Below are 88,541 nucleotides of genomic sequence, written 5' to 3'. Positions count from 1 at the left end.
ACGATTAATGAGAGCTCTGTTATATGCGGGCCAATTGGTTGTGCGGTAGATTTTGTGTGTAGGCTTCTTCATTTGAAAATTATATTGCTGAAGAAGCCGTCTATGCTAGGTTTGTGCAACAAAGTCATCTTAAATTGATAACTGTATTCAAGGATAAACTGATACTTTACTCAGGCAGGCTTGCGAAGTATCTTGCGACTTTTTTTAAGATATCTCGCTTCTCTTCAGTCTGTTTAAACTAACTTTTAAAGCGTAGGATTTCTTTTCTTGCTTCAAGCAGTTCATGTTCATCAAGGTTGTTGTGTAATGGGTGTACAGCTTTAAGCCATTTATAAATACTGTGTTGTGATACACCTAACTGTTCTGCCACATCACTGACAGAATATCCTGGTTCAGTAATCGATTTTACAGCTTCATCTTTAAACTCTTGGGTATAACGTTGCCCACTCCATTACTTAGCAGAGCCAATTCCTTCTTGAAGATTAACACAATCACGTAAAATTAAATACGCTAGGAAAGGGACATAAAATTCCGTGATGTTTTGATTTTAACAATCGTTAGACATAATTTTAATTGTGGTCATATTTGCAACTCTAGTGATCCAAATTGTCATTGCCTTTATTTAATTACTTTAATAATTTTGGAAAATATTTTTTAGTAGTGCGCATCTTGTTGAATTAATTCAAAATCGGCATTCCTATATGTTACATGTCCAAATCATTTTTTGCTTGTGTAACTAAACACAGGAGAATGAATGAATTAATCTAGCCAAACAAAACTTGGGAAAACAAAACCATGAGTAAAAATGAATTAAAACCTATTTTGAATCAGCTCACTATAAATGCTGAAGAATTATATCAACAATGGGGAGTGTCAACTCCTTGGCGTTCAACAGGTAGATTAGAACCTTTACAGATATTTACTGGTAAGTTTTTGTATCGCCAAACCTTATACAATGAAAGTAAGCTTTATGGATTTAAACTTCACTATCATCAAATTGATGGCTTCCAAATACATTGGTTAAGTAATAAAAAAAATAAGAAATCAAAGGGATCAATATTGTTAATTCATGGATTAAGTGCGGATAAATCACATTGGGTGCGATTCGCGCGTTATCTTGCTAAGGACTATCATGTCATCATTCCTGATTTACCTGCACATGGTCAGACTGGCTATTTATCAAATGCTGATTACAGTGTGGAGAGACAAGCTCGACGAATGATCGAGTTATTGGATCATTTAGGTATAAATCAAGTTCACGTACTTGGAAATTCAATGGGAGGCTTTATAAGCATTTTCATGGCTCACAATTGGTCTCATCGAATAGCTAGCTTAGGACTTTTAAATTCTGCGGGTTTAAAATCAAGAACTCATAGTGTATTAGAAGCGGCATTTCATGGAGCTAAAAATCCATTTATTGTAAATTCAGTTTCAGAATTTAATGGCTTATTATCATTAGCCGCGTCAAAGCAGCAATGGATGCCCTATTCTGTAAGATTAATGCTTGCTAAGCAGTTAGCTGATCGACGAGAACGCTTGTTTAAATTATCTCTACAAGTAATGCAGGAAATAAACGAGTTTAACTATATTGAAAAAAGTAAAGATGCATTTAAGATGTCAACAATTGTAATTTGGGGTGAAGAAGATAAATTACTTGATGTAGATATGTTAGAACATTTTGTTGAGCTTATTCCACATGCTCATTCAGTTAAATTACCTAATATTGGACATATGCCAATGCTTGAATGTCCTAAGATTGCAGCTCAACATTATAAAAGATTTATAGATGCTTTAGATGACGCATAAGTATAAATTTCTTTATGGAATCCATTATCATAATCTCAAATTATCGACCCTAACAAATATTTAACGCAGAATTAAGCCTCATAAAATGAACCAAAAGACAGCAATTAATAATTAGGGTCTGTTGACATTTCACAAAGGCAACCAAATGTATATACAAGCAAAAGCTACGGCATTTTTCAAAGTTACACTTTAGCTTGTCATATTGGACTCTGCAAACATTTATTTGGTGCTTTTGATGAAGTACAAGATTATGCAAAAAATCGCTGAAGCTTTACAATCATGAAAGACCACATCAAGCGAACAAAGGGTATTAACCTCTAATGGCTGCTTAACCTCTACTTTTAACTTCGGTTATTTATGGGAGGATTACCTATAAAGCTAATTAAAAGTGATTGTAATTTAACCAAAATAATAGAAAATAATAAATTATTTAGCAAATTCTAAAAGATTTTTTTAAATAAAATATAAGTTCCCTAATCTACCAATGATTCTTCCAACTGGAAATAGTTCATCAAGAAGACTTTCTTCCACGGAAATCAAGTATACTGACTCATGATAAGAGTCAAGCCATTATTAACTTAAAAGACTTAAAAATGGATAGATTGAAACAACCTGTCATAAGAAAGATTGTTTCAATTTATTTGTATTCATATATATTTAAAATCTTTTTCAATCATATCAACGACATTATTTACAACCGAAACCAGTTTATCTAGATCAATTTTAGTTGATAAATGATGTGATCGGCGACTTATACTTTTTAATGTAAAATATTCATTTGCCGATTGCCAATATTCACTGTGCACCATCTCTTCAGGCACTGTTTCAATAGCATAAGGTTGTAATACACCATCAATACTTAACTGATGAAAAAGTTCACAAAAAGCAGCTAATTTTTTATCTGTTGTTACAACCCAACAATCTTGCTTTTTTTCATCCAAATACTTTCCATCCATCGCATTTGCTACTTGTAGTAAATGTATATCACTAGCTGCATTAAAAGATATTTTATTGATTTCAATTGGTTGCTTTGCACGCTTGCCTTTAATTTGAACCGAGTTTTCTCTTATTTTTTGACAGAATTTTTTGGTCTTACCTTTTTGTAGATTAGTGGTATTAAAAAAGCAATATTTGGCTATCTCAATTTCTGTGGCACTCAATAAATCAATTTTCCCTTCCAAAAGGTCAATATAAGCTTTAAATTTTTCAATTGGTGAACCTTGATAACAATATTCAATATAGTTCAAATATAGAAAATTCAGATATGGGACTACAAAGGCTAATTTTGCCTCATGTGTTAAATCATTGAAGCCATAGTCATTGTTAATACCAGTATGAACTTTTCTTGTACTGTTCGGTGTATCAATAAAGTTTGGTAGATGTACGGAACAAAAATCTTCGTATAATTCCATAGCGATCTTAGCATTCTGCGGTGGCATTTCTTTTAATGCAAAACCAGGAGATAAGCAAACACTATATGGTCTACACTTTTGGAGTAATCCAACTAAGTTATCTAATCCTTTTTCTCTCACAGATCGCCACTTGTTGCCCGACTTAACCACCCTCTCCATCCTAATTAAAATATTACTATCCAAAACTAATGTTGTCTCTTTTCCTTCAGACTGATTCCTATTAACCAAAACAGGATCTAATTTTGGTCTATCGATACCAGAATGATTTGGTTTTATGTATATTGCTCTATCTTCATTCATTTTGTATTTTCACTCAGTTAAGTTAAAAATCTAAGATAAAAGAAATTTCGAAAAAAAGAGCATTGATAAATCATATTGCGACAAACCACGTCGCATCATTTTAAAGTAAGATCGCTGTCATTATCCAAGTAAAGATTCTAAATAATCCGCCCACTCCTGCATCATCTCTCGACGATTGTTTAGAAACTTGGTTCGGTTATAAGCTGTACCATTATTATCTTTGACCTTATGCGCCAACTGATGCTCAATAAAGTCCATACGCTGCTCCAGAATCTCATCCAGCATGGTACGAGCAGTTGCCCTAAAGCCATGTGCCGTCTGTTCACCACCATAACCCAAGCGTTTTAAAGCGGAGTTAATGGTATTGTCAGAAATAATAGTTTTACCATCACGCCCCACAAAGATGTATTCGCTGTATGGATGCAGATCAATGATTGACACAATCAAGTCAAAGGCCTGATCTGACAATGGCACAATATGAAGTTGTTTGGTTTTACTGGCAGTAAATTTAAAGCAACGCTCTTCACGATAGAAATAGTCTTTCTTCAGCTTGCGTATCTCTCCTGGGCGTTGAAAAGTCAGTACAGAGATTTTCAGTGCTACCTGCGTGGTCAATAAACAACGTGTATAAAGCGTAGAATAGTTCCAAATTTTATTCAGCATTGGAGCTAGGTCTTGCTCTTCTGTCACGGCTGCAAAGTTTCCACCCTGTGGTTTTGGTAATTCAATATCTTCAATCGGATTATATTGAATCAGCTTTTTCTTACGCGCTGATTTAAAGATTTGGTTGAGGTCCGACTTAAGGCGTTTGGCAACAGACAATGCACCACGCTCGATAATGCGCTTAAATACCTTAATCTCAAGAATTTCTAAGGTAAGCTGTGGAAAGGTTAAATCACCAATATAAGGATAAGCATCATGCTTTAAGCGACGAACAGTTTCTTCATCCTGCTTTTGTTCCAACTCCCGTTTGTATAACCATGCTTCAGCGACGATACGAAAGGTATTTTCTGCTTCTTTCTGTTTCTGAGACTTGGTTTCAATCCGCTCCATTGCTGGATCAATACCCTGCTTGATGAGTTTCTTATATTCATCACGAATAGTACGAGCATCATCTAACGAAACTTCAGGGTAAGTACTTAAAGATAAATCGTTACGCTTACCTAAGAATGGACGTGTGTAATTGAAGATCCAGTACTTGCTACCACCCTGATCAATGCGCAGATAAAGATTTCCACCATCTGACAGTTTATAAATCTTGTCAGGATCAGGTTTAGCTTTTTTAACTTGTAAAGCACTAAGCTTGTTGATTCCACGAGTAGCCATAGTTCAGACATAAAAAAATGCAGTAAGAAATAATCTTACTGCATTTTTTACTACTTTATAACACCCGATTGGCGTAGTGCGTCACGGCTTGTTATATTTAAAACTTCCAACTTTAACTTTATAAATCAAAATCTTATATAGTGTTAAACAGTGTCAGAAACTTGAATTTGGCGGAAGCGGTGAGATTCGAACTCACGGAGGACTCACACCCTCGTCGGTTTTCAAGACCGGTGCATTAAACCGCTCTGCCACGCTTCCAATGGCGGCTATCATATAAATATTTTTTAAAATTGGCAAACACTTTTCTAAGAAATTTTGCTCGCCTGCCTATTTTTAAATCAGAAATTACTATTTTGATGAATTTTCGAGCTTTTCATAGCGAATTGAATTAATAAACCATGTTTTTTTTCCCAAGGGTGTATGTACCTCAAATTCATCATCTACTTGCTTACCTAACATTGCACGTGCCATAGGTGAATCTATTGAAATATGTTGAGGATGATGATCATAAATTTCATCTACACCGACAATCCGAATCGTCTTTAATTGTCCTTCCTCGTTCTCGATGTCTACCCAAGCTCCAAAATATACTTTGCCCTCTTGTTCAGGAGAAAAATCGATAATTCGCAACTCTTCAAGTCGTTTACCGAGGTAACGAACACGACGGTCTATTTTTCGTAAAATTTGTTTATTGTATTGATAATCTGCGTTTTCAGAACGATCACCTAAACTGGCAGCCCAATTCACTTTTTTGGTGATTTCAGGTCGTTCCTCATGCCATAAGTATTGTAGTTCTGCGACCAATTTGTCATGCCCACTTCGGGTAATTAAATTCGATTTCATAGGCGATAAAATGAGTATTTTGCTTATGTTATAGCGACACATTGCAACATTTTATACCGCATTTCTACATGGAAAAATTTTATAAAGTTTTTTCTTTTTATTTATCAATATCTTAAAACCATGTTTTTTATTTTTTTTTGTACAAAATTTGACATGAGTAAAATTGACCATTAATATGCGCCCATGTTTTATCTTGATTACTTTTTGTACGAAGATCTTTTCTTCAATATTTTATCCACCCACACATGTCATTTTGAATGACGTTCATGACGCCCACCCTAATTGAATTTATCAACTTTAAATAAAAGTTTAAGGCGGTACTGCTTTTGCTTTTTTTGGGCATAAATTACTTGTAGCGGAGACAACATGCGCAGTAGTTCAAACACTGGATCGAGGCTTTGCCTTAATTCACTAACTTCTTCTCTCTCGTTTAAAGCGATGGTCCTCGCTACAGCATTTATCCCATTTCATGCATTAAATGCAACAAAGACCGACAACCAATACAACTCCATTGTAAATTCGAACAAGCTTACAGTGGTGGCCGTGTCAAATCCCACCGTGGTTTTTAAAGACGGTAACTTCAAACATGGCTTTGGCTATGACTTGGTAAGCAGTTACGCTCAAAACTTAAATGTAAAACTCGATTTTAAAACGGTTCAAAGTAATGAAGCCGCTTTGAAAATGGTGCAGCAAGGTAAAGCTCATTTCGCGGTGACCACAGCATCGATCATGACCATTGAGCAAAAGAATCTTTCAGGTTTTTCCGCATCATGTGGTGACCTTGAAAGCTTACGCAAAAATGGGCTTAATCCAGAAATCAATTGGGTTTTTAAAAATGCTGCTGATCCTTTAACAGATACTGCCAGCGGTTTTGTTTGTCAAAGCAAGCAAAATGGTGCTATCCGTCAAATGGCATCTTTCTACAACCGCAACGTGGTTAAACAAGATGATTGGGATACTATTCAGCGCAATCTGAAAACACGTATGCCAATTTATAAAGCTAGCTTTAAAAAGTCAGCCCAAACATACGACTTAGATTGGCACTTCCTCGCTGCGATAGGCTATCAAGAGTCTTTCTTGAAACCGAATTCTGTGTCTCCTACAGGTGTGCGTGGCATCATGATGCTCACCAACAACACAGCAAAAGCAATGGGTGTGTCGAATCGTGTTGATCCTGCTCAAAGTATTGCAGGTGGTGCGAAGTATTTTGATCTGATGATGTCGAAATATGATTACATTCCTAAACATGATCGTTATTGGTATGCCCTCGTGGCTTACAATATGGGGCCAGGCGCCACAGATGCGATTATGAAGCGCCTAAAAGCCCAAGGAAAAAATCCGAATGATTGGATACAGGTATATGATTTTCTATACCGTAATCAATCGCACAATACGCGTTATAAGCAAGCGATCCAATACGTCACCCGTATTCGTGCTTATTTAGAACATATTAAAATGACACCAAGTTTGGTGAGTATTTAATAAAAAAAAGCTTACCTAAAGGTAAGCTTTTTTTGTTTAAAAAGTCTTAAGTCGTTTGCTCTAAAACTTTTTTGAACAAATCTTTTTGTTCTTGGCTTGGCTTCGCTGTTTGTAAAGCCATCAATTGAGACATATCGCCTTGAACTTTGATTTTACCAGTCATAAATGCTTGCATAGCAGCAGCCATGTCAAACTCTAAGAATACTTTGCGTAAAGTATCTGCATCTAAGTTTAAAGTTGTTTTAGCATTCGCAGAAGCGCCTTTTTGGATCTTACCGCTATCAAGCGCTAATTCAGTCGTTCCTTCGCTACCTGTTACTACAAGATTCAATGCTAGATTTGCTAATGATGGTGGTAAGTTCAAATCACCAGCTTCAGCTGTAAGTTTCTCAACGTTTGCAAACCAATCATCAGTTAAAAATGCAGGCATGTTCTTTCCTCGATGTATTTATTCAATTTATTGCGTTACCTATCCAAGATAACAACATGTAGAAGCTTTACGCTTGAGAGAGTTATAGCATGATATTTTCCAAATGCGATACGTTTTTTTGTACTCTGCGTTCGATTTTTTTTGTAAATAAAACTAATCGCCTAAATATCATCAAATCTTTATTTTTTCACAAGTTTGTCAATGATTTTTTGTATCGGTACTACGACCTAAAGTGACAAAAAACATCATTTTGTAAATCGACTCAACACCTTCATTAAAATGTAAAAATCTAAGAAATAAAAAAAAGCACTTCGAAAAGTGCTTTTTTTTATTAAGACGAATTACTCAGCAGCAAAACCGAGATTGACCATGCTAATACGCTTATTTGGTGTGTCCCCTTCGGCTGTTGAACAAGTTACATCAAAATCAACTTCACGTTGTCCATCTAAGGCTTCAAAATCGAAAAGATCTCGGTCGGCCAATTGCGATGGCGAGACATTCTGTAACGCGCCAAAAATGCTGTGTAAACGTTTTGGATGAGCTTTATCCCATTCACGCAACATATCATTGATGATTGCGCGCTGTAAGTTTTCCTGCGAACCACACAAGTTACATGGAATAATTGGGAATTTGCGCATTTCAGCATATTTGATGATGTCTTTCTCTTCAACATACGCCAAAGGACGAATCAAAATATTCTTTTTATCCGATGAAAGTAGTTTTGGTGGCATCGCCTTTAAACTACCGCCATGGAATAGGTTCAAGAAGAACGTTGCCATAATATCATCACGATGATGACCTAAAGCAACTTTGGTCGCGCCAATTTCTTGAGCAAAACCATATAAAGAACCACGGCGCAAACGTGAGCACACTGCACAATAGGTTTTACCTTCAGGTGTAAGCTTTTTGGTAATGCTATATGTATCTTTTTCTAAGATGTAGTACGGAATGTTATTTTCTTCTAAATAACGGGGTAATACATCCTCAGGGAACCCTGGTTGTTTCTGATCAAGATTCACAGCCACAACATCAAAATTGATTGGTGCTATGCGTTTAAACTGCAGGAGAATGTCCAGCATGGTATAGCTATCTTTACCACCTGAAATACATACCATGACCTTATCGCCATCCTCAATCATTTTGTAGTCACGGATTGCATGACCTACTTGACGACGAAGTTTTTTCAATAAACGATAATATGCAGAACTCGTAGGTGGCTCTGGCTTAAAATTAAATCCTTGGTTGGATTCAACTGGCGAGTACATAGACGACATTAACCATAAAAAAAATACTGCGCAATTTTAGCCGATTCAGTGCTTAATCGCATCTAAAGAATCTGTTTTTTACATCTAATTTTTATTTTTTCATAACACTGTCTTATTCACACATCTAAAATGGACGCTTGGGTTCATTTTTTAGTCGAATTGCTTATCTTTTGGACTTTTCCACAGTTTTCCACAAAACCTGTGGATAAAATTGTGGACTTTTTAGGGGTTGACAAAGTTTTGGCAAGATAAGATGGTGCTTTCCCTTAGATTGATCATTTTTTAACCACTATTCTATATCCTTAAAATTCAATAGTTTATATGTGTCAAGCAGTTGTTTATAAATAAAAATAAATAATTTTTTTGGATATTAAGCCAACAATTAAGACTTGATTTTTTCACAACGAATTGTTAAAAAACATTACATAGTTGAAAGACATCTCCATTGCAAAAAATCACCCACATATCATTTAGGGACAAAAATAGTGTTCGAATGATGAAAACTACAAATAAAATAAAAGTCATAGCGTTATTTGGGTGTGTGAATTTTCTAATATTCTCGCCGCAGGCTTCTGCAGGTCAAACAATCTATCAGCTGAAAGATTCAAACGGCACTACCGTACTGACCAACCGCAAAAACAAATACAACCATCTTAAAGTTGAAAAGAAAACCTACTATCCAGATAGCAATATTCATAGTTACAGCAATTGGGGAAGCAACGAAGCATCTGTTCTCCCAAGCCATAGTAAAAATCGAAATGCCTTTGATGGCTATATTCGCCAAGCAGCTCAACGACACGGCATTTCTGAAGGACTCATTAAAGCGGTGATGCACACAGAGTCTGGTTTTAATATACATGCACGCTCCCCTGTTGGTGCTCAGGGTCTTATGCAATTGATGCCTGCGACTGCACAACGATTTAATGTCAATAATGCATATGATCCTGAACAAAATATTTTCGCTGGTGCAAAATATTTGGCTTGGCTATTGAAACGCTTTAATGGCAATACGCAATTGGCATTAGCGGGTTATAATGCTGGCGAAGGAAATGTTGCTAAATATGGTGGAATTCCACCCTTTCGTGAAACTCAAGATTATGTCAGACGTGTACTCAGTCGTTACAATAATTTATACGCCAATGGTGTAGGCTCAAATCCGACCAATAGTTATTCAGCTTCAGCATCCTCTAAGTCAAGTACACCGAGCTATAACAATCAGAATTTATCAGCTCAAGTGACTGCACCAACTAAACCAAAGTCACCTCCTCGCCAAATTATTGTGGCCGCTGATGGCAGTTTTACTGACGCGCCAGCTGGTTCATATTCTACAAATAATGCCACAGCATCAGCGAAGATCTATATTTCGAATTAATCTCAATTTTTTTCGTTATATTTTTTATTTTTTTCTTGAAATTTTCCCTATTCGAAAGCATATTTGACGTAGGTTTTTTAATTCAAAAAGCTTATTAAATTTTATTTATAAGAGGATTTTCTCGATGATGCGGATTGGTTTGTTTTTGCTGACCAACCTCGCGGTACTGGTGGTAGCTGGCATAATCTTGTCACTCTTCGGTGTCGGTAGTTACCATGGCTCGGGTGGCTTGAATCTTGGCAATTTACTTGTGATCTGTTTTGTCTTTGGTATGGTGGGTTCTTTAATCTCCCTATTCATGTCAAAGTGGATTGCAAAGAAAACCACAGGTACAGAGTTAATTGATCCCAATGCTCCACGCAACCAAGCGGAAGCATGGTTACTCAATGAAGTGGCACAACTTTCTCAACGTGCTGGTATTAAAATGCCAGAAGTTGGTATTTTCCCATCTTATCAATCAAATGCTTTCGCAACTGGTTGGAACAAAAACGATGCTTTAGTCGCTGTTTCAACAGGCTTATTGGAACGCATGAATAAAGATGAATTACGTGCAGTGTTGGCGCATGAAATTGGTCACGTTGCAAATGGTGACATGGTCACCCTTGCTTTAGTGCAAGGTGTAGTCAACGCGTTTGTGATGTTCTTCGCGCGTATCGTCGGCGACTTTGTAGATCGCAACGTATTTGGTCGTGAAGAAGGTGAAGCACCGGGCTGGAGCTATTTCCTCATTACAATCGTGTTAGATATCGTATTCGGTATTCTTGCTTCGGCAATTGTGATGTGGTTCTCTCGCTATCGTGAATATCGTGCTGATGAGGCTGGCGCGCGTTTAGCAGGTAAACAAGCCATGATCAGTGCATTACTTCGCTTGCAAGCAGAAACTGAAATGCCAGATCAAATGCCTAAAGAAATGAAAGCTTTCTCAATTTCATCAGGTCGTGAAGAAGGATTCAGCCTTGCTGCACTCTTCCAAACACACCCAACAATTGAGCAACGTGTAGCGGCATTACAACAACTTGATTGTCCTTAATCTGCATCTAAAAAAAGCCTCCATAGGGAGGCTTTTTTATTGTACTAAATCTATAACACTTTAAATAGATTGAAACCATTGCCATAAGAACGTGACACCAAACCATAAGGCAACAGCAAAAATACTTAAAAACAGAAGACCCAGTAAATCAGGAATATGAATCCAAATCCATGCCACGACAGGATTTCGCCAGAAGGCAGAGTCCTGCTGTTTACGCTCTAAGTTTTCATGTAAAAATGGGTGTACCACATGATGGTCAGAATGAATCTGATATTCTTCACGGATATGATCATGAACCACATCTAAAGCCTTGCGACTCGGTCGAATAAACACATCAAAGAGTGTACCTGCAACAGGGATTAAACCTACTACACCATCCATCACAGCAAGTTTAAGCACGCCATTCAATTTAGATTGGGGCACACCGATTTTTCGAGCTTGTAATACTGCATAACACGTAAGTACAAATCCAGCTACGTCACCCGCCACAGGAATCGTACTCAATGCTGCATCAGCCCCTACCCCTTGTTTAGTGAATGGAATTCTTACGACGGAATCCATCATGTTTGCGAACTTGGCAAGATCGCGTTCCATTTTGATGACTTCAGCTTGGGTTAATTTATTTTTATTTGTCATTTAAGCAACATCCTGCAAAGATACTCCATCAGTCATAGCCTTAGAATAAGAGTTGTGAAGCAATAAATAAATAGACCAATACACCAGTTGCATCACATATTGAAGTGACCAAGGGTGCAGATGCGCTTGCGGGATCGAGTCCTAGTTTATTGAGTACAAATGGTAAACTCATCCCGATCAGACAGCCCATCATGACAATACCCATCATACTGATCGCAAGCACTAAAGCGACCATCATATCTCCACGGATATAGCCAAGAATTGAAACAGCTGCAGCCATCGTTGTACCCAAACATAGAGCAACCATCGCTTCACGGCCAAGCAACACAAACCAATCCTTAGCTTTCACATCTCCAGTTGCGATTGCTCGAACCATTAAAGTTGCAGATTGGGAGCCTGCGTTACCTCCACTCCCAACCAATAAAGGTAAAAAGAAAACCAAAACAATATGAGCAGCAATGATGTCTTCATAATGGGCGATCCCAACACTCGAAAGTAGGCTGCCAAAGACCAGAAACACTAGCCAAAAAACACGTTGTCTAAATAACAATAATATTGGTGCTGAACGAATACTGATATTTTCTTTAAGCTCTACCGCCCCACTTTTCAAAAAGTCTTCGGTAAATTCTTCTTGGAATACATCCATAGCGTCATCATAAGTGACGATACCGAGTAGATGATCATCATGATCTAAAATGGGTAAGGCGATAAAATCATAGTGGCTTAATTTTTTTGCCACTGATTCCTGATCTTCATCCACCCGTCCGTAAATGACCTCAGTGGTCATGACTTCTTGTACCGTTTTATCCAAAGGAGCTTGCACAATTTCTCGAAGAGAAATTACACCCTCAAGTCTCTGAAACTGATTGGTAATATAGATCAGATATAAGGTTTCAGTATCTTTGGCGGAGTGGCGCAAAATATCTAAAGCTTGTTGCATTGAGATGTCTGATGGCAAAGTGACATAATCAGATGTCATGATCGCACCAGCTGTTTCCTCAGCATACAGTGCCAAAGCTTGAACTTGCTGTTTTGTTTCTCGATCTAAATTCGCAAAAATAAATGTTTTTATTTGATCCGGTAAAGCTTTGTACAAATCAGTTCGAGCGTCTGAATGCATTGAACCAATTAACTGGACTGTACTTTTGCCGTCCATTTTTTTAACCAACTGTACTTGATGATTGAGTGGCAAAAACTCAAATACATATGCTGCATTTTCTAAATGGTGGATAAGTTGTATTTGTTGATCAATTTCTAATTGCTGTAAAAACAAAGCCAAATCTGCAGGATTAATCGTATCCGCAATATGATCAATCTGAGCGACATCAGAATTGATCAATGCTTGTTGTAATGCTTCAATTTTATGATCTTGTTTAATTTGATCCATAATCGCTTCATTTATTATCGTTTAGAATTACGCAAGGCATGCTAACACTAATTGAAAATGTTAGTGCGTATTGATCTTGTCAAAAACTGATATTTAAAAATGGATTAAATCAACCGCAGTACCATACTCTTTATACTGCGGATACCACATTAAGTTTCAGATGCTGATTTTGATTTATATTTGAAAATATTCCGAACGATAACAAACATAAAGGGAATAAAGGCTAGAACTAAAATTGTGCCGAAAATTACCCCACCAAGGACACTGACACCAATTTCTTGACGACTGGCAGCACCCGCACCTGAAGCAAATACCAAAGGTATAACCCCTGCACCAAAAGCAAGCGAGGTCATTAAAATTGGACGTAAGCGCAAACTTGCACCTTGTAAAGCAGCAGCAATCGCGTTAGCTCCACGCTCCTGAGCCATTGCCGCAAATTCAACAATTAAGATGGCATTTTTACATGACAACCCAATCGTCGTAAGTAACGCAATTTGGAAGTAAATATCGTTTGGAAATCCGACCAACCAACTAAAAATAATATTACCGCCAATACCCAATGGAATAGCAGCAATCACAACAGAAGGTATCGACCAACTTTCATATAAGGCAGCTAAACATAGAAAGATAAAGCCAACAGAGATGAGATAAAGCCAAATGGCTTGTGTACTCGATTGTTGCTCTTGAAACGATAATCCACTCCACGCTAGCCCAACCCCGTCCAATTGATCAACCATAGACTTGATATCACGCATTGCAGCACCACTGCTCACATTTTTTGCAGTGTCTGCTTCCATTTGTAGCGCGGAATAACCTTGGAAACGAGTCACCACATCAGGGCCTCCATCCCAATCCACAGTGGCAAAATTACCAAATGAAATCATTTGATTTTGATTATTTCGTACAGACCATAAATTGAGATCTTCAGGCTTTGAACGATACTCGGCATCCCCCTGCATCATGACGCGTTTAATACGTCCGCGATCAATAAAGTCGTTCACATAAGAACCACCCCAAGCTGCAGCCAAAGTGCTATTAATCGCAGATTGTGAAAGACCATTCGCCATCACTAATTTTTGATTGATATTCACTTTCAATTTGGCTTTATCTGGATTAGAGCGTTTGCCCAAATTTTCAAAAGTCGTGAAGTTGATTGCCTGTCGTTCTAGCGCTTGAAATTGATCTTCTAAATACTGTCGTCCTTGTCCATTTAAATCTTGCAGCCAAAACTCGATGCCGTTTGTATCGCCAAGACCACTTACAGAACCTGGCAAACTCACCATAATCCGAGCGCGACTGTCTTTTCTAAAGAACTCCATCGCTCGTTCACGAATGGATTGTGCAGAGTTTGCCTCACCTGGACGATCATCCCAATGATGTAATGCTACAAATCCTGTCCCTAAATTTTGACCCGTTCCTGAAAAATTTCGTCCATAACGAATTTGAACCAACCTAACATTCTGTTTTTCTTGTTCAAGAAAATACTCTCGAATACTTTCACCAACAAGCTGACTTTCTGTCATAGGTGCGCCTTCAGGTAAACTGAATTGGACACTGATAAAACCTTGATCTTCACTTGGAATAAAGCTGGTTGGAAGCGACTTATAAAACAAAGCAAAAATCACAATTAACCCAGCAAAACTGGTTAAAACGATCCATTTTAGTGACAGGCTTTTTTCAACCCACTTTAGATAATGCAATCGTAATGATTCCATTTTTGTATTAAACCATGTCGCCCATTTTGCTTCTTGTTGTTTAGGTTTAAGAATAATCGCACACAATGCTGGTGTGAGAATTAACGCGACCAACAATGACAGTGACATGGCTGCAATCAAGGTAATTGAAAACTGACGGTATATAACTCCTGTCGATCCTGTAAAAAAAGCCATCGGAATAAATACTGCAGTTAGCACCACTGTAATTCCAATTAAAGCCCCCGTCATCTCTTGCATAGATAAGATAGACGCTTGCTTTGCAGATAGCCCCTTTTCATGCATCAAACGTTCGACATTTTCGACCACCACAATTGCATCATCTACAAGTAATCCAATCGCAAGAACTAATGCAAAAAGTGTCAATGTATTGATGGTCATTCCGAGCGCAAATAAGACGGCGAAAGTGCCCAAAATAACAATTGGAACCGTGACCGTTGGAATAAGTGTTGCGCGCCAGCTTTGTAAAAAGATAAACATGACCAACACGACCAAGATAATGGCTTCAACTAAGGTCTTTACAACTTCTTTAATGGACTCTTGAACAAACGGCGTGTTATCTCGTGGGTAGACAATTTGATAGCCTTCAGGAAGTTTTTTCTTAATGTCCTCAAGTACTTCTTTAATTTTAGCTGAGGTTGCAAGAGCATTTGCACCAGATGACATTGAAACAGCCAAGCCTGCTGAAGGTGATCCATTAATGGTATTAAAAGCTTGATAATTTTCAGCACCTAACTCAATGCGTGCTACATCTTTTAAATAAATAAAACTTCCATCAGGGGTCGCTTTGACAATGATATTTTTAAATTCATCGACTGTTCTTAGTCGTGATCCAGCGGTAACTTTTGCATTAAGATACTGGTCTGCTACTGTCGGTAAATCTCCGATTCCACCTGCAGCAACTTGTGTATTTTGTGCTTCAATTGCGGCACGAATATCACTAGGCATCAACTGATATTGTTTCAATAAGTTCGGATCTAGCCAAATACGCATGGCATATTGAGAACCAAAGACATCAACCTCACCAACACCTTCTACACGCGCAATTTCTGGTTCAATGTGATCAGCCAAATAATCTGACAACGCAATATTATTACTTTGGTTCGTAGTGTCATATAACCCCACCACCATAAAGGTGTCACCTAAGGATTTATAGACATTGACCCCTTGACGCTTCACGTCTTCAGGCAAACGATTGATCACCCCATTAATGCTATTTTGAACTTGGACTTGTGCTGTGTCTGGATCAGTTCCGTTTTCAAAACTTAAACTAATTCGACTATTCCCAGATGCATTACTGGTAGAGCTAAAATAAAGTAAGTTATCAATTCCTTTAATTTGTTGTTCTATGACCTGTGTGACACTTTCCTCAACTGTTTCGGCATCAGCTCCTGTGTAAGTTGCTGATACAGTAATTCTTGGCGGAGCAATATCAGGATAGCGTTCTACCGGTAAGCTCATCACCGCAAATATACCAATTGCCATGACAATAATCGCAAGTACGCCAGCAAAAATAGGTCGTTCAATAAAGAACTTAGATAACATAGTCGTTAAGCCGTCAAAAGAATTCTAGAAAGTGTTTTCATTAAAATATATAAAAATTTAATTGATATTCAGTGACTATGAATAAAAAAACAAGAACTAATAACAGAAACGATCAACATTGATTGAATTAAGAAGAAAATATAAAGATCAATTCTCTGGAAATATCTGCAATAAATTACTTTAAATAGCTGATCCTAGCCAAAATAATGGACAGCACTTCCCTCTAAAGATAACGTAACGTTAACTTTGGAGATACAAGAATAGACGATATTTGTCTAGGAGAGTGGTGGCAGTTCAATATCTAACTAAAAGATGTCTACAAAAATGGTGACTCTTCACCTCATGTTTGAATTCGCCGACTAGCCGACTAAATATAAGTTAATTATATAACTTTTAAAGTATTTTTATATCCCCATTTGAGGATAGTCACTAGTCCGCAGGGGGGTCTATAATGCTTCTACATTTATGTTTTATTTTTTAGGGAAGAAATATATGAAAAAAGCATTATTAAGCCTTATGTTGAGTACACTGTTAGTAGCCTGTGGAGGCAGTTCTAATGACAATGGATCATCAACCGATACAACTTCTAAAATCGGAGTACTCACAGATGGTCCAGTTGCTGGAGCAAGCTATATCATTAATGGTGTAACCAAAAAAACCAATGCTGCAGGTGAGTTTGAATACCAAGAAGGCGATCAAGTCGAATTTTTGATTGGTAATATCAGTTTAGGTACAGTTCTTGCTGGAGAACGAGTTACTCCTGTTGAGCTTTCTAAGGATAAAGACGAGAGCTATTTAGTTAATCTTCTTGTTTTTTTACAATCATTGGATAACAATGAAAACCATGAAGATGGTATCCAAATTCCTGACAATATTAGTTTTATAGGCTCAAACAATAACATTAATTTTAATCAATCAACTGAGCAATTCGTTACTAGCTTTCAGCCTATTCTGAACAGTTTGCCTGATTTCGAAAATAAAGAAGTCGTCAGTCCAGACCTCGCAAAAGAAAACTTTAGCAAAGCTTTACTGAAAGATATTGTGGGCATTTGGTTTGCAAAAAATGATGAGTCCGAAGTTGTCTTACAAATTAATTCAGATGGTAGCTATATGATTGGTGAGCCTATTCTAATTGAACCAACTAGTAGTTCAAATGGAATGGAATATGGTTTTCTTGAAATTGATGCAACTACAGGAACATTCAATGCCTATACAGAAATCGATACCAATGAAGATTGGGGCTTGAATGATAATGGTGAAACCCGTGATATGACAATTTCATTCGATGGAACAACGCTAAAAATCGCTGAAAAAGACAACCCAAATGAAAGTGCGACATTCACTAAAATAGTGCGTAACAATAGTGATATTGTTGGTGCTTGGAGACTAAGTAGAGGCTTGCAACTCTTTGTATTCAACAGTAATGGGACTTATATTATGGTAGACCCGATTGGTGATGATCAAGTTGAGGAAGGCGATGAACCTTGTGGCGGTCCAGGAATTGAATATGGTAAATATAGAGTTTCCAATAACAAACTTTTTATTGATGAAACATCTATCGATACTAACGGTTGTGCTGGTTTAAATGACTCAGACTCTAGTGGAATAGACATCAACATAACTCCAACTACACTTACACTAACCATTGTAGATGAAGGCTCATATGCCTTTACACGCTTAAATTAATATACAACTGTTGACTCAATCTTACTGTAAGATTGAGTCAACTAATTTATATGTTCGAAATTAACCGCATACTTCATTAAGTTTCTATACAGTTCAACTTGACTCTTACACTCCAATTTTGAATAAATTGTTTTCATATAAGTTCTTAAGGAACTGACCGTAATATTACACACCTCAGCAATAGCATTAAAATTCATTCCATTCGAAAAGTGTTCACATATTTCTATTTCTCTAGGCGAAAGTTTAAACTCTTTTCTTAGTGCATGTTTAGATAAATTGATTGTGCAGTTATTTTGAGTGATAAAAACAGCAACACTTGCTCCAATATTTCTAAAACTAGTCTCTTTAAGTAAATCTAAAGGTGTGACCGTTATCTTGATTTGGTTATTTCCCTCACCCATACACATTACACCGCCTATATCTGTATATTGGGAATTAAAATGATCCAAAAAATTTGGTTTAAGCACGCTATTTATAATACTTCGAAATTCATTTTGATAGTCTTTGCTCAAAATTAAATGTTGGTTATGATCAATAGTAATCAATTTATTGTTTTCGAGAATAATTTTTTGTGCTTTTTGATTTGAAAATTTCAGTTTTGATTCTTTATCTAAAATAATAACACCAACTGCTAATTTCTCGATCACATGCATAACTGAATTATATTCACTTTTTAAATCAAAAAATTGGCGATATATTTGCAATGACCGTCTTAAATGTTTGCCTAACCGCTCTAAAATCATCGTATCTTCATGATTATATTCCGCCATTCCATCTGAACGATGCATTGCAAGAACTGCCCATTTATATGTTCCGTATTCCAAAAGCACGGCGTTGATGTATCTAATTTTGTGAGGTTTTAAGCAAAGTTTATAAAACTTTTCTTCATCTGGATGATTTGTTACTGCATAAGATTGGCTATCGAATTTATAACCACAACCAACTCCAGCCAAAATCATCTTTGCACCATGTAACTTCATATCAATGACATCTAAATTTTCTCGTTGATAATTCTCTAAACTTTCAGTTGGAATTTGATGTGAAACCACAAAATTATGTGTCGGGTTGAGTTGATCTAAATGAGTATAAATTGCCGTTGTACTATTAGTAAATTGAGCTACCTTCTGAAGGACTTGATTCCATAATTTTGGTTGTAAAGCTGCTTCGTATATTAATTCAATAATGCTATTTTCTTGTTCAGTTAACATCTGCCCCCCAAAAAAATGATGATGTTAATTTCTAGATAGCTTATCTTCAAAACTTTAAACAATCCATATTCATGTTAATTTTTAAGCAGTTATCCGATGAATAAAAAAATCCCCGCTTAATGCGGGGATTTTTTAGGCTGTGGGATGAATTACATCATACCGCCCATACCACCCATACCGCCCATGTCAGGCATAGCTGGTTTATCTTCTGGGATCTCTGTAATCATGCACTCAGTTGTTAACATTAAGCCCGCAACAGACGCAGCATGCTCAAGTGCAGAACGAGTAACTTTCGCTGGATCAAGGATACCCATCTCTAGCATATCGCCGTATTCACCAGTCGCAGCGTTATAACCGAAGTTGCCTTCGCCATTTTTAACTGCATTAATCACTACAGATGGTTCGTCACCTGCGTTAGATACGATTTGACGAAGTGGCGCTTCAATCGCACGACGAAGGATGTTGATACCTACGTTTTGATCATCGTTAATACCCGTTACACCGTCAAGTGCTTTAGCTGCACGTACTAATGCAACACCACCACCCGCAACAACACCTTCTTCAACAGCAGCACGAGTTGCATGAAGAGCATCGTCTACACGATCTTTCTTCTCTTTCATTTCAACTTCAGTTGCAGCACCGATTTTAATCACTGCTACACCGCCTGCTAATTTAGCAACACGCTCTTGAAGTTTTTCTTTGTCGTATTCTGAAGTTGATTCTTCGATTTGCGCACGAATTTGTTGAACACGCTCAGCAATTTGATTCGCATCGCCTGCACCATCAACAATCACTGTGTTTTCTTTAGATACAGTTACTTTGTGTGCAGTACCTAAATGTTCAAGTGTTGTTTGATCTAACTGCATACCGATTTCTTCAGAAATCACAGTACCACCAGTTAAGATCGCGATATCTTGAAGCATTGCTTTACGACGATCACCGAAGCCTGGTGCTTTAACAGCACATACTTTGATGATGCCACGCATGTTGTTTACAACAAGCGTTGCAAGTGCTTCACCTTCAACATCTTCAGCGATGATAAGAAGTGGTTTACCTGTTTTCGCAACTGCCTCAAGAACAGTAATCAACTCACGGATATTGCTTACTTTCTTATCAACAAGAAGGATAAATGGGTTTTCCAATTCAGCAGTTAATGTATCTTGTTTGTTTGCGAAGTATGGAGAAATATAACCACGGTCAAACTGCATACCCTCTACAACATCTAGAGAATCTTCAAAGCCTGAACCTTCTTCAACAGTGATTACACCTTCTTTACCCACTTTTTCCATCGCTTGAGCGATCAGTGAACCAACAGTCGTATCAGAGTTCGCAGAAATCGAACCAACTTGTTCAATCGCTTTAGAATCAGATGCTGGTTTAGCTGTTGCTTTAATATCTGCAACAACAGCTTTAACTGCAATATCAATACCGCGTTTCAAGTCCATTGGGTTCATACCCGCAGTTACTGACTTGATCCCTTCGTTCAAAATTGCTTGAGCTAAAACGGTTGCCGTTGTAGTACCGTCACCTGCGATGTCATTTGTTTTAGAAGAAACTTCACGAACAAGTTGAGCACCCATGTTTTCAAACTTGTCTTTTAATGTGATTTCTTTCGCTACAGAAACACCATCTTTAGTGATGTGTGGCGCACCGAATGAACGATCGATAACTACGTTACGGCCTTTAGGACCAAGTGTAACTTTAACTGCATCTGCAAGGATATTCACACCTGCGATCATTTTTGTGCGAGCTGAATCACCAAACTTAACGTCTTTAGCTGACATATTTGACTCCGAATATTATTAAAATTACTAAATCTGATTGATTAAATGAGTAGTATTAAAAAGAATCAATTAGCCTTCTAAAACAGCTAAAATATCTGACTCTTTCATGATTAATAGTTCTTCGCCATCTACTTTCACAGTTGTTCCTGCATAAGTACCAAACAATACCTTGTCACCTACTTTTACATCTAAAGCGCGAACGCCATTGTCAGTGATCTGACCATTACCAACTGCAATAATTTCACCTTGAGCAGGCTTTTCTGCAGCAGAACCTGGCAATAAAATGCCGCCAGCTGTTTTTGTTTCTTCTTCAACACGACGAATTACTACACGGTCATGTAATGGACGAATGTTGCTCATAAAAATACTCCATCAGACTAAGTCTTTTGATTAATAGTCGTGATCTTAATTTCCTTAGATCACCACCAAAATTATTTGATGTCACTTTTGTGGGGATGGAAAAAATTGCTTCAAGGGGAAAATGAAAAAAAATTTAATTTTTTGTATTTTTTTTAGGCATTTCGATAATTTAGCCTTCATTCCGATTTGCAACTAAATAAAATTTCTTGAATCTCGAATCAAAGCGATATTCACGCACCTTCAGTTTTTCATCAATTAGATTAAAACTATTAGAAAAGTCATGATGTAAACGATGTGACGTAGCGGTACCTGCATGAATATCCAATATTGGATGCTGAGCATTAAGTTGGAAAATCTTATTCAGATCATAAACAGCAGATACATGTAAATGACCATGTAGAATTGCATTCAACCCTGAGCTTGCCCATGTCTTTAGGGCTTTTTCAGTATTTTTAGGACGATCTTTAGACATATTTATACCGTGATCACCACTATAGAAAGGTTGATGCGTAAGCAGAATTTTTAATTTATCTTGAGGAGCCAATTTCATTTTTTGATCAATTTCCTGAATTTGAAACTCAGTAATACGACCTTTCGTATGGTACTTAGGATGAATTGTATTGATTCCTATAATATAAAAATGCTCAGTTTCTAAGGTCTGTTCCATTTCACCAAAAAACAACTTATACCGATGAAACGGACTTAAAAATCTGCGCCATAAATGAAACAAAGGAATATCGTGATTACCCGGAATCACAATATAAGGAACATTAAGTTCTTCTAGAAATTTTTTGCAGTGATAAAACTGTGAAAATCTTGCCCTTTGAGTGAGATCACCACTGACCACAACAGCTTCGATCAAATGTTCTGCAACAAAGTGAGCAATTGCATCTAAACAGTCTTGTTGCTCAGTTCCAAAATGCAAATCAGACAAATGTAAAATCATTGTGGCACCATTAAGGTCAGTGCATTTCTTTCAACATGAATATCTAATGGTGAATCCAGTTGAATAATTTCTCCATCGATTGCTACTGTCATTTTTTTTTGATGAGAACGTATTCGCACATGATCCGCACTAAAACTATATACGTCTGCTGCCTGATCTAATTTTCCACGAATGAGTTGGATGAGTGTTTTAAAAATACTCAGCTTATCCGTGCGAGCAAGTACAACTCCCGCAACCCGACCCTCTTCTGCCGTTTTAGCGATATTGAGGTTCATTTCTTTTAATTGAAGTTGGTTATTGCCTAAAAATAATAAAGGAGTTTTAACTGCATAATTCACACCATCCACCTCAATTTCTAACTTTAATTCTTTACGATCACGAATCAACACATCTAAGCCAGAAGTATAGGCATGTAATGGTAGACGCCCTAGTTTTTGGTTATATAACTCTCTTTTTTTAATAAACAATGGATAAAGACCCAAACTCGCATTATTTAGATAAATGGCATCATTAATTTTTGCCACATGTACCGCTTTAGGCTTACCTTCAACCACCAGTTTTGCAGCTTCGAGAATATCTAAAGGAATATTCAAAACCCGTGCAACATAATTGAATGTCCCTAAAGGTAAAATTACCAAAGGGATGGTTTGATGTAATAAATAATTAGCCACAGAATTTAACGTTCCATCCCCGCCAGCAACCACAATCACCCCCTGATTATCATGATTTAAATGTCGAAGATGAACTTTTTCGATGAGTGCTTGAACACTCATTTCTGAAGCAATATCAAAAACTTGTATTTCAAAACCTAGATCTGTCCAGTAATGCATAAGTTGTTCATAAATTTGATCATTATTGGTGGCATGAAATCCAGATTTTTCATTAAAAATCATAGACAAAGGCTTTAGCATTGAATTCATTTTATGAGTTTAAAAATTGAATTACTTTAAAATTTCGTCTATTTACTACTCAATTAAAAGCCAATTTATGTAATTTTTAAATGATGTTCATTTGATTTTTCGATGATGAGAATTGATCTCATATTTTAATTAAGTTTTTATTTTAAATGAATATTTAAACTATAAATACCAAACATAAAAATTAAAAATAAAAAATAAATCACTCATTTTTTAAAAAAATATCAAATAATTACATAAACTTAACACCAATCAAGTCTTAAGCACTATTTAAGCCTTTGGTCTTATTTTTTTTAAGAAAATATGCTTTAATACAGCCACTTTTTTTTCATACTGAATCTAGAGTCTGCAAACCAGCATCTAGATATTATTTGTACACCACATTGTACACTTTTGATATAGGCCTCACCATGACCCAAGTGAACGCACCAGAATTCGTTCGTCACCCTAAGCTTATTGCTTGGGTGGAAGAGATTGCTAAACTAACAAAACCAGCAAAAATTGAATGGTGTGACGGTAGCGCAGAAGAATATCAACGTTATATCGACTTGATGATCGCTAACGGCACAATGCAAGCGCTTAACCAAGAAAAGCACCCTGGTTCATATCTTGCAAACTCTGATCCTTCTGACGTTGCTCGTGTTGAAGACCGTACTTTTATCTGCTCTGAAAACAAAGAAGATGCTGGCGCAACTAACAACTGGGAAGCTCCAGCGGTTATGCGTGAAAAATTAAACGGTTTATTTGACGGTTCTATGAAAGGTCGTACTTTGTACGTTGTACCTTTCTCTATGGGACCTTTAGGTTCTCATATTGCTCACATTGGTATCGAACTTACTGACTCTCCTTATGTTGCAGTCAGCATGTCTAAAATGGCTCGCATGGGTAAAGCTGTTTATGACGTTCTAGGCACTGATGGCGAATTTGTTCCATGTGTACACACTGTAGGTGCACCATTGGAAGAAGGTCAAAAAGACGTTGCTTGGCCTTGCAACAAAGAAAAATATATCGTTCATTATCCAGAAACTCGTGAAATTTGGTCATTTGGTTCTGGTTATGGTGGTAACGCATTGCTTGGTAAAAAATGCTTAGCATTACGTATCGCATCATTCATGGGTCGTCAGCAAGGCTGGTTAGCTGAACACATGCTCATCCTTGGTGTGACAAATCCACAAGGTGAAAAACACTACATCGCAGCTGCATTCCCATCTGCTTGTGGTAAAACAAACTTTGCAATGTTAATTCCACCAGCAGGTTATGAAGGCTGGAAGATTGAAACTGTAGGTGACGATATTGCTTGGATCAAACCAGGTGAAGATGGTCGCTTATATGCAATCAATCCTGAAGCAGGTTTCTTCGGTGTAGCTCCTGGCACAAATACAAAGACGAACCCGAACTGTATGGCTACGCTTCATAAAGACGTGATCTATACAAACGTTGCCGTGACTGACAACGGTGAAGTATGGTGGGAAGGTCTTTCTAAAGAAGCACCTGCCAACCTAACTAACTGGAAAGGTCAACCACATACTGGTGAAGAAAAAGCAGCTCATCCAAATGCGCGTTTCACAGTTTCAGCTGGTCAATGCCCTTCTATTGATGCTGACTGGGAAAATCCAGCAGGTGTTCCAATCTCTGCGTTCATCTTTGGTGGTCGCCGTGCGGACACAGTGCCTCTAATTTCAGAAGCATTTGACTGGGTTGACGGTGTTTATAAAGCTGCAACGATGGGTTCTGAAACAACTGCTGCTGCTGTTGGTCAACAAGGTATTGTTCGTCGCGATCCATTTGCGATGCTTCCATTTGCTGGCTACAACATGGCTGACTACTTCACACATTGGTTAGAAATGGGTGAGAAAGTTGGTGAGAAAGCTGCAGCTGCTGGTAACAAGCTTCCTGGTATTTACAACGTGAACTGGTTCCGTCGTGATGCTGAAGGCAACTTTGTATGGCCTGGTTTCGGTCAAAACATGCGTGTTCTTGAGTGGATTATCGATCGCTGTGAAGGTCGTGCTGACGCTGTTGAAACTCCAATTGGTCGTGTTCCAACTTACGAAAAGTTGAACTGGACTGGTTCAGACTTTACGAAAGAGCAATTTGACCTTGTGACTTCTCAAGACAAAGAGCAATGGATCAAAGAACTTGAAAGCCATACTGAATTATTTAACAAACTTGGTGATCGTTTACCAGAAGCGTTGAAAAAACGTCAAGCTGAGCTTTTAGAAGCGGTTAAATCTGCTTAAGCATAATGAGAAAAAAGGTCACTTCGGTGACCTTTTTTTTACTTCAAACAAACTGAATAAAGTGTATTTAGTAACGTTTATTAGTACCAATAAGTTGTCACACTTATGGCATACTGATTTAAACAGCTTATTAGGATCAAATAATGAAAAAAATAGAAATGATTGGCTCTTGTTTAATCGCCCTTATGCTTACAGCCTGTCAATCTGTTCCGCGACAGCACAATGGAGCTACAGGATATCAAATTGAAAATAAATCAGAGAATTCTGCCAATATTTCGTATACCCTCTCTGCACGCGCCAACCAAAATATTGATGAACACAAATTACAACGTACTTGCCAACAAGTTCTAGGGCACACTCAACGATATAAAACCACCATTTTGAGTGTAAATGAAATTGCTAATCCCAATTATAAAACTCAAGAAACTCAACAAGTGCAAATTGGTCAATCACGAACATCATTCGGACTCTCAAACACTCAAAGCCTATACAGCAATGAAGACTACAATACACGTCTTTCTTTAGAAACTAAGCCTAGCCTCTTACAAGTCGTTCGCTTTAACTGCACACTCTAAACTTAGGACACTCAATGTACTTCATTGAGTGTCTTATAAAAACTGACATTTCTAAATTCAGGTGATTCATCCAAGTCTGGCCATGTCGTTGCACTGCGTTCATCAAGCTTTTCATACTTCGGATGACTAAAGTTTTTTACACGACTATCCGCCACCCACACCTCAGGTGCAAATTTTAAAAACTCATCTAAGAAGAAACGATTGCACTGGTCATACAACACATCAGCCGCCAACAAGATATCAACCTGCTCAGCTTTATATAAGTCATCCAAATATTCAAGCTCAACATCATTCAATTCAGCATTGGCACGACACGCATCCAAACCAACTTGGTCGATATCACAGCAAATGACACGCTTTGCCCCTGCCATTTTCGCTGCAATCGCGACTACGCCTGAACCTGCGCCAAAGTCTAAAACCACTTTGTCTTTCACATGATGCGGTTCAGCCAATAACCATTGTGCCATTGCTAAACCTGATGCCCAACAGAAAATCCAATATGGCGTATCATTCCAAATACGACGAATAACTTCATCATCTAGCTTATCGGTTGGAAAAACGGGTGGAATGAGCCAAAGTGAAATTGGTGTATCAGGCAGTTGCTGTGCATGAAGTTCACAATGTGGAATCACATCATGTAAGGCTTTTAGTAAATGTTCAGGCGCTTTAGGAAATTGGAAAGTACAGCTCATTGGATTTTATTTTTAAATATGCAAAATTTGAGTTTCAAATACGAAACCTAAATTAATAAAGAGAGTTCCCTCTCCTTTTTTAAAGGAGAGGGTTAGGGAGAGGATTTATCTAACTCAATACCCTCACCCCGACCCTTTCCCTGAGCCGTATACGGCGCAAGAGAGGGAGATAATATTAACCTAAAGCTTTTTCAGCTGCTTCAACTGTTTGACGAATCAACGTTGTGATTGTCATTGGTCCTACACCACCCGGTACTGGTGTGTAAGCTGAAGCAATATCTTCAATACCAACAAGTTGAATATCGCCCACACCACCGCCATCACGTGGATGGAAACCAGCATCAACAACTACTGCACCAGGTTTAATCCAATCTTTTTGAATCAATTCAGCTTTACCCACTGCACCCACAATGATATCCGCTTGCTTCACAAAGCTAGCAAGGTCTTGTGTACGAGAGTGACAAATCGTTACAGTAGCATTCGCCTCGAGAAGCATAGCTGCCATTGGTTTACCCAAAATTGCAGAACGACCTACAACAACCGCATGCTTACCTGCGATTTCAATGTTGTTTTCTTTCAGAATCGTCATAATACCAGCAGGTGTCGCAGAACCGTAAGCCGCTTCACCCATTGCCATACGACCATAACCAAGGCAAGTAACACCATCCACATCTTTTTCAAGTGAGATCGCATCAAAACACGCTCGCTCATCAATTTGCGCAGGTACTGGATGTTGTAAAAGAATACCGTGAACATCAGGATTTGCATTGAGTTTTTCAATTTCAGCAAGCAATTGTTCTGTCGTCGTTTCTTTTGGTAGTTCAACTTTAAGTGAATCCATACCAACACGGCGGCATGCATTACCCTTCATACGCACATAAGTTGCAGATGCACCATCGTCACCTACTAAAATCGTCGCAAGAATTGGAGTACGTCCTGATTTTGCTTTTAACGCTTCTACGCGAGTTAACAAATCAGCCTCAATTTGTTTTGCCAATGCACGACCATCTAAAACTAATGCCACGGCACATCTCCCAAGTGTTGATATGAATCAATTTCGCACATTCTACATGAATATTTTAAATAATTTCCGTTATATGCTGTTTTTCTGCACATACGAATAAAAGCACTATTGTTTTTTTTTCAGAGCTTGTTAATATACGCATCAACAAGACATGGCGGGGTGGCAGAGTGGTCATGCAGCGGACTGCAACTCCGTGTACGCCGGTTCGATTCCGACCTCCGCCTCCATCTTGTTAAGCCCGAGTGGTGAAATCGGTAGACACAGGGGATTTAAAATCCCCCGCCCACAAAGCGTGCCAGTTCGAGTCTGGCCTCGGGCACCATTCTTCTAATAGAGAATAATGGTGTAAATAAAGAACCCAGCGTAAGCTGGTTTTTTTATGTCTGCATTTTCTTTAAACTCATCTGCTATAATCACTCATCTTCAGAATTTCATATTCAAATGAATCAAAATCAGCAAGTTGCTCAATATCTTCAAGAACTAAAACAACAATATCCTCAAGCGTTTAAAAAAAACTTCTTGCTCTATAGTCAGTTAAAGACCAAAGGGATTCTAGATGAGCGTAAAGAACTGATCCCGCTTGCACTTGCATTAATGATTTTCCTCCCTTGCTCATATTTGTTAACCCTTTTGCTTAAACAACACATTGTTTTTTTAGAAGGCTTTCAATCTGGCGGGAGTGCTGTGTTGTGTATCATGTTATTTTTTATGCTGATTACGCCAATCATCCTCAAACAGATCAAGCATAGTAGCATCTCAACTTACCAGCAACTTAAAAATACCCCATTCAAACTGACCATCCTCATTCTTTTACAAAGTTTAAATATCGCTTTTATGGAAAGTTGGTTCTTACAGGGAATTTTGTTTTATTTCGCTATGAATTTTGGTTTCGTTAAATTTTATAAAGAGAATTTATTCCGAGAAAATACTTCTAAAGAAAACTATTACTACATTCAAGAAATTCGTAGAGTGGCTTTCTGGAGTTATAAACAAAATTTTAAGCTTTACTTAAAACTAATCTTTTCATCCAAAAACTCAAAGCAGCATCAATTATTGATTGAACAAAAACAAAAAAATGCGCAACTTTATGTTCATTTGATGAACTATGAAAACAAATTGTGTATGCGCTACAAGCATACCGATATAGAAAAATATATCGATAGCATCATGTAGCGCTACGATCAACTTGCTTGCTGCATTACTTTAATTATATTCAAATTGGTATCATACGTTGTTGAGTGCAATCTGAGTTGATCAACTTGATACTTCTGTGAATGAATATCTGTTAAAAACAACCAATCTGCACTCAATTGCGTAGAATCAAAGCTCAATTTTAAATAGCCTCGTTGATTCAAATTACAAAATCTTAATTCATCAATCAATTGGATAAACACTTGTTCAAATTGTTGCATTAAGTTCTCAGGTAAATTGAGATATTTCTCCATACCTGGTGAAGAAACTGAACTTGTTGCTAATTCAATCCCCACCTTCTCACCATTTTGTTGATGTAATGCAGACTCCCACGCATTATGGGTATCTCCAGCCAACACAACAACTTTCTTCTGATACTGCTCATACAAAGCATAAACACGCTCACGCTCAGCATAATAACCATCCCAAGCGTCTAAATTATAAGGAATCACGGTTAGGATTCTTGATAATTCAGCGTCAGTTAAGCTCGGGTCACTATTTTTATAACGCAATTTAATCGCGACCAACTCCATCAGACGTTTTTGAGCTTCTATTAAAAAGTTGTCATCTACCATTCCACTTTTGGCAACATTTAATATTTGCAATACTTCAGCAGGTACCAACATTTTCGCCATCAATACTTGCTGACCCAATACATTCCATATTGCACGAGAACTCTGAAGACTATTCGCCAACCAATTTAACTGATCTATCCCTATTAGCTGTCGCTGCTCATTCATTAATGCCGCTCTAAATTGCTCAACATTTAGATTTTCACCATCCATAAATGAAGCAAAAGCCAGTTGCTCATCTCGTGCCAACATACGTGTATCTAGCATATTAAGTTGAACTAAATCACCAAAATTAAACTGACGATAAATATGAAGAATATCGTTATTGCTTTTTTCGCGGATTGGCATCCACTCAAAATAAGCGGTTAGGGCTGCTGTTCTTCGTGCTACGAAATCTCCCTCTAAATCAGGTTGATGATTCTGCGCACCAGCTCTCCATGCATCATTTGTCAGCTCATGATCATCCCAAATCAGAATAAATGGATGACGTTGATGAACCGCTTGTAAATCAGGATCTGTTCGATATTTTGCATAACGTTTTCGATAATCTTCTAGACGGTAAATCTCGTTTTGATTATCCACATCGAGTGTTCTACCAAGCTTTTCGGCTTGTTCAGCTGCATACCCATCTTTGCCATATTCGTAAATATAGTCACCCAGATGCAGCACAGCATCCACGTCCTGCTTCGCAATTTCACGGTACACATAAAAATAACCAGCAGGATAATTTGAGCATGAGCATACCGCAAAGTTAACCGCATTGGACTTGGTTGCTAAGGTCTTCGTACGACCAATTGGAGAATGTATCTGCCCATATTTAAATCGGTAATAATAACGAGTATCAGCACTCAAATTAAGTACATCGACTTTCAAGCAAAAGTCTTTAGCAGCAGAAGTCTTGATTTTTCCCATCTGAACAATATTTGAAAAATTCTCATCAAGTGCAATTTCCCAATCTAATTCATATATTGCCGCCACATCTGTAGGTGTTATTCGCGACCAAAGAATTATTCGATCCTGTAATGGATCTCCACTCGCCACTCCATGCAAAAATTCAACTTTATGCTCATTGCTGGTTTGACCATCGCCATTACATGCTGTAATCAGAACAGGCAGTGAAATCGCACCTAATCCAGCCAATGAATTTTTAATTAATGCGCGTCTTGAGATTTTATTTTTCATTTTATTTACGAATTGGCGAGTTATTTTAACTTCGAACTTAAACCGTATTTATGAAGCTAAAATTGCAATCAGATGACAATTTAATGTCCAAATATCATAAACCATCGCCCCAAAATTTATATTTTTTAATCTAATAAATGCAAGTTGATTGAAAAGAAAGCAAATAATACGATTTTCTCTTGCCAAGCTTAAAAGTGTCCTCTATTATTGCGCACATGCCCGAGTGGTGAAATCGGTAGACACAGGGGATTTAAAATCCCCCGCCCTCAAAGCGTGCCAGTTCGAGTCTGGCCTCGGGCACCATTCTTCTGATAGAGAATAATGGTGTAAATAAAGAACCCAGCGTAAGCTGGTTTTTTTATGCCTAGCGTTTAGCCACAACAATAACAACACAAAAAAATAGAGAGCGATTTACCACTCTCTATTTGAAACAAGTTCTTCCATTTCGATATCTAAGAATCCCTCTTCCTGAACGACCATCATCATTGCCTCAGCAATATAGTCTGCTGCTGCATCATCAAGAGAAGAATCAAGATCTTCGAACTGAGGTTTCATCTCATTAATTTCCGCCACAATATCATTGGCGATTTGATAAATCTCAGCATCGGAATTCACCTTAGATACCTTCTTTGAGAATTTTTCAATGAGTTGCTGAATTTCAGCCACGAGAATATCAGGATAATATTCATCGTCGAACATCGGGAGAAGTACATCATTCAACATATTAAAGCTCAAGTAATAGCATTAACAAAAACCGAGCTTATATAACACAAGCTAGACATTAAACCAACAATAAAAACGAGGAGTAAATCTCACTTTTAATCAAAGTATAACTAAGCTAATATTTTCATTGATGATTTTAACCGTCTTAAATCTGCCTTTAATTTAACTAACACTATTCATTGCTGCCCAAATTTGAATAGCTTGCACCATTTCTTTTACATCATGTGCTCTGACCATACATGCTCCTTGCTGTACGCTTAACAGATGCCCCGTCACCGAACCCACTGCACGTTCATGGGCAGGTACACCACCTAAAGCTTCACCAATAAATCGCTTACGAGATAATGCAGAAAGCATTGGATAGCCCAACTCATTTAATTTATACAACTCTTTTAATAATTTCAGGTTTTGATGTGCATTTTTTGCAAATCCGAAACCCGGATCAATCATGATATTTTCAGGTTTAATTCCTGCATTTAATGCTGCATCTAATCGAGTTTGCAATTCTGAAATCACATCTAAAGTAATATCATCATATTGATCCAACTGGTTCATTGTGGTTGGCTCACCACGCATATGCATGATAATGACTGGAATATCTAATTCCGCAGCTGTTTCTAAAGCATGTGGCTTTGTTAATGCTCTGACATCATTCCAAATATGCGCTCCAGCTTTAACCGCCTTTTTAATCACTTCTGGTTGAGAAGTGTCGATTGAGATCACTACATTCAATTTTGACAACGCTTCAACGACCGGAACTACACGATCTACTTCATCTTGAACATCAACAGCAGATGCGCCAGGGCGAGTTGACTCACCACCTACATCAATAACACTCGCCCCTTCAGCAATCATTTGCTTTGCTCTCTCTAGTGCCGCCTCTACACTATTGTGTTTACCACCATCACTAAACGAATCTGGCGTTACATTTAACACACCCATTACATGAGGCTTTGACAAATCAAGTTCCAATGCACCACATTTAAGAATCTGATTAGGTAAAGAGATAAGTTGCATATTGATGTTCCTAGAAAATCTATTCACATGATATCAAGTAAAATTTAAACATGAGGGATAATTTCAACACAAAAAAAAGAGCCTCATAAGAGGCTCCTTCATTTTAGCTTGCTGGTAAAGGTGGAGGCGTTGAAGGACCATCTGTAGGGGTTACATCTACAATTGGATTCTCAGCCACATATACCTTAGGTGGTTGAGGTTCACGACCTTCCATAATGTCACGGATTTGATCACGATCAATCGTTTCCCACTCAAGCAAAGCTTTTACCATCGCATGGGCAATATCTTTATTATTTTCTAAGATATCACGTGCAACTTTGTACTGCTCATCTAGGATACGGCGAATTTCACGATCAACTTCAAGTTGAGTCGTTTCAGAAATAGTACGACCACCTAGACTACCCATAAATGACTGTTGAGCATCTTCTTCATAAACCATGACACCCATCTTGTCAGACATACCGTACTTAGTCACCATTGCACGCGCCATTTTTGTTGCACGTTCAAAGTCGTTAGAAGCCCCAGTTGACATCTGATTAATGAAAATTTCTTCTGCAATACGACCACCAAACAGAATAGAAAGCTCATTCAACATTTTGTCTTTGTAATGACTGGTTTGATCAAACTCTGGAAGCTGCCAAGTTACACCTAATGCCCAACCACGTGGCATGATCGTGACTTTATGTACTGGGTCTGTGCCTGGAAGCATTTCAGCTACAATCGCATGACCTGCTTCATGATAAGCCGTTGCGCGACGCTCTTCTTCACGAAGAACCATTGATTTACGCTCTGGCCCCATATAAAGCTTATCTTTTGCATCTTCAAAGTCATGCATATCGACCGTATTTTTATTACGACGTGCAGCAAATAACGCAGCTTCATTGACTAAGTTTGCCAATTGCGCACCAGAGAACCCTGGAGTACCACGTGCCAATACTTTGACATCCACACCAGTCACTGAAGGTAATTTTTTCAAATGCACATTCAGGATTTGCTCACGACCTTTAATATCTGGAAGTCCAACCATCACTTGACGGTCGAAACGTCCCGGACGAAGTAAAGCTTTATCTAGAACGTCAGCACGGTTAGTCGCAGCAATAACGATGATACCTTCATTACCTTCGAAACCATCCATTTCCACCAACATCTGGTTCAAGGTTTGTTCGCGCTCATCGTGACCACCACCAGTACCTGAACCACGATGACGACCCACCGCATCAATCTCATCAATGAAAATGATACACGGCGCATGACGTTTCGCTTGCTCAAACATATCACGTACACGTGATGCACCAACACCAACGAACATTTCAACAAAGTCCGAACCTGAGATACTAAAGAATGGAACCTTAGCCTCTCCAGCAATCGCTTTCGCAAGTAAAGTTTTACCTGTGCCCGGTGGACCTACCATCAGGACACCACGAGGAATGCTCGCACCAAGACGCTTAAACTTTGTTGGATCTTTCAAGAAATCCACAATTTCAACGACTTCTTGTTTCGCTTCGTCACAACCCGCAACATCTGTGAAAGTGACTTTGATTTGGTCTTCTGAAAGCATTTTTGCTTTTGACTTACCAAAACTCATCGGGCCGTTTTTACCACCAGCACCGCCACCCATGTTGCGCATAAAGAACATGAATAACAAAATGATTAAAAGTACTGGAAAGCTTGCGATCAAAAGCTGCATCAATAAACCTTGACGTTGCGGAGCAGTGCCCTCAACAACGACATTATTTTTGATGAGATTCGGCATTAACTCAGGATCTTGAACCGCAGGACGAATACTCTCAAATGGAGAACCATTTACTTTTTCGCCACTAATTCGTTCACCGTCAATGGTAACTTGTTTAATTTGACCAGCATTAACCGCTGCAACAAATTCTGAATAGTTCAATGCAGCAGGCTTATCACGGTCACTAATGTTGCTGAAAATTAATATCAGCACACCAAGTATAACAAGCCATAAAACGGCATTCTTAAAGAGATCGCTCAAAGCTTTATTCCCATATCAATCTAATTTGATCATGCCCAAAATTGGGTGACCTTTAACAAAAAGCGAGTAAATCAATTTCGCAATAAAATATTCAAAAGGTACAAAATGCACATTTTTTAGCGACTTGGCAAGTCACTTTATTGCGAATTCTTTTTACGGCCCTGTCCAATTAAAAAAACTTCCTTCGAACGAGCACGCGAGGCAGCAGGCTTTGCAGTTTTTAATACTTCAAAACTGTCTACAACTTCCTTACGGAATTCGTCAAAACCAGTTCCTTGGAAAACTTTGACAACAAACTGTCCTTTCGGACCTAAAACTTTATTGGCAAAGTCTAATGCAAGTTCACACAAATAAATTTGTCGAGGTTGATCAACGGCCTTATTACCTGATGTATTGGGGGCCATATCTGAAATTACAACGTCTACAGTTCGTCCATTTAAAATATTTAACAATTTTTCGAAAACTTCCTCTTCTCGAAAGTCTCCTTGCAGGAACGTCACATCTGGAAGTGCATCCATTTCCAAAATATCTGATGCAATCACTAAACCTTTATCACCCACTAATTTTCCAGCGATTTGGGACCAACTACCAGGTGCAGCACCAAGGTCTACAACAGTCATACCAGGTTTAATGATTTTGTATTTCTCTTGGATTTCAAGCAATTTATATGCAGCACGCGCACGATAACCTTCCTTTTGTGCTTTTTTCACAAACGGGTCATCTAAATGCTCTCTCATCCACGCACGACTACTTTTGGATAACTTCTGATTGGTAATGCGTGTTGCCATAACTCTTTAAATACACGTAATCTTCTAACTTTTTATTGTACGTGAATTTTATCCCCCTTGCAGTATTCATCTGTATCTAATTCAAGATTATCGTTTATGTTTTTTGATTTAAGTTGATCGATTATTTCTGAGAAACATAAGCGTTTGATCTCTTGATTTGCTATACTAAGTCGTTTTTAAAATTAGGTTATCTTTATGGCGGCTTTATCAATTCAGGAACGCAAACGTTTGCGTCAAATCGGACATGCACTTAACCCAGTGGTAATGTTAGGTGGTCAAGGTTTAACTGAAAATGTCATTGAAGAAACTCAACGTGCTTTAAATGATCATGAGTTAATTAAAGTAAAAATTGGCGGTGAAGATCGTGATGCTCGTGCAGCAGTCATTACTGAAATCGCCGAAGTTACTGGTGCAGAGGTTGTTCAAACCATTGGAAAGATTGCACTTTTATATAAGAAAGCGGCAAAACAAAATCCTAAACTTTCGAATCTTGTTCGCCACGCACATCTTTCTAATTAATTTGAGTTGCATTGAATGGCAAGTTACGAACTAAATTCTTTTGACCGTTACTTTGATATCTCCTTGGTTGGTGCAATTGAACAAGCGAGTCCATACACACTAAATGTGGGCTATTGGTTACGTGACCCAAATCAATACTTAGTTTATCCGGAAATTGTAGCTGGTCATCCACGACGAGATTTTCTTTGGGAAGAAACCTGCTTTGAAATTTTCATTGGGGTGAAAGATCAGGACTTTTATCGTGAAGTCAATCTCTCCCCTTCTCAAGCTTGGCAAGCGTATCAATTTGAAGAGTATCGTTACCCTGAAGATATGCCACCTCAAGCAGCTTATGACATAGAACTGAATTCACTCAAAAAGACGCACTATGGTTTAAATGTGAGCCTTGATCTAACGGAGTTTATGTTAAAACATAAATTGAAATGGCAGGATATTTTTATTGGCTTATCCGCTGTATTAAACACATCGCAAGCTAAACATTATTATGCGATGCAGCATAGTAGTCCTGAGGCTGACTTCCATAACAAGCGCGATTGGTTGCATCAGTTTTAAAAAAAATAGTGAGATTTAATCTCACTATTTTTTTACCCCAATATTTCAGTTCTATAGTTGTAGACTCTTCCCACCTCTTTTAGAGTTAAGTTTTATACAGCTGATCTCAACGTGTTATATCTAGTTATATTTGTAATTCCTGTTATTCATTTCTAATTTCAAAATTGTCCTTAATCACTTGAACAGCCAAATTTGCTCTTAAATATTTCTTCACAAACACCGAAGTAGCGTCAAATCTCTTTAAATTCGATCTCGGTTTAATTTTTAAAACCCAGCATGCTAACTACCAATTTCATCTTTAAATAATTGAACCTACGCTTTTAACAAGCAATTCAATATTTACCTCTATTTTCCATATTTAATCAGTCCTTTCTAAAATACTTGTAAATTGACCTAATTAGTACTTTTTTCGAACTTTTAGGAAGCATTTGGAGCAACTTCAACATTTGTTCTATTTAACAAATCAGCTTTTCAGAAGCTTTGTTATTCTGTTTCAGAAACTTAGCTTATTAATTGTAAGTCTACATAAATTTTGATAAATCGTGATAAAACTTAACTTTTGAATTATTAAACAATTCTTACATTCTTAGACTTTTGTCCAAAGTTTAAAAAGCAGACTTTTAAACAAATTACAAGGTATATATCTGACGAATTCAGGTTTATTTACGTGGACTTTATCAAGGTGTTTGCGTATAATGCCGTGTTAAGTTCAAGCGAGCAGATGTAAGGAGGGTGGGTTTTAAAGTAGCCTTCCTTTTTTTTCGTCTACTCGCTTTTTTACAGCCTAAATTTCAGGAGCTTTGGTTTGAGCACCCCAGCAATTTTAGCCCTTGCCGATGGTACGATCTTTAAAGGAACGTCAATCGGTGCATCGGGTAGTACGACTGGTGAAGTCGTTTTCAACACTGCCATGACTGGCTATCAAGAAATTTTGACTGACCCAAGTTATGCACAACAGCTTGTTACGCTTACCTATCCACACATTGGTAACACAGGTTGTAATGATGAAGACGCTGAGTCAGGTCGAATTCATAAAGTATGGGCAAACGGATTGATCATTCGTGACCTACCTTTATTGCACAGCAACTTCCGATCTACGCAATCTTTAGGCGAATACTTAAAATCTCACAATGTTGTCGCTATCGCTGACATTGATACACGTAAACTGACACGTATTTTACGTGCTAAAGGTGCACAAAACGGTTGTATCTTAGCTGGTGAAAATATTACAGAAGAAGAAGCTTTAGAAAAAGCTCGTGCATTCGGCGGTCTGAATGGTTTAGACCTTGCTAAAGAATGCTGTGATCCAAACGGTTTCGAATGGACTGAAGGTTCTTGGAAATTAGGTCAAGGTTTCTCCCAACCAGAAGCAAAATTTCATGTTGTCGCATATGATTACGGTGTCAAAACCAACATCTTACGTATGCTCGCAGACCGCGGTTGTAAATTAACTGTTGTGCCTGCACAAACTCCTGCTGAAAAAGTTCTTGCTCTAAATCCAGATGGCGTATTCTTATCGAATGGTCCTGGCGATCCTGCAGCATGTGACTATGCAATTGAAGCTGTAAAAACAATTGTTGAAGATGCTCGTAACGTACCTGTATTTGGTATTTGTTTGGGTCACCAAATTCTTGCTCTCGCTTCTGGCGCTAAAACGGTGAAAATGCCTCATGGTCACCATGGTGCTAACCATCCTGTACAAAACATCGAAGATGGTACAGTGATGATTACTTCTCAAAACCATGGCTTCGCAGTGGATGCAGAAACATTACCTGCAAACCTTAAAGCGACGCACAAATCATTGTTCGATCAAACTCTTCAAGGGATTCATCGTACAGATAAGCCTGCGTTTAGTTTCCAAGGTCACCCAGAAGCAAGCCCAGGTCCACATGATTGTGCACCATTGTTCGATCATTTCATCGAACTTATTGAAGCATCTAAGAAGTAATTGAGGAGCAAATAATGCCAAAGCGTACGGATATTAAAAGCATCTTAATTATTGGTGCTGGTCCAATTGTTATCGGTCAAGCGTGTGAGTTTGACTACTCAGGTGCACAAGCATGTAAAGCATTGCGTGAAGAAGGTTACCGTGTAATTTTGGTAAACTCTAACCCTGCAACGATCATGACTGACCCTGCAATGGCAGATGCAACGTATATCGAGCCAATCACTTGGCAAACTGTTGCAGCGATCATTGAGAAAGAACGCCCAGACGCAGTTCTTCCAACAATGGGTGGTCAGACTGCATTGAACTGTGCCCTTGCCCTTGATGAGCATGGCATTTTAGAAAAATTCAATGTTGAATTGATTGGTGCAACGAAAGAAGCGATCGAAAAAGCGGAAGACCGTAAACTTTTCGACCAAGCAATGCGTAAAATTGGTCTTGAATGTCCAAAAGCAGCAATCGCTGAATCGATGGAAGAAGCTCTAGAGATTCAAGCACGTTTCGGCTTCCCTGTGATTATCCGTCCATCATTCACCATGGGTGGTTCAGGCGGTGGTATCGCATACAACAAAGAAGAATTCCTTGAAATCTGTGAACGCGGTTTCGATCTTTCTCCAACCAAACAATTATTGATCGATGAATCTTTGATTGGTTGGAAAGAATATGAGATGGAAGTTGTTCGTGACAAAAACGACAACTGTATCATCGTCTGTTCGATTGAAAACTTTGACCCAATGGGCGTACACACAGGTGACTCAATCACTGTTGCACCTGCACAAACATTAACAGATAAAGAATATCAGTTAATGCGTAATGCATCTTTAGCAGTGTTACGTGAGATTGGTGTAGAAACAGGTGGTTCTAACGTACAGTTTGGTATTTGTCCAAATACTGGCCGTATGGTTGTGATCGAGATGAACCCACGTGTATCTCGTTCTTCTGCATTGGCTTCAAAAGCAACTGGTTTCCCTATTGCGAAAATCGCTGCGAAATTAGCGGTTGGTTATACCCTTGATGAGCTTAAAAACGACATCACTGGCGGTACAACTCCAGCATCTTTCGAACCTGCGATTGACTACGTTGTAACTAAAGTTCCACGTTTCAACTTTGAGAAATTCCCACAAGCTGACGCAACTTTAACCACACAGATGAAATCTGTTGGTGAAGTGATGGCGATTGGTCGTAACTTCCAAGAGTCTATGAACAAAGCACTTCGTGGTCTTGAAGTGGGTGCAACTGGCTTTGATGAAAAAATCGAAGTGGGTGCTGAAGGCGCGCGTGAGAAAATCTTACAAGAACTTCGTGTTCCGGGCCCTGAGCGTATTTGGTATGTTGCTGATGCTTTCCGTCACGGCTTTACATTAGAAGATGTATTCCAAGCGACTAAGATCGACAAATGGTTCTTGATCCAAATCGAAGACATCATCAAAACAGAAAACCAAATCAAAACTTTAGGTTTTGGCGATCTAAATGCGGACAACATCCGTTCATTTAAACGTAAAGGTTTATCTGACCTTCGTATTGCGAACTTGATGGGTATTTCACAAAAACAATTCCGTAAACATCGTTGGAACTTGGGCGTAACCCCAGTTTACAAACGTGTAGATACTTGTGCTGCTGAATTTGAGTCAGACACAGCGTATATGTATTCAACTTACGATGACGAATGTGAATCAAACCCGTCTAGCAAAGACAAGATCATGGTGATCGGTGGTGGTCCTAACCGTATTGGTCAAGGTATCGAATTCGATTACTGCTGTGTACACGCGGCGCTTGCAATGCGTGAAGACGGTTATGAAACAATCATGGTGAACTGTAACCCAGAAACGGTTTCTACTGACTATGACACATCTGATCGCCTGTACTTCGAACCAATTACACTTGAAGATGTGTTAGAAATCGTACGTATTGAGAAGCCAAAAGGCATCATCGTACAGTACGGTGGTCAAACACCACTTAAATTGGCTCGTGCTTTAGAAGAAGCTGGTGCACCAATTATTGGTACATCTCCTGATGCGATTGACCGTGCAGAAGACCGTGAACGTTTCCAACAAATGATTCAACGTCTGCAACTTCGTCAACCAAACAACAGCATTGTAAAATCTGCTGAAGAAGGTATGGCTGAAGCAGCGAAAGTTGGCTATCCACTTGTAGTACGTCCATCATATGTACTTGGTGGTCGCGCGATGGAAATCGTATACAACGATGAAGAGTTACGTCGCTATTTACGTGATGCTGTTCAAGCTTCTAACGATGCCCCTGTTCTTCTTGACCGCTTCCTAGACGACGCGATCGAAGTTGACGTAGACTGCGTATCTGACGGTAAAGATGTGGTGATCGGCGGTATCATGCAGCACATCGAACAAGCAGGTATCCACTCAGGTGACTCTGCATGTTCGATCCCTCCTTACTCTCTTTCTAAAGAGATTCAGGACGAAATGCGCCGTCAAACGATCGCAATGGCGAAAGAGCTTGGTGTTGTTGGTTTAATGAACGTACAGTTTGCTGTTAAAGGCGAAGACGTTTACATCTTAGAAGTGAACCCACGTGCATCACGTACAGTTCCATTTGTATCTAAGTGTATCGGTGAGTCTTTAGCGAAAGTCGCTGCACGTTGCATGGCGGGTCAATCTTTAGAATCTCAAGGATTCACTACAGAGATTATCCCTGAGCACTTCTCTGTTAAAGAAGCAGTGTTCCCATTCAACAAGTTCCCTGGTGTTGATCCAATCCTTGGGCCTGAGATGAAATCTACAGGTGAAGTAATGGGTGTTGGTAAAACATTTGGTGAAGCGTTCTATAAAGCTGTATTAGGTGCAAATGAGCGTTTACCAGGTCTTCCAACGGAAGGTGAAGTTAAACATGCGTTCATCTCTGTACGTGATTCTGATAAACCGCGTGCAGCTGGTATTGCAAAACAACTTGCTGACTTTGGCTTCAAAATACTTGCTACTGGTGGCACTTACGATGTCATCAAAGCGGCTGGTATTGAATGTGAACGTGTAAATAAAGTGACTGAAGGTCGTCCAAATATTGTGGACCGCTTGAAAAATGGCGAAATACACCTCATTATCAATACAACAGAAGGTAAACAAGCTCAGCAGGATTCGTTCTCAATCCGCCGTTCTGCACTTCAAGGTAAGGTCTATCATACGACTACCCTTAATGGTGCAGATGCAGTTTGCCAAGCTTTAGCAATCAAATTGCCAATGGATGTATATCGTTTGCAAGACTTACAAACAGTAGGTTAATACACTACCAAGAAGTCCCGCCACCTCTTGGTGGCGGGCTTTTTTTCATTTATAGACTTAGTATTTTTCATACTTACTTTTTTGAGGGACAACTATGCAACGTTATCCTATGACACCTCAAGGCAAAGAAGCGCTTGAGAAAGAATTACACCAACTTAAAACTGTAGATCGTCCTCGTATTACAGCAGCGATTGCTGAAGCGCGTGAACACGGAGATCTCAAAGAAAACGCGGAATACCACGCTGCACGTGAGCAACAAGGTTTCTGTGAAGGCCGTATCCAAGATATCGAAGGAAAATTGGGTGCTGCACAAGTGATTGACGTTAAAGAACTTGAGCAAAATGGACGCGTTGTTTTTGGCGTGACTGTCACAATTGAAAATTTGGATACTGAAGAACGTAAAACGTATCAAATTGTTGGTGACGACGAAGCAGATTTTAAAATTAACAAAATATCTGTGAATTCTCCTATCGCTCGTGGTCTTTTAGGTAAAAGTGAAGGCGATGAAGTTAAAATTACGACACCTCAAGGTGAAGTTGAATACGAAATTGTGAGCGTAGAATATCTCTAATTCTTGATATTTTAGGCTATAAACCCCTCTGATGAGGGGTTTTTTTATACTCTTTTTAATTGATTCATTGTTTTTGCTAGATGCACTTTTCCAGCTTCATGAATCTTCGTAATAACATTACGAAAATCTTTTTCCTCTCTATTTTGACTTAGTTTTGATTTAGCAATGATTCTTTCAATTTTAATTTCAAATACAACAAAATGGTTGAGCATTTCCATCAAGAAATCTTTTGGTGCATCTGCCATTTTCCAAGCATTTTTACCATTCGTGATACGTTCATGTTGTTGGGTGAGTTGACCTAATACTGCAAGTTTAGTTTTCTGATCATGATAAAACTGAATTTCACCATTAATGTGTACGACTTGATAATTCCAAGTAGGTACTTTTTTGTGATCTTCAAATTTTGAAGGATAATAATTCGGTGAAATATAAGCATTCTCTGCTTTAAAGATGCATAGTATTTGATTATTCAAAATCGAATGATTGAATAGTGTATTCTGCAATGAAACATGTCCTCTCAATGTTTGTTCATCTACTAATATGAGCGGGATATGTTCAGCAATTAACCCTGTTTGGGTCTGTGCGACCAAAGATGCAAGAGGATACTCCTTTATTATTCTATATATTTCTTCAGGTCTATCTTCTCTAAATTCTGTTTCAACAAACATAGCTTTTCCATTCTTCTAATGCTCAATGAATATAAAAGTTTTTATTCAGGATGTAAGTTTTAATTGGTATATAATGCCCTAAAATATTCTCCTTTTATTTCACCATGTCTGAAAAGCTGATCAACTCCCCTGTCAATCACTGGTGCGAATTCGAATTTATCTCTAAAACAGTCAAAAATCCGAATATTCATATTAAAGGCAATTACAGTTATTACTCAGCCTATTGGGATCAAGGTTTTGAGCGTTGTGTAGTGCGTTATCTACATGACAAAGCTTCGACACCAGAAAAACCCATCGATCAGCTTTATATTGGCAATTTTGTCTGTTTTGGCGCTGAGTGTGTCATCATGATGGGTGGAAATCAGTTACACCGTACCGACTGGATTTCAGCATTTCCTTTTGATACGCGTAGTTTTGTGCCTGCTGGCGATACTGTCATTGGTGATGGTTGTTGGATTGGTAGTCGTGCCATGATTATGCAAGGGGTAAAACTTGGTGAAGGTGCAGTCGTTGCTACAGGTGCAGTCGTGACCAAAGATGTACCGCCTTATGCTGTCGTCGGTGGTGTACCTGCTAAAATTATTAAATACCGTTTCCCTGAACAAGATATTAAAAAATTGCTTTCTCTTAAGCTATATGACTTAGATGAAAAGCAGTTTTTAAAAATGCGTGAACAGTTGCAGACCGATGATATTGAAAAATTATCAATATTTTTCAAATAGTCCTGTTTTTATATATTGCATCCAAATCGAATTAAAATCCTTAATATCTTTTAATTTACTAATACAATAAGGGCTCAAGAATCTTTGAAGAGTTTGATTTTTATGATCCTGTTGCCCTACAGTCTTAAATCTTTCTTCTATATCTAAAAGTGTTTCATACAAATTGCAAATAATAATGTCATCGATATTTTTTTCGTTCAATAATTGCTGTCGGATAAAATAAGATTTTGTCGTATATCCATTTTTATCGCCGTTTAAATAGTTGAATAAATAATCAATTATCTTATGCAAATAATTAGCTGAAATATTAAAATTTTCATCAAAGATGAAAGCATTTAAAATTAGATTAAGCTTGAAATCATTTGTTCTCAAGAGTGCATATTGATTAATTTTTTTCACCAACTCTCTAGAATTGTATTCTTTGCTAGATTGCAAACTTAAAATCCAAAAAAACATTTCATTTTTAGTATCTACAGATGTTAATTCACCGATACGATATAACTGCTGTGCTATTACCTCTTCATACAACTGCGTCTTTCCTAAGTTAGGAAATTCAACAGTAAAATCAATAAACTTTGTTAAATATTCTTCACCAAGACTTTCATCATAACCATAGTTATGACAAACCACTTTTGAAAATTGGGTTTTATCCATTACCAAAACAAAAACAATTTTTGGAATGTCAAAAAAATGTTTAATCCTTTCAATTAAACGAATAGCAAAATCAGGTCGGCAACGATCTAGCTCATCAATAATAAATACCAATGGCTTTTCTAATTTTGCAGCAAGTTCAGCGAGCTCTTGCTTAAAATCTTGAATGGTTTGCTTTTCGATATGATGATTTTCAATCTTCTTCTCAATGTGCTCTTTAACTTTATTGGCTATTTCTTCACTTGCTGTGTCATATACATCTTTGCCCTCTTTATAGACCTCTTGTAAAGCTTCACCTGCACCGCCTAGTCTTACCAAATGCAAACCTGCTTTTGCAGCAATTAATGGCATGACAGCCGCCAAAGAAATTAATACCGAAGCAGTCTTAGAGTTAAAATCTTTAATATCAGCATCATCGATCTCATTTGCATCGTTCAAAGCATGGCTAATCTCTGCTGCAATCGTCAAAAATGGATCATCTAAATAATCATTGGCAAAAGCATCTAAATAAACAACTTGGTGACTTTGATCTTCTAAATGCTTTTTCCAATGCCTTACAAACCAGGTCTTACCTTCATCCCAACGAGCATCTAAAGCTAGAACAGCACCACAATTTAAGTGATCTACATAACGTTCTAATTGCTCACCTAGACGACGGCGATCCCATAAATCGCCTTCCCAAGCGATTTCAATATTCTCAAAATCTTCATGAATGATATTTACTGGATAATCTTTCATTGTTCTTAAAATTCAGTTGCTTATTTTCCAAATATCTTATCATTATCACTCTTAAAGACATAAAAAACCCACTCAAACGGAGTGGGTTTTCAAAATATAGTCGCTAAAGTAAGGCTTATACTTTTTAATTCTAATTATAGACTCCATACTTTATAAAGATATCTGACGCATCCTTAATTACATCTCTACCCATCACAATATTTTCAAATTGATCTTTTTATGATTCAGTTAATCAGATTTCATTCTTCATAGTTCGTTACTATCTTATACCTCTAAAATTTTAAGACAATAAATTAAAAACTATAACTTAATATAAAAAACCATAGCTTTACACTTGGTTTTATTTTGAACAATTAAGGTCTATGATGAACTTATACACTTTTAAACAGAACGGTTAAAAAGGAGAACAACATGAGTTATCAAAATATCCTCGTTCCAGTGGATGGTTCTGAAGTAGCACTCAACGTCGTTCAGCATGCTGTTGAATTGGCTAAAGCATTTAATAGCAAAATTACTGTTGTTCAAGTGATGACACTCGATCCCTATATCGCAGCCGAATATCTCTCAGATGGGCAGTCAAATCTTTTAATTGAACGAGCACGAAAATTTATTGAAGACAACCTTGCTCAAGCTAAAACAAAGTTTAATGAATATGGAATAGATGTAGAGACTAAAATACTCGAAGGAGAAAGTATTCACCGCACCATAATGAAAGCGATTGATGAGCTTAATATTGATCTTATTGTTATCAGCTCGCACGGTCGCTCAGGATTCAAGAAATTAATTATGGGCAGTGTCGCACAAAGCCTCATCACTGAAGTCAATGTACCTGTTTTTGTCGTGAAGCAATAATATCTGATAGCTCCGTATACCATCATACGGAGCTACTCGAACCATCCAAAAATCTTGAAATCTATTTTGCCATTGTTAAACACAACTCCCTCTTCAAGCAATCTAGCTTGCTGGCAATTAAAACCTTGATCATCCAAACGCTGATGACTAATTTTACCTTGTGCATTAATGACACGATGCCAAGGCAAATCGCTACTCACATCTAATTGATTCAACACACGACCAACCAAACGTGCATGTTTAGGCAGTCCGGACATCGCAGCAATTTGACCATAACTGGCTACTTTCCCATAAGGAATTTGTGATACTGTGGCTAAGATCATCTGTGCCATTTCCGCTGATGCTGATCGATTCATCAATAATTGACCTATAGTTTATCGGATGATTGATTTGAGCAAATGCATTTCATAACAGACTCACTTAATCTAAATTTGCACAATAACAATACACAGAGAAATACAATGAATAGGATATTTTCACACTTACTTGCTGCTTCAATTGCAGTCGGTACAATCTCAATTACATCGACAACTCAAGCCGCGCCAAGCAGTATAAATATACAAAATATTTTACAACAAGAACGTGCTTGGGCTGGAATGAATACCAAGCGCATTAAAGTCTCCGACATCGATTGGGCTTACAGTGAAGGTGGAACCAAAGGCAAACCAGTACTTATGCTTGTGCATGGTCTTGCAGGCAGTCGGGATAATTGGAACCGAGTCGCTCGCTATCTGACACCACATTATCACGTCATTATCCCTGATTTACCTGGACAAGGTGATAGTAAAGTAGCTGCAGATTTTGATTATTCAATTCCAAATCTAACCGAAAAATTACGTCGCTTTGCGGAAGCCATTCATGTTGATCAAAATCTAAATGTTGCCGGTCACTCCATGGGCGGTGCTGTAGCATTACTTTATGCAGCTCAGTATCCAATCGATACTAAATCATTACTACTCATTAACAGTGCAGGTGTATTTAAATCTGCCAATACGCCTTACTTAAAAGACCCGAACTTACTCAAAAATTTTATCGTTTCTAAACCTGGAGATTTTGATCGGTTATTTAAAATTGCTACGCAGCAACCTCCATTTATACCGAACGAACTGAAAGTCGAACAAGAAAAGCTCATGATATCCAATGTTACAAATAACACGAAACTCGTTGAGCAACTTATTCTCATGTCCAAATCATTTACACCTGAAACATTTGCGCTAGCGGCTCGTTCAATCGATCAACCAACACTCATCATTTGGGGAGATCGTGATCAAATTATTAATGTAGAAGCTGCAGCTGAACTGAAAGGATTACTGAAAAATGCTCAAGAGCCTATTATCTTAAAAGGTGTAGGTCATACACCAATATTGGAACAAGAACAAATCCTCGTTCAACATTATTTAAATTTTCTTAATCTACTCAAATAAGTTATAGACAATGAATGGGATATTTTAAAGTCCCATTTTTTTTATTCTTGAATAAAAAAAGAGGAACCGAAGTTCCTCTTTTTCACATTAGTCTATTAGAACAATAAGTGGTTTTTGTTCAACAAGTCTTGAAGTGAAACATCAGTATTGTTGAAAGTAATTAGGTCAACCTTGTTATAAGTTGTACCTGCGCCGTCACGATCAATACTTAACTTCGTATTGTTTCCGTCTTTCTCGACAAAAATGAATTTATCAATGTTTTGAGCAGTTGCACTATCAGATAACAACTCAGAAACATCAATCTTCACATTGCTGCCTAATTGGAAGTCATTGATTGTGTCAACACCGTTACCGCCGTTATGGCTGTTGTCATTTAACACATTGAAAATCAACTTATCCAGACCTTTAGCAGAAACTGTTTCATTGAGGTAAGTAGAATTAAACTTACCTGCTGTTTCATTCGCCAATGCATCAGCATCATTCGCGTTTGCTTCTGGTGTGAATTTGCTCCAAGCCAATGGTGAACCTGATTTAGAATCAATTTGAAGTACTAATTGAGCTGTATCAGACTTACCAGTTACAGGATCAGTAATCGTGTATTTAAATACATCCGTTTTACCAATCGCGTTAAGGTTTGCATTTGGCTTATAAGCGTATGTACCGTTCGCATCGATAGTTAATGTACCAAACTCGCCTTTAATTGTTGTTGCACCATTAATCGCAACACCATTTACAGCTTTCACAATAGCACCGGCAACTACAAGATCTTTACCATGTACATCATCAAGATCAGTAATCACATTACCTTTTGCTTCAGTGATTGACTTCACAACAGGCGTTGTACTTGTATCAGTTTCTTTAATTACCAAATTAGTCTGTACATAACCTGGTAGAGAAGCAAGGTTACCATTACTCATTTCAATACGATATTTACCTGCAGGTAAATCATCTAAATTGATATGAGCAACCTCTCCAAATAAGCCAATGAAATCAAATAATCCTGCAGATTTATTATTGGCAATTGGTACCCACTTACCAGAACTATTTTGCTGGTAAAGAACAATTGATACTGAGTCTAATAATGTTCCCCATGATGCTGATTTTACTTGAAGCTGCACATCTGCAGTTTTGTTTGCACCAATTGTAAACTCTGTAGCACCACTCGTTTTACCAAGCGTAATTCTGAGGAAGCCAATCAACCAGTTATATGAAATCGCATCTTTAATGAATTTCTCTGTAATAGGATACTCGTACTCGATACCAGCTTTAGCAACATTATCAATGGCATCCAACGGAATGTTTGGTGCCGTCACTTGACGTGGTGCAGATTCACCTGCTACGTCAGAAGCTGTCACAGATACATTTTGTCCATCGTTCAAACTTGGTATCAACTTAATTGAGTAGTTTCCATTGCTATCCGCAGTAGTTGTACCAATCACGTTGTTGTTTGCATCTTTTACTTTAACAGTTGATAAAGCTTGTGCAGTACCTGTTACTAATGAACCATCTGCATTAAATGTTGCCGTTGGCGCATCTGGAGGAGTCACATCCAAATCGAAGCCGATGCTTGATGAAGGACCGACATTTCCAGCTTCATCTATCGCTTTAGCTTCAACGATAATTGTACCTTCTGGTAAATTATTGTTGATTGGATATGTCCAATTACCATTTTGATCAGCAGGAACAAGTGCAGAATCAATAATTCGACCTGTAGAGTCCTTAATCACTAATTCGACAGTAGTATTCGCTTCAGCTTTACCTGTTAATACTGGTTTCAAGTCACTTGGATCTGTAATTGGATTAATAATCACAGCATCAGGAGCTTGAGTATCAACTGTTAATTGCTGAGTTTCAGTTTTTTTGTTCTTAGCTAAATCAGTAGATGTTACTTCAACTGTGTAATTTCCATCCGCTAAATCTCTTGGCGGTGTAAATGTCCAATTGCCTGAGCTATCTACAGAAGCTGGTGCATCTACAACAGTATTTCCATTCTTATCTTTGATCACGACTTGAACTTTAGAATATTGTTCAGTTGAACCAGAAATTTCTGGAGTAGTATCGTTTGTAGGATATAACTCTTCAACTGACAAATCAGGTGAAAGTGTATCTACACCAAATTTTAAAGACACTGTACGGCTAGTATTACCTGCAGCATCACGTGCAGTGGCTACAAGTGTATATATACCATCTGCTAAAGGTTCTGCTGGTTTATAACTCCAACGGCCTGCAGACAACACTGCTAAACCACTAGATACCACAGCACCGTTAGCATCTTTAATCTCTACAGCAACCTCTTTAGGATTATTTACTGTATTACCACTAATCGTACGTTGTGGATCATTAGTATAATTAATACTTGGATCAACCGCCGTTACTTGAGCTGCTGTTACTACTGGTTCAGCTACAAATAATGTGCGTGCAGCGAAAGCAGAGAATGCAGCAATTTGAGGCTCAGCAGCTAATGATACTGCCTGTACAGATGCAGCTTCACTCACATCCCATGCAGCTTCTTCATCATCCCAAGGATCGATATCTAACCAAGGATCATTATCATCTTCCCACGGATCAATATCGATATCTGGTGGTGTCAAGTCGATTACAAAATCTTGTTCAGTTGGATTACCTACGTTACCAGCTTCATCTTTAGGAGTAGCTTCGATTTTGTAGTCACCTTCTTCCAACTCAGCTTCTGGTTTATACGACCATTTACCATCTTCTCCTACTTCAACAGTGGCCTTCTCTTCGAAGCCATCTGGACCGGTGATCACGATATCCACTAGCGAACCTTTCTCACCTGTTCCTGTAATTTCAGGTTGAGGATCATTCGATTCGAAATCATCACCACCAATTGGATCAATAGTAATGTCAGAAGGAGGTGTTGTATCAACTTCTAACTGTTCTTTAGAAGTATCACCTTTGTTACCCGCTTTATCAGTCAGAGTTACTTCTATATCGTAATGACCTTCTGGTAATTCTTCAGTCGGTGTGAACGACCAGTTACCTTCTGGATCTACAGTCGCATCACCTGTTGCTACAGGGTTGCCATCTTTGTCTAAGATTTCAACTTTTACTGTTGCACCTGGCTCAGTCTTACCTGAGATTGTTGGTGTAGTATCGTTTGTTGGCTTAAGCTCATCGATGGTTAATTCAGGTGCTACTGTGTCAACCTCGAAGCTCTCTGGCTGAGATTCACCTGTGTTACCTGCTTTATCTGTCGCTTTTGCAACTACGTCATATTCGCCATCTGCTAATTCAACTAATGGTGTATATGTCCATGTGTCACCTGTAACTGTTGCTGGACCTTCTGCAACAACTTTACCGTCTTTGTCTTTAACAACGACATTTACTGTTGTTCCTGGTTCAGTTGTACCTGTGATTTCTGGCGTTGTATCGTTTGTATCCGCAATTGGATCAATCGTTACATCGGTATCAGATGGTGCAGTTGTATCTACAGTTAATTTGCCATCCGCAGTTTCAGTAGCAGTATTACCCACCGCATCTTTCGCTTCAGCTTTAACTGTATATTCACCTTCTGGTAATTCTTCAGTCGGTGTGAACGACCAGTTACCTTCTGGATCTACAGTCGCATCACCTGTTGCTACAGGGTTGCCATCTTTGTCTAAGATTTCAACTTTTACTGTTGCACCTGGCTCAGTCTTACCTGAGATTGTTGGTGTAGTATCGTTTGTTGGCTTAAGCTCATCGATGGTTAATTCAGGTGCTACTGTGTCAACCTCGAAGCTCTCTGGCTGAGATTCACCTGTGTTACCTGCTTTATCTGTTGCTTTTGCAACTACGTCATATTCGCCATCTGCCAATTCAACTGATGGTGTGTATGTCCATGTGTCACCTGTAACTGTCGCTGGACCTTCTGCAACAACTTTACCGTCTTTGTCTTTAACAACGACATTTACTGTTGTTCCTGGTTCAGTTGTACCTGTGATTTCTGGTGTTGTATCGTTTGTATCCGCAATTGGATCAATCGTTACATCGGTATCAGATGGTGCAGTTGTATCAACTTTAAATGAGCCATTAGATGTCGCTTCACCAACGTTACCAGCTTTATCTTTCGCTTCAGCTTTAACTGTATATTCACCTTCTGGTAGTGCTTCAGTCGGTGTATACGACCAGTTACCTTCTGGATCTACAGTCGCATCACCTGTTGCTACAGGGTTGCCATCTTTGTCTAAGATTTCAACTTTTACTGTTGCGCCTGGTTCAGTCTTACCATTAATTTCAGGAGTTGTATCACTAGTATCATCTATAGGATCGATTGTAATTTCTGGATCGATCGTATCAACTTCAACCGTAGTTTTAGCAGGTTGACTTACATTTCCTACCGCATCACGAGCTGAAGCCTCGACACTATATGTACCATCTGGTAACGCTTTAGATGGCTTATATGTCCAGCTACCATCAGCTGCAACATTCACAACTGCAGATTGAACAACCTTGCCAGCCGCATCCTTGATTTCAACACGTACTTGTGTTGCACCATCTTCAGTTTTACCTTTAAAAGTAGGCGCATCAGTGTTCGTAAGTGGTAACTCTTCAATCGTTACTTTAGGTGGAGTAATATCCACAGTAAAGCTTGTAGTAGCGACTTTACTATTGCCAGCCGCATCATATGCTGTTGCTTCTAGTTTATAGTCACCTTCAGCTAATGTTACAGGTGATTTAAACTGCCATTTACCGTTGGTCACTGTAGCAGGACCTTCTGCGATAATCTTACCTGAACTATCGCGAATCACTACTTTTACGCTCTCACTATCTTTAGTGGTTCCCGTAAATGTAGGCGTTTGATTTTTAGTTGTAGTCACTGGATTATTCTCCGATTCCGAAAGAGTATTTGCGATTGCAGCAATTGCAAAAGTTGATTGATTCGTTGCTGTATCCCAACCCTCAGGTTCAGGATCAGTAGGGATTGGATCGATGTCTATGTCTGGAGGAGTTAAGTCAACATTGAATTCTTGTTTTTCTTCTTCACCTTTATTTCCTGATTTATCAATAGGCGTTACGATAACTTCGTATTTACCTTCATCCAGGTTTTTCTCAGGTGTATATTCCCATTTACCATCTTTATCAACAGGAACAGTATCTTTATCAACCACGTTCCCATCTTTATCTTTAATTTCTATTTCGACATTAGATTCTGGCTCACCTTCACCTGATAATTTAGGTGTTTCTGAGTTTGTTTCACCCTTATTTCCAATTTCATCAATAGTGATGTCTGACGGTGGGACAGTATCAAGCGTGATTGTCTTAATCGGTGATTTATCACTTTCTTGACCACTTACAGTTTGTGTGACAGAAAGCTCATAGATACCATCTTTTAAATCTTGATCAGGTGTAAAACTCCAATCACCATTAGACAATGCAACCGTCTCACCAATTAGTTCATCGCCATTATAGATTTTGATGATTGCACCAGGTTGAGCTCCAGAACCTTTGATTTCTGGGCGAGCATCATTTGTTACACCGCCATCAGCAACTTCACCGATATGCTCTGGCACATCATCAATGACGATTGGTGCATTTAATAATGCATTTGGCTTTGGCTGAGGGTTAGGCGTAGGATTAGAGTCAGAACCATTATCTGCGACTGCTGCAATTGCACCAGCTGCACCAGCACCAATTAACCAAGGGAGAATACCACCGATAAAATCATCGGAATAAAGAAGAGGTTCGATTTCTTCGATTGGGTAATACAGAATTGTTTCTGCAATTGAGCCATCTTCATTGGTAAATTTAACCCAATAAAGTTGACCACTTTCATCTTGGAATACGAGGCTGTTATCAGCAAATGAAGGATTGAAATAGTTTTCAATCACAATCACTTCACCATTACGCAAATTGATTAGAGCATTATTATTATCACGAGTGATTGAAGCTACATCATCTTTAGATACTTGAACGACAACTACAGAGTTTTCGTTAAGCCCCACTTGACTAGAGTTGACATTCTCTAATACCTGATGACTCTCTTTAGATATTACGGAGATATTAGCCATGGTAAATTCTCACTTATAAATTTTATTTTTATCGATCTTTCTACATCTAAGATACAAAAAAGATACACACTATTATCTATAATTGAGATTTATATCACATTTTTAAGATTTAATGCGAATAGATTTTGCGTCTTTTATCAGCTTTTTGTAACCGCTCATCCACATTCAAAATATATCTTTTATTTACAAGAACTTATGACATAAGAATTAATATTTTTACTTACTTTCAGGATATCTCAGGTCACCAAATTTCAAAGGCTTACTTATCATAATTTCTGCTATATTTAGTTTAACTACATACGGTAACTTGTTCACCCAACATTTTAATGTTAGTAAACTAGTATACTTTTCATTTTATATTGAAAATTAATACTTACTTTTTAGTAAGTTAAGAAATAAAATTTGCTTTAAATATGATGTAATTTTCACATTTTAATTTTATATTTCATCAATAAAATTCTGCGTAACTGAATAAAATATTTAAACAATATCACTGTTATCTTCTGCATTGATCATGCTTAATTCATAAAAAAAAAGAGCAAGCACTATCATGCTTGCTTCAATTAAATATAATTTTTTTAGAAATTTTCTGGATTTTCTAACTTCTTTACCTCTTCAGCTTTAGCGGGATGATGGACGATTGCCACACCATCATCAGAAGTCCGATCTAATATCACTTCAGGATTATAAATCGTAATAATCTCATTACCTTTACTATCTTCACCAACAATATATTTAAATCCTTTACGATTAAGCTTATTACATAATCGCTGATATATTCCCTTTAAGCCCTCTTTTTCCTCATTAGGATTGTAATAGAAAGCATTCATGACTGCTGGCAAACCTAAACCACATACTACGCCCGATAATAAAACAACAATAAAAGTATAACCAATCAAGATACTACTGTATTGCCTTAACTCTGGGACATTAGCAACCGCGAGAATTAGAGCCAATGAAATCCCTCCTCTTACTCCTCCCCATGATAAAATTGCTAGGCTACCGTTATAGCTTTTCTTACGAAACGATGGGAAAAATGCAAAAGCCAGATAGTTCGCAGCAAAACGAGAAATATGTAAAATTACAAATGCGATAATACCGCCAAGTATCATGCTGGCATTTAGATCAAGAATAAACAACTCTAAACCAATTAAAGTAAATAAAAATGAATTAATGATGCCTTCGACTGTATGCCAAAAGTGATTTACTTCTTGGATTTCACGATTTTGTAAAATTTCTTTCCATTTATTACCAACAATAAGTCCACCAATCACACATGCGATTGGTGCTGATGCATGAGCAAATAAAGCAACCAAATATGAACCACAAGCCAGTAAAGCTGTCGTTAGGATTAATGATTCCATCTCATGCTTCCCGCGAAGCAATCGTAAAATCCCCCAACCAAATACCAAACCAATAATTACAGCTACCACAATTTCATAAAGGAGTGTTTGTAGTGTCAGTAACAGACTAAAATGCTCGCCTTCAAGCACATTCAACAATGTCATAAATACAGCGATACACATTGCATCATTGAACAGTGATTCACCCTCCAATTTCACCATTAAATGATGTGGTGCACGTACAGAACTGAGCACCCCTTTGATTCCGATTGGATCTGTAGCACCCAAAGCAGAACCAAGTAATAAAAGTACGAGTATTGGTACAGGGTTACCAATCAAATATTGAAATCCAAATAATAATCCACCAAACAATGCTGCACACAAAACCAAAGCAATAGTGGCAAGAATACTAATTGGCTTCCAATATACTTTTAAATCAGACACTTTAAATTTCAATGCCGACGATGTAAGAATGAAGCAAATAACACCATTTACGAGAAAATCATAAAAATCAATATGACGTACTGCTTCTTCAATATTCGCCAAATTAATGGTGATAAAACGATTATCCCCTAATAAATTGGCAGCCCATTGCAGAATAAAGACAAAAATGGCTGAAACAATTGGCACCCCTATCGCTTGGGGAAAACCTAAAATTCGTTTATTGAATATGGTGGTGGCAATTGAGAGGGCAAAAACCACTGTAAATACTTGGAGAAAAAAAAAGTTGCCCATTTTGCACTCTATGATATGTTTTATTTAAATGAGATCATTTAAATTTTAAATGAAAAAACTATAGCCATTTATTTATTTTATATAAAGAATGATTACTCGCAATCCCTTTTTTTTTAAAGATGTGTAGCCTTCCTAATAAATTATTCCATTAGCAGGCTACATGTTTTAACTTTGCAAAAAAATCAATCGATTCTGCTTGGTACATTTAGATTGAGGCATTGAATGTATCACATTGATTCACATCACCTGTTTTCATGCCACGATCGAACCAATACATTCTTTGTTGGCTTGTGCCGTGGGTAAAGCTATCAGGAACCACATGTCCTCTAGCCTTTTTCTGAAGATAATCATCACCAATCTTATGCGCTGCATCCATTGCCTCTTCAACATCACCTTGCTCCAAGAATTGAGTTCGTTGATGTGTATCTTTTGCCCACACACCAGCTAGACAATCAGCTTGCAGTTCCAAACGAACTGATAATTGGTTCCCTTGAGCTTCAGTAGCTCGTTGTCTAGCTTGTTGGACTTGAGTTGAAATACCTAAGAGATTTTGAATATGATGTCCGACTTCATGCGCAATCACATAAGCTTGTGCAAAGTCACCAGCAGCATTTTGTGTAGATAATTCTGATTGATTTCGTTCACCCGATATACCCATTTGCTGACGCATATCTTTAAAAAAATCAGTATCAATATAGATTTTTTGGTCTGCAGGACAATAAAATGGCCCCATCGCTGACTGAGCTGTTCCACAGCCTGAATTGACTACACCACTAAACATCACAAGTTTCGGTGCTTGGTATTGCATTCCCTGTTTTTGAAAAACGGTGGTCCATGTATCTTCAGTATCAGCGAGTACCGTACCAACAAATGCCGATGTTTCTTGTTGCTCGGGTGTTGGGTTTTCAATCCCTATCGCTTGTTGCTGATTATTAGAAGTCACTTGTTTAGTTGCCTGATAGGCTTGTTGTGGATCAACCCCAAAAAATTTCCAAGCAACAAATGCAACAACTAAACCGAGAATACTAATTCCACCAGCTTTAGCCCCACCACCTCCACGGCGATCTTCTAAATTACTACTTACTCTCCGGCCTTTCCAACGCATAATCTCAGCCCTTTTTTAATCATATAACTTCTTATAATACGTTATTTCATCAAACTCTAAACTTTTCTAGCTTTCCATAGTTTTTGTATTCCTGAAACAACGACCATAACAATAAGTCCTGCAATAAAACCTATGACAAAGTTTAAGAGCGTCGGGGTTAAAGCACCGATGATACTGCCTACATTTGGAATATGTTCAATATAATCGACTGAATCTTCAGTAAAGTGATGAAATAATGGGATGGTATGATTAATAATACCACCACCAACCAAGAACATCGCGATTGTTCCGACAATAGTTAGTGTCTTCATAAGTTTAGGTGCAAAAGCAAGTAAGCCCTGACCAATTCTTTGTTTCAATGTAGACGTTTGTTTGACGAGATAAAATCCCAAATCATCAATTTTAACAATCATAGCAACTAAACCATAAACACCAATCGTCATTAAAATTGCGATGACTGACAAGACTGCAACCTTTATTCCAAAAGTAGCTGCTGCAACTGTACCCAATGAAATCACGATAATTTCAGCAGATAAAATAAAGTCTGTTCGTATCGCGCCTTTGATTTTATCTTTCTCAAAAGTTGCTAGATCTACATTTAAGTTTTCGAGTTCTTTTTCGGCCTGTTCAGATGTTTTAGCTTTTTTATGGTGTAATGAGTGAATTACTTTTTCTACACCTTCATAACATAAAAATAATCCACCTAACATCAATAATGGATTTATAAGCCAAGGTGCAATCACACTAATTAATAATGCTAATGGAACCAAAATTAATTTATTAACAAATGAGCCTTTTGCAACAGACCAAACGACAGGCAATTCACGGTCGGCTTTCACACCACTAACTTGTTGAGCATTGAGTGCTAAGTCATCACCCAATACACCGGCCGTTTTTTTTGCAGCCATTTTACTCATCAGCGCAACATCATCAAGAATGGTGGCTATATCATCTAATAGCACCAATAAACTATTTGCCATTATTGTTATCCTTCTTTGTTTTTTGGAATTTTATTCTTCTATTTCAATTTATTCTGTATCAACATTATTAATACTATCTCAAATAAGGCGTTTTTAATTCGATTCTTTCGATGCTTTATGCTGACATAAAAAAAAATAATGCCGTACAATATTGCGAAATTTTAAAAATTCAGCCCTAGTGTTGATGACTTTGGTATAGAAAATGAGTAATCAAGATAATCGCCCTGTTATTTTGACAGGTGACCGTCCAACTGGACAACTTCATTTAGGCCACTTTGTCGGTTCTTTACGTTCACGAGTAGGTTTGCAAGATTCCCATCACCAACATCTATTATTGGCTGATGCACAAGCTTTTACAGACAATGCTGATAACTTCGAAAAAGTTAGACGTAATATTATTGAAGTTGCAACTGACTATCTCGCTGTTGGGATCGACCCGACAAAAACAACAATTTGCGTTCAATCAAGCTTGCCAGCTTTGAATGAGCTGACCATGCTTTATTTAAACTTTGTCACAGTTTCAAGACTAGAACGAAATCCTACGATTAAGTCTGAAATACAAATGCGTGGGTTCGAGCGTGACATCCCAGCTGGATTCTTATGCTATCCAGTTGCTCAAGCAGCTGATATCACTGCTTTTAAAGCATCGATTGTGCCCGTGGGTGAAGACCAAATTCCAATGATTGAACAAACAAATGAAATTGTTCGTCGTTTAAATCGTCAGATTGGTCAAGAGCTTTTGCCTGAATGTAAAGCACTGCTATCGAATGTTGGTCGATTACCAGGATTTGATGGTAAAGCTAAAATGTCTAAATCATTGGGCAATACAATTGTTTTAGATGCTTCTGATAAAGACATTAAAAAAGCTGTAAATGCTATGTATACAGATCCTAATCATCTTCGTATTGAAGATCCAGGTCAGGTGGAAGGTAATGTTGTATTTACTTATTTAGATGCTTTCGATCCAAATCCAGAAGAAGTAGCAGAGCTTAAAGATCACTATCGTCGTGGTGGTTTAGGTGATGGTACAGTCAAAAAACGCCTTGAAGGTGTTCTAAAAGAGTTGATCACGCCTATTCGTGAACGTCGTATGGAGCTTGCTAAGGATCCTGATTATATTATGGATATCTTAAAAACTGGTACTGACAAATGTCGTGATATTACTCAAGCAACATTGGATGAAGTTAAAGCTGGATTAGGTGTTTTTAAATTTTAATCCCTAAAAAATAAGCAAACTTAAAGCCGCATCACATTGCGGCTTTTTTTATGGCTATTTATTAGACTATTTAAAATTAACCTTCAATTAAACTTATTAATGTAATCTTACACGTTTTAACCCGACTACCAATGAGTTGCTAAATGAAATTGAATATCATTTAATTACTGTTATGAATACCCCCAAAATTCATAACATTTCTCCTTAACCGAAACTGTGTAAGCAGATTCGTTGTTCTGCGCAGTGATCACCCCAATCACTGCGTATTTTTTTATGTTGAATCCATTCAAAATGAAATTAATATTATATAATTGATAATTACGTCACTTTATTTTATTATTTTGATTAAAATTTGATAAAAATTCTAATATCTATAAGAGACTACCCATGTGGGACATGTTTATAAATCCGTCGAACCTATTCTTCAGTATTAGTATCTGCTTGATGTTTTTTTATAGGCATTCTTGAAGTCTTTCTATTAATAACAGGTCTCAGTAGTCAAGGATTTTTAGAGCAATTTCTACCTAGTTCATTAGATTCTTCTCCTGAAATGATCGTTGACCATCAATCCAGTATTTGGATTCAATTTTTAGATTGGCTTTATCTTGGACGTATTCCTGTATTAATTTGGCTGATCATCTTTCTCACGACCTTTTCAATTGTTGGCTTCTTAGCTCAATCTATCATCCATCATATATTTGGATCATTTTTAACAATCTGGCTCATTACTCCACTGGTACTTGTGGTCTGTATGCCATTCGTACGGCTATTCTCAAGATGGATGGCAAAGATCATCCCTAAAGATGAAACCACAGCAATTCATAGCGACGATTTAATTGGACTTCGAGCAGAAATTATTTTAGGCACTGCTCGTTTGCACTATCCTGCGCAAGCAAAACTCAAAGATCGCTTTGGTCAAACACATTACATTTTAGTCGAACCTGAAGCTGACGAAATATTCGTACAAGGTCAGCAAGTCATACTTACACAACGTAGTCTCAAAGGCTTTCAAGCCATTTCACAATAAATCAACTTAGAGAAAAAAATGTTTAGTTCAAGTTTTTATCAAATTATTATAATTGCAGGACTTATTCTCATTGCGCTGGTTGTCATCGGAACCATTATTGCAAGACTATATAAACGCTCAAGCAAGGAAGTTTCATTTGTCAGAACTGGTTTTGGTGGGGAAAAAGTTATATTGGGAGGTGGTGCAATTGTACTTCCTGTTTTACATGAAGTCATTCCTGTCAATATGAATACCCTTCGCTTAGAAGTTAAACGTGCAGCTGATCAAGCCTTGATTACGCGTGATCGAATGCGTGTAGATGTGATGGCTAAGTTCTATGTTCGTGTTAAGCCAACAGCTGAATCGATTGCTACCGCGGCACAAACTTTGGGTCAAAAAACCATGTCACCAAATGAATTAAAAGATTTGGTTGAAGGTAAATTTGTAGATTCCCTGCGTGCAGTAGCAGCAGAAATGGCTATGGAAGAGTTACATGAAAAACGTGTAGACTTCGTTCAGAAAGTTCAACAAGTTGTTTCAGAAGATCTGTTCAAAAATGGTTTAGAACTCGAAACTGTATCTTTAACAGGTCTTGATCAGACCAGCTTTAAATTTTTTAATCCACAACAATCTATACAAGTAAAAATGCATTTGATGCAGAAGGTTTAACAAAATTAACAGAAACTATTGAAGATCGTCGAAAAAAACGTAACGATATTGAACAAGATGCTGACTTAGCCATTAAAGCGAAAAATTTAGAAGCTGAACAAGCACGCCTTCAAATCCTGCGTGAAGAAGAAAACGCAAAGATGCAACAAGAGCGTGAAATTTCGATTCGAAAAGCTGAACAACTTGCTGAAATTGCAACACAAGAAGCTGCCAAAAAGCGTGAGGCAGAAGAAGCCCAAATCGCTGCAGAACGTGAAATTGAATTAAAACGTATTTCAGCTGCACGTGATGTCGAAAATCAAAATATTCAAAAAGCTCAAATTATTGAACAAGCGCAAGTAGAACAAAAGAAAACCATTGAACTTGCGGAACAAGATCGCGCAATCGCGATTGCCGAGAAATCTCGTGCTGAATCTGAAGCCAAGGCACTTGCTGACCAAGCTCGTGCGCAAGCAGTTAAAGCAGAAGAAGAAGTTGTGACTGTTCGTGAAACACAGCGAGCTGAGCGTATTAAAGCGGTTGAACTTGTTGCTGCAAAACAGGCTACAGAAACTGATGCTATTTCAATTACTGTGGCTGCCGAGGCATCAAAACAAGCTGCTGTAGATGAGGCTGAAGCTGTTCGTACTGCAGCAGAAGCTGAAAAAGTCCGCTTGAAAGCTAAAGGTGAAGCTGATGCTAAAATTCTTTTGGCTCAAGCTTTAGAAAAACAATACCAAGTCGATGCTGAAGGGACACGCGCAGTCAATGAAGCTAATAATATTTTATCAAGTGAACAAGTTGAAATGCAAATTCGTTTGGCACTTTTGAAGTATTTGCCTGAAATCATCCGTGAAAGTGTTAAACCAATGGAAAATATTGATGATATCAAGATATTACAAGTGAATGGTCTTGGTGGCATTACTGGCGCCACAACTTCAGCTGATCAAGCAGATCAATCACAATCCGTTGCACTTTCAGATCAAGTGGTGAATAGCGCACTTAGATATCGTTCGCAAGCACCTCTCATTGACAGCTTAATGAGTGAACTCGGTATTCAGGGTGGAGACATCAACGGTCTAACACAAAACCTAAAACCTAAAACCAATTAATAATAAAAGCCCTGATTTTCAGGGCTTTTATTCGCTTTACTGCTAGCTATTGCTGTTCTTATTATTTTTAAGATAACAAATATTATTTTAGGATTGATCAGTTTTACTTATCCGACGATCTCATGCATTTTTCTTTTACTCCTGCTTTAGCAATTGATGCAGTCACCTTATGACGTTATGTATCTTTATTCTAGGCGCAATTTTTGCTGGATTTATTCAAGGACTCACAGGTTTTGCCTTCGCTCTTATTGCGATGTCTTTTTGGGTATGGATTCTACCGCCTCAGATCACCGCCCCCTTGGTCGTTTGTGCATCACTATGGTGTCATATCATTTCAATGTATAAAGAACCAAGAACCTTTATAAAGCCTTCTATCGTTTGGGTCTATATTATCGCTGGCTTAATTGGAGTACCTTTGGGTACTTTTTTGCTTCATTATATCAATGCAGACACGTTCAAATTACTACTTGGGATATTTTTATTAATTTGGTGCCCACTCATGTTCTTTAATCCGCAACTACATTGTTTAAAAGATACCAGATTCAGGATGGACGGCTTGATTGGTTTTTTGGGTGGAATTTTAGGTGGGCTCGGTGGATTCTGTGGTGCAATTCCCTCGGCTTGGGTGATGCTTAAACAACTTCCTAAACATGAGCAACGCAACATTCTTCGACATTTTAATTTTGCCATCCAACTGTTTACTTTGATCATCTATTTATTTAACCAGACCATTAACGTGAATCACTTGTCTTATTTGTGGATTTTGATCTTTGCAGTTAGCCTACCTACGATCATTGGTGCAAAAATTTTTTATCAAATATCTGAGCAAAAATTTAAATCGATTGTCTTAACTTTATTGTTTTTTTCAGGCTTTATTTTAACCTTAAACGCAATTTTCTTGTATTAAAAAGGCAGATTGTTCTGCCTTCTCCATATATTAACTGTTGTGTGAATATCGTTGGTCAACACTAAATTTTTCGGGGAATTTAGCTGAAATCTTTGAATAAAATTCCATAATTTCTGCCATATCCACTTCTATATCTCCAGTAGGATAAATAATTTTACCTACACCGCATTTTTTTTGACTGTAATCCATATATGCTAAAGCGATTGGGACATTCGCTGTAATTGCTACATGGTAAAAACCCGTTTTCCATTTTTCTTGTTTTGACCTTGTTCCCTCTGGCGTCACCAACATGACCAATTTTGGATGATCTTTAAAAAGATCTGCCATTAATTGCACCATGCTTGGTCTTTCCTCTCCCTCTTTCTTTGGTCGGCGATTAATTCCGATCCCTCCCATAGCCCGGACAAAAGGACCAAATGGAAACTTCATATAGCTGTCTTTAATTGTAATTCTGACATTTACACCTAAAGCTTTGAGCGCTAATCGCGCGTATAAAGCATCCCAGTTACTGGTGTGTGGTGCAGCAATCATGACACATTGGTCTAAATCTAAGGGCCAATGGTTATCAATTTCCCAACCTAATGCATTTAAACTCTGTTCAGCAAATTTTTCAAACATATAAATATACAAATGTAAATTTTCGGGATTGTAACAGCTTTGGCATTACTTTTATTCAAAATATGTATTCGGTTTTACTATCGCTGTTTTTCTATCTATACATCAATTAAATTGGCTCATGTATTTAGTTAAATCATTGCATTGACAATAAAAAAACCCTGCTTACGCAGGGTTTTTTTGAATCAGTTCAGTGCTTATGCAGAGAATTGGTTCATTGTATTTTTCGCATCGTCACCCGCTTTAAGCGCGTTGTCGCCAGCGAAGATTTCTTTATGGTCATCACCGATGTCTGAACCAGCCATTGCTTGGTGTTTAACACAAGCGATACCGCCACGGATTTCTTTACGTTGTACACCAGCAACATAAGCCAACATACCTTCAGAACCGAAGTAACCTTCTGCAAGCTCATGTGTAGAAAGCGCAGCAGTGTGGTAAGTAGGAAGTGTAATCAAGTGATGGAATACACCTGCTTCACGAGAAGCATCAGCTTGGAACGTACGGATCTTCGCATCAGCATCAGCAGCTAATTCAGTATTGTCATACTCAGCGCTCATTAACTTAGCACGGTCGTAAGCAGATACGTCTTTACCTTCAGCAACCCAACGGTCGTAAGCTTGTTGACGGAAGTTTAACGTCCAGTTGAATGATGGTGAGTTGTTATAAACAAGTTTTGCATTTGGCACAACTTCACGTACACGGTTCACCATGTGAGCGATTTCTTCAACGTTTGGCGTTGCAGTTTCGATCCAAAGAAGGTCAGCACCGTTCTGTAAGCTTGTTACACAGTCAAGTACAACACGGTCAATTTGAGTACCTTCACGGAATTGATATAGACCAGAAGCTAAACGCTTAGGACGGTGTAATTTACCATCACGTTTGATTAGGATTTCGTCTTCTTGCGCTTCTGAAATATCAATTTCAGTGGTGTCTAAGTAGCTGATGTATTGAGATGCGATATCGCCTGGCTCTTTAACCACTGGGATTTTTTGAGTCAAGTCAGCGCCTTCAGAGTCAGTACGTGCAACGATGATACCGTCGTCAAGACCCATTTCTAAGAATGCATAGCGAAGTGCATGGATTTTCGCAATGAAGTCTTCGTGTGGAACAGTTACTTTACCTGCTTGGTGACCACATTGTTTCGCGTCAGAAACTTGGTTTTCGATTTGTAGTGCACATGCACCCGCTTCGATCATTTTCTTAGCCAGTAAGTAAGTTGCTTCCTCGTTACCGAAACCAGCGTCGATGTCGGCAATAATTGGCACAACGTGAGTTTGGAAGTTGTCGATTTGTGAAGTGATTTCAGCAGCTTTAGCAGTGTCACCCGCTTCTTGCGCTTTTTTAAGTGCACGGAATAAGTCGTTTAATTCTTTTGCGTCTGCTTGGCGTAAGAATGTGTAGATTTCTTCGATCAATGCAGGAACTGAAGTTTTTTCGTGCATAGATTGGTCAGGAAGTGGACCAAACTCAGAACGAAGTGCAGCAACCATCCAACCAGAAAGGTAGATGTAACGGCGTTCAGTAGTACCGAAGTATTTTTTGTTCGCAATCATTTTTTGTTGTGCGATGAAACCATGCCAGCAACCCAAAGATTGAGTATATTTGCTAGAATCAGCATCATAAGCAGCCATATCACGACGCATAATCGCAGCTGTGTATTTAGCAATATCTAAACCGGTTTTGAAACGGTTTTGAAGTTGCATACGTGCAGCATCTTCAGGACTGATGTCTGCCCAAGTGTTGCCGAATTTTGCTTTTAATTCGCGGATTGCATCAATCGCTGTTTGGTATGTAGTCATGATATTTTACCCTGTATATAATTTTAGGATTTATCAATCGAAGGACTAAATCTACTCGGTATTAATTGTTCAGATTTAGAGCGCTTCGTTGCTATGGACTTAGCTTAGATTGACTCTAGAAATTAATCCAATATTTTCGTTTAATTCTCAGTATTTATTTAAAAAATATGTAGATTAAAGTCGTAATATAAATGAAATACCATTCTATAAATTATTGATTTTAATAAAATTTATAAAATAAGCATTTGTACACTTTTAACACAATTTGAGTGATTCTTATTCATTAGACTTAAGTATCAAGCTCACAATTACGTTTAATTTTTCTTCAAACATCTTTAGATTTTAACCTTCAATTGACTTTTCTGACAGAGCATCGTTAATAAACTGTTAGTTTTAAATGAATATTTTTTAAACTGTGAACCATATTGATGGAATTACCAATAAAGCATTTAAATTGAGATAAACCTAAAAACAATTTAGAACATAGCATGGTAATTTCAAAAACAACTAAAGCCCTATTTCTTAAATAAATGTATAGGGTCTGTCTTATGACAAAAAAAACGTAAATTTGATGAATATATGTTAAATTCTGCTGAAAAAATCAGCATAAAAACACACAAACCTAAGCGCTTATGGCATAATTCCCCACGATTTCAAAAATTTATTTTCGGTATTTTTTTTATGAATCTTGAGCGGGTTGATCTCAATCTCTTAATTTACTTAGATGTTCTTTTGCGAGAGAAGAATGTTACACGTGCAGCAGAACAATTGGGTGTTACTCAACCTGCAATGAGTAATATTTTACGTCGTCTTCGTAACTTATTTAATGATCCGCTTTTAATTCGCTCTTCTGAAGGAATGACTCCTACAGAAAGGGCTTTAGAACTACAGCCTCGTATTCGTGATGCCCTTTCTGATCTATCTATGATCTTAGAACCACGAACAGAATTTAGACCTTATACGTCAAATCGTGTTTTCCGCATCATGACTTCAGATTATGCTGAAGCTACACTTGTGCCTCGCTTAGTTAAGGCTCTGCGTTCAGAAGCACCAAATGTTGTTTTAGATTTTCTAACACCGAGTGATGTATCCTATCGTGATATGGAACAAGGTAAAGTTGATCTTGCCATCAACCGTTTCAACGAAATACCACAAAGTTTTCATCAGGTTCTGGTGTGGCGTGACAGCTTTTCATGCTTACTGAATAATAAGCATCCTGCCGTAAATAATTTGAATCTAAAAAGTTATCTAGATGCGCAACATATCTGGGTTTCTAAAACTGGGATGGGGGTAGGATTTGGTGTTAACCCAGAAAAACAAGCTGGTTTAGGTTGGATTGATCAAGCTTTAGAACGTATTGGTCAAAAACGCAAAATTTCGGTATTTACACGTCATTATCAAATGCCAGGTTTATTAGCGTCTAATGTCGATCTCATTGCGACATTACCGACGAAAATCGCTCGCCTACAAGCTAAAAGTCAAAACTTGATGCTCAAAGACCCTCCATTTTACATTCCTGAATTTGAACTCAAAATGGCGTGGTGCCCTCTATTACATCATCATCCTGCTCATCGTTGGTTACGTCAGTTGATTTTATATGTTGCTCGTCAAATGACTGAGGAAGAAAATCGTGAATTTCTTTCAAATAACAATACCCACTTCTCACAATTTTGATTGAGTAGAGCTGATTTAAATCAATACTTTAAAAATTTTTATTCAATAACTATGATATTGAGGTAGTGTAAAAATTCACTACCTCTATGTTTTTTGTGATAAAACTTTCCTCATAAATAATTTAAAAACAAAGGTGTTCGTGTGAGCCTCTTTCAGAATTTCGTGATCATTATGATTTTGATTGCTGGAGCTGGATTCTTATCATTAAGTGAAATCGCACTTGCAGGATCACGTAAAGTGAAACTGAAAATTTTGGCTGAGTCTGGTGATGATCGTGCACAAAAAGTGCTTACGCTCCAAGAGAATTCAGCTGATTTCTTTGCTGCCTCGCAAATCGGCTTAAATGCTATTGCAATTTTGGGAGGGATTTTAGGTGAAGCTGCATTTAGACCTTATTTTGTGATTTTGGTCGATCGTTTCTATGATGGTCCTTGGTCACAATCAATTGGTTTTGCATTGTCATTTACTTTAGTGACATCACTGTTTATTTTATTTGCTGATCTTATGCCTAAACGATTGGCAATGATTGCACCTGAAAAAATCGCTGTCTCTTTAATTAATCCTATTCAGGTATTCATTACTGTTTGTCGTCCATTAGCTTGGTTTATCAATGCAATTGCCAACCTCTTATTCCGTTTATTCAAAGTAAATACTACTCGTGATGATAATATTACTTTTGATGATATTTCCGCGGTAATGGATGCAGGGGCACAAGCAGGTGTCTTACAAAAACAAGAACATCACTTTATTGAAAATGTATTTGAACTTGAAGAACGAAATGTTCCTTCGAGCATGACTACACGTGAAAACGTAGTTTTCTTTACCATCAATGAATCAGAAGAAAGTATTCGTCAAAAACTGGCTGAATTTCCCTATTCAAAATATTTAGTCTGCAATGAAAATATTGATCAAGTGATTGGCTATGTTGATGCTAAAGATATCTTGATTCGTATTTTAAATAATCAAAAATTTAATCAGTTGAATGAATCCACTATCCGTAATGTATTAACGATTCCAGATACACTTACACTATCAGAATTACTTGATCGCTTCAGATCTAGTAAAGAAAAGTTTGCCGTAGTCATCAATGAATATGCCTTGGTGGTTGGTGTTATTACCCTATCTGATATTATGATTACCGTGATGGGTGACTGGGTTACGCCAACGGATGAAGATCTTCAAATTATCAAGCGGGATGATCATTCTTGGCTGATTGAAGGCAGTACACCTATTGAAGATGTCAAGCATGCATTAGAAATTGATGAAATGCCTGATGATGAAAACTATGAAACTTTAGCTGGGTTTATGATGTTTAAACTTCGTAAGATTCCACGTCCTGCTGATAGTGTAGTATTTAATGGTTATAAATTCGAGGTGGTCGATGTTGACCATTTTAAAATTGACCAACTACTCGTGACCAGATTACTTGATGAAAAAGCAGAATTAGAATCAACTGTTGAATAAGACACTATCCACCACTCAGGTGGATTTTTTTATTCAGTTTATCTAATTAAACTTGCGATTTTTTTCCTTCAAAATTATTGAAATTAGAATTTATACTCAATTTTTATTACAACAATCACACTTAAAAATCATGTTTAATGTCTCAAATCACAAAATATAAATTTTAAACTTATGAATTTTAACTACTATTTTTTATAAAAATTATGGTTATTTTAATATTTTCTAAACAATATTTAGTTTAATCATAAATTTCTCTAAGATGGTCGGCGTTTTCGAAGATAACAAATACTGTAATAGAAACAATATTGATTAAAACGCTAATCTAAGGATAGATCCATGTTGACCTTGCTTGGTTTGGGCATGATTTTGTGCTTTATGTACCTCATTATGTCTAGACGTATGACTCCCCTCGTCGCACTCACGCTTATTCCCGTTCTTTTTGCGCTAATTGCATATGGATTAGGTTTTTTTGTGGATAGTTTGAACCATATTCAACTTAATGAACTTGGTGAAATGATGTTAGATGGTGTTAAAAAGTTAGCACCTACCGGCGTCATGCTGCTATTTGCTATCTTGTATTTTGCCATCATGATTGATACAGGCTTATTTGATCCATCAGTGAAATTTATTCTCAGATTGGTAAAAGGTGATCCCCTCAAAGTAGTATTAGGTACGATTACCTTAACATTGATCGTGTCTTTAGATGGTGATGGCTCTACCACTTATATGATCTGTGTTGCTGCCATGTTACCGCTTTACAAGCGATTAGGCATGAGCCCTTTAATTATGGCCTGTCTCATGATGTTAGCCAGTGGAATCATGAATTTAACGCCATGGGGTGGACCTACTGCACGTGCGGCAAGTGCACTCCATGTAGATCCTAGCGATGTGTTTGTTCCTATGATTTTACCGATGCTGTTCGCCATTGGTTGGTTGTATTTTTTAGGAACCATGTATGGCCGAATGGAGCGTAAAAGATTAGGCATCATGGAATTGGATATTAGCCATGGCGACAATATTCAAATTTCGTCAAACCCAGAGGCAAATCGAGCGCATTTGAGATGGTTCAATGGATTATTGACTCTTGCACTGATGGTCAGCCTAGTCATGGGTATTTTGCCTATGCCTATTTTATTTATGATTGCATTGTGTATTGCATTAGTCGTGAACTATCGTGATATTGATATGCAAAAAAGCCTAGTCGTTCATCATGCTGGTAGTGCTTTAAATGTCGTTGGTATTATTTTTGCCGCAGGTATTTTTACAGGTTTACTCACTGGTACGGGTATGGTCGATGCCATGTCAAAAGAGTTAGTAGCGATTATTCCAGATAGCATGGGTCCATATTTGGCACCAATCACAGCCGTTTTAAGCATGCCCTTAACGTTCTTTATGTCAAATGATGCTTTTTACTATGGAGTTCTGCCCATCTTATCTGAAGCTGCAGCACATTATGGCATTTCACCTGTGGAAATGGCTCGTGCATCGATTGTTGGCCAACCCGTTCATCTGCTCTCCCCCTTAGTTCCATCAACCTTCTTACTCTGCGGGCTTGCTGGGATTGAGTTTGGTCAACACCAAAAATTTACCATTAAATGGGCGATTATTACGTGCTTAGTGATGCTTGCAAGTGGATTAATATTTGGGATGTTCCCGTTTTATTCTGCCATTTAATCGTAGCTCGAGTTTCGGAGTGATTTATTGATCACTCCACTCTCTTATTTATAAAGACTTATTGAGCTTGAGTCTCATTCCAAATATTCAAATTTCCCATGTTAGATAGAAGTTGATACCTCACCACTAAAAACTCTGTCAACAAGGTGGAATAATTCATTTTTGCTTCACTCAACACATTCTGAGCATTAAGCACTTCGAGTAAATTTCCTACACCCGCTTTATAACGTCCTTGAGCGACTTCATAGGCTTCTGAAGCACTTTGATTCAATATCGTTAGCGCCTTAATATTGTCATGAATTGCATTTAGCTCATTATAGTTTTTCCAGATTTCAGCATTAATTTCAAGCTTCAATCTCTCTTGCTCTAATAGCTTTAATTTTAAGTTTTCTTGAGCAACGACAATTTGATTTTTTCGATTATAACCATCAAACAATGGGAAATTAACTTGCACACCCGCTTGTAGAGATTGGCGATCACTTCCATAGCTGTCACTCGTTTGTTTTTGCTGATCATAAATGCCGTTAAAACTAATAGATGGATATCTAGACCGCTGTATTACCTTAATTTTATTTTCAGCTGCGAGTGAATCATACTGTGCAGCTTTAAACTTTGGATGCATTTTTTCAGCATCCTGAATGAGCATTTCAATCGGTTTAAGATCTAGCTCTTTTGGAATTTTTAACTGATTATTAATTTTGAAATTTTGGTATGTAGGCTCACCCATTAATGATGCTAAAAGTCCTTTTGCTATTTTTAAATCACCTAAAAATTTAGTTTGATCTGACTTTGCTTTCGCCAAATTTGCGGACATTTGTAATGCATCTGATTTGATACCTACACCTGCACGATATCGAGCATTTGCAATTTCATAGTTTTTTTCTGAAAGTACAACCAACTCATTAATATTGTTTAATTTTAACTCAGCCTGAATAATTTGATAATAAGTCGAAATCGTTTTGATGATCATATTTTGCAAAGCAACATCATGCTGTGCCAAAGACATCGCTAATAATTTTTCGGCTTCTTCTGCTTGATAAAATCGACTACCAAAATCATAAAGTAGCCAATTGGCTCTTATTCCAAGTCCGTAACGGCGTAAGTCAGTGTCATAACTCAAAACAGGACGATCTTTTACTTGATTATCATCCCGTGACCAATCGTAATTCAAGGTGCTATTCACTTGAGGATAATAATTTGCTTTAGAGATTTTAAGCTGAGCAGCTTGAATACGCGTTTGTACCCAAGCACTTTTAGTCTCAGGATTACGACAAACTGCACGTTCAATGGCATCAATGAGTTCTATTTGCTGTTCATTCTTGAGATTATTTTGAGATAAACAATGTCGAGGTTGACTTAACTTTTTATGATTTTGAAGATCAAGTGACACACTTTGATTGAGTTGTTGTTCTATTTGCTTACGTTTTGTCTCATTCTCGCGGGCATTACGCTGAGCCGTGAGCTCATCAAACCATAAAGTCTCGCGCTGTTTTTTTAGATTTGGAGTCAGTTTTGACAACCAACTCTCTGCATAAGCCAACGAACTATGTCCGAATAGAGACCCTGCAACAACAATGAAAGCGATGTATGTAATTTTCATTTAGGTTGCAAATCCTTGGTCAACATATCACGGACAATCACGCCATCTTGTAAAGCGATAATCCGCTCAGCGGATGAAATCGTTTCTGGACGATGTGCAATAATCAATTTGGTAATATTCAAATGCTTGAGATTTGCATTGACCTCTTGTTCTTTTAATACGTCTAAACTACTGGTCGCCTCATCCATAAATAAAATCTTTGGTTTTTTATAGATAGCACGAGCCAATAAAATTCGTTGTTTTTGTCCTCCTGACAACATATTACCAATATCCCCCACTAAGGTTTGATATCCCATTGGCATACGGCTAATGTCATCATGAATTGCGGCATAGGCTGCACATTGTTGTACCCATTGCATATCTGGATTTGAATCAAAAAAGCAAATGTTTTCTGCGATTGAACCAGCAAATAGAATGTCATCTTGTAACACTGTCGCGACTTGATCTCGCACAGCGTTTAATCCTAATTGTTCAAAGTCACGCCCCATGATTTTGACTTCACCTTCATTCTGCTTAAATACGCCTAACAGAACATGTAGCAATGTGGTCTTACCGCAACCTGTTTCCCCGACAATGGCGACAGATTGATTTTGGGGAATCTTAAAACTAATCCCCTTGAGTACATAAGGGTCATTTTCTGAATATTTAAAGTGCAGATTTTCGACTTCAATTGCATTATCAACCTGATCTACATTTGTGATTTCAGCATCACCGTATAATTTTTCTTGTTCTGTTAACACAATATCGGATAAACGCTCTACATCAATTTGAAGCATTTTAACTTCGATAAACTTATCGATTAGTCCTGCAACCCGACTATCAAATTGGCCTTTATACGCCATAAATGCCATCAGCACACCAACTGTAAAATTACCCTCCAATACCAATGTGGCACCTAACCAAATAATTAGAATGTTCTGAATCCCAAATAGCACTCCATTTGCCAATGAGAATCCCAACCCCAGCTTTTGGGTCGTTAATCCAGCATTGACTTGATTGACCATAAGATTTAACCAAGTCGAACGGCGAACATCTTGTCGTTGGAACAGTTTTATGGTTTTAGCTCCACGCACAGTTTCCATAAAATGGCTGCTTTGCTTCGCTGCATGAATAATCTGCGCTTCAGTCGCTCGTTTCAAAGGTGCATACCAAATCCATCGGATTAAGGCGTATAAGCCCATAGTAAAAATTGCAATCCAAGCTAACTTCGGACTGTATACAAACATTAAAATCAACGTAAATACAGTCATTAATCCATCAAGAATCGCAGCTAAGAACGTTGTGGTGAGCGTGGTTTGAATGTTTCCAATTGATCCAAATCGTGAAACAATGTCACCGAGTGATCGTCTTTCAAAATAAGAGACAGGAACATTAATCATGTGATTAAAGACGTTGGCTTGCCACTGCACACTTAAATGTGTGCTCATATACATCATGATCCAAGAACGAAGTAGCCCGATAAACTGCTGAAGTAACATTAACATGCCAAAGCCAATAGCCAGTATCGTTAAGAGATCCCGATCTGCAGATACGATCACATGGTCGATCACCCATTGCATAAAGAATGGGCTAATTAATGAAAAAACTTCTAAGGCTAAAGCCAAGATCAAAATTTGCCCGAGAGATTTCCATAAACCACGAACATGACCAATTAGACCTTTAAGCTGAATCTGATTTTTATCTTCTTTTTTTTCAAATTCAGTATCTGGCCAAAGCTCTAATGCAACACCCGTAAAATGTTCAGATACCTCATTGAGTGTCAGTACACGTTTACCAAATGCTGGATCTAAAATCGTGACTTTATTGGCACTGACTTCTTGCAACACCACAAAGTGGTTGAAATCCCAATGTAAAATACATGGGGTTTTAAGCTGATCTAAATCTTCTAAATCCAGCTTTAATGGGCGTGTTACCATTTTCAACTGATTACTAATTTTGATCAGCTGATTGAGATTTGAACCCTTTTGAGAAACTGAAAAACGACGTCTTAACGTTAATAAATCAGACTCATAGCCATAATAATGCGCAATCATCGCAATACAGGCTAATCCACATTCTGTCGCTTCCGTCTGTAAAATGGTTGGAATTTTCCGTCCAAATCCAAGAGAAATTTTGTCTAATATCTGCATGTTATTTCTTCTTATATCTTGCCCGTGATGCTATATAACGGTTCGAGTACCCATTCATATAGTTTTCTTTTTTCTTGCATGATATCTGCATCAAAGGCCATGCCCACTTTAAGAGGCTTACTTTCACCATAGGCTTTTACAAACTGTTGTTCTAATTTGACTTTGACTAAATACACAGGTTCACTTTGGTTAAATGTTACACCCTGACTTAACTCGCCTAAATTGGTCAGTTCTTGTGGGTTCATCGTCGTCGCTGAGATTGAATGAATCACACCTTCACCTTGACCAAATTTTTGGTAAGGATAGGCTTGAAAACGAAGTTTTACGGTTTGACCAGTCCTTATAAATCCAATTGCTGAACTGGGTACAAAAAGATGTGCTTCTAAATAAGAAGGCGTCGGAACAATATTCATAACAGGAATATTAGGAGAAATAAACTGACCAACCTCTGCATTAATCGATGCTATTTTTCCTGTCGCATTGGCTTGTAATAGCAAACTATCCCGCGCTTTATTTTCTAAAAATTCTTGCTGATTCGAAGCTAATTGACGATCGACCAAAGTCAGCTCACTTTCCAACTTCGATGCTAGTCCTTGCTGAGCCAATAATTTATTTTCTAATTCAGCTTGTTTAGTATTTTTTTCACGCTCATAACTCTGTAATGCAACTTTTAGGCTGATATAGTTATCTTGCTTCAGTTGATATTCTTCAATCGAAATATATTCTTTATCTTTTAAATCTCGATAACGATGTGCATTTTCTTGTGCAAGTGCTAGACGTTGGCGTTGCTCGGCAATTAAGCCATCTAATTTTATTAAATCTAAACGTATAGATTGAATTTCTGCATTTAATTGTTGAACATTATTTAAATGTAAGTCTTTTAGTTTATTTTTTTCAGTATCTAAACTTTGTTTTTTTAACTCAATTTGTTTTTGTACAGACTCATTATAGTTACCTGTACTATTATAACGCGTCATTTTTAATGTAATTAATGGTGTCCCATTCTCCACTAATTGACCTTCTTTGACGAATTTTTCACTGACTGTACCCCCTTCAGCACTATAAACTCGGATTAAACCTGTATTAGGAATCAATAATCCTTTAACACTCGTCCTCTTCGTATAGCTTCCAAAAAAAATAAAACTCACTAATAAAACAGTAAAAATGGCGACAACAATCGTGAGTACCGTAAATGAAAATGGTCGAATCAAAATGACTTCACCAATCCACTTTGACTTTTGTGCATCAATCGCTTTGTCTCTAAACAGCTTATTTGTCATATATATTTGTAATTAATTTTTCAAGTACGGGTTTTTATATTGAATTTTCATCAAGTTGACTACATTTCAACAGCGTGCTTAAAAGAGACAAACACAAACCAAAAGTTTTCAATAAAATAGTCATGATCTGTGTTGTCTCCTGTTCTATCCCACACTTCGCTCAGCTAAATCTGCTTTGAATAAACTCAGTTGGATACTGATTTCAATAGATTAAAAACGAAGCGTTCATCTTGTTTTATTTCAAAACTCGATTGACTAAAGGTGCTGTGAACAAAGCATGAGGATCATATTGCTTTAAAATATGACTACTCGACTGAATGGTTAAATGATTAGATTGACCCTGAGCATGGACGCGTGGAATTTCGTAATCGATATAAGTTGAACTATCCCAAGCTTTTTGATTGGTATAGCCCCACCCTTTAGACCATTCTGGTCGCATCAAAGAATCACCTTGATAACGTTGTGACATCCACTCCTCAACTTCTGTGTAAAATTGCGCTGAGAATGGCGTACCTGGCAAGGTTAAAATATCAAACCAAACGGCACAGTCCCATTCAGGATGATCAGGACAAGGTTTAATGGCTGATAATGCTGCTGTTTGAGCGCCGTGAACAATTGAATCTTCTGGATGATCCAAGCCCGTAACTCGAATTTCAACAGGTCCATTCATTGGGAAACGACCCATTTTTTGATATTGCTTCATCTTAATGCCGAAATAATCACAAAAATCAGCAATAACCCGTTGAACGTTTGCACGACTGGTAATGACAGCATAGCCATTTGCCGTAACACGCAAAGTTGTTGGTTTGACATACAGTAAAACGTTTTTTGACGTTCCCCATAAATCATAAGTTTGAGTGGAAGCCAAACCACCAGTCAAAATCGTCGTGATTCCAGATAATGGCGTACCATTTAAACCTAGTTTAGAGATTTCATACTGAGTAAAACCGAAGGTTGGCGTGAGATAAGTACTTTTATTGACGATGATTTTATGAATCAAATCAGTAATAGGTTTGATCAAATTATCTGAGAACCAATAATTGAATGGTTTGACTGTCTGTCGAGCAGTCAAAGGACGATACGGAGTAACAGTCCAAACTTTTAACCAAGGATAATCGGTGAATGGAAACCAAATTGCTTCTGCACGACCAGATTTATCCAGAAAATGAGAGAAGGTACGTCCAGCATGCTTATCTTGAGCGAATAGCTCATTGATATGAATGTCGGTATAGCTTTCACAACGAATATATTGATTTTTTGACGTTTGTAATTGTGCAGATAAAATAAATGCACGACCTATATGAACTAAAAATGCACGAATTTCTGGATCATTTCGCAGGAAGGTTTTCGCAACATATCGACCTTCTCGTTGGTCGAAAACAGCAGCAGTGATCGATACCACTAAATTACTGATCGAACCATAAGTTTGACCTTCTTGTTTTATTTCCCCTACGGCAGGTACACCTGTGCCATGACCGTCGATGGCCAACACACCACCCAAAGTTAAATCTCCAGGTGCTGGCACTGCTACAAATCCACGATTACGGTATTCCATTGCGGTTAACAATGCTTCCATTTGAATGCCTGCTTCGGCAGTCACAATACCGTTTGCATCAATACTTACTTTGTTGATATGCGTTGGCATATCAATCAATAAAATTTTAGTAATCTTGTCTTGATCATCCAACAATAAAGGTGACCAATTATGTGACATCCCTTTGGCTCTGACTTTATAACCATTTTGAAAAGCTCAATTAATCGCTTTTAAAACTTGTTCTTGATTTCTGGGTGATGCTGTCCATGCATTTTCATAACGAGATTCCCCAGACCAATTTTCATATTCCTGTTTAAAAATTGAGATTTCAGCTGGGAAATTTACTAATCTTTCTTGTAATGGAAAAAACCAAGCCTCTGCCTTTTGTGTTGGGAACCATGCTGAAACAGCACCAACAGCAGCTAAGCTACCCATTGTTTTTAGAAAGTTTCTTTTATCGTGATCTATTAGTTCTGATGAGTTTTGCATTGTTATAGCCACCAAAAGTTTTAGCTTTATTATTTCTGTTACTGAAAGCAGACAAGTACTCATGACCAGTCTGCCTTTAACACTTTATTTAAAACTTATGAAAGCCAAGCATGAACGCCATTTAAAGTCGGAAGAAGTTTATATTGACCTTCTGCCTTTTCTTTTTCGTAATGGTTTGGAGTTTCATCTACATCGCCACCAAGTGCACGACCTAGACCAATTAATGTTTTTGATGCCACTAAACCAGTAGTATCAGCAGCTTGGTGTACTAGCCCTAAACCTACTGCACTAAATACAACACCAACTGATGAAATCAGTTTTGAATTAAGTGTTTGATTGAATAAGTTCACACCGTGGATGATAGAGTCACCAATCAACGTTCCAGCACCAGATACCTCATTGATTTCTTCTTGCTTTAATTCAACTAAGCTCATGATTAAAACCTCGTTATAAAGAATTTATGTTAAATACACCTAACTTTTGTTAAGAATTTTTTAATATACAGGATGAAATATGTAGTATTAATGAAAAATAAATAACGATATTTAATTATTTTGTGATTTATTTAACATTATTTATGATAATCCGGTCGACTATTTTTATCGAAAATAACAGTTCAATTTCAAATCATAGATACATCATTGGTCCGTTCATCACCATTGATAGAATATCTAGGAGCATTACAAACATGGCAATAAAAACTAAAAAACAAAATTTTAAGGTCTATTTTAGAAAGTCTTAATATTTACTAGTCCAAAATACATCATGATCATCATGTGCAATCGCACTTGAAAAGTCAGCACCAAGACAATGCAAAATTAAATACAAAGCAATAAGTATCGTTGTATAACTGTCACAGGGGGTCACAGTATCTGCAGAAATTCCGATAAAGAATCCTAATACAGCGGGCAGATTAAAAAAGTATCCCAGTGCAATGTCCGAGTAGAACAACAACATGGTTGATGGTAAAAGAAAAAACCGATTTAAGCCTTTGCTTAAATCGGTTTTCAGTCACTTGGTTCGCTGAACTACGTTTTCAACTCTTTGTTTAACTTGAATAATAAAGGATTAACGACCATAGATTTCTAAAAGTTTATCTAAGGTTGCTTGATAATGAATATCGATATCTTCAGCTAAAATAGCATACGCATTATCTAACTGAACCATTGGCCAGCCTTCTTTCCAAAATGGAAAAATATTGTGTAGATCACGCGTTACGATTGCTTCTTCGCGTGTAATCGCCTGTGCAACCTGCGATAAAACTTGTGCTGTTTCAGCACCATCAATCTCAAGATAATCAATACCACGCGCTTTAAGAATACGAATTCTGTCTTTTTTATATTTAATTTTTTTTGCTTGTGCTTCATTTAAACCTAAAGCAAGTGTCACTGCTTCAACAAACTTTTCTTCAAAAGATTGATGTAATGCAACCAAGGCTTTTTTATGTGCTTCCTGACGCCCCTCTTTACCACCACTACGAATCAGTTTATTCGCCTCAACATTAAGTTCGTCAGATTTCATAGACTGTAAAATATCTAAAATTTCGATATCACTTAAAGATTCAGCATTGTGGTGTGTCATGGGAGTACTTCAATTCAACTTAATCTTGCATTTTCTCATAATTCAACACAAATACATAATCTAATTCAAATTGAATCGATAAGCTTTCAAATGATTCTAAATATTTAGAATTATACTTCTTAGTTTTAGTGCAATATTAAAGTCAAAACGATGGGTAGTGTGATTGCCGCACCGATAATTTGCAGACTGATTACGCCAGCCATTAATTGACTGTCGCCACCCAATACTTTCGTCAGAATATATGCAGCTGAAGCCGTTGGTAATGCAAAATATAAAATAAAGATTTGCGTCTCTAAAGCATTGAAGCCCAGCATTTTACAGACCAACCAAGCCAAAATCGGCATTAAACATAAACGCGATAGCGTGTTGATCATTAGCGGAAATGATTCTTTTTTAAGAGCCACAAATTGCAATGCAGCACCGACACACATTAGTCCCATAGGTAAGCTACATATCGCAAGTTGGTAAATTAATGACTCTGCACCCTTCCATAATGGCAGCCCGGATACATTGTAGAGCACCCCAACCAGACAACCTAAAATTAAAGGATTTTTGAGTAACGATATAATCACTGCGCGAAAATTCATATTTTCATGATCGGTCAGTGCCAATACCGAGATGATATTCACAACAGGAATACTGATCGCCAACAGTAATGCAAAAATCGTCATGCCTTCTGCTGGAAAAAGCGAAGCAACCACTGCTAAACCAATATAGGTATTAAAACGTACATTACTTTGAACATAGACTCCAAATCTTCGTGTTGGGGTCTGAAAAATTCTTTTTAAAATATATAAAACCGCACAAGCAATTGGAAAGACCACGAGTAAAATGACTAAAATTTTACTCACCATCTCCATATGAATATCAGCTTGAGCCAAATTACCAAAAAGCATGGCAGGAAAAAACACAAAATAGTTAAGTTTCTCTGCACCCGCCCAAAACTCGTCTGTTAAATACGATTTCTGTTTAAGAAAATATCCAATTAATATGAGTCCTATCAGCGGCACTAAGGATAAAACAATGCTGTACATAAATGATGAGCCTAATCGAGTGCAGATCGCTCAGCCCTAATACGCTCAATCAACCACAGTAGTTTATTGCATGCATTTTGAACTGATCATTTTATATTACACTGCATCAAGCTGATCGTCTCAAAAATTCATCATTTACATCATGCATTGACTTGTTTTATATACGCTAAAATTTCAGGCAAAGTCTGAATTGTTTTATTTAACGGCGGTTGATGTTCAGCTAAGGATTGGTGAAACCCCTCCAAATATAGTCCATCTAATCCAGCCTGAGTAGCACCCCAATAATCATTCAATGGATGATCACCAACATAAAGACAATGGTCAGGTGCAATTCCTAATTGTTGACAAGTCATATGAAATATTTCTGCTTGAGGCTTTGACACACCTGCCTTCTCAGAACTCATGATCACATCAAAACAATGTGCTATTCCTAGACCTTCGATAATTTTGTGTCGAGTAAAATGTCCTCCATTCGAAATGATTGCCAACTTAAATCCATCGCTTCTAAGCTGATCAAGCGTCTGAATAGCATTTGGCATCATGACTGCGTTTAGTCCAAATTGATTAAACCAATAGTCACTTAATTCATCTAATTCTGGTACTTTTTTCCATTTCAACTGCTTCAGTAATGCATGAGCGACTGAACCACCAATGGTTGGAGCAGTCATTCTTTCTCGGATGGGATAGCCACCATGATCAATATATCGAATCGTTTCGAGAATCTCAGCTTGCGCAGACGAGGCAGATTGATCGATTTGCTGTTTATAAGTATTAAATAATGCCCGACTAAAAGTTTGAACACTAAAATCTCGGTGTGTCAGTGTATTGTCCAAATCAAAAATAACAGCTTGAATTTTCATAGTGCTTAGAGGAGTGTATTCATTTGCCCATGCTATCAACTCTCCGCAATCTCGATTATTCATTTTTATTTCATCCTAAGCATGAAAATGAATAAAAGATCAATTACAGATTAATTCCATTGATGTTTGTTTTGAGCTGTATACCGACTCCATACTAAAATCGGTATGAACAAAAATACTCCTAAAATACAGATTAAAATGAGATATGAGGTATAACCGAGCCAATCGCCTAATATGCCACTCAAGGTATACAGTGCTCCCGCAATGGAAGCCATCAATGCGACTTGGAAAGTAAAATCTGTTCCTGCAAATTCTTTACGACTATATTGCATCACCAAGGTTAGAATAATCACCAATAACATCGCAGCGAACATATCTTCTAAAGCATTGATGATATAGATCCACACGACGTTCAATTCAGAAGGTCGCGCCTCATAATGCGATAACCATGCAAATCCAATGAGACTCAATAATTTAAGCAGTGAAAAAGTAATTAAAGCACTTTGGCGCGAATAAAACCTAAGTAGCCAACCCGCAATACCTGCTCCGATCAAAGCAGCAAATGCTCCAAGCATGGTCACATTGACACCAATTTGCGTCTTAGATAGTCCTAAATCAACCAACAATGGTTTAAGAATAGGTCCAGACAAACCATCCGTCACTTTAATGCTACACAATACAAAAAACCAAAGTCTGAGTTCTCGATTTTGAAAAAAATATTTTAAGTAATGACTTAAAGCTTTCACAAAACTTTGAGTTTTAGATGATGAATCATCATCTCGATGATTATTGATGCTTTGTGAAGCATGTTGAGGCTCACGATACAATAATACGGGTAGCGTATTAAATGCCACCAAAATAGCCAGGCATAAAAAAGTGGTTTGCCAAGTCAATGCATCTAATACCCACAATATCGCACCGCCTCCCACAATAAAGCCCAATCTTGAACCAATCACTTGGAACATATTGCCTAGATGCTGTTGTTCACCTTTTAGAATATTCACAGCTAAGCCATCGGTTGCTATATCTTGAGTCGCTCCGATACTATTTATCATCAACAATGCCATGAAAAATCCAAAGAGATATTGAGGTTGGTTCAGTGATTGAATGGGGATAAACGATAAGATTATCAGCGTGATCATTGTGAGTAACTGAGTGGGTATAATCCAACTGCGGTAATGTCCTTGATTGAACAAATGATGGCGATCAACCAATGGAGCCCATAAAACTTTGAGTGCCCACGGAGCCATCAGCAATCCAAATCCACCAATATGCGTTAAGGAAACACCTTCAGCACGTAGAATCACGGGCAAAGCATGTGTCATAAATCCTACTGGCAAACCTTGCGCCCAATAGAGTGAAAATAAAAGCACATACATTTTGGTATTTGGTGACATGAAAGAGGTGTCCTGCAATTGATGTTTTCTTAATCAATTCGTATTGAGATGTCCTTGTCACTTGGTTCTTATTCTGCCAATGTATCTCATACACAAGGTCTTTATAATAAGTTTAAAAAGCAATTATACAACGCACAATGAACAATAGATTTCCAAAATTGCCATCACAAGTTCCTCAACGCGGTTCAACGTTGAGTCGAGCAGCGTTCAAACAGCTTTATCTTCGACAAGGCTGGTCTTTTGAAGGAGAATTTCCAAATTTTCCCAAAGCTGTCGCAATTGTGTCCCCGCATACATCAAATTATGATGGACTGTATGCCTTTCTCGCGATGCTTGGCATTGGCATTGAAGTCACAATCTTTGGAAAAGATAGTCTGTTCAAATCTCCACTCAAACATTTACTCAAATGGATCGGGGTGATTCCGGTAAAACGTGATACCCCCCAAGGCTTGACTCAACAAATTGTTCAAGCCATTCATGAACGAGATAAAATTTGGGTCGCAATGGCACCTGAAGGTACACGAAAAAGTGCTGAAAAGATTCGCAGCGGTTTTTATCACATTGCCTTAGGTGCAAATATACCAGTGGTAATGTTTGCATTTGATTATGATCATAAAGTCATTCGATGTTTAGGAAGCCTCGAAATGACGGGAGACTATGAATCTGATCTGCGCAAAATATTAGAATATTATCGTGGAAAAATTTCTCCTAAAAATATGAGTCGTTTAGCATTACCCTTTAAAGAACTTTTGTAAAAATGCTAGAAAAATAGACAGCAATCTGTTGAGATATGCCTAAAATTTTGACACTTTTTAGCAGATTAATGTCTATGTCATTGCTCCTCAATCTTCCCAAAATCAGCTTTATTGGCCTGAGTATATTGGCGCTATCAGGCTGTAACTCTACTGTAAAAAATCCTACACAACCCTCTCAAACTCAAGCACGCGAGCCTGTGATCGCGATCGCTCTTGGCGGTGGTGGTGCAAAAGGTTTTGCGCATATTGGTGTATTAAAGGTTTTAGAATCTCATGGTATAAAACCTAAAATTGTTACGGGTACAAGTGCTGGAAGTTTTGTCGGTAGTATTTATGCTTCAGGCAAATCTCCCTATCAACTACAGCAAATTGCACTTCAACTGAAAGAATCCGATATTCGTGATTTAACTTTAAATCGACAGGGTGTGGTCCTCGGTCAAAAGCTCCAAGATTATGTCAATCGACAGGTGGGGAACAAACCGATTGAACAATTCCCGATTCGATTTGCTGCAGTTGCCACACGTTTAGATAATGGTCAACGCGCTGATTTCGTCAAAGGTAATACAGGTCAAGCTGTAAGAGCGTCATGTAGTATTCCTAACGTCTTTGTTCCAACAACGATTGGCAAAACCAAATATGTTGATGGTGGACTCGTGAGTCCAATTCCAGTTCAAACTGCAAAAAATATGGGTGCAGATATTGTGATAGCAGTTGATATTTCTGCACGCCCTGCAGGCAATAAGCCGATGAGCATGTGGGGACTGTTGGATCAAACGATTAATATTATGGGTCAACAAAGTATCAATACTGAACTCAATGCAGCTACAGTCGTGATTCAGCCAAAAGTTGGCCATTTAGGAACTTTGGATTTGAAAGCCAGCAATGAGGCAATACTTGAAGGTGAAAAAGCAGCGCAACTGAAAATTAAATCAATTGATACCGCTATTGCCAATTTCAAAAAATCTCCAGCTGCTTTCAAACCTGCACCTACAGCTCGCTTTTAAGCATTTTTTATAGGCATCTCTGCCCTAGTCTGTTATCTTGATATAGATGTTTTCGTCTATAACAAGATAACGATTAGAGTAGATGTATGGACTTATTGATTGAACCTTGGCACTGGTTTGTATTAGGTATTTTGCTCATCCTGTCTGAGCTCATTTTACCGGCCTTTGCTGCACTGTGGTTTGGTATAGCTGCAGTCATTATTAGCATACTCGTGTGGCTATTTCCTTCTATGGGGCTTCCAACTCAAATTATTTTATGGGTTGTCCTATCGATTTCATGTACGGTGGTTTGGTTTAAATTTATTAAACCACTTTCCGTTGATAAGACTAAAGCGGGTCTCTCACGTGAAGCGACAATCGGACAAGTTGGGATGGTGATTCAAATTGGTCATGAACCTGAATTGGTCAAAGTTCGTTTTCAGCTTCCAGTTCTCGGCTCTGACGAATGGAATTGCAGAACACTGAGCCCTGTTCAGGTCGGTGATCGTGTCAGAGTTACAGATATTTTAGGTAATGAGCTGGTCGTTCAAGCGCACAATAACCTCAATTCACCGTTATAAACAATAATTCTTAAAGGAGTAGAAATGTCTGGTTCAATTATTGCCATCGCATTTTTGGCATTCGTCGGGATCACTATTTTTAAAGGGGTTCGTATCGTTCCTCAAGGCTATAAATGGATCGTACAACGTCTGGGTAAATACCATACAACCTTAAGTCCAGGTCTAAACTTTGTGATTCCTTATGTTGATGAAGTCGCATATAAAGTCACGACAAAAGATATCGTTCTCGATATTCCATCTCAGGAAGTGATTACAAGAGATAACGCAGTTCTTTTAATGAACGCTGTTGCCTATATCAACATTACTACACCAGAAAAAGCAGTCTACGGTATCGAAAACTATACTTGGGCAATCCAAAACCTTGTCCAAACTTCTTTACGTTCAATCGTCGGTGAAATGGACTTGGATGATGCTTTATCTTCACGTGATCACATTAAAGCGAAGCTAAAAGCAGCAATTTCTGATGATATTTCAGATTGGGGAATTACGCTTAAAACGGTTGAAATCCAAGATATTCAACCATCAGGTACAATGCAATCCGCAATGGAAGCCCAAGCCGCAGCTGAACGTCAGCGTCGTGCGACAGTGACACGTGCTGATGGTGAAAAACAAGCTGCGATTCTTGAAGCTGAAGGTCGTCTTGAAGCATCACGTCGCGATGCTGAGGCTCAAGTTGTACTCGCTGAAGCTTCAGAAAAAGCCATTAATATGGTTACCAATGCCGTAGGCGACAAAGAGATCCCTGTCGCTTATCTACTTGGTGAACAATATGTAAAAGCAATGCAGGATATGGCTAAATCTAATAATGCTAAAACTGTGGTATTGCCTGCTGACATCATGAATACGATTCGTGGGGTAATGGGTCGTAATAATCCTTAAATCGCTCAAACACTCTTCAAAATTTAAAAGGCAGCTTCGGCTGCCTTTGTTATTGATATGACTCAAGATTCAATTCTTCAGCATTTATTTTAAATTTATGGTTAAATTTCGCATCCTGAAAGATTGCATGAAAACAATCTATCGTCTAACTGCATCATGGAAATTGTATGAGCACCTTTGATCCCACCTTAATCACTTTCTTGTTCTATATTATCGCCATGGTCGTGATTGGTTTAATCGCGTATCGAGCGACCACGAACTTTTCAGATTATATTTTGGGTGGACGACGCTTGGGAAGTTTTGTAACAGCCCTTTCAGCTGGTGCTTCTGACATGAGTGGCTGGTTACTTATGGGTTTGCCAGGTGCTATTTATCTTTCCGGTCTATCAGAAATGTGGATTGCAATTGGTTTAATTATTGGTGCCTGGCTCAACTGGCTGTTAGTGGCAGGACGTCTCAGAGTTCATACTGAAGTTCAACACAATGCCCTTACACTCCCAGATTACTTTTCCAATCGTTTTAATGATCAGAAAAAAATTCTACGAATCGTTTCTGCATTTGTCATTTTAATCTTCTTTGCCATTTATTGTGCTTCAGGCATGGTGGCAGGCGCTCGATTATTTGAAAGTATGTTTGATCTTTCTTACAGCACTGCCCTTTGGATTAGTGCAATTGCAACGATCAGTTACGTTTTTATTGGTGGGTTCTTAGCTGTTTCTTGGACAGACACCATCCAAGCGGGATTAATGATTTTTGCCTTATTGCTTACCCCCATCGTGGCTTTACTGACTTTTTCCGATTTATCTCAAGTGAATCTAGCACTTGAAGCAGCGCGACCAGAAGCAAGCAGTTTAATGGGTAACTTAAGTACCGTCGCAATTATTTCATTACTGGCTTGGGGTTTAGGCTATTTCGGACAACCTCATATTCTTGTACGTTTTATGGCTGCTGATTCAGTTAAATCGATTCCTAATGCTCGTCGTATTGGTATGACTTGGATGATTCTGTGCCTTGGTGGTGCAGTGGCTGCTGGATATGTCGGTATTGCTTATTTTCAGCAAAATCCACAGTTCGCTAATATTGTGAATGCTAACCCTGAAACTGTATTTATGGAGTTAACGAAAGTTCTATTTAACCCATGGATCGCCGGCATTGTATTAGCTGCAATTTTGGCTGCGGTAATGAGTACATTGAGTTGTCAACTTCTTGTATGTTCAAGCACTTTAACCGAAGATTTTTATAAATCTTTCATCCGTAAAACTGCTTCTCAAAAAGAACTGGTTTGGGTGGGTCGTTTGATGGTGCTACTGATTGCTTTACTTGCGATTGTTTTAGCGTCAAACCCTGAATCTAAAGTACTTGGTCTAGTTGCCTACGCTTGGGCAGGCTTTGGGGCAGCATTTGGCCCGCTCATTATTCTGTCTTTATTCTGGAAACGCATGACTTTAAATGGCGCTTTGGCGGGGATGATCATTGGTGCAGTGACCGTTATTGTATGGAAAAATATTTGGGCTGATACTGGAATCTATGAAATCATTCCTGGCTTTATTTGCTCCCTCATCGCAATCATTGTTGTGAGTTTATTAGGGAAGCAACCGACCTCAGATGTGACTGACCGATTTGACGAAGCAGACCGATTATATAAAGCGACAAAATAACAAATGAAAAAGAGGACTTTCAGTCCTCTTTTTTTTAACTCTTTCGAGCAAGTAAAAAAGCTGAAATCTGCTTAAGTTCAGATGCCGAATCACCAAAATAATCTAAAGCACTAATCGCTTGCTGATGAAGCTTATTTGCATATTCTTTTGCAGCATCTAAACCCAATAAAGCTGGGTATGTCGATTTTTCTACAAGCTCATCTTTTCCAGCAGTTTTTCCAAGCGTTTCAGTATCGGAAACTATATCTAAAATATCATCTTGTACTTGAAATGCTAAACCTAATGCTTGACCAAATTCACGCAATTTCGGTATTCCTGCATCTACACCGTCCATCACTGTCACTGCTGACATCATGATTGCCGCCTGAATCAGTGCACCAGTTTTATTACGATGAATATTTTCCAATGCTTCCTGATCAATTTTCCTACCTTCCGCTTGCAAATCTAGAACTTGACCACAAACCATCTTAGAAGATGATGTCGCTAATATCTGCATTTGCTTCAACACAATAGAAGGATCTACAGTGAGTTGTGTATCAAAAAGTCGACTTCCTAAAACCTCAAATGCCATCGACTGCAAGATATCTCCCGCAAGTAGTGCTGTATCTTCACCATATGCAACATGGCAAGTCGGTTGACCACGACGCAATAAATCATTATCCATACATGGTAAGTCGTCATGAGCAAGTGAATAGCAATGAATTAACTCGACTGCAACTGCTGCACGTCGCACAGCAGCAAAATTTTTATGATCATCACTTAAATCTGCTGTTGCATATGCTAAAGCTGGGCGAACCCGTTTTCCACCTAACATGACTGCATGATTTACAGCGCTTTTCAAAGGTTCTGGAATGAAAAATGCATCTAGTGCAATTTTAAGATCCTGTTGGATTTGCTGTTGAGCACGTTGTAATACTTCACTATTCACAGAGATATTTACTGTCACTGCCGTCTTTAAACCTCAAGTTATACCGTTTCATGTCGGTATATATAAAATTGACCTTATTCTACAACCAATTGTGATTGCTACAAAACGCAATGCTGATTTGTTTTATTTAGTGATAGGTTTAAATGAAGAGTGACTATTCATCTAACACATGAATCGAATTTCGACCTAATACATGTGCAATATCAACAGCGCGATCTAAGGTTTCTAATATTTGCTTTTCTGAGTACATTTTCTGGCAATTAGGATGAAAAATCCCAATCGCACACGTGAGCACCTCATCCTTTTGAGGATCGAAATAAATTTTTTCACGGACCAAGGTTTGTTTTAGGCGTTCAGCAATGGTGAGAATTTTCCAAGGAGTCGATTCTTGAATCACCAAGATAAAACTTGCAGAATTCAAACGATAGACTTCTGCTAAATCTTGATTCAATTCCTCTTTAATCAGAGATCCAATACGACTCAAAATTTCATCGCCAATGGTATAACTATTGAGCTGATTAAATTTTTTAAAATTTTCGACTTCAAACTTGATAAAAGAATAATTTTTCCGCTCTTGAATAAGAAAGCGATCTTTTAAAAACTGTTCAAATGCCAGCTTATTGTTCATCCCAGTCACAGGGTCCAAATAAAGCTCTTCAAACAACCTTTTATTATTTTGGATCAAGACACGTTCACGTCTTTTCAATTTTGTTATATCTGCACATACGATCAACACGCAATCCAAAGAGGATGTTTTATCTCTTAAAGCACTAAAATAAATTTGAAAAAAATGCCCTTTTGAATAGAACTCATTTTCAATTTTATTTAAGCGTGAATCATGTCGAAACAATTGCAGCGCATCTTGAAATAATTGATAAACTGTTGTTGATACGAAACCTAATTTCTTTCCAAGTAAATAAAGCGCATCACTTTCATAGATATCAGCAAATAATTGATTTGTACTAATGAAGACGCCATCATGCTGAACCAGTGCCACAGGCACAGGGATTTTGGCAATGATAGATACTAAATCTAATTTATTTGTAGCATGAATTTGGTTTAGAAACTCTTGATCAATCTTGGGCGTATCCTGCTCAAAACTATTATCCTTCTTCATTAGTCTTTCTCATTTTAATTATTCGTGGATCGAAGGCTATTCAGCAACTTAATTTTAAGAATTCGGTCAGTATAGTCACGTTGACTTATTTTCTTAATATAACATGTCAG

Annotated in this window: 69 protein-coding genes, 4 tRNA genes and 3 pseudogenes; 31 read left to right on the top strand and 45 right to left on the bottom strand. The window is 37.8% G+C overall.

Annotated features, from left to right (window positions below):
• Positions 1-238 precede the first annotated feature (238 nt).
• On the bottom strand, positions 239-400 hold the full coding sequence (locus FTV32_RS05290) for a transposase (protein ID WP_180028151.1): 162 nt from the start codon (positions 398-400) through the stop codon (positions 239-241).
• 395 nt (positions 401-795) lie between these two features.
• On the opposite strand from FTV32_RS05290, the gene FTV32_RS05285 reads away from it, so the two are divergent.
• The gene (locus FTV32_RS05285; RefSeq protein ID WP_180028141.1) at positions 796-1,806 is read left to right on the top strand and encodes an alpha/beta fold hydrolase; all 1,011 of its coding nucleotides are present in this window, start codon (positions 796-798) and stop codon (positions 1,804-1,806) included.
• Positions 1,807-2,453: 647 nt separating this feature from the next.
• Here the strand turns inward: FTV32_RS05285 and FTV32_RS05280 are convergent.
• The 4 genes from FTV32_RS05280 to greB all read right to left on the bottom strand — a co-directional run bounded on the left by FTV32_RS05280 (position 2,454) and on the right by greB (position 5,687).
• Positions 2,454-3,518: a hypothetical protein gene (locus tag FTV32_RS05280; RefSeq protein ID WP_180028140.1), complete on the bottom strand. Its 1,065-nt coding sequence runs from the start codon at positions 3,516-3,518 to the stop codon at positions 2,454-2,456.
• A 120-nt stretch (positions 3,519-3,638) separates the two neighbouring features.
• Entirely contained in the window at positions 3,639-4,844 is a 1,206-nt protein-coding gene (locus FTV32_RS05275; protein WP_180028139.1) for an integrase arm-type DNA-binding domain-containing protein, read from the bottom strand.
• A 168-nt stretch (positions 4,845-5,012) separates the two neighbouring features.
• Positions 5,013-5,102: transfer RNA gene (locus FTV32_RS05270), tRNA-Ser, on the bottom strand.
• Positions 5,103-5,192: 90 nt separating this feature from the next.
• Positions 5,193-5,687 (bottom strand): transcription elongation factor GreB, encoded by a 495-nt coding sequence (greB, locus tag FTV32_RS05265; protein ID WP_180028138.1) that lies wholly within the window; start codon positions 5,685-5,687, stop codon positions 5,193-5,195.
• 366 nt (positions 5,688-6,053) lie between these two features.
• Between greB and FTV32_RS05260 the strand changes: the two genes are divergently transcribed.
• Positions 6,054-7,169, top strand: coding sequence for a transglycosylase SLT domain-containing protein (locus FTV32_RS05260; RefSeq protein ID WP_180028137.1), 1,116 nt, complete (start codon positions 6,054-6,056; stop codon positions 7,167-7,169).
• A gap of 46 nt (positions 7,170-7,215) precedes the next feature.
• Here FTV32_RS05260 and FTV32_RS05255 read toward each other — a convergent pair whose 3' ends face one another.
• Both FTV32_RS05255 and ttcA read right to left on the bottom strand, forming a co-directional pair.
• Positions 7,216-7,599, bottom strand: a complete 384-nt coding sequence (locus FTV32_RS05255; protein ID WP_092765941.1) for an SCP2 sterol-binding domain-containing protein — start codon at positions 7,597-7,599, stop codon at positions 7,216-7,218.
• 341 nt (positions 7,600-7,940) lie between these two features.
• On the bottom strand, positions 7,941-8,864 hold the full coding sequence (ttcA, locus tag FTV32_RS05250) for a tRNA 2-thiocytidine(32) synthetase TtcA (RefSeq protein WP_035266955.1): 924 nt from the start codon (positions 8,862-8,864) through the stop codon (positions 7,941-7,943).
• 493 nt (positions 8,865-9,357) lie between these two features.
• Here ttcA and FTV32_RS05245 point away from each other — a divergent pair, with 493 nt between their 5' ends.
• Together FTV32_RS05245 and htpX are read left to right on the top strand one after the other, a co-directional pair.
• Positions 9,358-10,236 (top strand): lytic transglycosylase domain-containing protein, encoded by an 879-nt coding sequence (locus tag FTV32_RS05245; RefSeq protein ID WP_257227587.1) that lies wholly within the window; start codon positions 9,358-9,360, stop codon positions 10,234-10,236.
• 124 nt (positions 10,237-10,360) lie between these two features.
• Positions 10,361-11,266, top strand: a complete 906-nt coding sequence (htpX, locus tag FTV32_RS05240) for a protease HtpX (protein WP_180028136.1) — start codon at positions 10,361-10,363, stop codon at positions 11,264-11,266.
• 60 nt (positions 11,267-11,326) lie between these two features.
• Here htpX and FTV32_RS05235 read toward each other — a convergent pair whose 3' ends face one another.
• The 3 genes from FTV32_RS05235 to FTV32_RS05225 form a co-directional block, all read right to left on the bottom strand.
• On the bottom strand, positions 11,327-11,902 hold the full coding sequence (locus FTV32_RS05235) for a DUF4112 domain-containing protein (RefSeq protein ID WP_180028135.1): 576 nt from the start codon (positions 11,900-11,902) through the stop codon (positions 11,327-11,329).
• Positions 11,903-11,942: 40 nt separating this feature from the next.
• The gene (mgtE, locus tag FTV32_RS05230) at positions 11,943-13,280 is read right to left on the bottom strand and encodes a magnesium transporter (RefSeq protein WP_373683304.1); all 1,338 of its coding nucleotides are present in this window, start codon (positions 13,278-13,280) and stop codon (positions 11,943-11,945) included.
• Positions 13,281-13,438: 158 nt separating this feature from the next.
• Positions 13,439-16,546, bottom strand: coding sequence for a multidrug efflux RND transporter permease subunit (locus tag FTV32_RS05225; protein WP_180028133.1), 3,108 nt, complete (start codon positions 16,544-16,546; stop codon positions 13,439-13,441).
• Between the two features lie 516 nt (positions 16,547-17,062).
• Between FTV32_RS05225 and FTV32_RS05220 the strand changes: the two genes are divergently transcribed.
• The gene (locus FTV32_RS05220; protein WP_218947353.1) at positions 17,063-18,232 is read left to right on the top strand and encodes a hypothetical protein; all 1,170 of its coding nucleotides are present in this window, start codon (positions 17,063-17,065) and stop codon (positions 18,230-18,232) included.
• 41 nt (positions 18,233-18,273) lie between these two features.
• On the opposite strand, the gene FTV32_RS05215 is transcribed toward FTV32_RS05220, so the two are convergent.
• From FTV32_RS05215 to FTV32_RS05195, 5 genes are all read right to left on the bottom strand, one after another.
• A complete protein-coding gene (locus tag FTV32_RS05215) occupies positions 18,274-19,440 on the bottom strand; it encodes a helix-turn-helix transcriptional regulator (protein ID WP_180028131.1) in 1,167 nt (388 codons plus the stop codon).
• 149 nt (positions 19,441-19,589) lie between these two features.
• Positions 19,590-21,224 carry a chaperonin GroEL gene (groL, locus tag FTV32_RS05210; protein WP_035266940.1) on the bottom strand — a complete coding sequence of 545 codons (1,635 nt, stop codon included), beginning with the start codon at positions 21,222-21,224 and terminating at the stop codon, positions 19,590-19,592.
• A gap of 69 nt (positions 21,225-21,293) precedes the next feature.
• Positions 21,294-21,584 (bottom strand): co-chaperone GroES, encoded by a 291-nt coding sequence (groES, locus tag FTV32_RS05205; RefSeq protein ID WP_004810787.1) that lies wholly within the window; start codon positions 21,582-21,584, stop codon positions 21,294-21,296.
• A gap of 169 nt (positions 21,585-21,753) precedes the next feature.
• Positions 21,754-22,530 (bottom strand): metallophosphoesterase, encoded by a 777-nt coding sequence (locus tag FTV32_RS05200; RefSeq protein WP_180028130.1) that lies wholly within the window; start codon positions 22,528-22,530, stop codon positions 21,754-21,756.
• A complete protein-coding gene (locus FTV32_RS05195) occupies positions 22,527-23,450 on the bottom strand; it encodes a diacylglycerol kinase family protein (protein WP_180028129.1) in 924 nt (307 codons plus the stop codon). The genes FTV32_RS05200 and FTV32_RS05195 overlap by 4 nt, the downstream gene beginning before the upstream one ends.
• A 407-nt stretch (positions 23,451-23,857) precedes the next feature.
• On the opposite strand from FTV32_RS05195, the gene FTV32_RS05190 reads away from it, so the two are divergent.
• Together FTV32_RS05190 and FTV32_RS05185 are read left to right on the top strand one after the other, a co-directional pair.
• On the top strand, positions 23,858-25,687 hold the full coding sequence (locus FTV32_RS05190) for a phosphoenolpyruvate carboxykinase (GTP) (RefSeq protein ID WP_180028128.1): 1,830 nt from the start codon (positions 23,858-23,860) through the stop codon (positions 25,685-25,687).
• A gap of 143 nt (positions 25,688-25,830) precedes the next feature.
• Entirely contained in the window at positions 25,831-26,262 is a 432-nt protein-coding gene (locus tag FTV32_RS05185; RefSeq protein ID WP_180028127.1) for a hypothetical protein, read from the top strand.
• Between the two features lie 11 nt (positions 26,263-26,273).
• On the opposite strand, the gene FTV32_RS05180 is transcribed toward FTV32_RS05185, so the two are convergent.
• Both FTV32_RS05180 and folD read right to left on the bottom strand, forming a co-directional pair.
• A complete protein-coding gene (locus tag FTV32_RS05180) occupies positions 26,274-26,954 on the bottom strand; it encodes a methyltransferase (protein ID WP_180028126.1) in 681 nt (226 codons plus the stop codon).
• A gap of 175 nt (positions 26,955-27,129) precedes the next feature.
• A complete protein-coding gene (gene folD, locus FTV32_RS05175; protein WP_092765931.1) occupies positions 27,130-27,978 on the bottom strand; it encodes a bifunctional methylenetetrahydrofolate dehydrogenase/methenyltetrahydrofolate cyclohydrolase FolD in 849 nt (282 codons plus the stop codon).
• Positions 27,979-28,131: 153 nt separating this feature from the next.
• Here folD and FTV32_RS05170 point away from each other — a divergent pair.
• The 3 genes from FTV32_RS05170 to FTV32_RS05160 all read left to right on the top strand — a co-directional run bounded on the left by FTV32_RS05170 (position 28,132) and on the right by FTV32_RS05160 (position 29,151).
• Positions 28,132-28,205 (top strand) — tRNA-Cys (locus tag FTV32_RS05170).
• 9 nt (positions 28,206-28,214) lie between these two features.
• A tRNA-Leu gene (locus tag FTV32_RS05165) sits at positions 28,215-28,300 on the top strand.
• A gap of 119 nt (positions 28,301-28,419) precedes the next feature.
• Positions 28,420-29,151 carry a hypothetical protein gene (locus FTV32_RS05160; protein ID WP_180028125.1) on the top strand — a complete coding sequence of 244 codons (732 nt, stop codon included), beginning with the start codon at positions 28,420-28,422 and terminating at the stop codon, positions 29,149-29,151.
• Between the two features lie 8 nt (positions 29,152-29,159).
• On the opposite strand, the gene FTV32_RS05155 is transcribed toward FTV32_RS05160, so the two are convergent.
• Complete coding sequence (locus tag FTV32_RS05155; protein WP_180028124.1) at positions 29,160-30,923, bottom strand: alkaline phosphatase; 1,764 nt, start codon at positions 30,921-30,923, stop codon at positions 29,160-29,162.
• Positions 30,924-31,140: 217 nt separating this feature from the next.
• Here FTV32_RS05155 and FTV32_RS05150 point away from each other — a divergent pair.
• Positions 31,141-31,226, top strand: a tRNA-Leu gene (locus FTV32_RS05150).
• A gap of 108 nt (positions 31,227-31,334) precedes the next feature.
• On the opposite strand, the gene FTV32_RS05145 is transcribed toward FTV32_RS05150, so the two are convergent.
• The 4 genes from FTV32_RS05145 to rlmE all read right to left on the bottom strand — a co-directional run bounded on the left by FTV32_RS05145 (position 31,335) and on the right by rlmE (position 35,444).
• Positions 31,335-31,646: a DUF5713 family protein gene (locus FTV32_RS05145; RefSeq protein ID WP_035266912.1), complete on the bottom strand. Its 312-nt coding sequence runs from the start codon at positions 31,644-31,646 to the stop codon at positions 31,335-31,337.
• A gap of 162 nt (positions 31,647-31,808) precedes the next feature.
• Positions 31,809-32,663 carry a dihydropteroate synthase gene (gene folP / locus FTV32_RS05140; protein ID WP_180028123.1) on the bottom strand — a complete coding sequence of 285 codons (855 nt, stop codon included), beginning with the start codon at positions 32,661-32,663 and terminating at the stop codon, positions 31,809-31,811.
• A gap of 103 nt (positions 32,664-32,766) precedes the next feature.
• Entirely contained in the window at positions 32,767-34,656 is a 1,890-nt protein-coding gene (gene ftsH / locus FTV32_RS05135) for an ATP-dependent zinc metalloprotease FtsH (RefSeq protein ID WP_035266907.1), read from the bottom strand.
• Positions 34,657-34,793: 137 nt separating this feature from the next.
• A complete protein-coding gene (gene rlmE / locus FTV32_RS05130; RefSeq protein WP_179998526.1) occupies positions 34,794-35,444 on the bottom strand; it encodes a 23S rRNA (uridine(2552)-2'-O)-methyltransferase RlmE in 651 nt (216 codons plus the stop codon).
• Positions 35,445-35,639: 195 nt separating this feature from the next.
• Between rlmE and yhbY the strand changes: the two genes are divergently transcribed.
• From yhbY to greA, 5 genes are all read left to right on the top strand, one after another.
• Positions 35,640-35,963: a ribosome assembly RNA-binding protein YhbY gene (gene yhbY, locus FTV32_RS05125; RefSeq protein ID WP_035266903.1), complete on the top strand. Its 324-nt coding sequence runs from the start codon at positions 35,640-35,642 to the stop codon at positions 35,961-35,963.
• Positions 35,964-35,978: 15 nt separating this feature from the next.
• Entirely contained in the window at positions 35,979-36,515 is a 537-nt protein-coding gene (locus FTV32_RS05120; RefSeq protein ID WP_180028122.1) for a DOMON-like domain-containing protein, read from the top strand.
• Between the two features lie 805 nt (positions 36,516-37,320).
• Positions 37,321-38,463, top strand: coding sequence for a glutamine-hydrolyzing carbamoyl-phosphate synthase small subunit (carA, locus tag FTV32_RS05115; RefSeq protein ID WP_035266900.1), 1,143 nt, complete (start codon positions 37,321-37,323; stop codon positions 38,461-38,463).
• A gap of 14 nt (positions 38,464-38,477) precedes the next feature.
• A complete protein-coding gene (gene carB, locus FTV32_RS05110) occupies positions 38,478-41,711 on the top strand; it encodes a carbamoyl-phosphate synthase large subunit (protein ID WP_180028121.1) in 3,234 nt (1,077 codons plus the stop codon).
• Positions 41,712-41,805: 94 nt separating this feature from the next.
• Positions 41,806-42,282, top strand: coding sequence for a transcription elongation factor GreA (gene greA / locus FTV32_RS05105; RefSeq protein WP_180028120.1), 477 nt, complete (start codon positions 41,806-41,808; stop codon positions 42,280-42,282).
• Positions 42,283-42,326: 44 nt separating this feature from the next.
• On the opposite strand, the gene FTV32_RS05100 is transcribed toward greA, so the two are convergent.
• Positions 42,327-42,950, bottom strand: a complete 624-nt coding sequence (locus tag FTV32_RS05100; protein WP_180028119.1) for an FMN-binding negative transcriptional regulator — start codon at positions 42,948-42,950, stop codon at positions 42,327-42,329.
• 104 nt (positions 42,951-43,054) lie between these two features.
• On the opposite strand from FTV32_RS05100, the gene FTV32_RS05095 reads away from it, so the two are divergent.
• Positions 43,055-43,672: a CatB-related O-acetyltransferase gene (locus FTV32_RS05095; protein WP_180028118.1), complete on the top strand. Its 618-nt coding sequence runs from the start codon at positions 43,055-43,057 to the stop codon at positions 43,670-43,672.
• Here the strand turns inward: FTV32_RS05095 and FTV32_RS05090 are convergent.
• A complete protein-coding gene (locus FTV32_RS05090; RefSeq protein WP_180028117.1) occupies positions 43,655-45,061 on the bottom strand; it encodes a P-loop NTPase fold protein in 1,407 nt (468 codons plus the stop codon). The two genes, FTV32_RS05095 and FTV32_RS05090, sit on opposite strands and share 18 nt — an antisense overlap.
• Positions 45,062-45,472: 411 nt before the next feature.
• Here FTV32_RS05090 and FTV32_RS05085 point away from each other — a divergent pair, with 411 nt between their 5' ends.
• A complete protein-coding gene (locus FTV32_RS05085) occupies positions 45,473-45,913 on the top strand; it encodes a universal stress protein (protein WP_180028116.1) in 441 nt (146 codons plus the stop codon).
• A 32-nt stretch (positions 45,914-45,945) separates the two neighbouring features.
• Here the strand turns inward: FTV32_RS05085 and FTV32_RS05080 are convergent, their stop codons facing one another.
• Positions 45,946-46,269 (bottom strand): MGMT family protein, encoded by a 324-nt coding sequence (locus FTV32_RS05080; RefSeq protein ID WP_257219892.1) that lies wholly within the window; start codon positions 46,267-46,269, stop codon positions 45,946-45,948.
• A gap of 105 nt (positions 46,270-46,374) precedes the next feature.
• Here FTV32_RS05080 and FTV32_RS05075 point away from each other — a divergent pair, with 105 nt between their 5' ends.
• Positions 46,375-47,337 carry an alpha/beta fold hydrolase gene (locus FTV32_RS05075; protein WP_180028115.1) on the top strand — a complete coding sequence of 321 codons (963 nt, stop codon included), beginning with the start codon at positions 46,375-46,377 and terminating at the stop codon, positions 47,335-47,337.
• 95 nt (positions 47,338-47,432) lie between these two features.
• Here the strand turns inward: FTV32_RS05075 and FTV32_RS05070 are convergent, their stop codons facing one another.
• The 4 genes from FTV32_RS05070 to FTV32_RS05055 all read right to left on the bottom strand — a co-directional run bounded on the left by FTV32_RS05070 (position 47,433) and on the right by FTV32_RS05055 (position 57,511).
• Entirely contained in the window at positions 47,433-53,348 is a 5,916-nt protein-coding gene (locus FTV32_RS05070; RefSeq protein WP_180028114.1) for a BapA/Bap/LapF family large adhesin, read from the bottom strand.
• A gap of 578 nt (positions 53,349-53,926) precedes the next feature.
• Positions 53,927-55,426: a sodium:proton antiporter gene (locus tag FTV32_RS05065; protein WP_180028113.1), complete on the bottom strand. Its 1,500-nt coding sequence runs from the start codon at positions 55,424-55,426 to the stop codon at positions 53,927-53,929.
• A gap of 205 nt (positions 55,427-55,631) precedes the next feature.
• A complete protein-coding gene (locus FTV32_RS05060) occupies positions 55,632-56,531 on the bottom strand; it encodes a neutral zinc metallopeptidase (RefSeq protein ID WP_180028112.1) in 900 nt (299 codons plus the stop codon).
• A 56-nt stretch (positions 56,532-56,587) separates the two neighbouring features.
• Positions 56,588-57,511 carry a DUF808 domain-containing protein gene (locus FTV32_RS05055; protein ID WP_180028111.1) on the bottom strand — a complete coding sequence of 308 codons (924 nt, stop codon included), beginning with the start codon at positions 57,509-57,511 and terminating at the stop codon, positions 56,588-56,590.
• 202 nt (positions 57,512-57,713) lie between these two features.
• On the opposite strand from FTV32_RS05055, the gene trpS reads away from it, so the two are divergent.
• From trpS to FTV32_RS05035, 4 genes and pseudogenes are all read left to right on the top strand, one after another.
• Positions 57,714-58,727 (top strand): tryptophan--tRNA ligase, encoded by a 1,014-nt coding sequence (gene trpS, locus FTV32_RS05050; RefSeq protein ID WP_092767023.1) that lies wholly within the window; start codon positions 57,714-57,716, stop codon positions 58,725-58,727.
• 387 nt (positions 58,728-59,114) lie between these two features.
• A pseudogene (locus FTV32_RS05045) lies at positions 59,115-59,754 on the top strand (YqiJ family protein).
• Positions 59,755-59,772: 18 nt separating this feature from the next.
• Positions 59,773-61,493 (top strand): annotated as a pseudogene (locus FTV32_RS05040) (flotillin family protein).
• A gap of 169 nt (positions 61,494-61,662) precedes the next feature.
• Positions 61,663-62,400: a sulfite exporter TauE/SafE family protein gene (locus FTV32_RS05035; RefSeq protein WP_180028110.1), complete on the top strand. Its 738-nt coding sequence runs from the start codon at positions 61,663-61,665 to the stop codon at positions 62,398-62,400.
• 30 nt (positions 62,401-62,430) lie between these two features.
• Here the strand turns inward: FTV32_RS05035 and FTV32_RS05030 are convergent, their stop codons facing one another.
• Together FTV32_RS05030 and FTV32_RS05025 are read right to left on the bottom strand one after the other, a co-directional pair.
• Positions 62,431-63,018 (bottom strand): 1-acyl-sn-glycerol-3-phosphate acyltransferase, encoded by a 588-nt coding sequence (locus tag FTV32_RS05030; protein WP_180028109.1) that lies wholly within the window; start codon positions 63,016-63,018, stop codon positions 62,431-62,433.
• 194 nt (positions 63,019-63,212) lie between these two features.
• Complete coding sequence (locus tag FTV32_RS05025) at positions 63,213-64,814, bottom strand: isocitrate lyase (RefSeq protein WP_035267987.1); 1,602 nt, start codon at positions 64,812-64,814, stop codon at positions 63,213-63,215.
• A 681-nt stretch (positions 64,815-65,495) separates the two neighbouring features.
• Here FTV32_RS05025 and FTV32_RS05020 point away from each other — a divergent pair.
• The 3 genes from FTV32_RS05020 to FTV32_RS05010 all read left to right on the top strand — a co-directional run bounded on the left by FTV32_RS05020 (position 65,496) and on the right by FTV32_RS05010 (position 69,626).
• Complete coding sequence (locus tag FTV32_RS05020; RefSeq protein WP_035268043.1) at positions 65,496-66,488, top strand: LysR family transcriptional regulator; 993 nt, start codon at positions 65,496-65,498, stop codon at positions 66,486-66,488.
• Between the two features lie 141 nt (positions 66,489-66,629).
• On the top strand, positions 66,630-67,952 hold the full coding sequence (locus FTV32_RS05015; protein WP_035267989.1) for a hemolysin family protein: 1,323 nt from the start codon (positions 66,630-66,632) through the stop codon (positions 67,950-67,952).
• 336 nt (positions 67,953-68,288) lie between these two features.
• Positions 68,289-69,626 (top strand): CitMHS family transporter, encoded by a 1,338-nt coding sequence (locus tag FTV32_RS05010; protein ID WP_180028108.1) that lies wholly within the window; start codon positions 68,289-68,291, stop codon positions 69,624-69,626.
• A 58-nt stretch (positions 69,627-69,684) separates the two neighbouring features.
• Here the strand turns inward: FTV32_RS05010 and FTV32_RS05005 are convergent, their stop codons facing one another.
• The 12 genes and pseudogenes from FTV32_RS05005 to FTV32_RS04960 all read right to left on the bottom strand — a co-directional run bounded on the left by FTV32_RS05005 (position 69,685) and on the right by FTV32_RS04960 (position 81,530).
• On the bottom strand, positions 69,685-71,226 hold the full coding sequence (locus tag FTV32_RS05005; RefSeq protein WP_180028107.1) for a TolC family protein: 1,542 nt from the start codon (positions 71,224-71,226) through the stop codon (positions 69,685-69,687).
• Positions 71,223-73,355, bottom strand: a complete 2,133-nt coding sequence (locus tag FTV32_RS05000; protein ID WP_180028106.1) for a peptidase domain-containing ABC transporter — start codon at positions 73,353-73,355, stop codon at positions 71,223-71,225. Before FTV32_RS05000 ends, FTV32_RS05005 begins: the two co-directional genes overlap by 4 nt.
• 11 nt (positions 73,356-73,366) lie before the next feature.
• Positions 73,367-74,635 carry an HlyD family secretion protein gene (locus tag FTV32_RS04995; RefSeq protein ID WP_180028105.1) on the bottom strand — a complete coding sequence of 423 codons (1,269 nt, stop codon included), beginning with the start codon at positions 74,633-74,635 and terminating at the stop codon, positions 73,367-73,369.
• Between the two features lie 235 nt (positions 74,636-74,870).
• Positions 74,871-76,037, bottom strand: coding sequence for a cholesterol oxidase substrate-binding domain-containing protein (locus FTV32_RS17430; protein WP_373683303.1), 1,167 nt, complete (start codon positions 76,035-76,037; stop codon positions 74,871-74,873).
• Positions 76,038-76,085: 48 nt separating this feature from the next.
• Positions 76,086-76,367, bottom strand: a pseudogene (locus FTV32_RS17425) (FAD-binding protein); the annotation flags it as partial.
• An 18-nt stretch (positions 76,368-76,385) separates the two neighbouring features.
• Positions 76,386-76,721, bottom strand: coding sequence for a hypothetical protein (locus tag FTV32_RS17420; protein ID WP_257227586.1), 336 nt, complete (start codon positions 76,719-76,721; stop codon positions 76,386-76,388).
• Between the two features lie 32 nt (positions 76,722-76,753).
• Entirely contained in the window at positions 76,754-77,092 is a 339-nt protein-coding gene (locus FTV32_RS04985) for a hypothetical protein (RefSeq protein ID WP_180028104.1), read from the bottom strand.
• A gap of 304 nt (positions 77,093-77,396) precedes the next feature.
• Positions 77,397-77,615, bottom strand: coding sequence for a hypothetical protein (locus FTV32_RS04980; protein WP_180028103.1), 219 nt, complete (start codon positions 77,613-77,615; stop codon positions 77,397-77,399).
• Between the two features lie 111 nt (positions 77,616-77,726).
• Complete coding sequence (locus FTV32_RS04975; RefSeq protein ID WP_180028102.1) at positions 77,727-78,239, bottom strand: hypothetical protein; 513 nt, start codon at positions 78,237-78,239, stop codon at positions 77,727-77,729.
• A gap of 125 nt (positions 78,240-78,364) precedes the next feature.
• The gene (locus tag FTV32_RS04970; RefSeq protein WP_180028101.1) at positions 78,365-79,273 is read right to left on the bottom strand and encodes an AEC family transporter; all 909 of its coding nucleotides are present in this window, start codon (positions 79,271-79,273) and stop codon (positions 78,365-78,367) included.
• Positions 79,274-79,413: 140 nt separating this feature from the next.
• Positions 79,414-80,133: an HAD family hydrolase gene (locus FTV32_RS04965; RefSeq protein ID WP_180028149.1), complete on the bottom strand. Its 720-nt coding sequence runs from the start codon at positions 80,131-80,133 to the stop codon at positions 79,414-79,416.
• A gap of 110 nt (positions 80,134-80,243) precedes the next feature.
• Positions 80,244-81,530 carry an MFS transporter gene (locus tag FTV32_RS04960; protein ID WP_180028100.1) on the bottom strand — a complete coding sequence of 429 codons (1,287 nt, stop codon included), beginning with the start codon at positions 81,528-81,530 and terminating at the stop codon, positions 80,244-80,246.
• 137 nt (positions 81,531-81,667) lie between these two features.
• Here FTV32_RS04960 and FTV32_RS04955 point away from each other — a divergent pair, with 137 nt between their 5' ends.
• The 5 genes from FTV32_RS04955 to putP all read left to right on the top strand — a co-directional run bounded on the left by FTV32_RS04955 (position 81,668) and on the right by putP (position 86,386).
• Positions 81,668-82,285 (top strand): lysophospholipid acyltransferase family protein, encoded by a 618-nt coding sequence (locus FTV32_RS04955; RefSeq protein ID WP_180028099.1) that lies wholly within the window; start codon positions 81,668-81,670, stop codon positions 82,283-82,285.
• A 74-nt stretch (positions 82,286-82,359) separates the two neighbouring features.
• Positions 82,360-83,289, top strand: coding sequence for a patatin-like phospholipase family protein (locus FTV32_RS04950; protein WP_180028148.1), 930 nt, complete (start codon positions 82,360-82,362; stop codon positions 83,287-83,289).
• An 86-nt stretch (positions 83,290-83,375) separates the two neighbouring features.
• A complete protein-coding gene (locus tag FTV32_RS04945; protein ID WP_180028098.1) occupies positions 83,376-83,849 on the top strand; it encodes an NfeD family protein in 474 nt (157 codons plus the stop codon).
• 24 nt (positions 83,850-83,873) lie between these two features.
• The gene (locus FTV32_RS04940; RefSeq protein ID WP_035268029.1) at positions 83,874-84,728 is read left to right on the top strand and encodes an SPFH domain-containing protein; all 855 of its coding nucleotides are present in this window, start codon (positions 83,874-83,876) and stop codon (positions 84,726-84,728) included.
• Positions 84,729-84,895: 167 nt separating this feature from the next.
• On the top strand, positions 84,896-86,386 hold the full coding sequence (putP, locus tag FTV32_RS04935; protein WP_180028097.1) for a sodium/proline symporter PutP: 1,491 nt from the start codon (positions 84,896-84,898) through the stop codon (positions 86,384-86,386).
• A 34-nt stretch (positions 86,387-86,420) separates the two neighbouring features.
• Here putP and FTV32_RS04930 read toward each other — a convergent pair whose 3' ends face one another.
• Both FTV32_RS04930 and FTV32_RS04925 read right to left on the bottom strand, forming a co-directional pair.
• The gene (locus tag FTV32_RS04930) at positions 86,421-87,332 is read right to left on the bottom strand and encodes a farnesyl diphosphate synthase (protein WP_180028096.1); all 912 of its coding nucleotides are present in this window, start codon (positions 87,330-87,332) and stop codon (positions 86,421-86,423) included.
• A gap of 136 nt (positions 87,333-87,468) precedes the next feature.
• Positions 87,469-88,431, bottom strand: coding sequence for a diguanylate cyclase domain-containing protein (locus FTV32_RS04925; protein ID WP_180028095.1), 963 nt, complete (start codon positions 88,429-88,431; stop codon positions 87,469-87,471).
• Between the last annotated feature and the right edge of the window lie 110 nt (positions 88,432-88,541).

Source organism: Acinetobacter sp. YH16032, from assembly GCF_013417345.1.
Taxonomy (GTDB): domain Bacteria; phylum Pseudomonadota; class Gammaproteobacteria; order Pseudomonadales; family Moraxellaceae; genus Acinetobacter.
Note: the sequence above shows the minus strand (reverse complement) of the source record. Positions and strands in the feature narration are given on the sequence as shown.

Excerpts from the sequence above, each read along its gene's own strand:
- groES (WP_004810787.1), bottom strand. The coding sequence starts at position 21,584 with ATGAGCAACATTCGTCCATTACATGACCGTGTAGTAATTCGTCGTGTT.
- putP (WP_180028097.1), top strand. The coding sequence starts at position 84,896 with ATGAGCACCTTTGATCCCACCTTAATCACTTTCTTGTTCTATATTATC.
- FTV32_RS05160 (WP_180028125.1), top strand. The coding sequence starts at position 28,420 with ATGAATCAAAATCAGCAAGTTGCTCAATATCTTCAAGAACTAAAACAA.
- FTV32_RS05060 (WP_180028112.1), bottom strand. The coding sequence starts at position 56,531 with ATGCGTTGGAAAGGCCGGAGAGTAAGTAGTAATTTAGAAGATCGCCGT.
- FTV32_RS05245 (WP_257227587.1), top strand. The coding sequence starts at position 9,358 with ATGATGAAAACTACAAATAAAATAAAAGTCATAGCGTTATTTGGGTGT.
- FTV32_RS05085 (WP_180028116.1), top strand. The coding sequence starts at position 45,473 with ATGAGTTATCAAAATATCCTCGTTCCAGTGGATGGTTCTGAAGTAGCA.
- FTV32_RS04950 (WP_180028148.1), top strand. The coding sequence starts at position 82,360 with ATGTCATTGCTCCTCAATCTTCCCAAAATCAGCTTTATTGGCCTGAGT.
- FTV32_RS04985 (WP_180028104.1), bottom strand. The coding sequence starts at position 77,092 with ATGAGCTTAGTTGAATTAAAGCAAGAAGAAATCAATGAGGTATCTGGT.
- FTV32_RS05200 (WP_180028130.1), bottom strand. The coding sequence starts at position 22,530 with ATGATTTTACATTTGTCTGATTTGCATTTTGGAACTGAGCAACAAGAC.
- folP (WP_180028123.1), bottom strand. The coding sequence starts at position 32,663 with ATGCAACTTATCTCTTTACCTAATCAGATTCTTAAATGTGGTGCATTG.
- FTV32_RS04975 (WP_180028102.1), bottom strand. The coding sequence starts at position 78,239 with ATGACACACCACAATGCTGAATCTTTAAGTGATATCGAAATTTTAGAT.
- rlmE (WP_179998526.1), bottom strand. The coding sequence starts at position 35,444 with ATGGCAACACGCATTACCAATCAGAAGTTATCCAAAAGTAGTCGTGCG.
- FTV32_RS05155 (WP_180028124.1), bottom strand. The coding sequence starts at position 30,923 with ATGAAAAATAAAATCTCAAGACGCGCATTAATTAAAAATTCATTGGCT.
- FTV32_RS05180 (WP_180028126.1), bottom strand. The coding sequence starts at position 26,954 with ATGAGCTGTACTTTCCAATTTCCTAAAGCGCCTGAACATTTACTAAAA.
- FTV32_RS05195 (WP_180028129.1), bottom strand. The coding sequence starts at position 23,450 with ATGAATTCAATGCTAAAGCCTTTGTCTATGATTTTTAATGAAAAATCT.
- FTV32_RS05065 (WP_180028113.1), bottom strand. The coding sequence starts at position 55,426 with ATGGGCAACTTTTTTTTTCTCCAAGTATTTACAGTGGTTTTTGCCCTC.
- FTV32_RS05255 (WP_092765941.1), bottom strand. The coding sequence starts at position 7,599 with ATGCCTGCATTTTTAACTGATGATTGGTTTGCAAACGTTGAGAAACTT.
- FTV32_RS17420 (WP_257227586.1), bottom strand. The coding sequence starts at position 76,721 with ATGAGTACTTGTCTGCTTTCAGTAACAGAAATAATAAAGCTAAAACTT.
- FTV32_RS05260 (WP_180028137.1), top strand. The coding sequence starts at position 6,054 with ATGCGCAGTAGTTCAAACACTGGATCGAGGCTTTGCCTTAATTCACTA.
- FTV32_RS05120 (WP_180028122.1), top strand. The coding sequence starts at position 35,979 with ATGGCAAGTTACGAACTAAATTCTTTTGACCGTTACTTTGATATCTCC.
- FTV32_RS05090 (WP_180028117.1), bottom strand. The coding sequence starts at position 45,061 with ATGAAAGATTATCCAGTAAATATCATTCATGAAGATTTTGAGAATATT.
- FTV32_RS05025 (WP_035267987.1), bottom strand. The coding sequence starts at position 64,814 with ATGACTACATACCAAACAGCGATTGATGCAATCCGCGAATTAAAAGCA.
- FTV32_RS05220 (WP_218947353.1), top strand. The coding sequence starts at position 17,063 with ATGTTGAGTACACTGTTAGTAGCCTGTGGAGGCAGTTCTAATGACAAT.
- FTV32_RS05285 (WP_180028141.1), top strand. The coding sequence starts at position 796 with ATGAGTAAAAATGAATTAAAACCTATTTTGAATCAGCTCACTATAAAT.
- FTV32_RS04965 (WP_180028149.1), bottom strand. The coding sequence starts at position 80,133 with ATGAAAATTCAAGCTGTTATTTTTGATTTGGACAATACACTGACACAC.
- FTV32_RS05215 (WP_180028131.1), bottom strand. The coding sequence starts at position 19,440 with ATGTTAACTGAACAAGAAAATAGCATTATTGAATTAATATACGAAGCA.
- FTV32_RS05280 (WP_180028140.1), bottom strand. The coding sequence starts at position 3,518 with ATGAATGAAGATAGAGCAATATACATAAAACCAAATCATTCTGGTATC.
- FTV32_RS05035 (WP_180028110.1), top strand. The coding sequence starts at position 61,663 with ATGACGTTATGTATCTTTATTCTAGGCGCAATTTTTGCTGGATTTATT.
- FTV32_RS05010 (WP_180028108.1), top strand. The coding sequence starts at position 68,289 with ATGTTGACCTTGCTTGGTTTGGGCATGATTTTGTGCTTTATGTACCTC.
- trpS (WP_092767023.1), top strand. The coding sequence starts at position 57,714 with ATGAGTAATCAAGATAATCGCCCTGTTATTTTGACAGGTGACCGTCCA.
- FTV32_RS05185 (WP_180028127.1), top strand. The coding sequence starts at position 25,831 with ATGAAAAAAATAGAAATGATTGGCTCTTGTTTAATCGCCCTTATGCTT.
- FTV32_RS05075 (WP_180028115.1), top strand. The coding sequence starts at position 46,375 with ATGAATAGGATATTTTCACACTTACTTGCTGCTTCAATTGCAGTCGGT.
- yhbY (WP_035266903.1), top strand. The coding sequence starts at position 35,640 with ATGGCGGCTTTATCAATTCAGGAACGCAAACGTTTGCGTCAAATCGGA.
- htpX (WP_180028136.1), top strand. The coding sequence starts at position 10,361 with ATGATGCGGATTGGTTTGTTTTTGCTGACCAACCTCGCGGTACTGGTG.
- FTV32_RS05275 (WP_180028139.1), bottom strand. The coding sequence starts at position 4,844 with ATGGCTACTCGTGGAATCAACAAGCTTAGTGCTTTACAAGTTAAAAAA.
- FTV32_RS05070 (WP_180028114.1), bottom strand. The coding sequence starts at position 53,348 with ATGGCTAATATCTCCGTAATATCTAAAGAGAGTCATCAGGTATTAGAG.
- greB (WP_180028138.1), bottom strand. The coding sequence starts at position 5,687 with ATGAAATCGAATTTAATTACCCGAAGTGGGCATGACAAATTGGTCGCA.
- carB (WP_180028121.1), top strand. The coding sequence starts at position 38,478 with ATGCCAAAGCGTACGGATATTAAAAGCATCTTAATTATTGGTGCTGGT.
- FTV32_RS05030 (WP_180028109.1), bottom strand. The coding sequence starts at position 63,018 with ATGTTTGAAAAATTTGCTGAACAGAGTTTAAATGCATTAGGTTGGGAA.
- FTV32_RS05235 (WP_180028135.1), bottom strand. The coding sequence starts at position 11,902 with ATGACAAATAAAAATAAATTAACCCAAGCTGAAGTCATCAAAATGGAA.
- FTV32_RS05000 (WP_180028106.1), bottom strand. The coding sequence starts at position 73,355 with ATGCAGATATTAGACAAAATTTCTCTTGGATTTGGACGGAAAATTCCA.
- ttcA (WP_035266955.1), bottom strand. The coding sequence starts at position 8,864 with ATGTACTCGCCAGTTGAATCCAACCAAGGATTTAATTTTAAGCCAGAG.
- FTV32_RS05095 (WP_180028118.1), top strand. The coding sequence starts at position 43,055 with ATGTCTGAAAAGCTGATCAACTCCCCTGTCAATCACTGGTGCGAATTC.
- FTV32_RS04995 (WP_180028105.1), bottom strand. The coding sequence starts at position 74,635 with ATGACAAATAAGCTGTTTAGAGACAAAGCGATTGATGCACAAAAGTCA.
- FTV32_RS04955 (WP_180028099.1), top strand. The coding sequence starts at position 81,668 with ATGAACAATAGATTTCCAAAATTGCCATCACAAGTTCCTCAACGCGGT.
- FTV32_RS05225 (WP_180028133.1), bottom strand. The coding sequence starts at position 16,546 with ATGTTATCTAAGTTCTTTATTGAACGACCTATTTTTGCTGGCGTACTT.
- FTV32_RS04940 (WP_035268029.1), top strand. The coding sequence starts at position 83,874 with ATGTCTGGTTCAATTATTGCCATCGCATTTTTGGCATTCGTCGGGATC.
- FTV32_RS05055 (WP_180028111.1), bottom strand. The coding sequence starts at position 57,511 with ATGGCAAATAGTTTATTGGTGCTATTAGATGATATAGCCACCATTCTT.
- FTV32_RS05005 (WP_180028107.1), bottom strand. The coding sequence starts at position 71,226 with ATGAAAATTACATACATCGCTTTCATTGTTGTTGCAGGGTCTCTATTC.
- FTV32_RS05190 (WP_180028128.1), top strand. The coding sequence starts at position 23,858 with ATGACCCAAGTGAACGCACCAGAATTCGTTCGTCACCCTAAGCTTATT.
- FTV32_RS05145 (WP_035266912.1), bottom strand. The coding sequence starts at position 31,646 with ATGTTGAATGATGTACTTCTCCCGATGTTCGACGATGAATATTATCCT.
- FTV32_RS04945 (WP_180028098.1), top strand. The coding sequence starts at position 83,376 with ATGGACTTATTGATTGAACCTTGGCACTGGTTTGTATTAGGTATTTTG.
- FTV32_RS05080 (WP_257219892.1), bottom strand. The coding sequence starts at position 46,269 with ATGAATCGATCAGCATCAGCGGAAATGGCACAGATGATCTTAGCCACA.
- FTV32_RS04960 (WP_180028100.1), bottom strand. The coding sequence starts at position 81,530 with ATGTCACCAAATACCAAAATGTATGTGCTTTTATTTTCACTCTATTGG.
- FTV32_RS05020 (WP_035268043.1), top strand. The coding sequence starts at position 65,496 with ATGAATCTTGAGCGGGTTGATCTCAATCTCTTAATTTACTTAGATGTT.
- groL (WP_035266940.1), bottom strand. The coding sequence starts at position 21,224 with ATGTCAGCTAAAGACGTTAAGTTTGGTGATTCAGCTCGCACAAAAATG.
- FTV32_RS04970 (WP_180028101.1), bottom strand. The coding sequence starts at position 79,273 with ATGTACAGCATTGTTTTATCCTTAGTGCCGCTGATAGGACTCATATTA.
- FTV32_RS04980 (WP_180028103.1), bottom strand. The coding sequence starts at position 77,615 with ATGTTGTTGTTCTACTCGGACATTGCACTGGGATACTTTTTTAATCTG.
- FTV32_RS04925 (WP_180028095.1), bottom strand. The coding sequence starts at position 88,431 with ATGAAGAAGGATAATAGTTTTGAGCAGGATACGCCCAAGATTGATCAA.
- FTV32_RS05100 (WP_180028119.1), bottom strand. The coding sequence starts at position 42,950 with ATGTTTGTTGAAACAGAATTTAGAGAAGATAGACCTGAAGAAATATAT.
- greA (WP_180028120.1), top strand. The coding sequence starts at position 41,806 with ATGCAACGTTATCCTATGACACCTCAAGGCAAAGAAGCGCTTGAGAAA.